This is a genomic window from Leptolyngbya sp. FACHB-541 (assembly GCF_014695875.1).
Classification (GTDB): domain Bacteria; phylum Cyanobacteriota; class Cyanobacteriia; order Elainellales; family Elainellaceae; genus JAAUTN01.
In genome coordinates, this window is record NZ_JACJPC010000048.1 from 57,672 (window position 1) to 170,306 (window position 112,635).

119 protein-coding genes, 1 tRNA gene, 1 riboswitch and 1 other annotated feature (2 of these 122 running past the window's edge) are annotated in these 112,635 nt (G+C 48.4%); of the genes, 70 read left to right on the forward strand and 50 right to left on the reverse strand.

Features of this window, described 5'->3' with window-relative positions:
• Positions 1-2,214 carry the 3' portion of a putative PEP-binding protein gene (locus H6G00_RS08910; RefSeq protein ID WP_190796484.1) on the forward strand. Its footprint begins 288 nt before the window's first position, so the window shows 2,214 of its 2,502 coding nt (coding positions 289-2,502); the start codon falls outside the window, past its left edge; the stop codon is at positions 2,212-2,214.
• Here H6G00_RS08910 and H6G00_RS08915 read toward each other — a convergent pair.
• From H6G00_RS08915 to H6G00_RS08945, 7 genes are all read right to left on the reverse strand, one after another.
• A complete protein-coding gene (locus tag H6G00_RS08915; protein ID WP_190641798.1) occupies positions 2,211-4,133 on the reverse strand; it encodes a serine/threonine-protein kinase in 1,923 nt (640 codons plus the stop codon). The two genes, H6G00_RS08910 and H6G00_RS08915, sit on opposite strands and share 4 nt — an antisense overlap.
• Positions 4,134-4,625: 492 nt before the next feature.
• The gene (locus tag H6G00_RS08920) at positions 4,626-5,771 is read right to left on the reverse strand and encodes a glycosyltransferase family 4 protein (protein WP_190641797.1); all 1,146 of its coding nucleotides are present in this window, start codon (positions 5,769-5,771) and stop codon (positions 4,626-4,628) included.
• Between the two features lie 61 nt (positions 5,772-5,832).
• Entirely contained in the window at positions 5,833-7,467 is a 1,635-nt protein-coding gene (locus H6G00_RS08925) for an MFS transporter (protein WP_190796485.1), read from the reverse strand.
• A 3-nt stretch (positions 7,468-7,470) separates the two neighbouring features.
• Positions 7,471-8,475, reverse strand: a complete 1,005-nt coding sequence (recO, locus tag H6G00_RS08930) for a DNA repair protein RecO (RefSeq protein ID WP_190796486.1) — start codon at positions 8,473-8,475, stop codon at positions 7,471-7,473.
• Positions 8,476-8,548: 73 nt separating this feature from the next.
• The gene (gene deoC / locus H6G00_RS08935) at positions 8,549-9,247 is read right to left on the reverse strand and encodes a deoxyribose-phosphate aldolase (protein ID WP_190796487.1); all 699 of its coding nucleotides are present in this window, start codon (positions 9,245-9,247) and stop codon (positions 8,549-8,551) included.
• A gap of 41 nt (positions 9,248-9,288) precedes the next feature.
• The gene (locus tag H6G00_RS08940; protein ID WP_190796488.1) at positions 9,289-9,672 is read right to left on the reverse strand and encodes a hypothetical protein; all 384 of its coding nucleotides are present in this window, start codon (positions 9,670-9,672) and stop codon (positions 9,289-9,291) included.
• Positions 9,673-9,740: 68 nt separating this feature from the next.
• Entirely contained in the window at positions 9,741-10,730 is a 990-nt protein-coding gene (locus tag H6G00_RS08945) for a zinc ABC transporter substrate-binding protein (RefSeq protein WP_190796489.1), read from the reverse strand.
• A 314-nt stretch (positions 10,731-11,044) separates the two neighbouring features.
• On the opposite strand from H6G00_RS08945, the gene H6G00_RS08950 reads away from it, so the two are divergent.
• The 3 genes from H6G00_RS08950 to H6G00_RS08960 all read left to right on the forward strand — a co-directional run bounded on the left by H6G00_RS08950 (position 11,045) and on the right by H6G00_RS08960 (position 13,271).
• Complete coding sequence (locus H6G00_RS08950; RefSeq protein WP_190796651.1) at positions 11,045-11,788, forward strand: metal ABC transporter ATP-binding protein; 744 nt, start codon at positions 11,045-11,047, stop codon at positions 11,786-11,788.
• Complete coding sequence (locus tag H6G00_RS08955) at positions 11,788-12,681, forward strand: metal ABC transporter permease (RefSeq protein WP_190796490.1); 894 nt, start codon at positions 11,788-11,790, stop codon at positions 12,679-12,681. The genes H6G00_RS08950 and H6G00_RS08955 overlap by 1 nt, the downstream gene beginning before the upstream one ends.
• A gap of 113 nt (positions 12,682-12,794) precedes the next feature.
• The gene (locus tag H6G00_RS08960) at positions 12,795-13,271 is read left to right on the forward strand and encodes a TerB family tellurite resistance protein (protein ID WP_190641790.1); all 477 of its coding nucleotides are present in this window, start codon (positions 12,795-12,797) and stop codon (positions 13,269-13,271) included.
• 221 nt (positions 13,272-13,492) lie between these two features.
• On the opposite strand, the gene crtB is transcribed toward H6G00_RS08960, so the two are convergent.
• From crtB to H6G00_RS08975, 3 genes are all read right to left on the reverse strand, one after another.
• Complete coding sequence (crtB, locus tag H6G00_RS08965) at positions 13,493-14,422, reverse strand: 15-cis-phytoene synthase CrtB (RefSeq protein WP_190641870.1); 930 nt, start codon at positions 14,420-14,422, stop codon at positions 13,493-13,495.
• Positions 14,423-14,534: 112 nt separating this feature from the next.
• Entirely contained in the window at positions 14,535-15,965 is a 1,431-nt protein-coding gene (gene pds / locus H6G00_RS08970; RefSeq protein ID WP_190641789.1) for a 15-cis-phytoene desaturase, read from the reverse strand.
• A gap of 146 nt (positions 15,966-16,111) precedes the next feature.
• A complete protein-coding gene (locus H6G00_RS08975) occupies positions 16,112-16,348 on the reverse strand; it encodes a hypothetical protein (protein ID WP_190641788.1) in 237 nt (78 codons plus the stop codon).
• A gap of 358 nt (positions 16,349-16,706) precedes the next feature.
• Here H6G00_RS08975 and H6G00_RS08980 point away from each other — a divergent pair, with 358 nt between their 5' ends.
• Positions 16,707-17,018: a hypothetical protein gene (locus H6G00_RS08980; RefSeq protein ID WP_190796491.1), complete on the forward strand. Its 312-nt coding sequence runs from the start codon at positions 16,707-16,709 to the stop codon at positions 17,016-17,018.
• On the opposite strand, the gene H6G00_RS08985 is transcribed toward H6G00_RS08980, so the two are convergent.
• Positions 16,999-17,202 carry an RNA-binding S4 domain-containing protein gene (locus tag H6G00_RS08985; protein WP_190641786.1) on the reverse strand — a complete coding sequence of 68 codons (204 nt, stop codon included), beginning with the start codon at positions 17,200-17,202 and terminating at the stop codon, positions 16,999-17,001. The two genes, H6G00_RS08980 and H6G00_RS08985, sit on opposite strands and share 20 nt — an antisense overlap.
• A 73-nt stretch (positions 17,203-17,275) precedes the next feature.
• Here H6G00_RS08985 and H6G00_RS08990 point away from each other — a divergent pair, with 73 nt between their 5' ends.
• Positions 17,276-18,172 (forward strand): alpha/beta hydrolase, encoded by an 897-nt coding sequence (locus H6G00_RS08990; protein ID WP_190796492.1) that lies wholly within the window; start codon positions 17,276-17,278, stop codon positions 18,170-18,172.
• 87 nt (positions 18,173-18,259) lie between these two features.
• On the opposite strand, the gene H6G00_RS34645 is transcribed toward H6G00_RS08990, so the two are convergent.
• Positions 18,260-18,919, reverse strand: a complete 660-nt coding sequence (locus H6G00_RS34645; protein ID WP_199318395.1) for a DVUA0089 family protein — start codon at positions 18,917-18,919, stop codon at positions 18,260-18,262.
• Between the two features lie 459 nt (positions 18,920-19,378).
• On the opposite strand from H6G00_RS34645, the gene H6G00_RS09000 reads away from it, so the two are divergent.
• The 3 genes from H6G00_RS09000 (at position 19,379) to groL (ending at position 21,626) form a co-directional block, all read left to right on the forward strand.
• Positions 19,379-19,567, forward strand: a complete 189-nt coding sequence (locus H6G00_RS09000; protein ID WP_190641784.1) for a hypothetical protein — start codon at positions 19,379-19,381, stop codon at positions 19,565-19,567.
• Positions 19,549-19,860: a co-chaperone GroES gene (groES, locus tag H6G00_RS09005; RefSeq protein ID WP_190641783.1), complete on the forward strand. Its 312-nt coding sequence runs from the start codon at positions 19,549-19,551 to the stop codon at positions 19,858-19,860. The genes H6G00_RS09000 and groES overlap by 19 nt, the downstream gene beginning before the upstream one ends.
• Before the next feature lie 131 nt (positions 19,861-19,991).
• Positions 19,992-21,626, forward strand: coding sequence for a chaperonin GroEL (groL, locus tag H6G00_RS09010; protein WP_190641782.1), 1,635 nt, complete (start codon positions 19,992-19,994; stop codon positions 21,624-21,626).
• Positions 21,627-21,688: 62 nt separating this feature from the next.
• Here the strand turns inward: groL and H6G00_RS09015 are convergent, their stop codons facing one another.
• From H6G00_RS09015 to carA, 6 genes are all read right to left on the reverse strand, one after another.
• Complete coding sequence (locus H6G00_RS09015) at positions 21,689-23,131, reverse strand: FAD-binding domain-containing protein (RefSeq protein ID WP_190796493.1); 1,443 nt, start codon at positions 23,129-23,131, stop codon at positions 21,689-21,691.
• Positions 23,132-23,311: 180 nt separating this feature from the next.
• A complete protein-coding gene (locus H6G00_RS09020; protein WP_190796494.1) occupies positions 23,312-23,536 on the reverse strand; it encodes a hypothetical protein in 225 nt (74 codons plus the stop codon).
• Positions 23,537-24,035: 499 nt separating this feature from the next.
• Positions 24,036-24,215 carry a hypothetical protein gene (locus tag H6G00_RS09025; protein ID WP_190641779.1) on the reverse strand — a complete coding sequence of 60 codons (180 nt, stop codon included), beginning with the start codon at positions 24,213-24,215 and terminating at the stop codon, positions 24,036-24,038.
• Positions 24,216-24,241: 26 nt separating this feature from the next.
• A complete protein-coding gene (locus H6G00_RS09030; protein WP_190796495.1) occupies positions 24,242-24,379 on the reverse strand; it encodes a hypothetical protein in 138 nt (45 codons plus the stop codon).
• A 10-nt stretch (positions 24,380-24,389) separates the two neighbouring features.
• Complete coding sequence (locus H6G00_RS09035; protein ID WP_190796496.1) at positions 24,390-25,199, reverse strand: inositol monophosphatase family protein; 810 nt, start codon at positions 25,197-25,199, stop codon at positions 24,390-24,392.
• 17 nt (positions 25,200-25,216) lie between these two features.
• Positions 25,217-26,377 carry a glutamine-hydrolyzing carbamoyl-phosphate synthase small subunit gene (gene carA, locus H6G00_RS09040; RefSeq protein WP_190796497.1) on the reverse strand — a complete coding sequence of 387 codons (1,161 nt, stop codon included), beginning with the start codon at positions 26,375-26,377 and terminating at the stop codon, positions 25,217-25,219.
• Between the two features lie 246 nt (positions 26,378-26,623).
• Here carA and H6G00_RS09045 point away from each other — a divergent pair, with 246 nt between their 5' ends.
• Positions 26,624-27,541, forward strand: a complete 918-nt coding sequence (locus H6G00_RS09045; RefSeq protein ID WP_190796498.1) for a retropepsin-like aspartic protease — start codon at positions 26,624-26,626, stop codon at positions 27,539-27,541.
• Here H6G00_RS09045 and trpD read toward each other — a convergent pair.
• The 3 genes from trpD to acsF form a co-directional block, all read right to left on the reverse strand.
• Positions 27,538-28,647, reverse strand: coding sequence for an anthranilate phosphoribosyltransferase (trpD, locus tag H6G00_RS09050; RefSeq protein WP_190796499.1), 1,110 nt, complete (start codon positions 28,645-28,647; stop codon positions 27,538-27,540). The genes H6G00_RS09045 and trpD overlap by 4 nt on opposite strands.
• Before the next feature lie 148 nt (positions 28,648-28,795).
• A complete protein-coding gene (locus tag H6G00_RS09055; protein ID WP_190796500.1) occupies positions 28,796-30,430 on the reverse strand; it encodes an alpha-amylase family protein in 1,635 nt (544 codons plus the stop codon).
• A 398-nt stretch (positions 30,431-30,828) separates the two neighbouring features.
• Positions 30,829-31,905 (reverse strand): magnesium-protoporphyrin IX monomethyl ester (oxidative) cyclase, encoded by a 1,077-nt coding sequence (acsF, locus tag H6G00_RS09060; RefSeq protein ID WP_190684681.1) that lies wholly within the window; start codon positions 31,903-31,905, stop codon positions 30,829-30,831.
• 336 nt (positions 31,906-32,241) lie between these two features.
• Between acsF and H6G00_RS09065 the strand changes: the two genes are divergently transcribed.
• Together H6G00_RS09065 and H6G00_RS09070 are read left to right on the forward strand one after the other, a co-directional pair.
• The gene (locus tag H6G00_RS09065; RefSeq protein ID WP_190796501.1) at positions 32,242-32,637 is read left to right on the forward strand and encodes a CsbD family protein; all 396 of its coding nucleotides are present in this window, start codon (positions 32,242-32,244) and stop codon (positions 32,635-32,637) included.
• A gap of 311 nt (positions 32,638-32,948) precedes the next feature.
• Positions 32,949-33,707: a hypothetical protein gene (locus H6G00_RS09070; protein ID WP_190684675.1), complete on the forward strand. Its 759-nt coding sequence runs from the start codon at positions 32,949-32,951 to the stop codon at positions 33,705-33,707.
• A gap of 13 nt (positions 33,708-33,720) precedes the next feature.
• Here the strand turns inward: H6G00_RS09070 and H6G00_RS09075 are convergent, their stop codons facing one another.
• From H6G00_RS09075 to H6G00_RS09085, 3 genes are all read right to left on the reverse strand, one after another.
• Positions 33,721-34,509 (reverse strand): SDR family oxidoreductase, encoded by a 789-nt coding sequence (locus H6G00_RS09075; protein ID WP_190796502.1) that lies wholly within the window; start codon positions 34,507-34,509, stop codon positions 33,721-33,723.
• A 73-nt stretch (positions 34,510-34,582) separates the two neighbouring features.
• Positions 34,583-36,742, reverse strand: coding sequence for a magnesium chelatase ATPase subunit D (bchD, locus tag H6G00_RS09080; protein WP_190796503.1), 2,160 nt, complete (start codon positions 36,740-36,742; stop codon positions 34,583-34,585).
• A gap of 58 nt (positions 36,743-36,800) precedes the next feature.
• Entirely contained in the window at positions 36,801-37,397 is a 597-nt protein-coding gene (locus tag H6G00_RS09085) for a hypothetical protein (protein ID WP_190796504.1), read from the reverse strand.
• Positions 37,398-37,875: 478 nt separating this feature from the next.
• Here H6G00_RS09085 and H6G00_RS09090 point away from each other — a divergent pair, with 478 nt between their 5' ends.
• The 3 genes from H6G00_RS09090 to H6G00_RS09100 all read left to right on the forward strand — a co-directional run bounded on the left by H6G00_RS09090 (position 37,876) and on the right by H6G00_RS09100 (position 39,721).
• Positions 37,876-38,139 carry a sulfiredoxin gene (locus H6G00_RS09090; RefSeq protein ID WP_190684663.1) on the forward strand — a complete coding sequence of 88 codons (264 nt, stop codon included), beginning with the start codon at positions 37,876-37,878 and terminating at the stop codon, positions 38,137-38,139.
• A 110-nt stretch (positions 38,140-38,249) separates the two neighbouring features.
• Positions 38,250-38,738 carry a Dps family protein gene (locus tag H6G00_RS09095; protein WP_190641766.1) on the forward strand — a complete coding sequence of 163 codons (489 nt, stop codon included), beginning with the start codon at positions 38,250-38,252 and terminating at the stop codon, positions 38,736-38,738.
• 326 nt (positions 38,739-39,064) lie between these two features.
• A complete protein-coding gene (locus H6G00_RS09100; RefSeq protein ID WP_190796505.1) occupies positions 39,065-39,721 on the forward strand; it encodes a helix-turn-helix domain-containing protein in 657 nt (218 codons plus the stop codon).
• Here the strand turns inward: H6G00_RS09100 and H6G00_RS09105 are convergent.
• Entirely contained in the window at positions 39,718-40,518 is an 801-nt protein-coding gene (locus H6G00_RS09105; RefSeq protein ID WP_190796506.1) for a hypothetical protein, read from the reverse strand. The two genes, H6G00_RS09100 and H6G00_RS09105, sit on opposite strands and share 4 nt — an antisense overlap.
• A gap of 82 nt (positions 40,519-40,600) precedes the next feature.
• On the opposite strand from H6G00_RS09105, the gene H6G00_RS09110 reads away from it, so the two are divergent.
• Positions 40,601-42,190 (forward strand): FkbM family methyltransferase, encoded by a 1,590-nt coding sequence (locus tag H6G00_RS09110; protein WP_190796507.1) that lies wholly within the window; start codon positions 40,601-40,603, stop codon positions 42,188-42,190.
• A 56-nt stretch (positions 42,191-42,246) separates the two neighbouring features.
• A complete protein-coding gene (locus H6G00_RS09115; protein ID WP_190796508.1) occupies positions 42,247-43,230 on the forward strand; it encodes an FkbM family methyltransferase in 984 nt (327 codons plus the stop codon).
• 15 nt (positions 43,231-43,245) lie between these two features.
• Here the strand turns inward: H6G00_RS09115 and H6G00_RS09120 are convergent, their stop codons facing one another.
• The 3 genes from H6G00_RS09120 to H6G00_RS09130 form a co-directional block, all read right to left on the reverse strand.
• Entirely contained in the window at positions 43,246-45,486 is a 2,241-nt protein-coding gene (locus H6G00_RS09120) for a tetratricopeptide repeat protein (protein WP_190796509.1), read from the reverse strand.
• A 137-nt stretch (positions 45,487-45,623) separates the two neighbouring features.
• Positions 45,624-46,178 carry a type IV pilin-like G/H family protein gene (locus H6G00_RS09125; protein WP_190796510.1) on the reverse strand — a complete coding sequence of 185 codons (555 nt, stop codon included), beginning with the start codon at positions 46,176-46,178 and terminating at the stop codon, positions 45,624-45,626.
• Between the two features lie 186 nt (positions 46,179-46,364).
• Positions 46,365-47,708 carry a class I SAM-dependent methyltransferase gene (locus tag H6G00_RS09130; RefSeq protein ID WP_190796511.1) on the reverse strand — a complete coding sequence of 448 codons (1,344 nt, stop codon included), beginning with the start codon at positions 47,706-47,708 and terminating at the stop codon, positions 46,365-46,367.
• Between the two features lie 184 nt (positions 47,709-47,892).
• Between H6G00_RS09130 and H6G00_RS09135 the strand changes: the two genes are divergently transcribed.
• The 4 genes from H6G00_RS09135 to H6G00_RS34655 all read left to right on the forward strand — a co-directional run bounded on the left by H6G00_RS09135 (position 47,893) and on the right by H6G00_RS34655 (position 51,935).
• Entirely contained in the window at positions 47,893-49,158 is a 1,266-nt protein-coding gene (locus H6G00_RS09135) for a pitrilysin family protein (protein ID WP_190796512.1), read from the forward strand.
• A 121-nt stretch (positions 49,159-49,279) separates the two neighbouring features.
• Positions 49,280-50,596: a pitrilysin family protein gene (locus H6G00_RS09140; RefSeq protein ID WP_190796513.1), complete on the forward strand. Its 1,317-nt coding sequence runs from the start codon at positions 49,280-49,282 to the stop codon at positions 50,594-50,596.
• 488 nt (positions 50,597-51,084) lie between these two features.
• Positions 51,085-51,420: a hypothetical protein gene (locus H6G00_RS34650; RefSeq protein WP_199318396.1), complete on the forward strand. Its 336-nt coding sequence runs from the start codon at positions 51,085-51,087 to the stop codon at positions 51,418-51,420.
• Between the two features lie 320 nt (positions 51,421-51,740).
• Complete coding sequence (locus tag H6G00_RS34655) at positions 51,741-51,935, forward strand: hypothetical protein (RefSeq protein ID WP_199318397.1); 195 nt, start codon at positions 51,741-51,743, stop codon at positions 51,933-51,935.
• Here the strand turns inward: H6G00_RS34655 and sipA are convergent.
• The 5 genes from sipA to H6G00_RS09170 form a co-directional block, all read right to left on the reverse strand.
• A complete protein-coding gene (sipA, locus tag H6G00_RS09150; protein WP_190796514.1) occupies positions 51,932-52,210 on the reverse strand; it encodes a regulatory protein SipA in 279 nt (92 codons plus the stop codon). The two genes, H6G00_RS34655 and sipA, sit on opposite strands and share 4 nt — an antisense overlap.
• A 17-nt stretch (positions 52,211-52,227) precedes the next feature.
• Complete coding sequence (locus tag H6G00_RS09155) at positions 52,228-53,301, reverse strand: sirohydrochlorin chelatase (RefSeq protein WP_190796515.1); 1,074 nt, start codon at positions 53,299-53,301, stop codon at positions 52,228-52,230.
• Positions 53,302-53,304: 3 nt separating this feature from the next.
• Positions 53,305-53,467: riboswitch (adenosylcobalamin (AdoCbl) riboswitch) on the reverse strand.
• Between the two features lie 39 nt (positions 53,468-53,506).
• The gene (locus tag H6G00_RS09160; protein WP_190796516.1) at positions 53,507-55,552 is read right to left on the reverse strand and encodes an ABC transporter ATP-binding protein; all 2,046 of its coding nucleotides are present in this window, start codon (positions 55,550-55,552) and stop codon (positions 53,507-53,509) included.
• A 143-nt stretch (positions 55,553-55,695) separates the two neighbouring features.
• Entirely contained in the window at positions 55,696-56,877 is a 1,182-nt protein-coding gene (locus H6G00_RS09165) for a glycosyltransferase (protein WP_190796517.1), read from the reverse strand.
• Between the two features lie 438 nt (positions 56,878-57,315).
• A complete protein-coding gene (locus tag H6G00_RS09170; protein ID WP_190796518.1) occupies positions 57,316-57,522 on the reverse strand; it encodes a hypothetical protein in 207 nt (68 codons plus the stop codon).
• 303 nt (positions 57,523-57,825) lie between these two features.
• Here H6G00_RS09170 and gloB point away from each other — a divergent pair, with 303 nt between their 5' ends.
• The 9 genes from gloB to rplL all read left to right on the forward strand — a co-directional run bounded on the left by gloB (position 57,826) and on the right by rplL (position 64,395).
• Complete coding sequence (gene gloB, locus H6G00_RS09175; RefSeq protein ID WP_190796519.1) at positions 57,826-58,599, forward strand: hydroxyacylglutathione hydrolase; 774 nt, start codon at positions 57,826-57,828, stop codon at positions 58,597-58,599.
• A 369-nt stretch (positions 58,600-58,968) separates the two neighbouring features.
• Positions 58,969-59,427 (forward strand): 50S ribosomal protein L9, encoded by a 459-nt coding sequence (rplI, locus tag H6G00_RS09180; RefSeq protein ID WP_190684623.1) that lies wholly within the window; start codon positions 58,969-58,971, stop codon positions 59,425-59,427.
• A gap of 37 nt (positions 59,428-59,464) precedes the next feature.
• Positions 59,465-60,820 (forward strand): replicative DNA helicase, encoded by a 1,356-nt coding sequence (gene dnaB, locus H6G00_RS09185; RefSeq protein WP_190796520.1) that lies wholly within the window; start codon positions 59,465-59,467, stop codon positions 60,818-60,820.
• A gap of 136 nt (positions 60,821-60,956) precedes the next feature.
• Positions 60,957-61,178, forward strand: coding sequence for a preprotein translocase subunit SecE (gene secE, locus H6G00_RS09190; protein WP_190641748.1), 222 nt, complete (start codon positions 60,957-60,959; stop codon positions 61,176-61,178).
• Positions 61,178-61,813, forward strand: coding sequence for a transcription termination/antitermination protein NusG (gene nusG / locus H6G00_RS09195; RefSeq protein ID WP_190641747.1), 636 nt, complete (start codon positions 61,178-61,180; stop codon positions 61,811-61,813). The genes secE and nusG overlap by 1 nt, the downstream gene beginning before the upstream one ends.
• 7 nt (positions 61,814-61,820) lie before the next feature.
• Positions 61,821-62,246: a 50S ribosomal protein L11 gene (rplK, locus tag H6G00_RS09200; RefSeq protein WP_190641746.1), complete on the forward strand. Its 426-nt coding sequence runs from the start codon at positions 61,821-61,823 to the stop codon at positions 62,244-62,246.
• A gap of 80 nt (positions 62,247-62,326) precedes the next feature.
• On the forward strand, positions 62,327-63,043 hold the full coding sequence (gene rplA, locus H6G00_RS09205) for a 50S ribosomal protein L1 (protein WP_190796521.1): 717 nt from the start codon (positions 62,327-62,329) through the stop codon (positions 63,041-63,043).
• An 82-nt stretch (positions 63,044-63,125) separates the two neighbouring features.
• Positions 63,126-63,292: a sequence feature (ribosomal protein L10 leader region), on the forward strand.
• Between the two features lie 70 nt (positions 63,293-63,362).
• Positions 63,363-63,908 carry a 50S ribosomal protein L10 gene (rplJ, locus tag H6G00_RS09210; protein WP_190641744.1) on the forward strand — a complete coding sequence of 182 codons (546 nt, stop codon included), beginning with the start codon at positions 63,363-63,365 and terminating at the stop codon, positions 63,906-63,908.
• Positions 63,909-64,005: 97 nt separating this feature from the next.
• On the forward strand, positions 64,006-64,395 hold the full coding sequence (gene rplL / locus H6G00_RS09215) for a 50S ribosomal protein L7/L12 (RefSeq protein ID WP_190641743.1): 390 nt from the start codon (positions 64,006-64,008) through the stop codon (positions 64,393-64,395).
• Positions 64,396-64,587: 192 nt separating this feature from the next.
• Here rplL and H6G00_RS09220 read toward each other — a convergent pair whose 3' ends face one another.
• From H6G00_RS09220 to H6G00_RS09230, 3 genes are read right to left on the reverse strand one after another with little or no spacing between them, the layout of a single operon-like run.
• Entirely contained in the window at positions 64,588-66,078 is a 1,491-nt protein-coding gene (locus tag H6G00_RS09220; RefSeq protein ID WP_190796522.1) for a serine/threonine-protein kinase, read from the reverse strand.
• A gap of 28 nt (positions 66,079-66,106) precedes the next feature.
• Complete coding sequence (locus H6G00_RS09225; RefSeq protein WP_190796523.1) at positions 66,107-66,646, reverse strand: GIY-YIG nuclease family protein; 540 nt, start codon at positions 66,644-66,646, stop codon at positions 66,107-66,109.
• Entirely contained in the window at positions 66,643-66,966 is a 324-nt protein-coding gene (locus tag H6G00_RS09230; protein WP_190796524.1) for a hypothetical protein, read from the reverse strand. The genes H6G00_RS09225 and H6G00_RS09230 overlap by 4 nt, the downstream gene beginning before the upstream one ends.
• A 110-nt stretch (positions 66,967-67,076) precedes the next feature.
• Here H6G00_RS09230 and H6G00_RS09235 point away from each other — a divergent pair, with 110 nt between their 5' ends.
• From H6G00_RS09235 to H6G00_RS09250, 4 genes are all read left to right on the forward strand, one after another.
• Positions 67,077-67,499 carry a GNAT family N-acetyltransferase gene (locus tag H6G00_RS09235; RefSeq protein WP_190796525.1) on the forward strand — a complete coding sequence of 141 codons (423 nt, stop codon included), beginning with the start codon at positions 67,077-67,079 and terminating at the stop codon, positions 67,497-67,499.
• A 102-nt stretch (positions 67,500-67,601) separates the two neighbouring features.
• The gene (locus tag H6G00_RS09240) at positions 67,602-68,084 is read left to right on the forward strand and encodes a flavin reductase family protein (RefSeq protein WP_190682589.1); all 483 of its coding nucleotides are present in this window, start codon (positions 67,602-67,604) and stop codon (positions 68,082-68,084) included.
• A gap of 9 nt (positions 68,085-68,093) precedes the next feature.
• Positions 68,094-68,447 carry a phenylpyruvate tautomerase MIF-related protein gene (locus H6G00_RS09245; RefSeq protein ID WP_190682593.1) on the forward strand — a complete coding sequence of 118 codons (354 nt, stop codon included), beginning with the start codon at positions 68,094-68,096 and terminating at the stop codon, positions 68,445-68,447.
• A gap of 33 nt (positions 68,448-68,480) precedes the next feature.
• On the forward strand, positions 68,481-69,176 hold the full coding sequence (locus H6G00_RS09250; protein ID WP_190796526.1) for an HAD family phosphatase: 696 nt from the start codon (positions 68,481-68,483) through the stop codon (positions 69,174-69,176).
• Between the two features lie 18 nt (positions 69,177-69,194).
• Here the strand turns inward: H6G00_RS09250 and H6G00_RS09255 are convergent, their stop codons facing one another.
• A complete protein-coding gene (locus H6G00_RS09255; RefSeq protein WP_190682598.1) occupies positions 69,195-69,536 on the reverse strand; it encodes a hypothetical protein in 342 nt (113 codons plus the stop codon).
• Positions 69,537-69,629: 93 nt separating this feature from the next.
• Between H6G00_RS09255 and H6G00_RS09260 the strand changes: the two genes are divergently transcribed.
• Complete coding sequence (locus tag H6G00_RS09260; protein WP_190796527.1) at positions 69,630-70,196, forward strand: GNAT family protein; 567 nt, start codon at positions 69,630-69,632, stop codon at positions 70,194-70,196.
• 155 nt (positions 70,197-70,351) lie between these two features.
• On the opposite strand, the gene H6G00_RS09265 is transcribed toward H6G00_RS09260, so the two are convergent.
• The 4 genes from H6G00_RS09265 to H6G00_RS09280 form a co-directional block, all read right to left on the reverse strand.
• Positions 70,352-72,202 (reverse strand): R3H domain-containing nucleic acid-binding protein, encoded by a 1,851-nt coding sequence (locus H6G00_RS09265; RefSeq protein WP_190641869.1) that lies wholly within the window; start codon positions 72,200-72,202, stop codon positions 70,352-70,354.
• Positions 72,203-72,379: 177 nt separating this feature from the next.
• Positions 72,380-73,693, reverse strand: coding sequence for an LdpA C-terminal domain-containing domain (locus H6G00_RS09270; protein ID WP_190796528.1), 1,314 nt, complete (start codon positions 73,691-73,693; stop codon positions 72,380-72,382).
• 277 nt (positions 73,694-73,970) lie between these two features.
• Positions 73,971-74,114 (reverse strand): hypothetical protein, encoded by a 144-nt coding sequence (locus H6G00_RS09275; RefSeq protein ID WP_190796529.1) that lies wholly within the window; start codon positions 74,112-74,114, stop codon positions 73,971-73,973.
• An 86-nt stretch (positions 74,115-74,200) separates the two neighbouring features.
• Positions 74,201-74,677, reverse strand: a complete 477-nt coding sequence (locus tag H6G00_RS09280; protein ID WP_190641731.1) for an NAD(P)H-quinone oxidoreductase subunit N — start codon at positions 74,675-74,677, stop codon at positions 74,201-74,203.
• 720 nt (positions 74,678-75,397) lie between these two features.
• Between H6G00_RS09280 and rplC the strand changes: the two genes are divergently transcribed.
• The 32 genes from rplC (at position 75,398) to H6G00_RS09440 (ending at position 94,505) form a co-directional block, all read left to right on the forward strand.
• The gene (gene rplC, locus H6G00_RS09285) at positions 75,398-76,036 is read left to right on the forward strand and encodes a 50S ribosomal protein L3 (RefSeq protein ID WP_190796530.1); all 639 of its coding nucleotides are present in this window, start codon (positions 75,398-75,400) and stop codon (positions 76,034-76,036) included.
• A 97-nt stretch (positions 76,037-76,133) separates the two neighbouring features.
• Entirely contained in the window at positions 76,134-76,766 is a 633-nt protein-coding gene (gene rplD, locus H6G00_RS09290) for a 50S ribosomal protein L4 (RefSeq protein WP_190641729.1), read from the forward strand.
• Positions 76,759-77,061: a 50S ribosomal protein L23 gene (locus H6G00_RS09295; protein ID WP_190641728.1), complete on the forward strand. Its 303-nt coding sequence runs from the start codon at positions 76,759-76,761 to the stop codon at positions 77,059-77,061. The genes rplD and H6G00_RS09295 overlap by 8 nt, the downstream gene beginning before the upstream one ends.
• Before the next feature lie 58 nt (positions 77,062-77,119).
• Positions 77,120-77,983 (forward strand): 50S ribosomal protein L2, encoded by an 864-nt coding sequence (gene rplB, locus H6G00_RS09300; protein WP_190680096.1) that lies wholly within the window; start codon positions 77,120-77,122, stop codon positions 77,981-77,983.
• A gap of 81 nt (positions 77,984-78,064) precedes the next feature.
• Complete coding sequence (gene rpsS, locus H6G00_RS09305) at positions 78,065-78,343, forward strand: 30S ribosomal protein S19 (protein ID WP_190641726.1); 279 nt, start codon at positions 78,065-78,067, stop codon at positions 78,341-78,343.
• 65 nt (positions 78,344-78,408) lie between these two features.
• Positions 78,409-78,771: a 50S ribosomal protein L22 gene (gene rplV, locus H6G00_RS09310; RefSeq protein ID WP_190641725.1), complete on the forward strand. Its 363-nt coding sequence runs from the start codon at positions 78,409-78,411 to the stop codon at positions 78,769-78,771.
• Positions 78,772-78,850: 79 nt separating this feature from the next.
• Entirely contained in the window at positions 78,851-79,597 is a 747-nt protein-coding gene (rpsC, locus tag H6G00_RS09315; protein WP_190641724.1) for a 30S ribosomal protein S3, read from the forward strand.
• 8 nt (positions 79,598-79,605) lie between these two features.
• Positions 79,606-80,025, forward strand: coding sequence for a 50S ribosomal protein L16 (rplP, locus tag H6G00_RS09320; RefSeq protein ID WP_190680094.1), 420 nt, complete (start codon positions 79,606-79,608; stop codon positions 80,023-80,025).
• Between the two features lie 3 nt (positions 80,026-80,028).
• Positions 80,029-80,298, forward strand: coding sequence for a 50S ribosomal protein L29 (gene rpmC / locus H6G00_RS09325; protein ID WP_190680093.1), 270 nt, complete (start codon positions 80,029-80,031; stop codon positions 80,296-80,298).
• A 6-nt stretch (positions 80,299-80,304) separates the two neighbouring features.
• Positions 80,305-80,556: a 30S ribosomal protein S17 gene (rpsQ, locus tag H6G00_RS09330; RefSeq protein WP_190641721.1), complete on the forward strand. Its 252-nt coding sequence runs from the start codon at positions 80,305-80,307 to the stop codon at positions 80,554-80,556.
• A gap of 15 nt (positions 80,557-80,571) precedes the next feature.
• Positions 80,572-80,937 (forward strand): 50S ribosomal protein L14, encoded by a 366-nt coding sequence (gene rplN, locus H6G00_RS09335; RefSeq protein ID WP_190641720.1) that lies wholly within the window; start codon positions 80,572-80,574, stop codon positions 80,935-80,937.
• Entirely contained in the window at positions 80,937-81,284 is a 348-nt protein-coding gene (rplX, locus tag H6G00_RS09340) for a 50S ribosomal protein L24 (RefSeq protein WP_242042198.1), read from the forward strand. Before rplN ends, rplX begins: the two co-directional genes overlap by 1 nt.
• A gap of 56 nt (positions 81,285-81,340) precedes the next feature.
• The gene (gene rplE, locus H6G00_RS09345) at positions 81,341-81,886 is read left to right on the forward strand and encodes a 50S ribosomal protein L5 (protein WP_190641719.1); all 546 of its coding nucleotides are present in this window, start codon (positions 81,341-81,343) and stop codon (positions 81,884-81,886) included.
• 23 nt (positions 81,887-81,909) lie between these two features.
• Positions 81,910-82,311, forward strand: coding sequence for a 30S ribosomal protein S8 (gene rpsH / locus H6G00_RS09350; protein ID WP_190641718.1), 402 nt, complete (start codon positions 81,910-81,912; stop codon positions 82,309-82,311).
• 114 nt (positions 82,312-82,425) lie between these two features.
• The gene (gene rplF, locus H6G00_RS09355; protein WP_190641717.1) at positions 82,426-82,965 is read left to right on the forward strand and encodes a 50S ribosomal protein L6; all 540 of its coding nucleotides are present in this window, start codon (positions 82,426-82,428) and stop codon (positions 82,963-82,965) included.
• Between the two features lie 2 nt (positions 82,966-82,967).
• Complete coding sequence (rplR, locus tag H6G00_RS09360; RefSeq protein WP_190796531.1) at positions 82,968-83,330, forward strand: 50S ribosomal protein L18; 363 nt, start codon at positions 82,968-82,970, stop codon at positions 83,328-83,330.
• Between the two features lie 87 nt (positions 83,331-83,417).
• Positions 83,418-83,939, forward strand: a complete 522-nt coding sequence (gene rpsE, locus H6G00_RS09365) for a 30S ribosomal protein S5 (RefSeq protein ID WP_190641715.1) — start codon at positions 83,418-83,420, stop codon at positions 83,937-83,939.
• Between the two features lie 87 nt (positions 83,940-84,026).
• Positions 84,027-84,473 (forward strand): 50S ribosomal protein L15, encoded by a 447-nt coding sequence (gene rplO / locus H6G00_RS09370; RefSeq protein WP_190641714.1) that lies wholly within the window; start codon positions 84,027-84,029, stop codon positions 84,471-84,473.
• Positions 84,474-84,622: 149 nt separating this feature from the next.
• Positions 84,623-85,930 (forward strand): preprotein translocase subunit SecY, encoded by a 1,308-nt coding sequence (secY, locus tag H6G00_RS09375; RefSeq protein WP_190641713.1) that lies wholly within the window; start codon positions 84,623-84,625, stop codon positions 85,928-85,930.
• Positions 85,930-86,484, forward strand: a complete 555-nt coding sequence (locus H6G00_RS09380; RefSeq protein ID WP_190680092.1) for an adenylate kinase — start codon at positions 85,930-85,932, stop codon at positions 86,482-86,484. Before secY ends, H6G00_RS09380 begins: the two co-directional genes overlap by 1 nt.
• 224 nt (positions 86,485-86,708) lie before the next feature.
• Complete coding sequence (gene infA / locus H6G00_RS09385) at positions 86,709-86,933, forward strand: translation initiation factor IF-1 (protein ID WP_036002386.1); 225 nt, start codon at positions 86,709-86,711, stop codon at positions 86,931-86,933.
• Between the two features lie 124 nt (positions 86,934-87,057).
• Positions 87,058-87,171, forward strand: coding sequence for a 50S ribosomal protein L36 (rpmJ, locus tag H6G00_RS09390; protein WP_071782548.1), 114 nt, complete (start codon positions 87,058-87,060; stop codon positions 87,169-87,171).
• Between the two features lie 99 nt (positions 87,172-87,270).
• On the forward strand, positions 87,271-87,654 hold the full coding sequence (gene rpsM / locus H6G00_RS09395) for a 30S ribosomal protein S13 (RefSeq protein ID WP_190680108.1): 384 nt from the start codon (positions 87,271-87,273) through the stop codon (positions 87,652-87,654).
• Positions 87,655-87,908: 254 nt separating this feature from the next.
• Positions 87,909-88,304 (forward strand): 30S ribosomal protein S11, encoded by a 396-nt coding sequence (gene rpsK / locus H6G00_RS09400; protein ID WP_190641711.1) that lies wholly within the window; start codon positions 87,909-87,911, stop codon positions 88,302-88,304.
• A gap of 126 nt (positions 88,305-88,430) precedes the next feature.
• Entirely contained in the window at positions 88,431-89,378 is a 948-nt protein-coding gene (locus tag H6G00_RS09405; protein ID WP_190641710.1) for a DNA-directed RNA polymerase subunit alpha, read from the forward strand.
• A gap of 72 nt (positions 89,379-89,450) precedes the next feature.
• Positions 89,451-89,801, forward strand: a complete 351-nt coding sequence (gene rplQ / locus H6G00_RS09410; RefSeq protein ID WP_190641709.1) for a 50S ribosomal protein L17 — start codon at positions 89,451-89,453, stop codon at positions 89,799-89,801.
• 9 nt (positions 89,802-89,810) lie between these two features.
• Positions 89,811-90,719: a tRNA pseudouridine(38-40) synthase TruA gene (truA, locus tag H6G00_RS09415; RefSeq protein WP_242042199.1), complete on the forward strand. Its 909-nt coding sequence runs from the start codon at positions 89,811-89,813 to the stop codon at positions 90,717-90,719.
• Positions 90,720-90,775: 56 nt separating this feature from the next.
• Positions 90,776-91,228 (forward strand): 50S ribosomal protein L13, encoded by a 453-nt coding sequence (gene rplM, locus H6G00_RS09420; RefSeq protein ID WP_190641708.1) that lies wholly within the window; start codon positions 90,776-90,778, stop codon positions 91,226-91,228.
• The gene (gene rpsI / locus H6G00_RS09425; protein WP_190641707.1) at positions 91,228-91,641 is read left to right on the forward strand and encodes a 30S ribosomal protein S9; all 414 of its coding nucleotides are present in this window, start codon (positions 91,228-91,230) and stop codon (positions 91,639-91,641) included. Before rplM ends, rpsI begins: the two co-directional genes overlap by 1 nt.
• Before the next feature lie 93 nt (positions 91,642-91,734).
• Positions 91,735-91,986, forward strand: a complete 252-nt coding sequence (rpmE, locus tag H6G00_RS09430) for a 50S ribosomal protein L31 (RefSeq protein ID WP_190641706.1) — start codon at positions 91,735-91,737, stop codon at positions 91,984-91,986.
• 104 nt (positions 91,987-92,090) lie between these two features.
• Positions 92,091-93,200, forward strand: a complete 1,110-nt coding sequence (gene prfA / locus H6G00_RS09435; RefSeq protein ID WP_190796532.1) for a peptide chain release factor 1 — start codon at positions 92,091-92,093, stop codon at positions 93,198-93,200.
• 33 nt (positions 93,201-93,233) lie between these two features.
• On the forward strand, positions 93,234-94,505 hold the full coding sequence (locus H6G00_RS09440) for a metallophosphoesterase (RefSeq protein WP_190796533.1): 1,272 nt from the start codon (positions 93,234-93,236) through the stop codon (positions 94,503-94,505).
• Between the two features lie 109 nt (positions 94,506-94,614).
• Here the strand turns inward: H6G00_RS09440 and H6G00_RS09445 are convergent, their stop codons facing one another.
• Positions 94,615-96,075 (reverse strand): phosphoglucomutase/phosphomannomutase family protein, encoded by a 1,461-nt coding sequence (locus H6G00_RS09445; protein ID WP_190796534.1) that lies wholly within the window; start codon positions 96,073-96,075, stop codon positions 94,615-94,617.
• 129 nt (positions 96,076-96,204) lie between these two features.
• Positions 96,205-97,923 carry a sensor domain-containing diguanylate cyclase gene (locus H6G00_RS09450; protein WP_190796535.1) on the reverse strand — a complete coding sequence of 573 codons (1,719 nt, stop codon included), beginning with the start codon at positions 97,921-97,923 and terminating at the stop codon, positions 96,205-96,207.
• A 680-nt stretch (positions 97,924-98,603) separates the two neighbouring features.
• Between H6G00_RS09450 and H6G00_RS09455 the strand changes: the two genes are divergently transcribed.
• A complete protein-coding gene (locus H6G00_RS09455) occupies positions 98,604-100,634 on the forward strand; it encodes a GAF domain-containing protein (protein ID WP_190796536.1) in 2,031 nt (676 codons plus the stop codon).
• Positions 100,635-100,810: 176 nt separating this feature from the next.
• Here the strand turns inward: H6G00_RS09455 and H6G00_RS09460 are convergent, their stop codons facing one another.
• Positions 100,811-101,191: a hypothetical protein gene (locus H6G00_RS09460; RefSeq protein ID WP_190796537.1), complete on the reverse strand. Its 381-nt coding sequence runs from the start codon at positions 101,189-101,191 to the stop codon at positions 100,811-100,813.
• A gap of 125 nt (positions 101,192-101,316) precedes the next feature.
• Between H6G00_RS09460 and H6G00_RS09465 the strand changes: the two genes are divergently transcribed.
• Positions 101,317-101,520 carry a hypothetical protein gene (locus H6G00_RS09465; protein ID WP_190796538.1) on the forward strand — a complete coding sequence of 68 codons (204 nt, stop codon included), beginning with the start codon at positions 101,317-101,319 and terminating at the stop codon, positions 101,518-101,520.
• Positions 101,521-101,525: 5 nt separating this feature from the next.
• On the opposite strand, the gene H6G00_RS09470 is transcribed toward H6G00_RS09465, so the two are convergent.
• From H6G00_RS09470 to H6G00_RS09485, 4 genes are all read right to left on the reverse strand, one after another.
• Positions 101,526-103,442, reverse strand: coding sequence for an iron uptake porin (locus tag H6G00_RS09470; protein ID WP_190796539.1), 1,917 nt, complete (start codon positions 103,440-103,442; stop codon positions 101,526-101,528).
• Positions 103,443-103,640: 198 nt separating this feature from the next.
• On the reverse strand, positions 103,641-106,181 hold the full coding sequence (locus tag H6G00_RS09475) for a fibro-slime domain-containing protein (protein ID WP_190796540.1): 2,541 nt from the start codon (positions 106,179-106,181) through the stop codon (positions 103,641-103,643).
• A 652-nt stretch (positions 106,182-106,833) separates the two neighbouring features.
• Positions 106,834-107,193 (reverse strand): PadR family transcriptional regulator, encoded by a 360-nt coding sequence (locus H6G00_RS09480; protein ID WP_190641697.1) that lies wholly within the window; start codon positions 107,191-107,193, stop codon positions 106,834-106,836.
• A gap of 482 nt (positions 107,194-107,675) precedes the next feature.
• Positions 107,676-108,143 carry a nuclear transport factor 2 family protein gene (locus H6G00_RS09485; RefSeq protein ID WP_190641696.1) on the reverse strand — a complete coding sequence of 156 codons (468 nt, stop codon included), beginning with the start codon at positions 108,141-108,143 and terminating at the stop codon, positions 107,676-107,678.
• 443 nt (positions 108,144-108,586) lie between these two features.
• On the opposite strand from H6G00_RS09485, the gene H6G00_RS09490 reads away from it, so the two are divergent.
• Positions 108,587-109,855 carry a glycosyltransferase gene (locus H6G00_RS09490; RefSeq protein ID WP_190796541.1) on the forward strand — a complete coding sequence of 423 codons (1,269 nt, stop codon included), beginning with the start codon at positions 108,587-108,589 and terminating at the stop codon, positions 109,853-109,855.
• A 60-nt stretch (positions 109,856-109,915) separates the two neighbouring features.
• Here H6G00_RS09490 and H6G00_RS09495 read toward each other — a convergent pair.
• A tRNA-Ser gene (locus tag H6G00_RS09495) sits at positions 109,916-110,002 on the reverse strand.
• A gap of 168 nt (positions 110,003-110,170) precedes the next feature.
• A protein-coding gene (gene secA, locus H6G00_RS09500) for a preprotein translocase subunit SecA (RefSeq protein WP_190796542.1) crosses the window boundary here: on the reverse strand, positions 110,171-112,635 show its 3' portion. It continues 349 nt past the right edge of the window; only the last 2,465 of its 2,814 coding nucleotides appear in the window; its start codon lies beyond the right edge, outside the window; it ends in the stop codon at positions 110,171-110,173.

Consider the following 112,635-nt stretch of genomic DNA (forward strand, 5'->3'; position numbering starts at 1 on the left):
GATTGGTTAGCGCAGTTGTTTGTAGCCACGAGCAGTTGGCAGTCTTCAGCAGTAATTCTGCGTCCGTCCTTTGCCCTGGAGTCGAGATTAGACTCCAGCATTACCTATCGCACCACTGGGCTCTTTGCCAGTCACGTTTGCTGGAATCAACCGGAGGCGATCGCCCAAAACCTCAAGCGCGTTTGGGCAGAGCTATTTCGGGCAAAAAGCTTACTGTACTGGCAGCGTTTAGGAATTCAGCTTCAGCAAATCAACCTGGCTGTTTTGGTGCAGCCAATGGAGTCAGCGATCGCTGCCGGAGATTTGCACACTCACGATGGTCATCTTGAAATTCGGGCAACCTGGGGCTTAGGCGCTGCCTTAACTCGTGGGGAAGTCACTCCAGACCGTTACCAGATCCATCGGCAAACGGGCGCAATCCAGACACAGCAAACGGGGAGTAGAACCTTTGCCTATCACATTGCAGTGCCCTTCGCCTCATCACAAGCAGAACTACCACCTTCTCAGGACTGCCTTCGAGCGGATTCAGTCGAGCCATCGCGGGCTATCCTGACCGAATTAGAGCTTGAACAACTGGCCCATTTAACCCGAAGGCTCTCTGCTGATCTGGGTCCATCGCTGCGGCTAGAATGGGCAATCTCGAAGAGATACCCGCAAGGGGTCGCCCCGCAACCTGACACATCGCCGACCCTTTACCTGACTCAAGCCAGCCCGCAACCCTTACCCATCCCAGGTATTCGTTTTCGACCGTCTACAGCTTCTTCACCCCTTGTGCTATCGCCATCTGTCCCTACGACCTGGCAAATTTCAGGTTTATCTCCTTTAGTTGTGAGGGGAGTAGGTGCCGCCTCAGGGCAAATTTTTGGCGAAGCTTGGATTGTGCCTGACTCAATTCAGGCTGCTGTTAGAGCGCCTACTGGCGCGGTCTGGATTGCGTCTCAAATTACCCCAGACTGGATCTTTGAGCTACAGCAAGCAGCCGGAATCGTGACTGAACAGGGCGGCATGACCAGTCATGGCGCAATCGTGGCACGTGAATTAGGCATTCCTGCGGTGGTTGGTGCAGCGGATGTGACAAAGCTGATTCAAACCGGGGAGATGGTCTTTTTGGATGGCGATCGCGGTGAAATTTACCGAGTCGAAAAGGAAGCCATTCCACCCCATGCAGCCCCGCTTCCCCCGTCTCACCTGCTGGCTCAAACCATCCTTCAACCTTCCCCTCAACCGCCAGCTAGCCCCCAACCCTTAGCCCATACTTCCTCTACTTCCTCAAAACCTGATTTTTACACTGCCTCAAAATCGTCCGACCCGCCCAATGGCACGCAACTCATGGTCAATCTCAGCCGTGTGGCGCTGCTGTCGCAGACTCACGATTTGCCGGTGGATGGGGTTGGGCTATTGCGGTCAGAGCAGTTGATTTTAGATGTGTTAGATCAGCAACACCCAATTATGTGGGCGCAAGAACGGCCACGAGAATTGGTGAATCGTCTGGCAGAGCAAATCCTCCAATTTGCCCAAGCATTTTTGCCGCGACCCGTGTTTTACCGTTCCCTGGATTTGCGATCGCACGAATTTCAGTCATTAATGGGTCATCCAACCACCCCCGAGCCAAACCCTACCTTGGGGCTACATGGCACTTTCAGTTATGAAGTCGATCCGACGCTATTCGACTTAGAGTTGGCCGCATTAAGACAGGTGCAGCAATCTCGATTTGCTAATGTGCATTTAATTTTGCCCTTTGTCCGCACAGTAGAAGAATTTCGCTTTTGCTATAAGCGCATCCTCGACGCGGAGTTAAAACAAAATCCAAACTTTCAGGTGTGGATTATGGCTGAAGTGCCCTCGGTTTTATTCCTGCTGCCAGATTATGTGCAGGCTGGTGTACAGGGCATTTCCATAGGCAGCAATGATTTGACTCAACTGCTACTAGGAGTAGACCGAGACCACCCTCAGATGTCCCCAGCTTTTGACCAGCGCCATCCAGCGGTGATGCGGGCTATGCAACAACTCATTCAGACGGCGCGACAGGTGGGCATCCCTTGCTCAATTTGCGGTCAGGCTCCGTCTCAATATCCAGAATTGGTTGAGGCGCTGGTGCGCTGGGGCATTAGCTCAATTTCTGTTAGCCCCGATGCAGTAGAGAAGACCCATGAGGCGATCGCCCGTGCCGAAAGAAGCTTGTTACTAGAAGCGGCGCGTCATCGCCTTGCCTAAACCGGCAGTTTCCAAATTCTAACCGTATTGTCAGAACCACCGCTGACCAGGGTTTTGCCATCCTTACTGATGGCGATCGCATTCACGGTATCAGAATGGTCAGTCCAGGTCTCGATCACCTTACCCTTGTCCAGATCCCAGAGCTTAATCGTGGTGTCGCTGCTGCCGCTGACCATCAGCTTTCCGTTAGGACTGAAGGCAACAGCATTCACATCTCTCGAATGGTCAGCAAACGTGCGAATCAGTTCCCCGCTGGGCAGATTCCAGAGTTTGATCAGCTTATCTTTGCCGCCGCTGGCCAGGAGATGCCCATCCTTGCTGATGGCGATCGCACTAATTGAGTTGACGTGCCCCGTCCACGCGGCCATTTGCTCGCCCGTGTGCAGACTCCAGAGTTTGATTTTGTGGTCAAGTCCACCACTTACCAGCAAATGACCATCTGAGCTAACGGCGATCGCCTTGATCATTCCCGCCACCCCAAACAGCGTTCGCAGCAGTGTCCCGGTGCCCATTTGCCAGAGCTTAATCGTCCGATCTTCGCCCCCACTAACTAAAAGCTGACCATCAGGTGTGACCGCCACCGCGTTTACATCCCTAGAATGCCCCGTCAGCGTCCGCATCAAGGCCCCGGTTTGCAAATTCCACATCTTGATGCTGTAGTCATCACTGCCGCTGACTAGCGTTTTGCCATGCGGACTAATGGCGATCGCATTCACTTCCTTGGTATGTCCTGTCAGGGTAAACAGCAATTCGCCGGTGTGCAGATTCCACACCTTCACCGTATCGTCCAAACTGCCGCTTGCCACTGTTTGAGCCATTGGGCCTAACGCCACACTCGTTACCCACGAGGAATGCCCCGTCAACACTCGCAAACAGCTTCCTCCCGGTTGTCCCCCTGAGCGGGGTCTTGAAGGCAAAGGACTAGAGGTCAACGGCGAACTAGAAGGAGGGTGTGAAACTGGGTTAATGCTTGCCTCATTTGTAAGCAATGCTGCAGGGTTACTGAGAGGTGGAATGGAGGTGAACGGGACACTATTCAGGTCTCTCAGTATCTCTTCAGCAGATTGGTAGCGCTCGTTCACCAGATCTTTCAGCATCTTGTCCAAAATTCGCGACAGATTATTGCTGACGGTCACTCCCTTCTTCAGCAAGTAGTCCCGCCAAATCCAGCGTCCATTCAGCGGATCATACAAACTGTCGGGCTTGGTTTGAGTCAGCAAATTAACGCACGTCGCCCCCAAACTGTAGAGATCGCTTGCAGGATAAGCTCGACCCCCTCGAAATTGCTCCAGCGGAGAATAGCCTTCTGTACCAATCCGAGTTCCTGGCTCCACCGCTACCGCTGCGGTCAATTGTTTGGCAACGCCAAAATCAATCAGTACCAGGCGACTATCCACCTGACGACGCAAAATATTAACTGGCGTGATGTCGCGATGAATTACCTGATGCTCATGCACAAACTTCAGTACGGGCAGCAAATCATTTAATACATCTCGAATCTGTGCTTCTGTAAAAGCCCCTTGCCTACGAAGCTGCTGCGATAAATTTTGCCCCTCAATAAACTGCTGCACCAGATAAAGATATTTGTTCTGCTCAAAATAAGCCAGCAACGTAGGGATTTGAGGATGCTCTCCCAGTTCGTGTAGCCGCACCGCTTCCTGGTTAAATAGCCGAATTGCTTTATCTAGAGATTTGGTTCCCTGCACCTGAGGTGAAAACTGTTTAATCACACAGCGGGTGTTCAACCTGTCTTCATCTACAGCTAGATAAGTTCTGCCAAATCCACCCTGGCCAATGAGCTGCACTGCCCGATAACGACCTCTCAGCAGGGCTTGTAGGGGTGTGCCACAGTTCTGGCATACCTCTGCCTCATCAGAATTCTGGGGCTTTCGACAACGGGGATTGAGACAACAAATCATGGTAGATGGGGCACTTGGGCAGTTGACGAATGACTTTGACTTTTCCCAAGAAGCAAGTTTTGCTTCCTGGAACGAACTGAGCAATTCAGAGGAAATTGAAGCGAAAAAACGTTCCTCTCTTCATGAGAGGTATGTTTTCCCTAAATTGCTTTACAGATCTCTGGACGATGCACCCTATTTAGATCAAAAGGAATGATCTAATTGTGAAACCTCTAAGCCTAAAAGATGTTTGAAAAGTAGTAAATGCCCTATAAGGGCGTAGCATTTAGCAAAAAAACTCGAAATAGCACAAGAGTTCTTGCCCGAATCCTATGCTCCTATCTCTGATGGACGACAAACTGTACTTTTCAAACCCCTTTGGCAGCCTGTAGAACTCCCGGAACCTTTCTTAACCAAAACAAGAGATCAAAAAGCAAGGGATATTCTCCAAGATAGATCTCCGCGAGAGAATTACCGTTGCTCAAGACGTGTAAATTTTTATGGTTTGATAACTTAAACTGAGCGATTCATATAAATTCGCTGTTGCTGGAAGACCTGGCTGTAGAGTTCTTCGAGCAAAGTAATGTTTTGGCTAAGTGTATAACGGTCTAACACCCGCTGACGAGCTTTACGTCCCAATAGTGTCGTTAGCTCAACGTGGTCACGAAAAATGGGAAACAGAGTTTGCAGTTGTGCCGAGACGCGATGCGTATTGAGGATGATGCCTGCACCGTCTTCTAGCACTTCTCCATCAGCCCCAGCATCGGTTGCCATGCAGGCTACCCCACAAGCCATTGCTTCTAGTAACGACAGGGAAAGTCCCTCCACCAATGAGGGCAGGATAAACATATCTGACCCACGTAAGATTTCGATCCGCCGCTGTTCGTCGGCGACAAAACCTAGCCAGATCACTCCATGCTCCTGTCCATAAAAGGCTTGCAGTGAGGGAGCAAGCGGACCGTTGCCGACGATCGCCAGTTTGCTGTTCGCTCCCATCTCAGAATGTTTCCAGGCACGGAGCAGAGATTCAACGTTTTTCTCAGCGGCAATTCTGCCCTGATAGACAAATAGCCGTTGAGCGTCCAGTTCTGTTTTGATGCGAGACAAGCCAGGAGAATATTTTCCGGCATCGACTCCGTTAGGAATGACAGCAACTTGAGCTTCTGGTACGCCTAGTCTCACCAACAGATCACGCTGGATATGAGAAAAGACAATGACGCGATGATAGTTTGCCAGGAAGGGGGCATAAAGCTGATACATCAAGTGCTGAGTGCCTGATGTCAGATTGCGTCGCTTGCGGTCAAAGGGTGGGTGAAAGGTCGCGACCAGCGGCAGGTTCAACTCTTCACAGATTTCGGGTAAGACAAAATCTAGCGGCGACAGGGTCAGCGAGGCATGAACCAGATCGGGCTTGAGCCGACGCAGTGACTGGATCAGCACCTTGCTCGATTTGAAGGATGGAATGGTATAAATCTGCGACTTGTAAAGAAATGGGATAGAAACTTCCTGCCGTTCAGACTGACTATCGTTAATTTCTTCTTGGGCAAAGTGCAAGAAACTAACCTGATGTCCTCGATCTAGCAGCGCGTTTGTGACTTCTCGACCGTAGGTGACGTTGCCACAGAACGGTGATTTTTTCCCAAGCCATGCAATATGCATTCAAGTGAATCGCTTTAATTTTTAATCAAGAAAATTTTCTCTAATATCAGGATTTAATCACTTATTGGGGTGCTTTGGGTGATCCTTCACGGGAAATGTACCAGGTCAGACTGCCACCGGCGATCGCCACTACTGCCAGCCCAATAAACACAACTTGAAGCCCAAACAGCGTTTCAGCGACTCCAGCCAGGGCCAGCGGCAGACTGAGAGCAATATTCACGGCGTTATTTTGTAAGCCAAACACCTTGCCTCGCATCTCTTCGGGGGTTTCTTCCTGAATTGCGGTTTGCATCGGAATGCCCACGATTGCTGCAAAGCCTCCCAGCGACACCAGCATCAGCAAGGTCGGTACGAGTTCCCAGGAAAATAGCGGAATAGCTGCGAGTGATGCACTCATGCCGATTGAGCCATACAGCGCAAGCTGAGCACGAGAAAACCGCTGCCCAAAATAGCCCAGCACCGTTGCCCCGATGCCCATGCCGATGCCGCCTGCCGCCAGCAAAAAGCCAAACTGAGAAGACTTGATTGCAGGCATGATCTCTGCCAGTCGCACTGCCAGGACTGCTAATGCTGCAAAAATTGAGAATAAAACCACCAGTTGAATGAGTGCTGCCCGTACCCGTTTCTGCTGCTTTAAGTAGCACAATCCGTCTTTGATATCTTGCCAAACGTGGGGCGGCTCTTGTTGCTCAAGGTGGTCGCCTTTCTCGCCTGTTTTCAGCAATAGGAGGAGGAGTCCGGCGATCGCATAACTGACTCCAACCACAACCGACTTGCCCACGTCCAGGTTGCCGCTGATCCATACGACCAGGCGATCGGCAAAGTGTAACAGCGGCTCTCCCACTGCAAAGCCAACAATTACCGAAGCCATCATCGTCGTTGTGTAGAGCGAGTTAGCCGATAGCAAATGCTTACGCTCTACAACCAGCGGGATAACAGCTTGCTCTGCGGGAGCAAAAAACTGGGTCAGAGTAGACACCAAAAACGTGATTCCCAGCAGCATGTAAAATCCGATTGGCAGCCCAGCAAACGGCGACCAACCCTGCGAAATCCATAGCAGCGGCGGCAAAACTAAAACGAGGCCCCCTCGAAGCAGGTTGGTTGAGACGAGGACGGTCTTTTTTGACCAGCGATCGACATACACACCCGCCACTGACCCAAACAGCACGGCTGGAATGGTAAACGCAATCATGATCGAGGACACCCAACCGCTAATGGTTTGCCCCTCCGACTGAAACCGACTCTCAATCAGCGCAATCATCAGCACTAGATAAACTTTGTCTGCCAGTTGCGAGAAAACCTGACCGCTCCAGAGCGCTAAGAAGTTACGGTTCTTGAGAACTGGCCAAAACCCATGAACTGGCTCCTCTGTCTCACGCTCAAAGTGCTCTCTAGAGTTTGGAGAGTCCGGATCATTTGGCTTCTCCGGGCCTAGAACAACGGGACTACCGTTGCTGCTGCCGTTGTCACCGTCATTGTGACCATTGCTATTACTCTTGCCGTTGCCGTTGCTGTTGGGGCGGTTGCTGCCATTTCCGTTTTTATGACCGTTACTGGTGCTGTCGTCCAGTTTCCAATCAGTCGGCTTTTTATCGACCTGCATATCAGTGCCATACCGACCTCCCTCAAGGTTGGGGTCAAGCTGGCTGAGCATGGGCATCTGCACGTCCAGGTCTGAGTCAAACAATCGCATCATGATTTAAGGAGATGGAATGGGCTGCGGCAGGGGGTAGAAGCAAGTATCAATCAAAGTGGCAGAGCGGATCGGCTGATCCAGGTGATATTGAGCATAATGCCTTAAGATCCGCTCGATCGAAAGCCAGATTTGTTCAGGTAAGGGTTGCTCAATTGGGTGTTCTTGGGACTGGGTAAGAGTCCCATCGGGTTGGATGAAATCGGGCTGAGATAGCTGCTGGAGCAAGGCAAGCTCCGTCGCATTAATTTGAAGGTGGAGTTCAGCACTCTTCTTATTCTTAGAAGGGCGAGCAGGCGGGTAACTGGGTGCGGATTCACGGACAGATTGCGGGCGGCCAACTGCCTGTCCCATCCCAGGCTGAGCTCGATCAGCCTGACTAGGGCGAATGGTTGAGCCACCTGTCCTGAATTTTGCGGTAGACAGCCTAGGAGCTAACTGCTCTAGCTCTGCTAGGCTCACAATTCCGCCTGCTACAGCGCTAAAGCCAACGCGCCAGTCAGGGTCAGCAAAATCAGGCGCTAAAAGCTGCTGAGTTACGCAACAAAGCTGCACCTGGGGTGCAACTCCCGCTAGAGCCAGCAGATGAAAGGTGGCATGAGCCAGACTAGCTAGCGTCACCGCACCCGGTAGCTTTTCTAGACGGTTTAGATGCTCAACCAACAAACAAAACAGTTCTTCTTGTGGCTGGTCACTCAACGCTTGAAAAAGTGCCAGTTCTGCCAAGTATTGGCTCGCTGTTAACTTCTTCAAGTCTTGACTCAAACCAGCATAAGACTGTATGCTTTCCGCTTGAATAATCTTATCGAGGCTCCGCCCCTTTGCAATCAGTAATTGGTTGACTACGAATAGTCCACTACGTCCCCCCAAAGAGGACTTGTGCTTCCGCGCGCTGGGTGCTACCACTCGGATTAAGCCAAACTCTTGCGTCAAGACTGTCAGCAGGCGATCGCTCTCGCCTAGCGGCATACTTTTAAGGTTGATACCAGTGGCTTTGTAGGTTCCACCCATGTTGAGGATTGTGGGCTAAGGGTTTGGGGTTGGTAGGGATGCAGTGCATCGCATCTCCACCGAATCTACGTACTTAAAGTTTTGCTTCTTCTTCCAGGGTATCGTGTTGGCGGAGTAGATCCGGACCACGGGAAGTTCCTATACGGGTTGCACCTGCCAGGATGAGGGCGATCGCTTGCTCAAGGGTGCGAATGCCGCCTGATGCTTTAATGCCAACACGATCGTTAGAGACAGCTTTGAGTAATCTGACATCTTCAACCGTAGCTCCACCGTACCAGCCCGTACTGGTCTTTAGGAACTGCACGCCTGCATCTAGACAGATTTCTGCTGCTAGTTTCTTTTCGCTTTCGGTCAGCAATGCCATTTCTAGAATTGCTTTGACTGTTTGACCTGTTGCCTCGCAAATTTCAGCTAGTTCTTGATGAACTTCGTTAGTCCTGCCTAATTTCAACCAGCCCAGATTGATTACAACATCTAGCTCAGTTGCTCCATTCTCAACCGCTTCTTGAGCCTCAAAGAACTTCACAGCCGAGGTCGTCGCCCCAGAGGGAAAACCGATCACCGTACAGACTTGAGTACGCTTGTTATGCAGCAATTCGACTGCTTGACGCACATGTACCGGATAGACACAAACCGTTGCAAATCCAAACAAATCTGCCTCTTCGCAACACTGAATGACCTGCGTTGGGGTAGCTGCCGGGTTGAGCAGCGCATGATCAATAAATTCGGCTAGGTTAATCCGTTTGGCATAGTCAGCATAGTTTTCTGCCATAAATTTCTCTGAGTGTTTCTCCTTTATAATTGCTGGGCGAATTAGTTCTGGGCTTCTAAAGCCGCTACTCGTTCTTCTAAAGCAAGGACTTGCTGTTTGGTTTCAATCGCCAGCGTCGCCAGGCGATCGAACATCGGGTCGCCAGATTGCAAGGTGGAAGGAGTGACCTCAGGAGCCGGATCAAGCTGAATCTGACTACCACCTCCACTTTGACTCAATCTGGAGATGGTATTCTCAAGCCGACTCACCCTGGACCGCAAGGTTGTATTTTCTGACTCTAATCTAGAGACGCGAGAGCCAAGCTGAGAAGAGGTTTGAGCGAAGAGGGGGGCGCTAAGGAAGGTCAGCAGTAGGGTAAGGGCGATCGCTACCATCCCTGCTGGTTTTAGCAGACTCTTCAGCGACCTTGAAAACAATTTCAACATCGACAACGTACAAACTCGGCAACATACTTACCATCCCCATTCTGGCGCAAACATCCTCAAACAATGTATTACTCAAATGGAGTGTACGTTCCACCTAACGCCTCAACGATCGCCCTTGTATTCGACACCATCATCTTGACGTAAGAGTCCCCGTCTCCACCCGGTGCGCCGATCGAGTCAGAATAAAGCTGCTGTGGGGACAGGTCTACTTCCGCTTCTTCTGCAACGGTTTGAATCAGGGCTGGGTTGATGGTTGTTTCAGCAAAAATGGTTGGCACTCCAGTCGCTCTCACTGATTCCACTAAGCGCTGTACGGTCTGGGCGCTAGGCTGCTCTTCAGTGCTGATGCCAATTAGTGTCCCAATCACATTTAGAGAATAGGCACGAGCGTAATACTGAAAGGCATCGTGGGTCGTAACGAGCCTGCGATTATCAGGAGGAATGGTAGCAATCTGCTGAGCAATCCAGGCGTCTAGACGCTCTAGCTCGGCAACCAATTCAGCGGCATTATGCTCAAAGGTGGGGCGATCGCTTTCTGACACCTCAATCAGCGCATCCCGAATCGCATTCACCATCAAGATTACGTTCTGCACATCTCCCCAAACGTGAGGGTCAGGGGTAGATTGACCTTCGACCTCAAGAGATGGTGCTACTTCACCCACGGCAACTTTTTTAGCTTCTACCCCAGCCGAATTCGTCAGCCGAATTAGCCCTGGCTCCAGGTTGTAGCCGTTATAGAGAATTAAGTCTGCCCGTTCCAGCGCTACTGTGTCTGCCGGAACGGGTTCATAAACGTGAGGATCGGCTCCTGGTTCCAAAATGCTCGTGAGTTGAATTTCTGATTCGCCAATTTGCTCAGTCAGGTCAGCCAAAATGGTGCTGGTCGCCACGACTTCAGGTGCATCAGCCGCACTAGAACTGTCTGAATTTGAATTGGTCAGATTACAGCCGCTTGTCGTTAGCCCCAGGAAGAGAGCTGCGATCGCCCACACCCGTAGTGAAGATGGTCGAAGTAGAGGGTGAGCGAGCGCTCTCGTGCGGGCTTTACGCATTTTCATAATCCTTTCATTTTTCTTGCACTATACTAATTTCATAATCCTTTCATTTTTACAAAAAATTGTGGAATCTGGCTTAGCCGTCTTCACAAAGACTCACTTCTATTGATTAAATCTCTGCCTTTGCGTCAACCTCTAGCAACATCGCTTAAGCCTTGTGACAGGGGGCGCACAGGCAACAGGAATTTTACCTTAGAAGCGTTGACAGCAAACCCAAGCACGTTGATAGGAAAGAGACCGTGAACCCAATTGCCCTACCCTTCCAAAATCACTTGGTGCAGCAGCCAAACTCGTCAGGTCAAGTTGAGCAAACCTGTATGTCTTCCAATGCGCCTATCGCGGTTAACCGTTTGAGTGTCAGTTATCGAGCGGTTGAGGCTTTGCGTGATATTAGTTTGGTGATCCGTCCGGGGCGGCTAGTTGGAATTTTCGGACCAAACGGTGCGGGTAAGAGTACGCTGCTTAAAGCAATGCTGGGACTGATTCCTAATACCAGTGGCTCGGTGCTGTACCACAGTAAGCCACTGATGCAGCATCTTGATAAGGTTGCCTATGTGCCCCAGCGATCGCAAATTGACTGGAGCTACCCGGCAACGGTGTGGGATGTAGTGATGATGGGCCGGGTTCAAAAAACAGAGTGGTTTCGCCGCTTTTCTGCCACCAGTCGGCAGGTTGCTGCTGCTGCCCTAGAGCGAGTCGGCATGGAAAAATATCGCGATCGCCCTATCGGTCAACTCTCTGGCGGACAGCAACAGCGAGTGTTTTTAGCACGGGCACTGGCGCAGGAACCGGAAATTTTCTGCTTTGATGAACCGCTGGCTGGCATTGACCAAAAAACTCAGGAAATCATTTTCGAGATTTTTCATGAACTGGCTGCCGCTGGCAAACTTGTCCTCGTGGTCAACCACGACTTGGGTGAAACGATCGCTCACTTTGACGACTTGATTCTGCTTAACAAATCCCTTGTCGCTTATGGACCTCGTAGGCAGGTGTTAACCCAAGAAAATCTCTATCGCGCTTATGGCGGCAGAGTTATGTTTGCAGCAGGTGAAGCGGCGTAATGTGGGAAGCATTTCTAGAGCCACTGAGTTATGAATTTATGCAGCGATCGCTAATCGTTGCTGTTCTGGTCGGGTTAATCTGCGCGGTAGTAGGCAGTTATCTGATGGTGCAGCGGTTGGCGCTGTTGGGCGATGCAATTAGCCATTCGGTATTACCCGGACTGGCAGTCGCCTATATGATTGGTGCAAATATCTTTATCGGGGCATTTATAGCTGGGGTGCTAAGTACGATGGCAATCGCCTGGATTCGATCGCGATCGCCCATCAAAGAAGACGCCGCAATGGGAATTGTCTTCTCTGCCTGCTTCGCCCTGGGAATTACTCTGATTACCCTAATTCAACGCGACAACAAAATCGACCTTAACCACTTCCTGTTTGGCAACATTCTCGCAGTTAGCCGTCCCGAAGTTTGGCAGACCGCATTGATTTCTGCCCTGGTGCTAGTTGTTGTCGTCTTGCTTTATAAAGAACTGCTGTTTTACACCTTTGACCCACTGGGCGCACAGGCAGCAGGCTTACCTACCAATTTGCTCAATTTTGGGTTGATGCTGCTGATCGCCCTGACCATTGTTGCCAGCATGAAATCGGTTGGGGTCATCCTGGTGCTATCGCTGCTGATTACTCCTGGCGCAACGGCCTATCTGCTGGTCAACCGTCTGCATCAGGTGATGATTCTCGGTGCAGGCATAGGTATTGTTTCCAGCATCAGCGGCATGTACCTCAGCTATTTCTTTAACCTGCCCTCTGGACCGGCGATCGTTCTGGTTGTCTCTGGAATATTTGTCCTGGCGCTGCTGTTTAGCCCCACTCACGGTGTTTTTACTCAGCCTCAAACAAAATCGAACGAATCGATGGTTTGGCGGGAGCTAAAAGGGCTAATTCGACGGCATTGATCTGAATTAATCTAACGACATTTAAGTAATTCCAACATTCCAGGAGAGTCGGGTAGGAGAGGCGTATTATCTAAGTACCTTTACTTCAAATTGTTTTAGGAGGCAATGATAGTATGCAAGCACCCCCACCTCCCTCCATCACCCCCCGCCAAATGAATTTGTTGCGGGTTGTCACTTCAATGGCCTGGTCAGATGGGCACCTGGCTTCTGAAGAAATTGACTTGATGCTCGATCGCTTTAGCGGCATGTTTGCTGCCGATGCACCTCAACAGCAGCACCTCCGCCAAGAACTTCAGGAATACATGATCCAAAATATTCCCTTAGAGGAACTGACTCCGAAGCTGCAAAGCGTGGAAGAACGGGAGCTTGTGCTGCGGCTGGGCTATGAAGTGATTCGCTCTAGCGCTCGCACACCAAACGAAGAAAAGATTAATGAAGAGGAAGCCGCTGCTTACAACAAACTAGTTCAACTGCTAGGCTTGCCTGCTGAAGCCGTTCAGCAGATTGAGGCGGAAGCTTCAACTCAAACTAGCAACGAGGGCGTTGTGGATTCTTTAACTCGCAAGCTAGAAGAATTTATGCAGGGATAAAACACCTCTATTGGAGGGTTTGAGGGGAAGGAGTGGGGCTTTAGAGTGAAGACTTGCATCGATCTCGACTCTCATTGCCCGAATCCTTCATCCCCGAATTTGGGTATTCCTGTTCCATGCTTTGAGCTACGTCTTCTCGACCAGGTCGCGGCGGTAAGTACCTCTATTGGAGCAGGAATACCTTAGCTTTCCCACATTTATGGGACGATCGCCACCGTAACCTAGAGCACTTCTGCTCTCAAGCGGGCGATCGGCAAACACAGGAACTTTCGCAAACCTGGCACATAGGCTCGCTTGCGAAACACGTCATATTGATTTTGCTCGATCACATCTAAAATCTGGCGGTACAGCATCAAGGCTGCCCAGACTGGGAAACGAGCATCAGGGCTAAGCAGGCTAATTCCCTGTTCGGCTTGAGCGTAGACTTTGCGGGCCCGCTGAATTTGAAAGCGCATCAATTCCCGCCAGCGATCGTCTACTACGCCATCGAACAAATCTTGCTCAGTGTAGTTAAACAGCGCCAAATCTTCTAGAGGAATATAGATGCGTCCACGCCTAGCATCTTCACCGACATCGCGCAGAATGTTTGTCAACTGGTTGGCAATGCCGAGGGCGATCGCCTCCTCCGTTGGGCTATCTCCCGTTAGGGGGCGATACCAGGGGGCACTAGCTTGTGACTCATCAATTCCCATGACCGCGGTAGACATCAAGCCTACGGTGCCTGCCACACGGTAGCAGTAGAGGTTTAACTCCTCAAACGTCTCATAGCGGCTGCGATACAAATCCATCCGCTGACCGGCGATCATATCCCGAAATGGCTGAATGCCAATAGGGAAGCGAGACAGCGTATCCACCAGCGCCACGTCAGCATCTTCCAGTGGATTCCCAGCAAAAATTGACTCCAGGTTCTGCTCCCAGCCATCCAGCGTTGCATCTGTGGTCAGGGCTGAGTTTGGCCCATCCACTAGCTCATCAGTGCGGCGACACCAGACATAAATTGCCCAGATTGCTCGACGCTTTGCCTCTGGCATCAGCAGCGTACCCAAATAGAAAGTTTTGGAATACTGGGCTGTAATTTGACGGCAGAGCTCGTATGCGTCCTCCAAAGGTGCCAGTTTGGTCATGCGTGGGGTTTCAGGCAATTGCAGCATTACATCGCAAGCTGGGAGATTGATTTCGAGGCTTTCAGTCATCAGAAATTATCCTACGGAAGCTTTACACGAGCTAATACTCGCTATCCGGGGAACTGCCAAAACTGGCAATTTAGGAGGCTGACACCTGCAAATCTTCAGCCTTGGGAACAGGCTGACTGCTGACCGCGGTTCGCTGACTGCTAATTGCCTGCGCTGTAAGCTTACCAGAAAGTACAGCCCCTTCCATGCTTGCCAGGTAACGTTGCATCGTATAATCGCCCGTCAGATAAAAATTGGCAATCGGGGTGGTCTGGCTAGGACGATGCTGTTGCCGTCCTGGAGTCGCCTTGTAGACCGAGCGGGGAGTCTTAACAACCTTGTATTTCAGCAGCTGAGCGGGGCTATCACTACCAAAGTGATGGGGAAATAGCTTTTCTAGCTCTACCATCGTGGCGGCGATAATGTCTTCGTCTGAGCGAGTAATCCAATCTTTGGCAGGAGCCAGGACGAGCTCGAGCATTGAGCGCTCAGGGTTGGCGTATTCGCGGCAAGTGTTACTCATATCGGCATAGACGCTCAGGAGGGGCGATCGCGAAAACAACAAATGATCTACATCTGTCAGCTTCCGGTCAAACCATAGGTGCAGATTAATTACCGGTACCCCTTCCAACCCGTCTAGCTGCTTGAAATAGTCCATCTGCTTCCAGGCAGCAGGCAACATCACCTTCAATGGATCGACAGGCATTGCAGACACGTATAGGTCAGCCGTGAGAATCTCATCGGCGGCACCATTCAACCCGCGAATCACAAAGCCGCGCACGGTGCTGTCGTCATTCAGCAAAATTTCTTTGAGAGGCGCGTTTAGCCGCACTTCGCCGCCTCGCTCAGTGACGTGGTCAACCATTGGCTGACAGAGCCGCTCTGGAGGTGCGCCATCGAGAAACGCCATCTTTGAGCCATGCGTTTCCTGCAAAAATCGGTTGAGGGCAGTTAAAACTACCGTCGCAGAAATTTCATCAGGGTCGATAAAATTCAGCGCCTTCGACATGGCAATGAAGACTTCTTTCTCAACCCGAGGTGGCACATTCTGCTTCTTCAGCCACTCAGAGAAGGAATACTGATCCATCTCCTCAACATATTTCTGCCCGTTGAGGATGGCAGGAATTAGTCCCAACCCAAAGCGAATTTTTTCCCCCCAGGTCAGCATGTCATTGTTTCGCAAAATCGCGATGATGCCGTTTGCTGGAGCGGGAATGCTGGGAAAGTCAAAGCGGGAGTAGGTACCCGGAACTTCAGGTTGGTTGAAGATCATGGTGTGCTCTTTCCACTGCAACCGATCTTCAATGTTCAGTTCCTTGAACAACTGAAGCATGTTAGGGTACGCCCCAAAGAAGATGTGCAGCCCGGTTTCATACCAGTCACCATCTTCATCTTTCCAGGCAGCGACTTTACCGCCTAATACGTCCCGGCTCTCCAGCACGATAGGCGTGTGTCCGGCATCGGTGAGATATTTTGCACAAGAAAGTCCTGCTAAGCCTGCTCCGGCGATCGCAACTCGCATGTAATGCTCTTACCCTTGGGTGTGCTTATGTACAATAGCTCTCATTATATGTTGCAAACCGTTACATTTTCGATCTTTAGAGCAATTCAACTCCCTCAGATCGCGTAAATTTGTACGGTTAGCACCTAGCCTCCGGCAGATTATCTCTAATTGCCTTCTAATTTTTCCTTGGAATCAGCCCAGTAGGCGCTATAAGTGATGACTTCTCGGCTGCCCTTCGTCTCTGTTGACCAGCGGTAGACGGCTGATTTGGGATCTACGCCAATTTCAATCAGCTTTGCGCCCATGTAATATTCCATCTGCTTTCGGGTCATCTCTTTGCTACCCTCAGACTGATTCTTTTCTACGGTGCGAGACAGGTGCGCCTGAGTGTGCTTTGCCATAACTTTGTAATTTCACTGCAATACCATTTTTAAGAATAATGGAGTTGTTGTCTGCTGTAATTTTTTGTCTGCTCCTGAGGTAATCAAGCGCTGGAGCATTCCAGGCTGTAGTTTTGGGAGATTACACGCCTCAAAAGATTAAGGTAGCTCGAAGCACAGAGCAAAACCCAACTCAACCTAAAGAAACTGTGAACAATAGAGCCAGGTCTATAGCAACGTTGGTTATTTTGTTAAGTTTTGGGGAATGTTCGGGTATTACTTAAACCAGAGGTGTATTTAGGTCAAGCTCAACCGTCCAAGAAGCGTTGGAATGGAGATATTCCACTAAAACTTCTTTTGAACTTAGGATTCAACTGCTGTGAAACTTGTTTTAGTTGCCCTATTTACAGCTTTCTATTTGTTAATGGCAATCCGTTTCTTTAAGGTCTGGTGGGTTTTCTTTAAGCGAGACACGGACTTGTCTTTAAACTGGACGTACATTTCCATCGCGGTATTGACTTTAGCAAGTGCATCTTGGCCAGTCGTCGTCCCTTTTGCGTACCTGGAGCTTTTGGCAAAAGTACAGCGGAATGCAGCAGAATTTGAGGCAGAAGCTTCCGAAACAGAAACTTCTGAACTAGAAGAAGAGAAGGCAGAACCTAAAAATTTTGTTAGTCCAGTTGAACTGTAAAGGTTTCCCCCAAGGTGGAGATGCGATCGCCTTCTACCAATTTGCGTCCTCGCCGCGTTTCAACCGCTCCATTAACGCGCACTTCACCGCCTTGAATCAACAGCTTTGCTTCGCCTCCTGTTTGTGCAACACCAACGAGTTTCAAAAATTGATCCAGTTTGATTACAGTTGATTCTGTCGTCATATCGCTACTAAGAATTTCATCAAATTACACTTACAGAAGCCTCGCAACCCAAAATTCAAAACAGTAAAACTTCATGGTTGCCAATTTTTTACCGACTGAAGTTGGTTTGCTGACTGATCCTGCATCTGTTGCTCTAGCGCAGCAAATTGAACGTCGGACCATTGGTGTGATCCAACATCCGCCAAAAACAACACCGTCTTGGCAGATTGCAACGGCTTGTGTTTGTCGAGGAACCGGAACGCCAATCGTTTTGCTGCATGGATTTGACAGTTCTCTGCTGGAATTTCGCCGAATTTTGCCCCTTTTAGCCGAACACCATCAAGTTTGGGCGATCGACTTACTAGGATTTGGCTTCACCGAACGCGTCAAAGGTGTGCCAATCAATCCGTCTTCAATCAAACGTCACTTGTACAGCTTTTGGCAAACTGCGATCGCCCAGCCCATTATTCTAATCGGTGCATCAATGGGAGGTGCAGTGGCAATTGATTTTACGCTCACCCATCCCCAATGTGTTAGCAAACTCATGCTAATCGACAGCATTGGATTTTCGGGCAGTTTCCCGCTAGGTCGGTTGCTGGTTGCGCCGTTAGATTGGTTCGCTGTGGAATGGCTACGCTATCGCAAGCTTGCTGCTCTAAATGCAGTTTCAGCCTTGCCTAATGCAGATCCAGTGCTGATCGACGCGATTCGCTGTTCGCTGCTACATCAGCAAATGCCAGGTTGGAATGAGGCGATTGCTAGTTTCACTCAAAGCGGCGGCTATAGCGATCTCACACCTAAAATTGCTCAAATTCATCACCCGACGCTAATTCTTTGGGGAGAGTCAGATGATGTGCTGGGTACGGGGGATGGGGAGAGGTTTAGAAGGGCGATCGCCCACAGCAATCTAGTTTGGATTCAAAACAGCGGTCACGTTCCCCACCTGGAGCAGCCAAAGGCTACAGTCAGGGAAATCTTAGCTTTTTTGTAGAGTTTAGAGGCGCAACATTCAGTCATGACTCTGGGTCGTTTCGGGGACATCTGCTGAATGCTACGCCCTTAAAGGAGCAGTAGCTCTCTACACTTCCTCCTTGCGTCTTAACGTAGAGCTTCCACCCAAAACACTTATTGCCAGCAAACCTAGCAGCGAAGCGGGCTCCGGTACGGAAGCGGCTGGTTCAACCTCGTTAGCTTGAGCAACGTTGAGAAAGTGTAACTCCCAAGCATTTGTTCTAGAGTCGTCTGTACTGTCAATCCCACAAAAAGAACCTTGGCTGCAACCAAATGCTGCAGTGAAATTTTCATTGCTAGCACCGTCGTAAAGGAAACCGTCGGGCAAGGAAGGTCCAGAGGGTCGGTTGGCAAACTGGGTAAGGCTAGCTTGATAACTGCCTGCTGGCAAGAATGAGGTGAAGTAGACATCCCAAACCCCATAGTCGTAATCCACGCCGTTTGAAGGGGTTGAGCCAGTAAAAAACCCGTCATCCTGGTAATTAACTAGATTTCCGGTGCCGTCAAATAGCGACAGAATAGGGTCAAAGCCACCATTTACCCAAGAAGAGGAAAAGACAGTGACGGTTGAATCTACGTCTACCTCAAAGTCGAACAGCAGCACGTCATTGTCATTTTCAAAGGTGCCGTTAAAGTCAAAGTCAGCAGCTTGAGCTGGAACAGAAACTGCAACAGAAGCGACTAGAGTGAGTGCGGCTGCTACAGATGAATGAATGAATTTGTTCATGAAAGTGACTTTCATAGATTGAAGGATAAGAAGTGAATATTTTCAGTAGAAATACTGGCTACGCGATCGCCTACGTAGATTTTGATATAAAGGTATTTACTGAGAGATGATTGTGTGTTTGCAATCGCTGTTCCGTTTTTCCACACTTAGGGTGTCAAAGGCAGCTTGAGTAAGTCCAGTAAATTTGTTGATGTTGATTGAAAAAACATATTTGTCTGGGTAGAAAATTTAGCTTTCAATGTTTACAAGTAACTCAAGATGAGCTACCGAAGGGTTTCCAGCAGAAGTAGCGAAAATTATGAAGTTAAAGATGTCTTTAAAGCTACGTAGGCAAATCTTTACTTCGCCCCTTCTAAAACACTCGCTCTATGCTCAGTTCGGGAACCCGTACCGAAGAAATCGTTAAATTGAGTTGCGATCGCCTCTGTCGTTCGGTACATTAGCACTCAGGAGTTGAGAGTGCTAACTCTGGTTGCAGTTGGCTGTCAGCCATCACTCAGTCTTCAGGCAAAATCTGTTCAAAGCCTTGTTTATAGGGCTGTTGAGCTGTCCTGGACAGTTGAGTCGGAGCGCTGGCCGCTGAACCTTAATCCCCTTCATGAAGTTATTTATTGTCTGGAGAGCTTTGTATGGCAGCAGTATCCCTGAGCGTTTCTACCGTTAAACCACTAGGTGAGCGCGTTTTCGTCAAAGTAAGTGCGTCTGAGGAGAAAACCGCTGGCGGTATCCTTCTGCCTGATACCGCGAAGGAAAAGCCCCAGGTTGGAGAAATCGTTGCAGTTGGCCCCGGTAAGCGGAACGACGATGGTTCTCGTCAGGAACTAGAAGTCAAAGTTGGAGACAAAGTTCTCTATTCCAAGTATGCCGGAACTGACATCAAGCTAGGCACCGAAGAATTCGTACTGCTAGCTGAGAAAGACATCTTGGCGATCGTTGATTAATGAGTTCTTGAATGATGAGCTATGAGTTTTGCACCATTTCAGATTTATTTCGACTGAGAGCAGCTCAAAACTCAAAACTCAAAACTTTCCAAATCCACCTCCACAACTAAGAGTTCAAAGCTGAAGAAACTATGGCTAAGCGCATCATTTATAACGAAAACGCTCGTCGTGCCCTGGAAAAAGGAATCGATATTCTGGCTGAAGCAGTTGCCGTTACCCTCGGTCCAAAGGGACGCAACGTTGTCCTAGAGAAGAAGTTTGGCGCTCCTCAAATCGTCAATGATGGTGTCACCATTGCCAAGGAAATCGAGCTAGAAGACCACGTTGAGAACACGGGCGTTTCCCTGATCCGTCAGGCAGCCTCCAAGACCAATGACGCAGCTGGAGACGGTACCACTACTGCAACCGTGTTGGCTCATGCAATCGTTAAAGAAGGTCTGCGGAACGTGGCGGCTGGCGCTAACGCAATTTCTTTGAAGCGCGGTATCGATAAAGCGACTGCTTTCTTGGTTGAGAAGATTGCAGAACATGCTCGTCCGGTTGAAGATTCCAAGGCGATCGCTCAAGTTGGTTCTATCTCTGCTGGTAACGACGATGAAGTGGGTCAGATGATCGCTGACGCAATGGACAAAGTCGGAAAAGAGGGCGTAATTTCCCTGGAAGAAGGCAAGTCCATGACCACCGAACTGGAGGTCACAGAAGGGATGCGCTTCGATAAGGGCTACATCTCTCCCTACTTCGCAACCGACACCGAGCGGATGGAAGCAGTTCTGGATGAGCCTTTCATCCTGATCACTGACAAGAAAATTACCCTGGTACAAGACTTGGTGCCTGTGCTAGAGCAGGTTGCTCGTTCGGGTCGTCCTCTGCTGATTCTGGCTGAGGACATTGAAAAGGAAGCGCTGGCTACCCTGGTTGTAAACCGTCTGCGCGGTGTGCTGAATGTGGCTGCGGTGAAAGCTCCTGGATTTGGCGATCGCCGTAAAGCGATGCTGGAAGACATCGCCGTTCTCACCGGCGGTCAACTGATCACCGAAGATGCGGGTCTGAAGCTCGACAACACCAAGCTAGAGATGCTGGGTAAAGCCCGTCGCATCACCATCACCAAAGACACCACCACCATCGTGGCGGAAGGCAACGAAGCACCAGTCAAAGCTCGCGTTGAGCAAATCCGTCGTCAAATGGAAGAAACCGAGTCTTCCTATGACAAAGAAAAGCTGCAAGAGCGTTTGGCTAAGCTGTCTGGTGGTGTAGCAGTCGTCAAAGTCGGTGCTGCAACCGAAACCGAAATGAAGGATCGCAAGCTGCGCCTGGAAGACGCAATCAACGCGACCAAAGCTGCGGTTGAGGAAGGCATCGTTCCTGGCGGTGGCACCACGCTGGCTCACCTCTCTCCTGAACTCGAAACCTGGGCCAACAGCAGCCTCAAAGATGAAGAGCTAATCGGCGCAAATATTGTGGCGCGTGCGCTGGCTGCTCCGCTGAAGCGGATTGCTGAAAACGCAGGTCAGAACGGTGCGGTGATTGCTGAGCGGGTTAAAGAGAAAGACTTCAACGTTGGCTACAACGCTGCTACCAATGAGTTCGTTGACCTGTTTGAAGCTGGCATCGTTGACCCCGCGAAAGTGACCCGTTCTGCGCTGCAAAACGCGGCTTCGATCGCAGGCATGGTTCTAACCACCGAGTGCATTGTGGTTGACAAGCCCGAGCCCAAGGATGCTGCTCCCGCAGGTGGCGGCGGCATGGGTGGAGACTTCGACTACTAAGTTTCACTAAGTTAGCTAAAAAAGGAGGAAGGGCTAAGCCCTTCCTCCTTTTTTTGGATCTTTTAGGATGATTGCTGCTTTTGCTGTTGATAGATTTGCTTAAACAGGCTCTGCTGTTTCTTGTGATCCACAATTGGGTGCGGGTAGTTGCAGCGATCGCGCTCCTCGGCTGGAATTTCACCCGTCACCAAAAACTCAGTGTCAACGCTTCTTAATTCCGGTAGCCATTCGCGAATGTACTCGGCTTCCGGGTCAAACTTCTTAGCTTGACTGGCGGGGTTAAAAATTCGCAGTGGTTTGGGGTCCATGCCGCTGGAGGCACTCCACTGCCAGCCGCCGTTGTTAGCAGACAGGTCGGCATCGTAGAGCCTTTGCATGAAGTATTTCTCGCCACGACGCAAATCAACCAGCAAATCTTTGGTCAGAAAACTGGCGACAATCATGCGGCAACGATTATGCATCCAGCCCAACTGATTCATCTGGCGCATCGCTGCATCGACAATCGGATAGCCTGTCATGCCTTCACACCAAGCTTGAAAGTGTGCCTCGTTATCACCCCAAGGAAAGGTTTTGAATGGTTCCCGAAAGGCTCCTTCTGCCAACGACGGAAAGGCATACATAGCGTGCTGATAAAATTCTCGCCACGCCAATTCTTGCTGCCAGGTTTGAATGTTACTGGCGGTTTCGTCACTGCGACTGCGCTTTAAGGCGGTATCGGCTGCAGCCCAAACGGTACGCACACCAATCGTGCCAAATTTCAATGCAGCACTGAGGTGAGATGTACCGGAGACAGCAGGAAAGTTTCGCTGTTCTTTGTAGTCATCGATCGCCTGTTCTCGTTCGCAAAAGTCTTCTAGCCGCTCTTGGGCTGCCTGCTCTCCAGGGGCGAGCAAAAGCTCATTCTCCCACTCAAATCCCAGATCTTTAGCAGTAGGTAAGTCAATGCTGCCAGCCTGCTGGGCAGCTTTTTGTTCGTTGGGTGAAAGTCCTTCGGCTGCTTGCAGCGTTTCCACAGGGTCCATTTTTGCTTTGGCTCTCCAGTTGCGCCAAAAGGGAGTGTAGACCGTGTAAGGTTGCCCCGCGCCCGTGACAATCTCCTTGGGAGAATGCAAAAGCTGATCCCAAAAGGTTTGGAGCGGAATACCGACTTGCTTGAGTGCCTCACTAACGGTGCGATCGCGTTCTCGTCCATAGGGCTCCACGCCCCGATTGCAAAAAACTGCTTTGGCACTCAGCGCTTTCGCTAAGGCAGGAATTGCCCGCACAGGCTGATCGCGCAAAACAATCAGTTGGCTGCCTGCTTGGGTGTAGCGATCGCCCAGCTCCCGTAGGCTACCCATCATGTAAGTTACTCTGGCTGGGGCAACATCGTCTCGCTCCAAAATCAGTGGATCTAGGCAAAACACACCTACCACTTTTTGACTTTGCTGACGCGCCGCAGCTAAACCGACATTGTCAGAAATCCGCAGATCTCGACGGTGCCAGAACAAAATTAGGTCAGACATTAAGCACGCAAATAATTAACTCTCTTTGCCAGAATATAGCAATTGAAAACACGGATCTTGTTGCCACCTTATTGGCGCAGCACCTCAGCGCTAGTTGCTTCAATTAAACAGAAGGGAGGGCTAAACCCTCCCTTCTTCTGTCCTAATGCTTCTGTCCTAATGAACTCACACCTATGCTTTTTACCGAGTACCAGAACCCTGGCTAGTGGTTGGACCACCATTGTCGGGTGGCTGGTAAGTTTCTGAGCTGAAAACTGGTTTGGGTAGAAGGTCTGTTGCAAAAGTTTGACTAGCCAACACGGTGGTAGCCCGAAGAGAGGTGTCTGCTACAGCGTTTGGCAGAATTACAGCCTGCGCTCCAGCGACTAAAGCGATCGCCCCTACTAATTTGAGCAAAGTTTTCATACACCCCATAACAGAACAGCCTATTGCACTGTAAGTTTAACCGGCTACAAGAAAACAAAAATCAACAGCAGATCCACTGAATCACATCAACTAAAAGGAATCCGTGGAACTACACTGTTTCTAAAATTTTCCTTAAGCCTTTATTTCTCGTGAAACTACCGCGTACTAAAGTTTATAGGTCTAGAAGTGAAGGGGAAGAGCAATCTCTTCAAAGTACGTATTCAACTGCAAATCTACCTAAACCTAGCGTCGAGTCTAGCCGCTCAGCTTCTTGTTTCCTGAGTAATATCTTTTTTCAACAGTGATCTCAATGAGAGAGATCACAATTCCAGAAAATCCTTAAAGATCTAGAGAACTTTGACCAAAATTATTAAGCTTGAGTCAAGCGGTCTGGTGTCAACGCTACCGTAGCCCAGTCAAAAACTTATTCAGTCAACCTAAAGGATGATTTTAGAGGACGCCTCCCTCAATCAGGTGAGGAATGCGTTTTGAGGTAGAACTAGTAAACGTCCAAATATTCCTGCTTTTCCCACTCCGTAATGGGATCATGGAACCGCGCTAATTCAAATTGCTTTGTTGTGAAAAGGTAACAAAACTTTTCACCCAGCAGCGATCGCATTTCTGCCTCGTTTCCTAAGCTGTCTAGCGCTGCTTCCAAGGCTTGAAGAAATTTGGGCAAATTGGAATTATCTTCGCTGGGTTCATCTACGGAAGACTGTAGTTCTCCTGCTGCTTGATTCCCAGTACACTAGCAGCCAGAGTAGCGACGGCAGTCAAATAAGTCCTAATAAATTTTGCGCCTGGAAACGGAATTTCCAGGCGCAAAATTTGTTTGGGGTTCAAGGTTGGAGGGTTATGGATGCCCTAAAAACTGCACGAGGGGTTTGAAGATGGGAACCAGGTCGGCGCGACTGACGACCAGAGTGGGGTAGGAGCGATCGCTATAGTCTTCGCCTGGTTTGAGCGGAAAGATTTGTTGGTCGTCCAAGGCTACCCAGGTTGCCCCTGCAGCTTGGGCGATCGCCCAAACTGCGGAAATGTCCCAAATCTTTGGGGTGGCTTCGACTCCGCCTAGTGCGGCTCCGGCTGAGATGGTGAGCAGGTTGTAGGTGGCAACTCCTAACATCCGGGCTTTGCAGGGCAGAGGTTGTTTGAATACGTCGGTGCTGCGGGCACAAAGGTTAAACAGATGGGTGGGAGAAGGATCTTCAGAACTCGCCTGAATTGGTTTGTGGTTTAGGAATGCGCCGGTTGGACCGGTTAATCCAGAGGAGCCGTACCAGAAGCCGTGGAAAGAGGATGCAAGCGGGGGCAGATGGACATAGCCAAATACGGGTGTCCCTTGGTAAAGCAGTCCTAGAGAAATGCCCCAAAGTGGAATGCCGCGCGCATAGTTGGTGGTGCCGTCAATGGGGTCGATGATCCAACACCAGTCGTTATTCGGGAAGATGTGTTCGACTTCTTCACTGAGAACGCCGTGGTTGGGAAAGCGGGTGGCGATCGCTTCCCTCAGTTCGGCATCTGCCCACTGGTCAGCCCGAGTCACCAAGCTGCCATCTGCTTTTTCTGTCGCCTGAGACTGCCCAAAGCTGCTCAGAAGCTGTTGACCCACTCTGTCCGTCAGGTTTTCTGCAAAACCAAGAACGTCGGCCCAAAAATCCATCCTTCATCCCTCATTTTTCACCCTTTCCCTGCCTCTGCTTTTTGCCCTCGCATTGACTGAACAAACTGCTCAAACAGATAATCTGCGTCATGCGGACCAGGGCTGGCTTCTGGGTGATACTGTACCGAGAATAGCGGCAGGGTTTTGTGACGCAATCCAGCAACGGTACGATCATTCAAATTTAGATGGGTGATTTCAATATCTGCCTCAGGAATGGAATCGGGGTCGATCGCAAAGCCATGATTTTGGCTAGTGATTTCAATGCGCTGGCGCAAACCTGCGGGTTGGTTTAAGCCACGATGTCCAAACTTCAGCTTGAAGGTTTCTGCACCCAAAGATAAACCTAAAATCTGGTGTCCCATGCAGATGCCGAAGACGGGCTTTTGACTGGCTAACAGAGCCTTCGTTGTTGCAATGCCTTCAGCAACAGCCGCTGGGTCGCCAGGGCCGTTAGAGAGGAAGATGCCGTCTGGGTTGTATTTGAGAATGTCTTCGGGTGGTGTGTCGGCAGGAACAATGACAACACGACAACCGTAGCTGGCTAGACGACGTAAGATGTTGCGTTTGATACCAAAGTCGATCGCCACAACCGTAAGCTGTGGGGACGTCTCAGTCTCTTGGGTGGGTCGAAATTCCCAAATGGGGCTGGTGGGGTCAGACCATTCATAAACGGTCTGGGTGGTGACTTGGCTCACCAAGTTTAATCCCGCCATGCTGGGAGCTTCTTGAACGCGCAATAGCAGTTCAGTCGGTTCCAAAATTTCGGTAGAAATGGCTCCGTTCATTGCCCCAGAGGAGCGAATTTTGCGGGTTAGGGCGCGGGTGTCGATGCCGTAAATGCCAGGAATCTTATACTGGTTCAGGTAGTCGCTGAGCGATTGGGTAGAGCGCCAGTTGCTAGGCTGATGACAAATATTGCGAGCGATCGCCCCTTTGACCTGAGGACCCTGAGATTCATCGTCTTCAGGATTGACTCCGGTATTTCCCAATTCTGGATAGGTAAATGTTACGATTTGACCACAGTAGCTAGGGTCGGTGAGGACTTCCTGGTAGCCCGTCATCCCCGTGTTAAATACAACTTCACCGATTGTCGTGCCCGCAGCCCCAAATGAATATCCCCGGTAAACTGTTCCATCAGCCAAAACTAGCAGGGCTGGTTGATTGGCAGAAAGTGACATAGACCCTCTCAATAATCTTGATACATCGACCAAATAAACCAAATAACCGAATGTCCAAGTTGCCGCGTATGGAGCAACGAGACCTCATCTAGACTATACGTTAGTGGCAGAAGTTGCTTAGTCAATTAAGAATGCAAAATCAGAAATGCAAACTTAAGCAGGTGAAATTAGAAATAAGGCTCTTCTGTTGGGGCATTTTTAGCTTTATTGTGACTGCCTTCGTGCCAAATCTTACTCCAAACCGATATGCGTCAGTTTCTTCGACCCACTGCAACTCTGCTTTTGCTATCAGGTTGTGGCATTGTCAGCGTGGCGTGTAGCTCTATCTCTGGCGATCGCTCTAGCTCCATATCAGTGCAACCTGCAACCAGTCCTATTGCGTCACCTGCTCCAGTCGCTCCAATCGCTAGCCCTGCCGTATCCACTCCGCAGCCGCCTGACCCTTACCAACAGGCGATTAGTCGGGCTTCTAGTGCATTCACCATCAGCCAATCGGCGCGATCGCAAGATGATTGGCGACTGGTCGCAAGTCGTTGGCAGCAAGCAATTGACCTATTAGCATCGGTACCTGCTGCCAGCCCCAACCGTTCGCTGGCGCAGACTAAACTGTCCGAATATCGCCGCAATTTGGACTACGCTCAACAGCAAGCCAGTCGTTCTACTGCCCTTGCGAATCCTGATGGCGTAGTGGTGCTTGCCCCTCGCAACCAGCCTGTCAGTCAACAGCCTGCCAGTCAACCTGTTGCTCCCCGTCCTTTCGCAGCGGCACCAGCGCCAGCTTCTTCAGGCGGTGCTGGCGTTTATCAAGTGCCAATTGTGCGACGAGCGGGGGGTACGCCTGTCATCAATGTGACGTTTAACGGCAGTCGGCAGTTTGAAATGATTTTAGACACCGGAGCTAGTGGCACGGTGATTACATCTCAGATGGCGACAGCGCTGAATGTAGTCCCGGTGGGAGAAGCGAGTGTTGATACGGCCAGCGACAGAAATGTGACGTTTCCCCTAGGCTACGTTAACTCTATTGAAGTGGGTGGGGCGATCGCCCAGGACGTGCTGGTTGCAGTCGCAGGACCCAACTTGGGGGTAGGGCTGCTTGGACAGGACTTTTTTAGCCACTACGATGTCGTAGTCCGCCAAGATGTGGTGGAGTTTCGAGAGCGCTAACGCAAAAATTCAACAAGCTGCTCTAATTTTGCCCAGGCGGCACCGCTTTGCAGAATTTCTCTAGCCTGCACAACTCCTTGTGCATAAATCTCGGCAGGTGCGGAAGAAATTCCGGAGTCACCTGGAATTGCCCCTCCAACTTTTAGCGCTAGAGCTGCATTCAGCGCTACTACGTCTTGCTGGGCTGGAGTTCCTTTGCCCTGAAGTACAGAGCGCAGAATTTCAGCATTTTCTTCAACTTCTCCTCCTCTAAGGGCGCTAGTCGGCGCGGGGATCAGTCCTAACTGCTGTGGATCAAGTGTGATAGAGCGAATTTTGCCATCTTCTAGAACCGCTAAATGACTCACATCTGCTAATCCTGCTTCATCTAGTTTTTCTCGTCCATGCAGCACGATCGCCTGTTCCTTGCCAAGCTGCTGTAATGCTTCCGCCATTACCTCGACCAAAGCCGGACTAAACACGCCAATGACCTGTCTGCTAGGCCCCAGTGGATTGACTAATGGACCCAACAGATTAAAGATTGTTCGCACCTTCAAAGTTTTTCGCAGGGGTGCGACATATTTCATGGCTGGATGCCAACCTGGGGCAAACAAAAACGTGATCCCCACCTCTTGCAAAGCCGCTCGCGCTGTCTCAGGATCAATATTCAAGTTGATCCCCAGTGCTTCCAGTACATCGGCTGACCCAACTTTGCTAGAGGCAGACCGATTGCCGTGCTTGGCAACAGGAATACCGGCAGCTGCAGCAACAAAGGCAACCGCTGTGGAAATGTTAAAGGTAGAAGCCCCATCGCCTCCGGTGCCGCAAGTATCAATCAAGGGTGCAGAGAGGGAGGGAGCCGTGCCACCGCCTAGGGACTGCGCCTGCAACACCTGCGCCATGCCGCTCAACTCTGATGCAGAAACGCCCTTTGCCTGAATTGCCGCTAGAATTGCTCCCGATAAGACTGGGGCGATCGCCTCCGTCAGCCAACCCTGCATCAATGCTGCTGCCTGAACCGTAGAAAGCGACTGACCATCCAAAATTTGTTGCAGCAAAGCAGACCAATCTTGAGCAATATCTGCTGTAGCAACATTTGATGCCGAGGACTGAAGGGGGGTACTCATAAGCAGCCTAAAGTAAGTCGTACTGGCTAAAGATGGGAATTTACTCCATCAGACAGAAGCGTTATCTATAGTACCGCCTCCTGTTGCTAATTGGCTGTCCTTCCTTTATTCCTCATCCTTCATCTTTTAGCTCTGTCAAATAGCCCTTTCAAAGGTGATATCTTCCAACTCGAAACCAGCGATAGCCATAGCCATCTAGCTCGACTTCATGGGAATTGCCCTCAGATTGTTGGTAAGGCCGATCGCCTAGCAAATCAATCAGCCGATCTTCGTTCTCCTTTAGATTCAGCGTCACGCTGCAGGCTTCTCCAGCTAGATTGTGAACTGCCATCACCGCTCCATCTTGCCAATCACAGCGATGGGCAAAAACAGAAGGATGATCCGTTCCAATAATTTGCCAGTCGCCCCAGCCAAATTCTGGGCATTCCTTCCGCATTCGAATCGCCCGCTCCATCCAGTTGAGGAGTGAATCCGCATCCCGCCGCTGAGCAATCACGTTCAAATGCTGGTAACCAAACTGATCGTCCGAAATCACAGGACGAAACAGTTGTTCTGGTGGTGCTGTTGAGAAACCCGCATTGGCTTCACCTGACCACTGCATCGGAGGGCGAATCGAATTTCGCTCCTGTTGTGACAGGTCATCACCCAAGCCGATTTCTTCTCCATAAAACAGCACAGGCGTTCCTGGCATCGTAAAGATCAAGCTGTAAGCCAGTCGCAACCGGCGTGGATCGCCCTCTACCATCGGCGGAAAGCGGCGACGAACTCCCCGGTCGTAAATCCAAACTTCCTCCTTATCAAGCTTGAACTTAGTCAAAATCTCCTCTTGCTGCTCGTCCGAAAGTTTGTCTAGCGACAGTTCATCGTGGTTGCGGACGAAGTATGCCCACTGACCTACTTGAGGAATTTCAGGCGGCGCTTTCAAACCCTCAATCAGTGGTGCAGCTTCTTCTCGAGCAAGCGCCAAAATCAAATACTGATTTGCCATGAAGTGAAACAGCATTTGCATCTTGTCGCCGTCGCCAAAGTAGTGCGGCACATCCTCCATCGGTACGTTTGCCTCTGCCAGGATAATCGCATCACCTCGCCGCCAGGAGAGGAATTGCCGCATCTCTTCTAGATAGGCGTATTCGTCTTTAGAACTACCGTGAACACGCTTCAACTCAACCAGGAAAGGGGCTGCATCTAGGCGAAAGCCGGATACCCCTAATTGCAGCCAGAACCCCATAATCTTCTGAATTTCCTGCCATACTTTGGGGTTTTCGACATTTAAGTCTGCTTGATGCTCATAAAACTGGTGAAAGTAATAAGCTCCGGCTTCTTCACTGTAAGTCCAGGTGCTGTCTTGCACGCCTGGGAAAATTACGCCCTTGTCAGCATCTTCAGGTTTTTCGTCCGCCCAGATATAGAAGTCACGATATTTTGAATTCTTGTTTTTGCAGGCTTCCTGAAACCAGGGATGCTCAATTGAGGTGTGATTGACTACTAGATCAATGATTACCCGCATTCCGCGTTCGTTTGCTTGGCGGGCAAATTCAACAAAATCACCCAAAGTTCCTAATCGCGGATCGACATTATAAAAGTCTTTTATGTCATACCCGTTATCGCGATTTGGGGTTGGATAGAACGGCATCAGCCAGATACAGGTAATTCCTAAGCCTGCAAGGTAATTTAGTCGCTCAGTTAGCCCTTCAAAGTCACCAATGCCATCGCCATTTCCGTCCATATAAGTTTCGACATCAAGGCAGTAAATAATAGCGCTCTTGTACCAGAGGTCTAACATAAGGACACCTATGACTCGGCAATGTTTAGCTCAGCGATATTTGCTGTTATGCAAAGCTTTAAGCGATCGCAAAACTGGCGATCGCTCACCCTAAAGCGCAACTATTTACAATTGATTTCACGCTTAATCTAGACGCGAAGCGAGGGCATCAATAATCACCCTGACCAACCCTGGCAGTCTTACAAACCCAGCTTATACTCTCGTCTTTAAAGCCTTATTTCTTCCCACTTCCGACAGAAAAGATTGAATCTTGATAGATCTTTATCCCGCTTGAGGAAGATAAATTTCTGTTGATGGTTCCCTGTTTGTTGTTGTCGAAGGGCATTGATGAGTCAAAAAGACTACAAAAAAGCGGCTCTGATTTTGACAGAGCCGCCTTGTGTGAGGGGTAAAAGCTATTAGCGGACAGAGCCTTCTAGCTTGGCTGCGTTGATGGGCTTCATGAAGTAAAGCCGAACCAACTGCACCGCAGTTGAGGCGTAGAGAGGCAGTTTTTGGAAAAACTGGAGGAATTTGGGAGTGTTGGAAGTGGCGATCGCGCTCAACTTCACATTATTCTCCGCACAAATGTCCAGTAGCCCAAAGAAATCTGGATGATCAACATTCAGAACCACTGGAAAAACTCGCGCTGAGGTTTCGTTGGTCTTCTGAATTACATGAATGTCATACTCCCGAGCGTCTAAACCGAGTGACCGATAGAAGCCAGAGCGCTGAATGTCATTCAGGTACATGGTCGCAAATACCGACAGCAAGAAGAAGCGACACCACAGTCTTGCTCTCCAATCGTTGAGAAACTGAGGCTGAGACTTCATCAACGCGTCAAAGAAGTCGCCGTGACGGTTTTCGTCCTGGCACCAGTTTTCAAAGAATCGGAAGATCGGATAGATCCGATCTTCGGGGTGAGCTTCCAAATGGCGATAAATCGTGATGTAGCGCCAGTAGCCAATCTTCTCAGACAGGTAGGTGGCGTAGAAGATAAATTTTGGCTTGAAGAAGGTGTAGCTACGGCTCTTAGTCAGGAAGCCTAAATCGAGCGACAGGTTAAAGTCTGACAGCGCCTTGTTGAGGAAACCAGCGTGACGGGCCTCATCGCGCGACATTAGCAGGAAGCCTTCTGCCAATACCGGATTTTTGTCTTTGAGCTTGCGAGCCAGTTCTTTATAAAGCAAGAAGCCAGAAAATTCGGCAGTGCAGGAGCGCTCTAAAAACTCGATGAATAGCTGTCGAGTTTCGCCATCTAAGTGCTCCCAAGATTGCTCGAATTCGGCATCTCGCACAAAATGGTGACGATTGTAGTCAACGCGAAACTCTTCTAAAATCGCCTGAAGTTCCGCTTCATTGACGGAGATGTCCATTTTTGCCATCTCGTCAAAGTCTGTCGTATAGAAGCGAGGAGTCAGGATGGTTTCTTTTGCTGGAGCTTTCACTCCAGGTCGGATTTCTTCAACACTAGGTTTTTTTAGAGAATCAACCATTGGTATTTCTATTCACCTATGATTCTGCACGAGTTAACGCACGGTTTTAGTACAGCCGCAAAGCCAGGTGCAGCAATTTTCTTGTGTCCTTAGTCTACCAAGCTCTTTGAGAGCAACAAGGCTGTCGATGTTAAGAGTTGCTACGCCAGGTAAAGACATACTGAGTTGCGCCTCAAGCTGGCGATCGCCCTCAAGGTATAGAATCCATGAGCCTTTCAGCAGATGTCCATAGCTGCGAAGGAGCAGTAAAATTGCAAATTAGGGATGCCTCTACAATTTCAGCTTGCTGTTCGCTCTCACTATCGACTTTCATCGTTAACTTAAGTTGAGGCAACTATGAATTTACTCCAGCGCAGCCGTAAAGTTTTTGCCAGTCTTATGCTGGCCTTAGTCTTAGCGCTCGCCACTGTTTGGGTGATTCCTCAAACGATCGCATCTCCTTTGATGGCAGCTACCCCCAGCCAGATCGCGGCTAGAGATGACGCTGCTACTAGCACTGGCATTGAGCGGCGAGTCAAAGCAACGGGAAGGGAGCTTGAGGGCCGAGTCCAGCGCGGCATTGGAGACGTCACTGATAGTCCTGCTAATCAGATTGAGGGTCGCACCAAGCAGTTTTCGGGTGGAGCCCAGAATCGGGCAGAAGACTTGGGTGATCGAGTCAAAGACGCAGGTCGTGGTGCGCGAAATGAAACTGGAAACTTGGTGGATCGAGTCAAGGACTTCTTTGATTAAATTTTTCCTTCTTTGACCAAAATTTTCTCCTTTAGATTTCTCCATCTAATCAAGATTGAAGATCAATCTGAACCCCTTTGAGGAAGCGGAAGCAGTGGAAAAGCCACGCTTTCGCTTCCTTTGTCTTTGAGAATAGATCTTCTGCCTGAATTGCTGGTTGAGACGTAGATGACAGTTCGGCTCACTGCGCTACCATTCATGCAAAAGGTCTAACCTAGTTGGGTATGGACTAGTGGAGAATATAAACTGAAGCACAGTAGGCTCCCTGTGTCATATTTCAGATATTCGTTTCCAAGTTCAAGGCTGCGCTCATGTCTTTACAAGAGTCTTCGCAAGTGTCGCCTCAAGACATCTTGGCACTAGCTAAACAGGGTCATCCCAAAGTGATTGCTGCAATCATGAATCATTCTACTAAGCAGCGCAATATCAAGACACAGGTGGCAAGAAAAGAGGACTGTCTGTATGTGTTGCTAGAGGCAGACTGGGTGCCCGATCAGCAAGCAATGGTGGATTTTGTCCGGGATGGCATTGAAAAACTAAAGGTTGAACCTATCAAGACAATTAAGGTTTTTGGCCGCCAGATGGGCGATAACTCTGTAGCATGGAATCAAGAAATCCAGTTAGAGAAAAATTCCAGTTCCACCTACTCAGAAGCCAGCACGGTGACTCAATCGACTCAGCCTTTTTCAACTTCTCCCTCCCCAGATACGGTAGAGGCGATCGCCCCCGCTCCTCCTGTCATTCAGGAACCTACTAGCGGTGAAATTGCCCCCGTATCTACAGACACCGCGATTCAGGAAACTCAAAATCTGCTTAGACGACCTGAAGCAGTCGTTCTGGTCATTTTTGTCGGCGTTGTCTTGCTTTGGCAGCTCTATTTGGCACTGATCGAAGAGGTTGCTCCAGAGGGCTATCTCTCCAGCTATCAGCTAGCTCAGCGCTTGGGAGTGAGTGCTAGCACAGTGCGCCGTCGTAAAACTCGGGACGACTTTAGCGCCTGGACTCAGAGCCTTGATCCAGAAGGAATCGCTTGGGCTTATTCTGGCGGGGCTTATGTACCGATGATGTGAAGTCAACTTCTAGTTAAAACCCAAAGGCTAAAAAGCCTCCATCTACAGCAATGCACTGTCCCGTAATGAACGAGGCAGGCGACATACATAGAAAGGCGACCAGCCCAGCAACCTCGGCAGGTTCTCCAACTCGCCCCATAGGGGTACGAGAGAGAACAGAGGCGAAAAATTCCTCATTGTTCAGAACAGGTTCCGTGAGCGGGGTGCGAATAAACCAGGGGGCGACGGTGTTGACTCGAATGCGATCGCTTGCCCACTCCACCGCTAGATTACGCGTCAACTGCACCAAAGCCGCTTTCGACATCCCATAGGGGGCACCAGTTCTGACGGCGGTTAGCCCTGCTACCGAGCTAATGTTAACGATGCTGCTGTTTTCTCCCACTTTGAGCAGCGGGTGAGCTAGACGGCAGACTTCAAAAGTTGAAGTTAGGTTTGTTTCGAGAATTCGTTCATATTCCTCGGAACTGTATTCCAGGGCTTTCTTGCGAATGTTGGTGCCCACATTATTGATCAAGATGTCGAGTCCGCCCATTGACTCTGCAATCTGAGCAAAAATAGTTTGCCGATGGTCTGCGATCGCCACATCTGCCGCCAGTCCATAGGCGAGCCAACCGCGCTGCTGCCAGCTCGTCAACTGTTGCTCGATCTCCTTAGCGCTACGGGCAACAATCGTCACCTTTGCTCCAAGCGATAAAAATTCTTCAGCAACGGCTAACCCAATTCCTTTTGTGCCACCCGTAATCAGAGCTTTCTTGCCGCTGAGTAACCAGCGATCGCTTAGCGGTTTCTGCAACTCGTCCACGCTTGCGCCTCAAATTCTTATCTTTAACCTTACTCTGTCTGCTAGTTTTGTCCGGCCGTGTGATTCCTGTCCTTCATCCCTTCATATCTGCGATCGCTCCCCTCGTCATCGCGGCGATCGCCTGATCGGTTGCTTTGGGCAAGTGATAATACTTTCCGCCTGCCTGTTTCGCCAATTCCTTGGCAAATCCAGTTGAGACAAACTTGTTTTCTGTGTCGATCACTAGAAGCTGAATTCCGGTGGCACGAACTTTAGCGGCGATTTCCAGCAATTCAGCTTTGATGTCGGGCTTTTCACCTTCAGGAATGGTGTCCCCTAGCGATCGCGCCAGCGGTACGTTCCCCCGTCCGTCTGTGATCGCTACGACGACCACTTGACCGATATCGCCCGACTGCTGGGCATTTAGCCCCACCCGAACTGCCTGGGTTAACCCATGCGCCAAGGGCGAACCACCACCACAGGGCATTCGCTCTAGTCGCCTGCGCGCCGCTGCAATGGAGCGAGTTGGCGGTAGCAGCACTTCTGCCTGCTCGCCTCGAAACGGAATCAGCGCCACCTGATCTCGATTTTGATAAGCCTCAGTGAGCAGCCGTAAAACGGCTCCCTTGGCAGACTGCATCCGATTTAGCGCCATTGAGCCAGAGGCATCCACCACAAAAATAACTAGCGCGCCAGCTTTGCGGGCTAGACGTTTAGCGCGAATGTCAGATTGTTCGACAAAGACTCGTTTGGTAGGGGCTGGGGGTTGGGGATCAGAGTTTAGGGGTTGACGAGTGAGGGATGCGCGTTGGCTGGATGCCTGTTCGCTGCGCTGGCGGCGGGCTTTTTGGTAAGGGGCCGCGGCTCTGAGGGTGGCATCGACGGCAATGCGGCGGGCTTGTCCTCTGGGCAGGATTGGCTTAACGTAGCGTCCTCGGTCTTCTGAGAAAACAATGCTGCGGGAGCCTGATTTGCCCTGGCGGTTTGCCATTTGAGCAAAGTAGAGGACGGATGGGTCGAGAATTACGCCTTCCGGGTCAAAGACAAATTCTTCTGGGACACTGGGTGGTTCCTGTTCTTGTTCGGGTTCATCCCGCTCATCTTGTTCGTCTTGCTCCTGTTCAGATTCGTCTTGGGGGTCGTCCTGGTTCTGAGGCGGTGGCGGTGGTGGCGGTGACGGTGGTTCTTCAGGGGGTGTTTGCACGACGGTGGAGCGAGGCACAATCACCAGCTCAACTGCCTTTCGCAAATCTTCAGCGTTGACCTCGGTGCGTCCGTCGAGGGCAGCGTGGGCTTTAGCGACTCGCAGGGCAAACAGTTCTGCCCGATGTCCCTGAACACCACCACGCAGGGCTTCATTCACTAAGTAAGCAATTTGTTCAGGCTGAATTTGTACATCTTTGAGCCATTCTCGCGCCAAAATAATCTGGGTTTTCAGCCCGTCAATGTCTTCGGCGTACTGACGCAAAAATTCCTGGGGTGACTCTGAATAGCGGGTGGCTTGCTCAACTGCTGCGACGCGATCGTCTAGACCCAGAACGGCATCGGCAGAGAGGGCGATCGCAATTCGGTCAAGCAAATGCTCTCGCAGTTCCCCTTCTTCTGGGTTGTAGGTCGCTATCAGTAGCGGCTTACAGGGATGCTGGAAGCTAATTCCTTCTCGCTCAATCTGGTTGCGCCCTTCTGTCAGCGCCGACAAGAGCAGATTGGCAATTTGATCATCCAGCAGGTTGATCTCGTCTATGTATAGAATGCCCCGGTGCGATTCTGCTAGCAGTCCAGGCTGAAACACCGTTTCCCCTTGCTTAATCGACTGCGCTACATCCACTGAACCTAGCAGCCGATCTTCCGTCACACCTAGCGGAATCTGCACGAACGGAGCTGGAACTACCTCAGTCGGAGGCAACTCCTGCATTTCCGATTGCTGATTGTCACTTTCCGATTCTCCAGCCCCCAATCCCCAATCGCCGATCTCTAGCTCCCGCTTCACCGTCTCGTCGTCCCATTCATCAGGACGGGTAGGATCGCAGTTGCAGCAGGAACCTTTGACGACCTCAATTGGCGGCAGCAGGGCATGGAGTGCCCGTGCCATTACCGATTTAGCAGTGCCTCGGCGACCTGCAATCACGACTCCACCTAAACCTGGGTCGATGGCAGAAAGCAACAGTGCCAGTTTGATTGCTTCTTGACCCACAACGGCAGTCAGTGGAAAGGCAGTCAGGCTAGGTGAGGCAGAAGTACTAAGCGCAGGCATGATGCGAAATTAGAGAGGGTCCAGCTTTTCAGCTTACCAAGAAAGCTTGTGCCTTAGTTCAAGCGGCAAGATAAGCCAGCATATAGCCAAACGTATTCATCACGGCAACGACTGAATCTGGCAACAGCGCTTCTGAGAGGGAAAACTGCCCTTTAAGCTCAATGGTGACTGACGCACTGCTAAGCATAACCGTGTAGCCCGTTTCCTCCTGGTTTGGGTTAGACCAGCTTGTGGCGTTGTAGTTGAGAAATTCTGGATTTCTCAGTAGTCGTTTGAACTGCTCAAGCACGGCAGGTTCAACCTGTCCCATCGGTTGCCTGCCGCGATTGGGTTGAAACACAAACATACGTCCGTCTTCCATCAGATGCACTTCTACTTGCTGTTCTGGAAGATGCCGTTGTAGGGGAGGACGACGCTCAATCATGCGAAACAGTACTCCGTCGTCTAATGGCGGCGGTAATTCTTCGTCTGGAATAACTTCAGTGACAATGTCAGGCTGAAGATGGCGATCGAGTTCGGGCAGTGGGATTGTTTGGGAAATTCGATCGCCCCTTCCCCTCTCTGCCTGAACTGCCGGAACAATTGCCGCAAAGGTTAACAGAGTGGCGATCACCATTCCACTAGCAGTTACCGCAAGTTGCCTCAAATGCTTCATAAAGCCTCTTCTGATCAAAGGCGTACCGATTGACACAAAGCTGACTAGCGTATGCGCCAAAATGGGCAGCCCTAACCAGACTAACCCACCTCAATGAAACACATTCAGGACCAATACCGAGAACGCAACATGAAGCGGAACCGTCCACAGTTCCAAGCTCCTGATAGCAGTGACCAGTCAGGTAGGGCACTGATTGTCTGAAGTTGCTGAGGATTTTTAGAATGTGCGAGGAAGAGAGCCGCAGGGCGTGATCTCCCGGAAGACTTTGAGCAAGGAGCGATCGCTCCTTGCTCAAAACCTAGAATCACTACCGGATCAAACGGTAACCCTTTGGGTAACAAGGACTTCAAACCGCTTTCATCTGCTGAGGGGCCGGGAGCTAGGGCAAGAAGGTTTCCCCTTGCCTTTCATCTTTAACTTGCAACTCGTACTCATAATGAGTATGATTTAGAAAGAAGAGAGCAAAAGTTAAAGCAAGATGGCAAAAGTTCAAGAAATTCCCATCAACCAAATCCGCCGACCTCTATTTCGGCAAAACGACCAGGCTAAAGTTGCCGCTCTGATGGAGTCCATTCAAGCAATTGGTCTGCAAGAGCCGATTGATGTGTTGGAGGTCGAAGGTCAATACTACGGCTTCTCTGGTTGCCATCGCTATGAGGCTTGCAGCCGTTTAGGGCACGAAACGATTTTGTGTAATGTCCGCCGTGCTCCTAAATCTGTTTTGCGGATGCATCTGGCTTAAGTCAGTTTGAATTATCTAATCCCAGAATCACTCTTCTAGAGGCTGTGCGAATTGCATTTTGCAGGTAAAACAGTCATTAACCCCATTTTTTGCTGAATCAGGAGAAACCTATGCAAGCTCAAGAACGTACCGTTCCCGTTGATATCGGCATTAACGAAACAGACAGACATGCGATCGCCGACGGGCTGTCTCGCCTGCTAGCAGACACCTATACGCTGTACCTGAAAACTCACAACTTCCACTGGAACGTCACAGGTCCTATGTTTCAGACCTTGCACATCATGTTTGAGACACAGTACACCGAGCTAGCAGTCGCCGTAGATGACATTGCTGAGCGCATCCGTTCCCTCGGATTTCCTGCTCCTGCGACCTACAGCGAATTTGCTCAACTCACCTCCATTCCTGAAACCACTGGTGTTCCTCAGGCAACCGACATGATTGCTCTGTTGGTAGAAGGCAATGAAGCTGTCGTCAAAACTGCTCGTAGCACCTTTCCCGCAGCAGAACGGGCTGGCGACGAATCCACTGCTGACTTGCTAACGGAGCGGATGCGTCTGCACGAGAAAACCGCCTGGATGCTCAGAAGCTTGTTGCAGTAAGAATCGTTGGACAGCTTATTGGCTTGTTTGACTCGTTACCAGGCTCTAGCTTGGTAGCACCAAATTAGAAGTTCCAGCTTCTCGTGAGATTGAAGAAAGCTAGTCCTCTTGGGGAAAAGTTCACAACTGTAGCTTGAGAACTAGAAAGAGATAGAGCGGGGATCGTAATGATGGTTATGATCCCCGCTCTTCTGTTTGAGTTTTAATAATCATGTTCCTGAAAACAATTTGAGCAGGACGATTCTCTCTCTTTTTACGAGGCTTCGCTTTGTAATGCCATGTAGAGGCTCTACCTCTTGCACCTCTGTTTGAAGAACCATCAGGCTATGAATCAAACTTCTAATTCAAATCACAGTGATTTGCTGCGATCGCTCATGCAACCGCTCAACATTCCTAGCTTCAAAGCCCTTAGCCGCACTGCTGACGTTTCTGAATGGCAGGTCAAACAACTACGCCAGGGTCGCGCCGCTCAAATGCAGGCAGAGCCACTCTTCAAACTGAGTCAAACTCTTCAAATTTCGCTTAATGAATTGCTGGCAAAATTTTCTAACTTGCCGCTTCCGTCGTCCGAACCTAACTCAACTCAGAACTTAGGTCATCTCCAACAGGAATATCGCCGCCTGGAGGCACAGCTTGCCGAACAGCAGCGAACCCTCCAGCAAGAATTTCAGCGCTCCAGCCTACAAACGCTAGAATCCCTCTTGCTGCAACTACCCACAGCCACCTACGCTGCCGAAAATAATCCTCAAATTCCAGCCGCTCGTCTCTTGCCTTTGCTGCGTCCGATCGAACAGCTACTCAAAAGCTGGGGAGTGGAAGCGATCGCCCCTGTTGGAAGCGAAGTTGCCTATGATCCTCAGTTGCATCAGTTAATGGAAGGTTGGGCGGAGAGTGGCGATCGCGTCAAAATCCGCTACACAGGCTATATCCAAGGCAAAAAGCTCCTCTACCGCGCCAAAGTCAGCCCCGTCTCCAACCCCTAATCCCCTTCTGGCTGCTGAATCTGTAGCCTTCCCTGCTCATCCACAGAAACATTGCCACCTAAAGCTTCAATCTGGCTAATCGCATAACGTTGAGTATTCTCATCAAACGCATTGCCTAAAACCGTGACCCAAGCTGAAATTCGGGCTGATTTACTTTCAGGATTGTTAGCTAAATATTCAGCCGTTTGCTGCGAGATCTGCGCTATGGCTTGACTCTCAGGGTCAGAGTAGATACTCGCCCACTCGGCTGCTTTCTCAAAAGAACGTTGAGCAGCCTGACTGTCCCCTAAAAACAGCAGTTCATCTGTGCCCTTATACCGCCAAACAAAATATGCCTCGTCCGGCACTCTAGGTGACAGTTGCGATAAGTGTTCGTTCATGATGTCTATTGTGCGATCGGGTCTGCCTGCGTAAAGGGTAGTGCTTCCTGACAGGAAGAAGTAAGCATCTTTGAAGTACGGATCGTGATTCAGAATTGCTTCAAAGTATTCAGAGCTGAGGTCATACCCAATTTGGTTGCGGACAGGAGTCTCGCCAAAATATTGTAAGAAATCTAAAAAAATCCAGTCGGCAACCAAATTGTCGAACCCAAACGCGGGAGATCGCTGTACTAGATTGAGATATACGATTTGTGCTGCATCTTGCTGTTTCAATTCTTCTGGTGAAGCATCGGTTACTGCGCTTTTTAGGCGAGCGAGTTGCGGTTGTTGCAGCAAACTGATGCCTAAGACGCAACCCAAACCAACAGCAATCGTGGTAAGTCCATAGAGCCAATTTTGGCGAGCGCCACCACCCATAAATTCAATCTTCCTTACAAGCTGCTTCAATATTTTGAGATAATGTAACGAGGTTCAGCTATGCCATTCATAGGGGCAGTTTATGACAGATTCTTCCTACATTGATGGTTATCTTTACTATGTTCAGGAAGTTTACCCCCTTGCGGCAGAAACTCTGGCACAGGTAGAGCAAATCTTGGCAAACACAAGTTGGGATGAACCTCAGTCTGCCTTAGACTTAAATAATCTTGCAGTAGCAGCGTTAGTAGAGGCAGAAACAGCAGATGATCTGACGCTGCGTGGAGTCTACCTAGATATGGCGTTAGAAGCACTGGGTGACAGTTCTCAAGAACACCCTCTTTGTGCCGCACATCTGGCGCTGCTCCAAGTCATGATTGGAGAGACAGGTAAAGCTCTACAATCCACTTTTTCGACATTTATTAATACACTTCAATTTGCTTACAGTGCTGAGGAGCAGGAGAACTTGGGTTTAGTCTACCTGCCACCTGTCCTGAAGGAGTCAATTAACGACCGTTCCCATTTACTTACTCACCTCTTTCAATCTAAGAATAGCTCCGCTCAGGCATTGGTGCTATTAGTTGAAGTGATGTGGCGATCGCAACTCGCTTTCTACAGCCCCGTTGGACTACGATTTTTGCAGCTTGCGGCTCAGCTTCAGCCTAATTCTGCTTCGATTAACCTCAAGTTAGGAATTTCTAGCTGGCTCAATCAGCAGTGTGAGGGCTTGCTATATCTGCAACGCGCCGGAAAATTAGCACCTGACAATGCTACTGTGCTTCATGCCTTAGTCTTAGCTTATAAGGAATTGAATCAGCCCGAAACGGCTAATCTTTGGTTAAAACATGCTGCTAGTTATGGCTCAGAAAATTTGCGATCGCCCGAATGGAGTTGGGTAGAGCTAGAGAGCCGCACCCCCTTTACCTACGTCCCCTTTGAAAACAACTTAAAACTAGCCGTAGAGCCAAGCTTTCGTAGCATTGTCACAAGTGTTTTACTAGCGGAAGGCGATTGGTTTGAGGCAGAAATGGAATTTTGGCGCAGCCAGCTTCAGCTTGGAATGACGGTGATTGACGTTGGTGCAAATGTCGGCGTTTACACCTTCAGCGCGGCTCAAAAAGTTGGCGCAACCGGACGAGTCCTTGCCGTAGAACCCTTTTCAGGCTGCGTACGCTGCATGGAGGAAACCTGCCGAGTTAATCAACTCGACTGGGTTAAAGTTTGCACGGGGGCAGCAAGCGATCGCAACGGCACCATTCGCCTCGTCTTGCATTCCGCCAGCGAATTCAACGAAGTGATTACAGATGAATCACGACCCTTGCAACCAGGAATGTTTGAAGAAGTGCCTTGCTTTATGCTAGATAGCCTGATTGAGCAAGAGAAAATCACTAAAGTAGATTGGCTCAAAATCGACGCAGAAGGGCACGAGATGCAGGTTTTAAAGGGGTGCGATCGCCTCCTCCGCAACTTCAAACCTAGTATTCTTTACGAGAATGTAGCAGGCGCTAAAGCTAACAATCGACCTGTTGCTGAATTTCTGATAGCCCAAGGATATAATCTCTTCTACTATCGTCCCTATGTGCAAGAGTTAATTCCAGTTAGCCTCAATCAGACTTTTACTAATAAACTCAACATTATTGCCATTCCTCAAATTTCAAATCTTACTTCGAGTTAATCATTAACTGATTTGATCACTACTTAGAAGAAAATTGTTGATTTCAAAGTATTGATATGTCTTTTTTCCTAAGAAGCCTGAAGGAAAGCGGTCACCTAGATCACCTCCATTTTACCATTTGCAGTGTTGGCTCTCGAAAGCTAGAAGAGCGAGATGATTACGGCAGTCAACATTGGAATTTATTAGCACCTAATCTAACGATCTACGGCTTTGATGCAGATGCAGACGCTTGTGATGCTGCCAATGCTGAACTGGAGGAGAGAGCCATTTGCTGGACAGAACAGCATATTCCGCTTGTTATCACTAAGCAAGTTGGAGAATTGACACTGTATGTCACTCAAAATCCTGCCTGTAGTTCTCTATATTCTCCTAATGAAGCTTTTTTAGCTCGATTTGTCGGTCTGCCAGAAATGGTTAATCTAGACTTTACAACAGAGCTAGAAGCAACAACTCTAGACACTTTCTGTCAACAGGAAGGAATTGAGGAAATTGATTTTTTGCAGCTAGACGTTCAGGGTGCAGAACTTCAAGTTTTAGAAGGAGCTTCTCAAATTGTAAAAAATAGTGTCCTAGCTATTCAAACAGAGGTCAGTTTTTCTGAGCTTTACATCAATCAACCTTTATTTTCTGAGGTCGATACATATCTTCGCTCATTTGGATTCGCGTTGTTTGACTTTGATTTAGATGCTGCTAGACGAGTTCGGAGAATTTCACCGATTCAAGCTAAGAGGCGTCCTGGACAGTTACTTTGGGCAGATGCCTTTTATCTGTGTGATCCTATCAAGGATATCGAAAATGTTCGGCTTCAATCCCCTGAAAATCTTCTAAAACTAGCATGTATTGCTGACATCTTGGGTTTCGCAGACTATGCTTTAGAACTACTAGAACATCTCACTTTGAAGTATGGCGATAATCCGCGTTATAACGTTGCAAACTGTATTATGAGCTGTCTGACTCAAGTTCCAGAGGTTGTACAACAAGGATTGGATAGCTTACCAATATTTGCTAACCTTAAGGACTTTATTACCTGGAATGATTGAATAGAAATTTGCATCTTATGAACTAGAACGAACAAAATTACTCCACATTTGTTGATAAGCGTTTTCCATCTCACGGGTAAATTGCTTTGCATTCCATAATGGGGCAGTTTGACGCGATTGCCACAGTTTCCAAGACACCTGTTGTCGCAGAGCTTCATCTCGCCCTAGACGAATTCCCCAGCCTACGTACTCTTCATCTGTCCAGGCAATTCCTTCTGTCACCCCTACATTCATCAGCATGGTATAGCTGTTTCGAGCAGAAAACTGCTCCCCTACACGAGTAACTAATGGGATACCCATCCATAATGTTTCTAATGTTGTCGTAGCTCCGTTATAGGGGTAAGTGTCTAACACAACATCAGCGATCGTTAAGTTAGCTCTGTGAATCTCCTCCGAATCATCATCTAGGATAAATCGAAGGCGATCGTTCTCAACTCCTTCTTCTACAGCAATTTTTTGGAAGAAACTTTTGATAGAGTCTTGATTAGCAGAGCCTTTAATTAAGAAGTAGCTGTTTTCAACTTCTTTTATCACCTTCATTTGCAACCTAACCGCTTCTGGATGGCGCTTATATCCCTTCTGAGAGCTAAGAAATATAACTGCATCATCAGGAATATTTAATTGCTCTCGACGTAACGATGGAATACCTATTTCAAATCCATCCACTGCCACATAGGTTTGAGGTAATCGCCAAATCTTCTCATGATAGTACTCTTGAGCAGAATTAGGTAAAACATAAGGATCTGCAATAAAGTAATCGACAGCAGGTAAACCTGATGCGTCCCAACCGAGCCAAGTTACTTGAATAGGAGCAGGTTTAAGCGCCATTACTTCACAAGTTGTATCTAGAGTAACGCTATCCAAGTCAACCAAGATGTCAATTTCATCCTGGTAAATTTGCTCTGCAATATCGGCAGCGTTATGAACATCTAGCTTATGTGCGTAATCTACGTTCTCAACGAACCAATCTCGAAGTGGATCGAAAGTGTTCTCAGAATAACTGATAAAATACCCGTGAATTTCAAACTGCTCGTGGTTATGGTGTTTGAGCAACCAGCGAGATAACCAACCTACAGAATGTCTTCTAAAACAGTGAGATAAATAGCCAATCTTGAGAATCTTTGAAGGGGGTTTATCTTTTGCTTGAAAAATTAGCCTCTGCTTATATTTCTGAACAAGCTGAGCATTTTGGATTTGAAGATTATTCTGACAAATTCGAACAATCTCATTCTGAATTAAGCGGTTATTCTTTGAATCATCTCTGAAGTAGGGTTGAAAGAAAACTGGTGTAAACAATCGCAGTACAGCAACATGACCGAGAGAAGTAGGATTTTCCTGAATGAGTGATTTATGCAAGTGCTCTTGCCGTTTGAATGCTTCTACTGCCTCGTCCCAGTAACCACCAGCACTCATAAGTCCCCGTAGTAGGAGAAAATTACAATATATTTGGTCTGGTAAATCAACTGCCAAAGAGTAGGCTAATTTTGCTACTTCTATCCCCTTCTCATACTGTCTAGCGTTTTGATAGAACGGTGCTAGCCCTTTTAGAACTTCTGAATTTTTATCATCCAAGCGTAGACAAATTTCTGCCAAGCGAGACGCTAACGTGGGCTGTCTGTCAGTGTAGGCAATTCTTAGCGATGCCAACATAACTATATCAAGGAAGTCTTTTGGCTGACAGGTATGAAAAGAACAAACTTCTACAAACTCAACTAGTAGTGGCGCAAAAGTTGCATGTCTTAAAACTAGTTCGACGGTACTCAGCAGCAAGTTTGAATCAACCTCGATATCAGAACCAACTTGAAGCACCTGAATCACTTCCAAGTCTTGTAGCTCTTCGCCCGTAAACATTTTGAGCTTAATTGCAAGTTGAATAATTTCAAGCAAGTTATTGGGGTCGTGAGGAGCAATCTCACGGATGTGTTGACGGATCGCCCAAGCCATCGGGTTGGCTTCTAAACGTTCTTGCCGCTTTGCCTCAGCTTGTAAAACCTCTAATAATTCTGCTGTCCATTGGTCAGTTTGTTTTTGATTACCCTCCGCTACACCTAAAAGCCAAGTCATTTGTGCCTCAGCCTCTTGCCCGGTAAGCAATAACAGTAGACCCAAGTTCCAGTAGTAAGATTTAGTTTCAGGAGCAATTTGGATTGCGCGCTCGTATAGTTCTGCGGCTCGACTGTAGTCCCCCTGTATCCAGTACTGTTTAGCCTGCTGTTGCCAATCAGGTTTATTCGTAGATAAGCTTTGCTCTGACATAGCAGATTATTCTGAACTCCCTGAATTTATAGAACAACATAGGAACATTAAACAAAATAAGGTGGCGTAGTTTGGCTACACCACCTCGCTATAGTCCTCAATTAGCTTGGACTATATAAAATGTAAGAGTTTCTACTCTAGTCGATAGGCGTGTACTTAGCGGGACATGCCGTCTTCGCGTCCACGGGTTGTGTACCATCTGGACCACCTACCCCAACTGCTAATTCACCCTGGCAAAGCAAAGCGACAGTGGTTGCTTCGCTGGTTGCTTGAACAGTGTCAAGAGCTACTCCACCTACAAAAGCCTTGATAGGAGCAGTCTTTACCTTCGGTTGTGCTTGATTGGTTACTGTTGTGCTGGGCTCTCCACCACCTGCAATCTGATAGTTATAGTTTTCAGTTTGAGTTTTAATGCCTAGACCCAATTCGCCAATTTTCACTGCACCTGGTCCTGCAAAATAACCTTTCTCTAGAAAGTAAGCTTGCTGTCCCCGGTTCATTGAACCTACGTAAGTCTTAGCTTCAGACTCACGAGCCTTGTTTGCCTGGTTAAGAAAAGAGGGGAGGGCAATAGCAGCAAGAATACCGATAATGATGATTACAACGAGCAGTTCAATCAGGGTAAAGCCTTTGTCGTCGTTCTTCTTTTGAAGCAGGTATTGCAAAAATTTAGCCTTGAATTCAGTTTTCATGAAATGCTTCTCCTTGAGTTGCGGAATGATGGATGTCTAACTCCTGCTCATAACTTGCCCAGGTTGCGTCAGTTTCATATCACCCCTGACAATAAATTTTTCTCATAACCTAATTGTTGTTTTGCTCTTCTTCCCCAGATATCTGACGAATATCTCCATGCCGTATCACGGATGAACAACTCTCAATTAGGAAATTTGCTCAATCAGCACGTAGAGAAAAACTTCCAACTTACTCAATAGCTTCTGGACTTGACTGAAAGCATCTGACTCGCTTTTGGCTTCCATCGTTACAGGGTCGTAAGGCTGCACTTTGAGCCAGCGATCAACCATAGCTGTTGCAGGTTGTGGATTATCCCAAAGCGGTAGCAGACAGCAGGCAGCAATATTACTTTCTAGCACCACGGGGTTTAGTGCTGCGATCGGAATGTACTGGCTGATTTCAAACGGTTCTTGCTTCTCGAGGCATTCAAACAATTTTTCTTTGACTTGAGGATGTCTCAAGTTGGGATGCAAATGCACTTGGGCATTCTGCCAATTGCTCTGCTCCCAATCGTCAATTGGTTTGGAGACAGCTTCTCGATTAGGATGCCCACACCAAAAGTCGATTAAGCGGTGGACTGGATGCAAGAGGTTAAATAGATGTAACCGTTCTTCGACGGATGCTCCTGGCAGACTGAGCGCTAAAAACATGGGCAGATTATCGGGTTCTTTAAACAAGTCGGTTAACTCCCAATGTCGCCAGTTCACCATGTCAATGAACTCCAGTTCAGATGCCCGCAACGCACTAAACATGTCAGGAATGCTGTAGCCTTTGTCGCCTTGAAGCAGATGATTCATCAAGACTGTCTCTTCATTTTCCTTGCTCTCGTAAGCAGGTCTCCATCCTTTAGCTTTAAGTTCGGTGCCATCCCTTAGCGCCTTCATTGTTTCCACGACCAAGCCAACTTCTAGATCGCCAGGATTATCTTCTGTAAGCCCCATAACCTTGAAGGCCTCTTGCGCTTGGAAATAGGTTTGCCGCTGGAGAGAGTTGTGTAGATTAGCTCGAATAATTCCTTCCGGTTTAAGTACAGACTTAAAGCTCTTCAAACCTGCTATAGGATCAGGTAAAAGATAGAGAACTTCGTCACAGTTAATGTAGTCAAACTCTAGCCCAAGTTGGGGTAGGTCTTCGATTAAAAGCGTGTGAAATTCAGCCCTTTCCTCAAATCCATGATGCTTCAAGCGTTCGTGGGAGAGCTTGACCGACTGTTCAGATAGATCAATTCCCACAATCCGCGCACCTGGATTTGCGACTGCTAGGATCAGGCTTTTATAACCACTGCCGCAACCTGCGTCCAAGATGACCTTATCTTCAGTACCTATAAGCTGACGATTACGCAGATAGTAGGGTGTCGTCAAATTATGAAAGTAGAGCTGGCTGAAGTCTTTGGTGTCCTTTGGAGATTTATCGAGCGGAACTCTAGGATAAGGGCTGCTTTCAAACTGCTGGCGAATTTTTTCGAGTGATTCTGTGCTTTGGGTATTCATAACAGCTATCTCTGAGCTTTGGGTGAAAAGAAGCGGTCAGACCAAAAAGTCTGTGTCTAACGTGCCCATGTCTAAGAGCAATCATTAACACCTTTTACTCTAAAAGAGTCGAGAGAAAACGCTAGGATAGGTCAAATACTACACTTTTAGTCAGGATTTGAGTTGAGAGGACTGGTCTGCACTATTGACAACTAACAGCGTTCCGCCGCATTTTCCAGCGCATCTCTCCAGGTTGGACAATGGCTTGACGGTGATTTATCAAAATATTCCCACGACATCGGTGGTTGCGGTTGATGTGTGGGTGAGGGCGGGGGCGATCGCTGAGCCAGAACCCTGGACTGGGATGGCGCATTTCCTCGAACACATGGTGTTTAAGGGCACCGATCGCCTGCTGCCAGGACAGTTTGATCAAGTGATTGAAGATCGTGGCGGGATGACAAATGCAGCTACCAGTCACGATTACGCTCATTATTTCATTAACACAACCGCGCCTCACTTGGAGGAAACGCTACCCTGCTTGGCAGACCTGTTGCTAAATGCGGCGATTCCTGAAGATGAGTTTGTGCGGGAGCGAGACGTTGTTTTAGAGGAAATCCGTCAGGCGAATGATGATCCTGACTGGTTAGCATTCCAATCCTTGATTGAGAGTGTCTATCAGTCGCATCCTTACGGTCGTCCAGTGCTAGGAGATGAGGCGGGATTGATGCAGCGATCGCCCCAGGAGATGCGCTGTTTTCATCGTGCTCACTATCAGCCTGAAAATATGACGGTAGTGGTAGTGGGTAATGTCACTCAGTCGCAAACCTTAGATTTGGTGCATCAGGCATTTAGTCAGTTTCCAGCACGACCAGAGTGTCCCGTCGCGATCGCTGACGCAGAGCCGCCGATTACTGAAATTCGCCGACAAGAGCTGTATCTGCCCCGGCTAGAGCAAGCGAGGCTGATGATGGCATGGATTGGTCCCGGCGTGGATCAGTTGCGAGATGCATATGGGCTAGATTTGCTCTCAGTTTTGCTGGCTGGCAGCAGGTCTTCTCGGTTAGTTAGAGAATTGCGTGAAGAGCGGCAGTTGGTGCAAGCGATCGGTAGTGAATTTTCGCTCCAGCGGGATTCCAGCTTATTTACGATTAGCGCCTGGTTAGCGCCGGAAGATGTCGATCGAGTAGAAGCGCTGATTGGCGATCGCCTCTCTGAGCTAACCACCACTCCCATTTCTGAGGCTGAATTGATTCGGTACAAACGGCTGCTGTGTAACGATTATGCCTTCTCGACTGAGACAGCAATTCAGTTAGCAGGGCTGTATGGGTACTACAACACCATTGCCCAAGCGGAAATTGCAGTGAATTACCCCAATCAGATTCAAACCCTTCAGGTTGAAGAGTTGCAGCAGCTTGCTAATCAATACCTTTCGCCTTATCACTACGCCGCAACGATACTCAAGCCGCTGTAGCCATCTCTAGTAAATCCCGACGTAGAGTAAGCTGTTGCTCGTACGTCAGTCGGGTTTATTGTCCCATTTCTCTGTCACTTGCACCACCGTTAGATTTATTTAACCCTGTTTGAGGATATTCATGTCTGTAAATTTGAGTGCTGCCCAACTGCTAGAAAATCGCCAGGTTCACCGTGCTGTCCTGGACAATGGGCTGGTTGTGCTAGCAGTAGGAAACTCGGCTGCCGATATTGTCTCTGCCCGCATTTTTGTCCGGGCTGGCGGTCGCTATGAACCACTGGAGCAAGCAGGACTATCCCATCTGCTAACATCAGTTTTAACGAAAGGGACAGGCAATCTTTCCTCACTGGAAATCGCTGAACGGGTTGAGTCAGTTGGTGCAGGGTTGGGGGCAGATGCTACTGCAGATTATTGCCTGCTTAGCCTCAAAACCGTCTCAGCTGACTTTGCTGAAATGCTAGAACTGGCGGCTCAACTGCTGCGATCGCCCAGCCTGCCTGAAGCTGAAGTCGAACTTGAGCGCCGTCTCACCCTACAGGGCATCCGTTCGATGCAAGAGCAGCCTTTCTCAATCGCCCAAAAGCAACTGCGGCAGGCGATGTATCAGCAGCATCCTTATGCGCTGCCTAGCCTGGGAACTGAAGAAACTGTTGCCCAGCTCAGCCGAGAAGATTTGCAGCGGTATCACCAAACCTATTTCCGTCCTGATAATTTTGTAGTCAGCATTGCTGGGCGAATTGCACCCGAAGATGCGATCGCTCTAGTAGATCAAATATTTGGCGATTGGCAGGTACCTACAACGCCCGAAGGAAAAATTCTGCTTCCGGCTCTAATGTTACCTGCCATTACTTCCCATCCTAAACAAGTTATCTCTACTCAAGATACGCAGCAAGCGATTGTCATGCTGGGCTATCTTGCTGCTGCCGTGCATAGTCCTGAGTATGTCGCTTTAAAGTTGCTGAACACTTACTTAGGTAATGGGTTGTCCAGCCGACTATTTGTGGAATTGCGTGAAAAGCGAGGTCTAGCCTACGAGGTATCTGCCTTCTACCCTACTCGACTGGATGCATCTCAGTTTGTTGTGTATATGGGTACAGCTCCTGACAATGCGGCGATCGCCTTAGATGGTTTGCGCCAGGAAGTTGAGCGACTTTGCACTACCCAGCTGACTCCAGAAGAGTTGCAGTCAGCTAAGAACAAACTGCTCGGTCAATATGCCTTAGGTAAACAGACCAATGCCCAAATTGCTCAAATATTTGGCTGGTACGAGATCCTGGGCTTGGGCATTGAGTTTGATCAGCAGTTTCAGATTGAAGCAGCTAACGTTGCGGCTGAAACGTTGCAAGCGGTAGCCCGTCAACATTTTGCTGAACCTTATGTCTCGCTGGTGGGTCCGGCGATCGCCATTGATCAAGTTGCAACTCCCGCTGCTTCCTGAGCATAGATTCGACATCGCGCTTAATAGCCAGGTCTGCCTAATGAACTCTGCAATTTATCAAGGTTTAGAAACCCGCGAAAGCGGGTTTTATACTTGTAGGCGTGTTTTTTAACAACCCAAACATGGGGATAAGTTGGATATCCAGGCTTTTTCGGGTATCTGATGCAAAATACCAAACAGCTAACTTTAAGGGATTCCTTTAAATTCGCAACTTAGTTTGAATCTCCCTTTACAACTCACATTCTGAACTGGTGTGAGTGCTAACTAAAGCCATCCGTATGACAGTCAAAAGCTACAGCAATTGAAAAACCTAAAGTTCGGAACATTACCTTAGGGACTTCTACAGCTTATTGGTTTGCAAAATCTAAACCTAATACTTTGAAAGTTGAGAAAAGTGTAATGACATCTTCCAACTGTTCACTATCAATCATGGTCGCTCGGACTGATGTTCCGTTTATGATGCATACTATTCCACATCAATTAAGAGTATGCAATTTCCCGTTTACCAACGGTTGCTAGCGGTTGATACTGCGCCCTTATCGGGTGACAAAGTAAATCGTTCAGAACTTGGCACAATGGAGCAATTATGCAACTATTGTAATCAACTGTTAGATTCAGATGTTGTTGATAAAGTTGTTGACATTGATTATTCAGAAAACCTTCATAGAAAAGTTTATCAAAAGCATTTTGGTCGGCAAATTAGGCAGACTCATAACTACAAAGGCTATCCAATCTTAGGTTCTCTTTTTGCTATTGAAGTAGTTGAAAGTGATTATTTGCTTCGTATAGACAATGATATGCTGTTTCATCAAGAACCTTATTAAAACTGGATTGAAGAAGGTATTAAACTGCTGCAAAAAATCCGCAAGTTGTAGAGTTAGACCTTTGACTGGTCCGCCTGCAAAAGATGGCTCCCTTTACTAAAGAGTGCCCTTCAGCTCAGATCCTAATGACTTTTATCAAGTCAAATTCTTTAGTAGTCGAGCCTACTTAATTAGTCGCAATCGCTTTGACCAGCTTCTTCCGCTAAAAGTTCTATGGAAGACTTACAAGTGCAAATTTATGAATAGCTTGCCAACAGATATTCAAACGTTTGTAAATTATATCTTTAACAAAGGGAGCACTAGGTTCTTGGGAGGTCATGGTGTCACGCCGTTTAGAAGAGACAGAATACGTTCGTGCTGTACTCGGCTCTCCTAAAGCGTGGACACTTCATCCTATCGACCGTAAGCCCAAATTTATCAAAGCCCTACCTGATATCATCCAGAAAATTGAGTCAGGTTGGTATCCACCGGAGCAGGGTGGACATTATGACCTGATTCTTAAATCCTGGCTTTAATCTGAAGGACGCTCAAGAATGTGTTCGTCTGGAGTGGAGGAATTAGACGAAGCAGACGCTAATTCAAGATACTGGGTATCCATTAAAAACATTCCTTGGGAAAAGCGAACGCTCCAAAACCCTCCAGGACGCCGATTAATAACAATTCCTTCTTCACCTAGGCTAATGACGTTGGGAGGACGCAGCATCGGCATGGGTTCAGCAGTTTTAACGTAAGGCGGAAGGGCAACCACTCGAACGCGATCGCCCACTGTAAATTCTTGGGATTCAGACATAATATTCAGACGCAATTCTAAGGGGCTTGCCAAATCCTTTGATGATACTGCTCTGGGTTGGCGTAAGGATCTACATCTGGGTGACTATGTCCATGCTCATGACCGTGATGGTGATGGTGATCATGCCCATGCTGATGAGGTAGCTCATGTTCTCCCATTTGGGCGGTCGCAGCTAGCCGAAACTTGCACATTTCGCAGTTCATCTGTACTTGCCCTAACTGAGTTTCGATTTCTCGTTCTCTCAATACCGAAAATAACTGAGGATGCAACCCCATTTCTGGTAGACAAACCATCGAAACTTCAGGATGCTGCTCTTGCTGCTGTATGGTGGTGTCAAAGATCTTTTTGACTAATAAACCAGTAAACAGAAAATAAGGCAGCACAATAATTCGCTTAGGTTGATACAGCAGCGCACGGCGAAAACCTTCTTCTAAGCGGGGGTGAGTAATTCCAATAAAACAGGTCTCAACCGTTTGGTATCCGCTCCCCTCCCACACTATTCGCGCTAGTTTCGCAACATCGCCATTTGCATCAGGATCGCTGGAGCCACGTCCTACAAACAGCAACACTGTATCAGCGCGAGAGATTTCTTGGGGGTTTTGGTCGGGTTGATCAAGCTGCTCTAGACGCGATCGCCATAGCTCTAAAATTCCAGGGGTAATCCCAAAATGGCGACCGTAATGAAAGTTGAGTTGAGGATGCCGCTGTCGAGCGCGATCCAGTTCGTTGGTAACGTCAAATTTGTTGTGTCGAGCTGCAAACAGCAGCACAGGCAGCACCGAAAGATCGGTATAGCCCTGCTCCACGCATTGGTCTAAGCTTTGTTGAATCGAGGGTTCAGTGAGTTCCAGGAAACAAGGAAAGACTGGTCGAGAAACATCAAGCGCTTGATAAGCAGTGGCAAAATCCAATAGGCTTTTCCTTCCATCTGCATCGCGACTGCCATGTCCAACTAGTAATAGTGGGCGGTTGAGGGGTAACGGAGGCAGCACGATTGACTGATCAAGGTTCACATCGGCATCGAAGGGTGTGCCTATTTTAGAATTTGCAGCGCTTGTTGGAGACAGAGTGTTGTCTGTCGAAATAGTCATCGTTAAACTCCCTTTCCTGTGCAGCGCAGGAAATAGAGTGAATAAGCAGCGGATTGGCGTTCTGGCTTCTAAAGAATAAAAGTGCTTTTCATCCTTTAGTTTACAGTTGCGGCACAGCGCCGGACTCGCACCGGACTTTCCCAATCAGGTTGCTGTTTCACGTGTGCCTCGTCATCTTATCCCAAGTGCCGACATTTGTTTATATTTATCGGGCGACTTCAAGCTCTTCTGGGCTTTGAATCCCTGTCTCGAAGGATTCTAAGCTCTTCAGAAGGTTGAGAGCTGAGTAATACGCTTCTTCGGTCAATTCGGTTTCTTCTTCCGGAGTATCTAACATGCCGTCAACCAGTAGCCTTAGAGAACCGATCATCGTGTTTAAGCGGGTCCGAATTTCGTAGGATGTTTTGGCGATCGCTTTTCGATCAGAGAGCCCTGACATTTGAGATTTCTCGGCAAACTGCATGGCACAGAGCCTCGCGTAATAACCGCTTGTCTGCATCAATTCTTCGTGATTGCCCAATTCCACAACTTGCCCCTTCTCCATCACCGCAATTTGATCTGCCTTACGAACTGTAGAGAGGCGGTGAGCGATGACTAGGGTTGTGCGATCGCGACTTAAATCATCGATTGCTTCTTGAACTAAACGCTCTGAAACTGAATCCAACGCGCTTGTTGCTTCATCTAAAATCAAGATCTCTGGGTTTTGAAGTAGAGCTCTAGCGATCGCAAGTCGCTGGCGTTGCCCACCTGAGAGTAGTACGCCACGATCGCCAAGCTGAGTATCTAAGCCTTGAGGTAGGCGCAAAATAAATTCATAAGCATTTGCCCGCTTGGCAGCCTCAATAATTTCATCTTCTGTCACGTTTGATCGCGCGTAAGCAATATTGTTACGAACAGAATCATTAAAGAGAAAAGTATCTTGGCTGACAATGCCCATCGCCCTTCTTAGTGTGCGGACATCATAATCTCTTATGTCTGTACCATCTATTTTAATAGAGCCTTCAACTGTATCGTAAAACCTCGGCAGTAGATCTGCGACAGTTGATTTACCAGCACCTGACGCACCAACTAAGGCGAGAGTTGTTCCCTTAGGAATCCAAAGGTTAATACCATTAAGAACTAAATTTTCATGTTCAGGATATTTGAACGAAACATTCTCAAAACTTATTCCCTTCATTAAATGTGAATAAGGGATGACTCCATTAATAATAAAGTTTTTATTGTCACGCCTTAAAAAATCATCAACTAGATCGACACTAGCAATTGCGTTTGCATAAGAATTACGAGCACCATTTAATTGTCCAATAATCGGCATTAACCGAAATAAAACAAAAAGATAAGTTGACATCGTGTAAACCGAGAAAGAGCCAACTTGCTCTGCAAAAAAAACACGACTTAATAAGACAATGGAGAGTACAGCTACAATTCCACTCATTTCATTGATGGGTGGAACAGCAGCATTGTTTGCTTGAGATTTAAACTCAGCTCTCTCTCTTTCAAGAATTAGATGCTCTACTCTTTGATATTCTTGCTCTTCATTGGAAGTGGCTTTAATTAACCTGATGCCAGTTAAGACATCTAGCAGTGCGTTGGAGTAATCTCTTGAATTCTGTGCCAGTGCTTTTCCAAAAAACTTGGCACGAACAATAGAAAATTGATTTGCCAGACCGACTAGAAGCAACAAACCAGTTGAGGCTAAAGTAAGTTGCCAGGATATCCGTATTAGCAATCCGATGAAAACTAGAATTGTTAATACGATTGTTAAAATATTAATTGAAATCTTAATAGATTGAGCCGTTCGATTAATCTCTTGTCCTATACGATTAATCAAATCCCCAATTCTCATTTGAGCATAAAAATCTAAGTTGACCTCTAAAAGTATTCGTAATCCTTCTCTTCTTAAGCTATTGGTTAATAGTCTTGATAGGTGACCGTTTGATAACGTACTCAAATAGCTTGCTAAGTTCTTTAAGAGAAGAGTTAGCAGAATAGCCCCGGTCATAGCGTATATACGAGATTCTTCTGGAAGGTTATTAAATGGCGCTAGAAGCCCCTCAACAAGCCCAGGAGAGCCTCCTCCAGTTAATTCCTCTTCAGGGAGGTTTAAGCCCAAGAAATTCAGCAGAATCGGCACGATTAAAATGGTACTAATTCCATTAAAAAGCGCGCCGGAGAAACCTAACGCTATACTTATGATGATCCAGCCAGGGTGCCGCTTTGCAAATTTCAGGAGCAATTTATGGGAGGACATTTACACACTTCCTGTCGAACAAACACTTCGTAACCTGATTACTACAATTCCTAAAATTAACACTTTCTAATTCATCAGCTTCTAAACTTTTCATGCTAACTAAGTATTAATTTGCCAGAGTAAAATATGGGCCGATACCTTTATTAACCTATAGATTTAATGACATCTGAGAGTATGGTGGACATTGAATCAATACTGTAATGTTCTACGCATCTTGCTCTTGCTTGGTGTCCTCGATTGTTTGCCTCCTCCATATTTTGGAAAATGTACTGAATCTGCTCAGCAATCTGCTTGGGAGAGTCAGGTTCAACTAGATAGCCCGTGCCTCCTAGAATTTCAGCAATGTCCCCAACTCGAGTAGCTAGTACGGGTTTTGCCATTGCCATTCCATCCGTTAACTTCAGTGGAAATTGAGCCTGAGCCGCAGGTGTGTCACGTTGTGGAACAACCACAACATGAGCTGCAGCAATTACTTCAGGCATTGCTTGGTGAGGAATCTTAGGTAATTTAATAATCCAACGTCCCCATTTTTGGATCAGCTTATCATCGTAGTCATCATAGGGACTACCGCCTACAATAACTAGCCTTAAGTCTGGCTCATTCAAGTAATCAAGTGCCATCAAGACATCTTCAAGTCCTTTGTATGGACGAGGTGCCCCAGGAAACATCAAGACACGATAGTCTGCAAGATTTAAGCGAATTCGGCTGTTTTCGGGGTTGTGCTGTTGAGGGTCAAATAGTGAAGTATCTTTCCCGTTAGGAACGTATGTACCGCCAAAGCGCTTTTGAAGGAACTGAGTGTGGATGGTCACAGCATCTGCATAGTTGACAAAGTTTTCTATCCACTTCAAGTAGAGGGGATGATCGGGTTGTCTGAGTGCCCCATCAGATTTGAGGATGTCCCTAAAAAATTGTTTTGGTTGTGGTCGATATCTCCACTGTTCACCCCCGTACCAGCTCAACTCCCAGTCATCGATATCAAGAATAACTGGGCAGCGAGAGCGTAACTTTTTTAGCAAGGCTGTACCAAAACTAGTTGGCTTTGGTTTGATAGCGTAAACGATATCTCCACTGATTTTTGATAAAACTTGTTCCATTGAAGTGACAAATCCAGGATAGTTTTTGCCACAGACCGTAGTAATTGAAAACTCAGTGGAAACAACAGTGTCGGAGACATCTCCAAAAACGAAGCCTACAATCTCGACCTCATATCCAAGTTTTTGGAGGGCTTGAGCCAGTAGAAAAGTGCGAACAGCTCCACCCCATCTACCGGCTCCACTTTGAGATAAGTCACTAACAACCAGTGAAACTTTCGACTGCTTCATTACGTTGAGAATTCACTACTCTTAGATTCGGATTGAATGAGATAGCTATTTAAGTAAAGAACAGCCTGTATGAATTCCTTGAAGCTGAAGAATGGGTCGTAAAATAGCTAGTTTCTCCAAGTCCAAGTTCAATACGTAAAGCTGATGCTTACGTGAGTCTATTGTCGCTAGCGCAAGGACTCTTCCTCTCTTAGAACTGTTGACTACTAGCAGATTGCAAGTAAGGTAAAATTCAAGCTTGCTTCTGATATCCGACCATTCACTTGCCGTTTTTAGAGGGCTAATCTTGGACTCTAAAAAAAACTGATCTTATAGAAGTGATGGACTGTAGATTGAGTGGCGACAAACTCGATTGGAGCTATCACACTCTTTCTCAGAATTTATTCAACTCAGAAGCCTATTTTAGGCACCCACCGGATCATAATCCTGTAAGTATTGTTAGTCAACCAATTTCAGACGCCCCGTCTGAATGTAATCAAACGCCCGGTTAATCTGACGGCGTTCCTCTTCTGTGATTTCATTGTCTGACAAGATGGCGGAGGTAAGACGAAGATGATCTTGCCGGCTCATCTTGCCTGATGTAGTAATGCTGTTAACAAGTTGCCTAATGGTTAAGTTTGATCTAATCTGAACGGTCCACATCATGGAGTTTGTGCCCTAATTTAGTAGATGAGTCAGTTTTTCCCTGACTAGACTTTTAAGTGAGTCTAGAATCATTCTCTTTTCAAACAGTTAGCAGTTGGGCAAAGCTCCGATGAGAAATTAATGAAGAGTTGATGAAAGCCAAGCCAGCTTCGCAGCCACTTTTTCAATCAACTAGTAAAAGTAGTAGTTACTAGAAGCGTTCAGTTGAGTTTTGCGTTTTCTGCCGTTCAGAGTCTTGATTTTGCACAAAATCTCTAAGCTCAGAGGTAGGGCTTAAAAGCTTTTGATTCTAGGAGAGTAGATATGCACATTCATCAACTGGCTATGTTGCAGGACAACTACACGTTTTTGCTACATGACCCTAATAGTCGGATAGCTGCTGTGGTAGATCCAGCAGAAGCTAAGCCAGTACTGGATTGTTTAAACAATTTGAAGTCAGAGTTGGTGGCTATTCTAAACACCCACCATCACGAGGATCACGTTGGTGGAAATGTGCAGCTTCTCAACCAATTCCCTGATGCTGTCGTTTATGGAGGAGCGCATGATCGAGGCAGAATTCCTGGGCAGCAGGTGTTTTTGCAGGAGGGCGATCGCATTTCCTTCGCAGGGCAACAGGCTGAGATTTTCTTCGTTCCTGGACACACGAGAGCGCATATCGCCTACTATTTCCCACCCGAGACACCAGAAGCCCCTGGGGAGCTATTTTGTGGAGATACGCTGTTTTCTGGAGGCTGTGGCAGGCTATTTGAGGGAACACCGAGTCAAATGCTGAATTCCCTTGAGAAGTTGCGATCGCTCCCTGACAACACTCGTGTTTGGTGTGCTCACGAGTACACTCTGAAGAATCTACAGTTTGCTTTGATTGTAGATGGACAAAATCTAGATCTGCGACAGCGAATTGAGCAGGTTGAAAAGATGCGTAGTCGTTCAGAGGCAACAGTTCCCTCTACGTTAGGGGTAGAAAAGCTAACCAATCCCTTCCTGCGCTGGGATCAACCTGCTTTACAGTCCGCCGTGAAGAGTCAAGATGCTGTAAAAACCTTTGCTCGATTGAGAGGCATGAAAGATCAGTTCTAAAGACTCAACCTTGAGGGCTAATTATCCTTGCTGAAGCGTGGCTTGAGGGATTTATAGCAAATTTTTGCGGAATTTTAGTGGAGCTAGTAGCTTGCGATCGCTCCACTCGTTTCGTTAGGATAATGTGTCTGGCTAGAATCGATATAATTCGCAAGGCTGCTTCCTTTCAGGATGTACTTCTTCAGGAATGAGCTTGAAGGAAATTCTGGGCGATAGGTGATGGGCTGCTGTCGAATGCATCTAAGTGATTTGCACAGAGCAATTTCTTAGACAGTCTGTAATAGTGGCATTCTGGCTTTTGGTCGCTAATCAACTGAATTTCTCAGCCTGGTACGCACTGGCACGCACAAGTTAAAAATAAAAAAGATCATGGCGAAACGCATTCAACTAGTCCTAAATCAGGATGTCAGTAAACTCGGTAGGGCTGGCGACCTCGTGGAGGTGGCACCTGGATATGCTCGGAATTACTTGATCCCCACTGGAGCTGCAGTTCGCACAACTCCGGGCATCCTTAAGCAGGTAGAGCGGCGACGCGAGGCAGAGCGGCAAAGGCTTTTAGAATTGAAGAGTGAAGCCGAAACTCAAAAGACAGCGTTGGAAAAGGTCGGGCGCTTCACGATTCTCAAGCAGGTCGGTGAAAAGGATGCTATTTTTGGCACCGTGACTGATCGGGAATTAGCGGAAGTCATCCAGGAAACGACGGGTCAAGAGATCGATCGGCGTGGAATTACTGTTCCAGACATTCACAAAACTGGTTCTTATAAAGTAGATATCAAGCTGCATCCTGAAGTTACAGCAGTCGTTGAAATTCAGGTTTCGCCTCAGTAACTTGTAACTTGCTCTCCTTCCCAGGTTCGTTATCGTTATGGTTCAAGAGCTTAATTTTCAGGCTTATAGCGATCGCCTACCGCCTCAAAATATTGATGCAGAGGAGGCAATCCTGGGAGGGGTGCTGCTAGATCCAGAGGCGATCGGCCGAGTCGCAGAGCTTCTCCGCCCCGAAGCCTTCTACATCAGCGCCCATCAAGAAATTTATCGGTCTGCTCTAGCTCTTCATGGGCAGGGCAGACCTACTGATCTGATGAGTGTTACGAGTTGGCTGTACGATCACGGCGTACTAGATAAAATTGGTGGACAAAGCAGGCTGGCACAGCTCGTAGACCGGACGATTAGTGCAGTTAATATCGACCAATATGCTCAACTGGTTACTGATAAGTACCTGAGACGCAAATTGATTCAGGTCGGTGGCGAAGTTGCTCAATTAGGCTACGAAACTGGTACGCCACTAGAGAAAGTTCTAGACCAGTCAGAGCAAAAGATCTTTGGTATTACCCAGTCGCGTCCGCAACAAAGCCTCGTTGCAACTGCCGACATCCTGACCTCGACCTTCTCAGATATTGAAAGCCGCTCCCTTGGCATGGTGCTGCCAGGAATTCCATGTGGTTTTTACGATCTAGATGCTATGACTCAGGGGTTCCAGCGTTCTGATTTAATCATTGCGGCTGGTCGTCCCTCAATGGGAAAAACCTCTTTTGTTCTCAATATTGCGCGGAATATTGCTGCTTTTCACAAAATGCCTGTAGCCGTCTTCAGTTTGGAGATGTCAAAAGAGCAGCTAGTCTATCGTCTGCTTTCGAGTGAGGTAGAAATCGAAAGCGGCAGACTGCGGGCAGGTCGAATTAGTCAAAACGAATGGGAACCTTTGGGACACGCCATCAGTGCCTTGTCCCAGCTTCCTGTGTTCATTGACGATACGCCTAACATTTCGGTCACGGAAATGCGCTCAAAAGCTCGACGGCTTCAGGCGGAGCAAGGTGGAGCATTGGGCTTGATTCTGATTGACTACTTGCAGCTTATGGAAGGCAGCGGCAGCGAGAACCGGGTGCAGGAGTTGTCTAGGGTCACACGCGCGTTAAAAGGGTTGGCCCGTGAGCTAAGTGTTCCGGTCATCGCGCTGTCTCAGCTTAGTCGTGGGGTTGAATCCCGTACCAATAAGCGCCCAATGATGTCGGACCTGCGGGAAAGTGGCTCGATCGAGCAGGATGCTGACCTGATCATCATGCTTTACCGCGACGAGTACTACAATCCTGATACGCCTGATCGGGGAGTTGCTGAAATTATTATTACCAAACATCGAAATGGGCCGGTTGGCACTGTCAAACTGTTATTTGAACCTCAATTCACGCGATTTCGGAATTTGGCAGCGCCGAACCGTTCTTAGACAAAGCCTGCAAAAGTTGTAGTTTTCGAGTAGACTAATTGTTTGGGTGGTTTGTAGCGAACTGCGGCATCCAGTTTGGGTTGCTTCGCAGTTTTGACTTAGCTATTCCGACTCGCACCAAGAGGGAATCAGGACTGTGGCAAAGAAAGACGAGACAGAAGCGCAGGAGACATCTGCTGGCTTTAGTGTCAATAGTTTTTTACAAGGGACTAAGGAGGAGTTGGATAAAGTTGTTTGGCCTAGCCGCCAGCAGCTAATCAGCGAATCTTTGGCAGTCATCCTTATGGTGACGCTCTCTGCCAGCCTCATTTACTTTGTTGACAATTTCTTCAGTTGGGCTGCTGGAAAGGTATTTTAATGACTTTTGCATCAGACGAATCAGACAACGTGTTTTCACCCGAAGAAGAGGAAGGTGCCATTGAGCTTGAGCGATCGGCTCGTTGGTATGCCGTTCAGGTTGCTTCTGGCTGTGAAAAGCGAGTAAAGATGAACCTGGAACAACGGATCGAAACCCTGGATGTGGCAAACCGCATCGTCCAGATCGAAATTCCTCAAACGCCAATTCTGAAACCGCAGAAAGGCGGCAAGCCAAAGGAAACGGCGGAAAAAGTGTTTCCAGGCTATGTCTTGATCCGTATGGTGATGGATGATGATACCTGGCAGGTCGTTAAGAACACACCCAATGTGATTAACTTTGTTGGGGCTGAACAGAAGCGCCGCTATGGAAGAGGAAGAGGGCACGTCAAACCGATGCCTTTAGGTGCTTCAGAAGTAGAGCGAATCTTTAAGCAGGCTCAAGAGCAAAAACCAATTGTCAAAATTGACATGGCAGCGGGAGACAAAATCTTGGTGCTGTCTGGCCCTTTCAAAGATTTTGAAGGGGAAGTGATTGAAGTTAGCCCAGAGCGTAGTAAGCTCAAAGCCTTGCTCTCAATCTTTGGTCGAGATACACCCGTAGAGTTGGAATTCAATCAGGTTCAAAAACAGAGTTAGCAGGTCAATGGCAAAAAAGGTTGTTGCGGTCATTAAGTTAGCGATTACGGCAGGGAAGGCAAACCCTGCTCCTCCGATTGGTCCTGCGCTGGGTCAGCACGGGGTCAATATCATGATGTTTTGTAAGGAATACAACGCCCGAACTGCTGATCAGGTGGGTTTGGTTGTTCCCGTAGAGATCTCTGTCTTCGAAGATCGCAGTTTTACGTTCATTCTGAAGACTCCTCCTGCGTCTGTGTTAATTCGTAAGGCAGCGGGAATTGAGCGAGGTTCAGGTGAGCCCAATAAGAAGAAAGTAGGTTCTCTAACCCGAGCACAATTGCAAGAAATTGCTCAAGCCAAGATGCCTGACCTGAATGCAAATGACATTGAGGCGGCAATGAAGATTGTCGAAGGCACTGCTCGGAACATGGGCGTGACGATTAAGGAATAAAAGTTCACTGAGGTGAACTTGTTGAATGTAAACCTTAGTGGGGGAGAGTTAAGCTCGTTAGCACCCCAGGGATGGAAAGAATGACGAAGAAGTTATCGCGTCGATTACAGGAACTGCAGAAGAAGGTTGAGGATCGTCCTTATGAGCCTCTAGAAGCTTTGACATTGCTCAAGGAGACGGCGACTGCTAAGTTTCATGAGTCGGCTGAGGCCCACATTCGCTTGGGGATTGACCCAAAGTACACCGACCAGCAATTGCGGACTACTGTAGCGCTGCCTAAAGGAACCGGACAAACGATTCGGGTGGCGGTGATTGCTAGAGGTGAAAAGGTAACAGAGGCGACAAATTCTGGTGCTGATTTGTCTGGCTCTGAGGAACTGATTGATGAGATCCAGAAGGGCATGATGGATTTTGACGTACTGGTGGCAACGCCAGACATGATGCCTCAAGTCGCCAAGTTGGGTAGATTGTTAGGTCCTCGCGGTTTAATGCCTTCTCCAAAGGGTGGTACGGTAACGTTTGATGTGACGCAAGCGATCGCCGAATTCAAAGCCGGAAAACTAGAGTTCCGCGCCGACCGCACTGGAATTGTCCATGTCATGTTTGGCAAAGCCACCTTTACACCAGAAGACCTGCTAACCAACCTAAAAGCGCTGCAAGAGACGATCGACCGCAACCGTCCATCTGGTGCTAAAGGTCGCTACTGGAGATCTGTGTATGTGTCTGCCACAATGGGACCATCCATTCAGATTGATGTGAACGCTTTGCGCGATCTAAAATTAGGGGATGTGGCTTAGGCAATTCACGCTATTCTGGAAGCTAGGCCGTATCTTCTAGAATTGATTATTTTAGAAAAGCAAAGGTTTATTGCCCAATTCTTCAATTGAATAGTTAAAGCCAGAGACAGCAGGTGCTAGAAGCTTAATTGTCCTGCCGAGGTTTTTCCCAGTTTTTCGGTTTCTGAAACCTTTTTGTAGAGAGAGGGTTGCAGAAATCGAAAAGCTGCGAGAGCCCCGGTCAAATGTCCGGGGTTTTTGGTTTGTAAGGCTTTATCTAGGAAATTGGAAAGGGCAGCAAATTTGGTCGTTTGTACCCGATTCAGGAGGTGAGAGATGTATGGGTAGAACACTGGAGAATAAGCAGGCAATTGTAGCCGAACTCAAAGATGAGTTGAGCCAGTCTCAACTGGCGCTCGTCATTGACTACAAAGGGTTGTCTGTTGCTGAAATCACGGATTTGCGGAACCGACTGCGTCCTACAGGGACATCCTGTACGGTCACCAAAAATACGTTGATGCGATTCGCTGTAGATGGTGATGCGAGCTGGGAGCCGATTACGGAGTTCTGTAAAGAATCCTCTGCGTTCCTGCTGGTTAAGGATGATATTGGTGGAGCGATTAAAGCTTACCAGGATTTCCAAAAAGCCTCTAAGAAGACCACCATCCGTGGTGGAGTGATGGAGGGACGCGCCCTCAGCGAAGCCGATGTGAAGGCGATCGGAGATCTGCCATCGAAGGAACAACTGATGGGTCAAGTGGCTGGTGCGATCAACGCGGTTGCAACCAAGCTTGCTACAGGTATCAACGAAGTTCCTGCGTCTTTGGCTCGCGTTTTGCAAGCGGTTGCAGACAAGGACAAAGACCAAGACCAAGAAGCGGCTTAGTCATCCTTTAGGTTCTGAATATTCTTCAAAATTCAGGCTGTAAGAGCTCAAGCTAAACCTTTAGACCAAGATAGAAACTAAACATTGGAGTAATTCTATGTCTGCTACGACTGATGAGATTCTTGAGAAGCTTAAGTCGCTAACCTTACTAGAAGCGGCTGATCTAGTGAAGCAAATTGAAGAAGCCTTTGGTGTCACGGCTGCTGCCCCTATGGGTGGTTTTGCAATGGCAGCTCCGGCTGCTGCAGCTCCGGCTGAAGAGGTCGAAGAAAAGACCGAATTCGATGTAATTTTGGAAGAAGTCCCTGCGGATAAGAAGATTGCAATTCTTAAGGTGGTACGGACTTTGACAGGTCTAGGCTTGAAAGAAGCCAAGGATTTAGTCGAGGCTGCACCCAAGCCTGTGAAGGAAGCGATCGCTAAAGAAGCAGCGGAAGACGCTAAGAAGCAGATCGAAGAAGCAGGCGGCAAAGTTTCTATCAAGTAAGCTTGTTAGGACAATCTCCTGACCATTAATTAAGGGCGTTGTTCTCATTGAGAATGACGCCCTTAACTTTGTATTCAGCGAATATCTGTAAGGGCGTAGCATTCGGCAGGTAGACCTTGGAATAGATCTAAAGATTTTTGCCTGAATGCTACGCCCCTATTGCTGTGAGCGCTGAATTAGACTGTTGATCTCTTAATTGGATTGGCGATCGCTCCCACCAAAAATCTCGATAAGATTTCCGTCAGTAGGTCGACTGGTATCAAGTTCAGCACTCACAGGTGAGAAAAGTTGTCCTGAACCAAGCGGTCTGGGAACGTTTTGCTCTTCTGGTGTTTCAAATGCTTCGGGATTGATGATTGCAGCGACGACCAGCACTCCCAGTAAAGAAAAAATGCTGCCCCAGACTACGGAGCCTGCGATCGCCCAGGTTTTTTGGTGCGCCTTGAATGCTTCTACACTGGTCCATCTGCGACTTTTCCAAGCCCACTCATTGCCTTTTGTGCCCAACAAGCCTGCTGCTACCAGCCAACCGATGCCACCAGTAAAAGTGCCTGTCCAGGCTATCAACCCGATCCAAACCTGATTACTAAGGCACCAAAGTCCAGGCATCATAAACGCACCCCAGTTCCAACCCAGAATTTCATGGGGAACTTCTTTTGCAGACCAATCAGTTAGCCGAGCAGCAAGGGGGTTCCCGTTTGACTGCTCAGGCTGATGGATGGTTTGAGGCGTTTGAGCACTAATTATGGTAGCCGGAACAGGGCTGGGGGAATCAATAGACAAAGGTAAATCTTGATGGTTCTGATGGAAAGTTTGGGGCGGTAGGGTTGGTGGCACAGGTGAGCCTGAGTGAGTACTCACACTGCTCTTCAACGCAGTTAGCATTTCATCAGCCATCGCAAAGCGATCGCGTGGGTGATACTGAATTGCCTTGTCCAGCAGGTCAGCAAACGGAGAACTCACCTGAGCCGCATATTTCCGCCAGGTAATGTCTCCTGTGCGAGGGTCGAGATCTAGCTCCTGCGGAAACCGTGCAGTCAGCATGTAGATCATCGTTAACCCTAGACTGTACAGGTCGCTAGAATACATCGGTCGCCCTGCTGCCTGCTCAGAAGGCATAAAACCCGGTGTGCCAATCACGATCGAGCTAGCCGAGTTGCCCTGAGAATTGACAACGGTTCCCATGGTTTCTCGAACTGCTCCAAAGTCAATCAGAACGGGCTTTCCGTCTCGTTTGCGAAGAATAATGTTGTCGGGTTTGATGTCTCGGTGGACAATGCGCTGATCGTGAACATAAGTTAGGACAGGCAGAATATCGCGCAGAATTTGTTGGGCGATCGCCTCCGTCACGACACCCTCTGCCTGAACTTTGTCTCTCAGAGTTACGCCTTCAACCCATTCTTGAATCAGATAGAAAAGACCTTCTTCTGAAAAATAGGCATAGAGGCGAGGAATTTGGCTATTTCCATCACCCAACTCCTCCAAAATTGCTGCTTCTCGCTGAAACCGCTCCTGCACAAGCTGGTAAATTTCTGGATTATTGGCGATCGGCTTGAGCTGTTTGATCACACACTTTCGCCGAGAGGGCATCTGAATGTCTTCAGCCAGAAAAGTTGTGCCAAAGCCACCAGCCCCTAGTGTCTGGATGACTTGATAGCGGTTATTCAGGAGCGCTGGTGTCATGGATCTAGAAGTATAAATTACCCAACGATCACTTCAAATCGAGTAATCCACTTTCCTTAAGTTTGGGATTAAACCGGATTTGCATTTGCACCCCACGAGCTTCAAGCGCAGCTAAAAGTTGCTCTTCTACCCGTCGTGCTGCTTGCTTGAGCAGCTTGATTTGAGTTAATCCATCACCTGCCGCATAGCTTGCTTGTTCAGCGGCTGTCATTGTGGGCTTGGCATCAATCGGCTGATTCCATAAAGCCTCATCTGCACTGTTTCCTGAAGGCAACGTACCGTTTTCAGCAATCCAGGCGTCTCGGATTTCTTCCAAGACAGTACGGCTAGGACGCTCTATCGTCTGGACTTTTAGCCAATAGCAATGTTGCGGTTGCCGGACTAAATGCTGTTTAAGGCTGAGGTAGACATCACGGGAATAGCCGATAAATTGCAGAGTTTTCTCTTGGTCAAAGATGGCATATACGCCGACCTTGCCTTCAAACTGGTCGGTCAGTTGCCCGTTCTGGTCGATATAAGGAATGTAATCCAGGCTGTCCAGTGATGGAATGTTGGGAGTGGAAGTCATCTTTTTCGATAAATTGCACAGAGGCGACTGGGCTGAAAAATTTTTGCCTTAAACATGAAGTTGGGCGGCACGTTGATAATGGCGTAGTCTGGAGACTCGTGATATTTTTCGTATTCAACGGGCATCCCTTTGGGCGCAGCTTCGGTGTAAGGGATAGGTTGAAATAGCAGTTGGGTAAATTCGGGGCGATCGCACTTCACAGCCTGACCCACCTGTGCCAAAAAATTCTCCTGAGTCAACAGTTCAAACAAAGCTGCCTTCGCCTCTGGATCAAGCGTAAAGCTGCTGTCAAACTGATTCACAATTTTGAGTCGAGCCATAATCTAGCCAGCGTCATTGATATGAATTCAGCCTATGAGATTCTGAAGCGTCTGTCATTATGCAAAGATGACTCTGCGAGTTAAGAATTGTACGTGGGGAGATTGCTGTTGTGTCGATTGAGTTCGCTACCGCTGACGCTGATATTGCAAAGTGTTTTCCAGTTGTTGTTCAGCTTCGACCCCATCTGACCGAAACTGCCTTTGTGGAGCAAGTCAAGCGTCAGCAGGAGAATGGCTATCATCTGGTGTACTTGGAAGAAAATGGGGTGAAGGCGATCGCTGGATTCAGAATCCTAGAAATGTTAGCTAATGGGCGGTTTTTGTATGTCGATGATTTAGTCTCAGATGATTCAGAACGCTCTAAAGGGCACGGCAAGTCCTTGATGAATTGGCTGACTGACCATGCTAGATCTCAAAACTGCATCTCCCTCCAGCTTGACAGCGGCACACACCGCGTCAGAGCACATCGCTTTTACTTTCGCCAGGGAATGGCGATCACCTCTTTCCATTTCAGCCTCAAGTTAAACGACTAGCGATCGAGCTACCACTAGGTTTGAGCTTTGAAGAGAAAGAAGATACTACGCCGGGGTTTGATATTAAACTGAATGGCGTAGCGCGTATGAGACGTAGAACCCTTGTTAGACGAACAGGCTAAAAAAACAATATTGCGTAAGATTCCTCATGGACTTTATGTGTGCGGCGTGAAAGAGGGCGAAGAGGTAAACGGCTACACGGCTAGCTGGGTGATGCAGGCTTCTTTTCAGCCGCCGTTGGTCGTGAACTGCGTGAAGCAAGATTCTAAATCTCACGCCATGATCAAATCCAGCCAGGTTTTTGCACTGAGCGTCTTGGACGCGGGGCAAAAAGAGGTTGCTCAGAAATTCTTTAAACCTCAGCGTCGGGTTGGCAATAAGTTTGAAGACATTGAGTTTTACCTTGGTGAAGCAACAGGCTGTCCAATTATTTCTGACTCGCTCGGCTATGTAGAGTGTCGGGTGATTAGCGCAGTTGAGCATGGCGACCACACCGTTTTTGTGGGTGAAGTCATAGCTGCTGGCGTTCATCGCGAAGGTGATCCGCTGCTTTTAGAAAGCACAGGTTGGAATTACGGTGGGTGATCAAGTTTTATGCCATTGATTAAAGTTCAAACCTCTATTTCGGCTCCAGAGAAGTCTGAAGTTGAGACGTTGCTGAAAAGCCTCTCTAAGAGCCTGTCAAAACATTTGGGTAAACCAGAATCTTATGTGATGACCGCATTTGAACCCAATGTGTCGATGACTTTTGCAGGCACGACCGATCCCGTCTGCTACATCGAAGTGAAAAGTGTTGGGTCGATGAGTCCAACGCTAACTCAAGCGATGAGCCGAGATTTTTGCCAGCAGATTAATCAGGCGTTGGGAATTGCAAGCGATCGCACCTACATCGAATTCGCAGATGCCAAAGGCTACATGTGGGGCTGGAACGAGTCCACATTTGGCTAACCGAATCCTTCTACAACTACTGCAGGGGAAACCATGCTCAAGGCACTTTTGTTTGACCTGGATGGGACCATGGTTGACTCCGACCCCATCCACTTTCAGACTTGGCAGGAAGTTCTAAGGGAGTATGGGATCGAAATCGATAGTGAGTTCTACAGAGCCCGCTTCAGCGGCAAGCTCAATGTTCAAATCATCCAGGATTTGCTCCCTCAGCTTTCCCCTGAGGAGGGGCAAGAATTGGGCGATCGCAAGGAAGCCGAATTTCGCAAACGTGCTGAAACCTTACTGACTCCTTTGCCTGGGTTATTTGAACTGGTCGCTTGGGCAAAGGCTCAAGGGCTTAAACAAGGAGTGGTGACGAACGCTCCTAAAGAAAACGCTGAGTTCATGTTGCAAGTTTTGGGAATCAGAGATTCCTTTGCGGTAGTTGTGCTGGGGGACGACTTGCCCAAAGGGAAACCTGACCCCATGCCTTACCAGGTAGCAATGAATTTTCTGGAAACGTCGCCAGAAACTACGCTGGCATTTGAGGATTCTCCTTCAGGGATGTGTTCTGCTGTCAGCGCCGGAATTCCAACTATTGGGCTTGCCTCAACTCAATCTCCCCAGAAGCTTTATGAGTTGGGCGCAATGCTCGTAATTCCAGATTTTGTAGATTCACGGTTGCAAGATTTGCTGCGATCAGGGCAAAGCGCAATTCCGAAGGAACCGCCCCTCCCCTCCTCCAACTAATCTCTACACCCTACGCTTCTAAGCCTCATCCTTCGCCTTTTTTGAATGCCACCACTCCTTCACGGGCTGTGGTAACTTCACTGCGTATAGAGTTAGCACAATCGGCTCTCCAAAATATTCCTGCCCTAAAATCTCGACCGAGTAGGACGGCGAATTTTGGGTTGCAAGGTCAACTACAAAGCGTTTACCGATGCGTCGCCAACTAGGTTCCTTCCCCTGCCACTGGAGGCGACAGCAGGGCCACGGAAGTTCCTCCCGATCAAACAAACGACAGCAGGGACCGACGACCCGATAAGTAAAATGGGAGCCAAAACTTTGAAAAGTTTGTCCCGGTTGGAGAGGATGCTGGGTAGCGTGCAACGGAACTCAACCTCCCACGTCACAGTAAAGCAGTTTTCTAAGCCTATTATGTGACTTGTCCTGAAAACTTGCGAAGAGTTGAGGGGAAAGGCAATGGAACTGTTTGACAAATTCCCGCAGTTAGAAACCGAAAACCTGATTTTGCGGCAAATTCAACTGTCCGACGCAGAAGCCGTTTTTCAGATCTTTTCAGATGCCAGCGTGACAAAGTATCACGATCTAGATACTGCGACGAGGCTTGATCAGGCACAGTTTTTGATTAATTGTCGAGCAGAGCTCTTTAAGAGCGGACAGAGAATTCGTTGGGGCATCGCCTGTAAGACAAATGACGTGATTATCGGGTCATGTGGCTACAGTTCTTGGGTCAAAAACTCCTTTCGTGCAGAGATTGGCTACGAACTTGCCAAAATCCACTGGCAAAAAGGCATTATGACAGAAGCTTTGAGAGCCATGATCAATTTTGGCTTTCAAGAGATGGGGCTTAACCGCATTGAAGCAAGGGTAATGCTAGAAAACATAGCCTCAATCAGGCTATTGGAGAAGCTAGGTTTTGAGGAAGAAGGAATACTGCGAGAACATGGTTACTGGAAAGGAAGCTTCCATGACCTGAAGCTATTTTCAATCTTGAAGAAGAGTTGGTCGTCGAGACAGCAAGAATAGACTTCCTACGTGAATGGTAGCGCGGCTTCGCCGCGCTACCATTCACGCTTCAAAAAGTGATTCATGCAGAAGGTCTAATGAAAGTAGATAAAAACTTGGGGTGAGACAAACTTAGCCTGCCTCACCCCAAGTTTTACCTGACCAGTCAACTGAACCTATGCCGGATAAATCCGCAGACGACGGTTTGGCTCTTCACCGAAGCTGGAAGATTTGAGACGATAGTGTTCGACTAGCTCATGCTGCATCTTGCGGACTTTGGCAGAACGAGGCAACAGTTCTACGGGTTGCCCTCTGGGAATGACAATCTGCTCCACAGCAAGCCGAGCTTCTTCCAGCGCCTCAATTTCATCTTCATCACCACTGCGATAAAACAGATTGAGGTTCACCGGTTCGTTACTACCCGGATCATCCAGATTTAGCATTCGCTGGAGTGCCCGAACAATCTGCGGCATACTATTGGACTTGACTGTATGAACCGCTATCTGGTGAGCTTTTGCCGCATGACGCAGCTTGGAGTGATTTTTGACGTGCGATCGCATTGCCAATACTGCATCTGCACTATCTAAATCCTTCGTCAACACAACCGGCAAGTTTAGCGTTTGAATCGCCTGATCAAGGAGTTGACGGCTCACTGCATAGGGGTAGATGTGCAAGGGCAAATCTTCGCCGTTTGGACCTGCAGGAGGCAAATCTTCAAAGGCGTTAGCATCTCTTGGGTCTCTAAATGAGCGATCCAGAGATTCATTCAGCAGTTGGTCAAAGTCCTGCTGCTCCAGGTATGCCTGCTGCAAAGGCTCCGCTGATGAACGACTCTTTAATTCATTGCGACTATAGGATGGCAAAGGTGTCATTTGCCCAGAGCTTCGCCATCCCGTTCGCTGAGAAGATTCTCTGCTACCGCCGCGTGACTCAGTTAGAGAAAGCCCACGCGCCTGACCAAAGCTACCGCTGCGGGGTTCGCCCATGGCGCTGCGTGATCGCCTCGACATTGAGCCTACCGAATCACTAGATAGTTCGTGCGTAATCACGACTTTGCCCGTTTCGCTCACCGTCCTGACTTGCGGATTGGGTTGCCGTCCTCGCAGCAGACTGTCTACCGTCTCAGAAACTTCTTCATGAACAACCCACTTTTGCCGCTCCAGCATCTCAACAGCAATATCGAAAGTCGGAGGAGCTTTACGTTCCAAAACGCTCTTCTGGCTGCCTCTACGCCTTGCCTCATCATCACCCAGCGTTACCGACTGAATTCCTCCTACTAAGTCGGACAGGGTTGGGTTCTTGATCAGGTTCTCAATCTGATTACCGTGAGCCGTGCCAACTAACTGAACGCCTCGCTCAGCAATAGTACGAGCTGCCAAAGCTTCTAATTCAGTGCCAATCTCGTCAATTACAATGACTTCTGGCATGTGGTTTTCGACTGCCTCAATCATCACCTGATGCTGAAGCTCCGGTCGAGCTACCTGCATTCGTCTCGCTCGACCAATTGCTGGGTGGGGAATATCACCGTCTCCAGCAATTTCGTTTGAGGTGTCGATGATTACGACTCGCTTGTTCAGTTCATCAGCCAGAACTCGCGCAATTTCGCGCAGAGCCGTCGTTTTTCCAACGCCAGGACGACCCAACATGAGAATCGATCGCCCCGTTTCTACCAGGTCACGAATCATCCCGATTGTGCCATAGACCGCTCGTCCCACCCGGCAGGTTAGTCCAATGACTTCACCTGCCCGATTTCGCATCGCACTGATCCGGTGAAGCGTCCGTTCAATTCCGGCTCGGTTGTCGCCGCTAAACATCCCGACACGGTCCACACAATAGCTTAGGTCTACAGCTGAGACTGGAACATCAGAAAGATATTCTGCCTGACCCAAAAATCGAGCTTCTGGACGGCGACCTAAATCTAAGACAACTTCGATCAGCTTTTCTCGCTGGGGATGCTGCTCTAAATGCAGGCGAATCTCGCCAGGTAAAATTTCTAGCAGTCGGTCAAGGTCGTCTGTAATCTGCATCGCTGTAGGAACACTCTGATCTGCGGCAATCTCAGAATCAATCGGCTGTTCAGAGGAGTTGTTACCGTTGAGCGTCATGAGTAAATGGCTTTAAAGGTGTTAAATGACCAGCAGGAAGTTCAAGGAAAGAAATTTGACGAAATGCCGAGCCGTAATAGGGCACTGCATCAGGTCAGCTTATCCGGTTTGCTTAGGAATGGTTTGCTTTAGCCTCATAGGTGATTTGATTTGAGAAACAAGAGAATCAGCAAGTCCAACGGCTTTGTGTAGCAAATCCGGATGAACCTCTAGACGAGTGGAATTTGATCTAGGAATCCATGAAGTCATAGTGTCAGCTCTATGAAATCCATTGGGAAAATTCCTAGAAAAATTTATAGTAACTGATGAATCTTCCGTGCTGTGTTGCGCTAGCTGATCCAAAACAGGAGCTAAAAGGGTGCGGGCATAGCTACCATAGGCAATTCCAGCAACCCTGTAGGGCGGTTGCGCTGTAGTATCAACGGGCTGTGAGACACCTGCTGTCAAGACGGAAGCGTTCTCTACACAGGTGTCTGAGTAATTAATGTCCTGATTGATCACTACATTGCGCTGGTTTGCCAACGCTGTACGTTCCCCTAATAAGCCTTGTTTTACTAGCTTAGAAACCGTATAACTATTTGTTCCTCCCGCTAATTGCACATATCCCGGTAACTTGGCTGCTAGAACCTTTTGTCCTAGCCTGATGGTGGCACGAGTGGCACCATCACCAATATCACCGCTCATCGGTCTACCGTCTGTTTGCCAAACCAGTGGGCAGGGCAAGGGTGAGATCAGCTCATACAGTGCCCAGAGGTAGTCAATCAGCCCCTCTCCGTCGGGACAGCTAATTGCAATTAGTTTGAGCTGGTCAAGCGAAGGAGCGATCGCCTGCCAAAGCCGCTTAAAGTCTGCCAAACGCCCTACCTGCGTATGAATTTCAACTGCATCCACTCCGGTTAGCACTAGAGGCGCGATCGCTGCTGGTGTGAACACATAGGAGCGAGTCGAAATCTGCTGAATCGGACACACCGTTAAGCAGCGACCGCAGCCGTAGCAAAGATCGTCAATTACGCCTGAAAAATTATTGTGGCTATGGTTGAAGGCGATCGCCTCAGCAGGGCAGATCGATTCACAGGGTCGAGTGCAGTCCGCTGGACATTTCGCAGCATCAAACTCAGCCTTGCGAAAATGCGGATCTTCGCCATCATTCAAACTCACCATCAGCCAGGGCAAGCTGTTAAACTTAAACGCCTCAGAACCAGCGGCGGCTAAACGACTCGCTGCCCACATTGCCTCTCGCGCAGCAGTGATGACAGCCGGATCTGCGGCAACATCAACACAATCAGCACCAGCAAGCGTATAGGCCAGGGTGAGATTGCGTACAGCAGGGAGGTGTTGAAAGCTGGCTCCACAAATGAGTTTGAACCAGTTGCCCTCCCTTAAAGATCGTAAGGGACGGTACAAATCAGTCACCCTTACATGCTAATGGGTTACTCGAAAAATGACGAGGGATCAATCTGCGGTCAGTCTACTACAAAGATTGAATACTGAGACGTATTACAAGCTGCACGTATTACAAATTGCTGAAATACTTTTCCATAAAGGGCGATCTGCTCGGTTTAAACCAAGTGCGGAGACGCAGCAGTGCTGCATCTCCGCAGAGTTGAATATGTTTCCTGACTATTTCTCACCCTTCTCCTGAACCTATAATCTCGAACCGTAAGGTATGAGCCCTCTCAATAAAAAGCCTTTAGCCTACTGTAGGTGGATTGGGATTATCAGGATTGGTTGGATCAGGGAGATTTTGAGCGCCTTCTGCCTTTTGCCTAGTGCCACCAGCATCAAGACGATTGGGAAAGCTCGGACGAGGAGGAACGTATTTTTTGTTACTCATGAGTAGATGCCTGAATTGAGATATCTCAATCCTAGTTGGCATTCTGAGATTTTCTGGAGTCAGCTTAATACAACGTCCTATTTACCCTAAGCTGCAACCAGAGTTTCCTTTAATGGCTTCCAGGTAAAGCTGCGATCGCCTCCCAATTCAATCGCTACCTTGATCCGGGGCTCATAGCTGGGCAGCGCAGCCAAAAATTCCAACTCTTGCTGCGAAAGAATCCCTCCGTCCAAAAACCACAATGCCAAACCTTTAGAACCTGGTGGTAGCTGTTCCAACTGATACCCTGCAACAGGAGGAACATAGTATCTCGCACCAACCGCTGCTCCGCGTCCTGTATCTTTCTTGCCTAAATGGGGTGGACGAACTCCATGAACATCTAACAAATATGCAGAGAGATCGCCTAGCCCACGCGCATTGATGGTTAGCAATCCATATCCTGCTGCTCTGAGACGACGCTGATATCGCCCTTCATACCCTCCCTCCAGTGGAATGTACAGCCCCAAAGCGCCCGCTTTTTCTAAATCACGGATAAACTGCTTGCCTGTTGTAATCAACGCCATAAGCTTTGCGTCCTCACTGCCCAGAAGTTTCAAGAGGGTCTAAGTATCTCCGTTAGCGATCTCATTATAAATGTGGATATGTAAGCAGCGATCGCCCCCTTGGCGCAGGATTGATTCAATTCACCTTATCCACCGATAGCAATTCCTAATTCCTAGTGGCATCACAGCCATAAATTACGCCACAATAGGGTCATTCAGGAATTCACAGGCAATTAAAAACTAGAGTAAGAATTTGCTAGACAAGTTCGTTTTAATTGTCTATGATATTTAATTGTCGCCGAAATTAGGGTTTATGGATTTCACGGGACAAAGGTAATGAACTAGAGTTCACTGCTAATCGTCCCTTGGCTGCTAAGCCTCTTGATTGGGAGAAACTTTTCAGATTCTCCTGCTTCCGAAAAGCCTGCTCGTAATAGTAGAGACAGCGCGGTTCAGATCAAGAGTTGCAGGCGAAACCCGTAGGATACTGAACGGATGTCTGTTTAAGTCCTGGCGAAGTGAGAAAGTGCAGCGTTGAGCAGTTCGCTGAAAGCGAGTGTTCCCTGCGATCTCTAGACTGCCTAAGCCGCTACTTTCGTAGAGCCTGAAGTGACTGCTGTAATCACAACAGCAAAGCTTTGGGGTGGTTTTTGCGAAAAATCTGTTGAAGTTTGATGGGCTAGCGAGGCGATCGCAGTTCCAAGATTTTTGCAGTGTTCAAAACAAGGGAGACTCGTTACTGTGTCTGTTGGTATCCTCGGCACTAAGCTTGGCATGACCCAAGTATTTGATGAAGTAGGGAAAGCGATCCCTGTGACTGTTGTGCAGGCTGGCCCATGCACCATCACCCAGATTAAAACTGCTCAGACAGATGGCTATGCAGCCATTCAGGTTGGTTATGGAGAAGTAGCAGCTAAAGCGCTTAACAGACCAGAATTGGGTCATTTAACCAAGTCTGAAGCCCCTCCTCTGCGTCACCTCCATGAGTATCGGTTGGACAACGTCGCCGAGTTCCAACTGGGACAGCAAATTACTGCTGATACATTCGTGTCAGGGCAAATCGTGGACGTGATTGGCACTAGCATCGGTCGTGGTTTCGCTGGTTATCAGAAGCGGCACAACTTCAAACGTGGACCCATGGCGCACGGTTCTAAGAACCATCGCCTACCAGGTTCAACCGGCGCAGGTACTACACCTGGGCGCGTCTATCCGGGTAAGAGGATGGCGGGTCGTTTAGGCGGTAGCCGAGTCACAGTTCGTAAGCTTACTGTGGTGCGTGTCGATGCCGAGCGCAATCTATTGCTCATCAAAGGCGCTGTTCCAGGCAAGCCCGGAGCCTTGTTAAATATTGTTCCTGCCAAGCAAGTAGGAAATTCATAAATCCGAGTTTTTAGCTGTGAGTTCTGGCGTTTCTCAATTTGAAAACCTGTCGCTCAAAGCTGATTAATTCCAAGGCTCATCAGTCGGAGGGAAAAATATGGTTGATTGTATAGTTCGAGATTGGCAAGGCGAAGAGGTTGGACAAGCCTCCTTAGAGTTGAAAGTTGCGAGTGAAGCGAGTGCTTCTCACATTGTGCATCGAGCTGTTGTACGGCAATTGGCCAATGCTCGGCAAGGCACTGCCTCAACAAAGACTCGCGCAGAAGTGAGCGGTGGAGGTCGCAAGCCTTGGCGACAAAAAGGTACAGGACGTGCTCGTGCAGGTTCTAACCGCTCTCCGCTATGGCGGGGGGGTGGCGTAATCTTTGGACCCAAGCCCAGAGACTACAGCACCAAAATGAACCGCAAAGAGCGCAGACTAGCTTTGCGGACAGCTTTCCAGAGCCGTGTTGGAGACCTGGTTATCGTTCAAGACTTTGCTGATCAGTTGCCTCGCCCTAAGACGAAAGAGTTGACGCAGGCGATCGCCCGTTGGGGAATTGATCCTACCGCTAAAATTCTGCTGATTCTTTCAGAGAGAGATGAGACGGTTTACCTTTCAGCTCGAAATATTGTCAACCTTAAGCTGATTTCTGCTAGCAGTCTTAATGTCTATGACCTGCTAGACGCAGACAAAATTTTGGCAACTGCGTCTGCTCTTGCAAAAATTCAGGAGGTTTACGGTGACTAAGTTTGACTCCCGTGCGCTAGCAGACCTGGTGCGTCGCCCGATTGTGACTGAGAAAGCAACCTTGCTATTGGAGAACAACCAGTACACATTCGAGGTTGATCCCCGCGCAACTAAGACAGAAATCAAGTCTGCGATCGAACAACTTTTCGAGGTCGAAGTCGTACAAATCAATACTCAAAATCCGCCTCGCAAGAAGCGGCGCATGGGTCGATTTGTAGGATTCCGTTCCAGCTACAAGCGGGCAGTCGTGACCCTCGCCCCCGGAGATTCGATCACGTTGTTCCCCGAAGTTTAGTGCCTATACTAATCTCCGCCAACTGAATGCCGTCTAGCAGTGCAACCAAATTTGAGTTATGGGTATTCGTTACTATCGACCATATACACCTGGCACCCGCGAACGCACAGTTTCGGAATTTTCCGAAATTACCAAAACTGAGCCAGAAAAATCTCTAACCCGTTCGGTACATCGTCCTAAAGGCCGGAACAATCGTGGTGTAATCACGACTCGTCATCGAGGCGGTGGGCACAAGCGCCTTTACCGAATCATTGATTTTTACCGCAACAAGCACAACATCCCAGCGAAAGTAGCAGCGATTGAATACGATCCCAATCGCAACGCTCGAATTGCTTTGGTCTATTACCAGGATGGTGAGAAGCGATATATTATCCATCCCCTTGGATTGGCTGTTGGCGCCACTATCATTTCTGGACCAGATGCCCCTTTTGAAGTGGGTAATGCGCTTCCCCTGGGCAACATTCCTCTAGGAACTGCTGTTCATAATGTGGAGTTAGTTCCTGGTAAAGGTGGGCAGATTGTCCGAGCAGCGGGTGCTTCAGCTCAAGTTGTCGCTAAAGAAGGTAATTTTGTAACCCTCAGACTGCCTTCTACTGAAGTTCGCCTGGTTCGACGCGAATGTTACGCAACCATTGGACAGGTGGGTAATACTGATTCTCGCAACGTCAGCCTTGGTAAGGCGGGTCGTAAGCGCTGGAAAGGTCGCCGTCCAGAGGTTCGCGGTAGTGTAATGAACCCTGTGGATCACCCTCATGGTGGTGGTGAAGGTCGTGCTCCGATTGGTCGTAGTGGACCGGTTACTCCTTGGGGTAAGCCAGCTTTGGGTTATAAGACTCGCAAGAAGAAGAAAATTAGTGATGCTTTGATTGTGCGTCGTCGCCGTCGTTCCTCTAAGAGAGGTCGTGGCGGTCGGGATGCATAAGCTGGCTGGCAATCTGCCAACCCTAAACCTGAGCGCTCAAATTCTGTTAAGCGATAGTTACTTCATTAGGTTGACCCAGCTATGTCTCGCTCTCTGAAAAAAGGCCCGTTCGTAGCAGATCATCTGCTCTCAAAAATTGAAGCCCTCAATGCAAAGGGCGACAAGCAAGTGATCAAAACCTGGTCACGCGCATCAACCGTTTTGCCCCAGATGATTGGGCACACGATCGCCGTTCACAATGGGCGTCAACATGTTCCGGTCTACGTAACGGAGCAAATGGTAGGACACAAATTGGGAGAATTTGCCCCAACTCGCACCTTCCGAGGTCACGCCAAAAGTGACAAGAAGGCCCGTCGCTAAAAGTCGTTAGCTGCCAGCAAATGGCAGTCAGCCACCGCTGGAGTTAAGGACTGTAGGAGAAAATCATGGCTATCACCGCTGCTGAAGAAGTTAAAGCTGTTGCTCGATATATTCGGATGTCACCTCACAAGGTGCGTCGGGTCTTAGACCAAATTCGTGGACGTTCCTACCGGGAAGCTCTGATTATCCTGGAGTTTATGCCCTATAGAGCCTGTGAGCCTGTTCTCAAGGTTCTTCGCTCGGCTGTGGCGAACGCAGAACATAATGTGGGACACACCCCTGCTGACCTGATTGTTAGCCAAGCCTACGCAGATCAAGGCCCTGTGCTCAAGCGCTTTCGCCCTCGGGCACAAGGGCGGGCCTATCAGATTCGGAAGCCGACTTGCCATATCACTATTGCGGTTGCTCCCGGAGCAGAAGAGGAATAGCCAGGTATTTATATCTGTTCTGTAAATATTGCTCTTATCTAACTAACCCTTTTACTGCTTACATTTCAGAGGACGAGTCGTGGGACAAAAGATACATCCAGTTGGCTTCCGCCTCGGCATCACTCAAGAACATCGTTCTCGATGGTTTGCCGACTCTGGGCGATATCCAGACCTGTTACAGGAAGACTACAAAATCCGTAACTACATCGCTACAGATAAAAATCTCAGCAACGCTGGGATTTCCGAAGTACGTGTTGAGCGGAAAGCTGACCAAATCGATTTAGAGGTTAGAACAGCTAGACCAGGCGTTGTAGTGGGTCGAGGTGGTGCAGGCATTGAAAACTTGCGTGCCGGACTTCAGAAAGAATTGGGAAGTAGCGATCGCCAAATTCGCATCAATGTTGTAGAAGTAGCCCGTGTCGACGCAGACGCAGGACTTATTGCTGAATATATTGCTCAGCAGCTAGAGCGCCGAGTCTCTTTCCGCCGAGTGGTTAGACAAGCCATTCAACGGGCACAGCGGGCCGGAGTTCAAGGGATAAAAGTTCAGGTCAGTGGTCGCTTGAACGGCGCAGAAATTGCGCGGACAGAATACACCCGCGAGGGTAAGGTGCCGCTACATACACTCCGGGCAGACATTGACTACTCCTACCGAACAGCTCAAACCATTTATGGTGTATTGGGCATCAAGGTTTGGGTATTCAAAGGAGAAATTATTCCAGGAGAAGAAGAACCTGCTACTCCCGGAAATGTTCAGCCCCGTCGCCGCCAGCAGCAGCAGCAGCGTCGCCGTCAACAGTTTGAAGATCGTTCAAATGAGGGGTAAGGCGAGTCATGTTAAGTCCTAGAAGAACTAAATTTCGGAAGCAGCATCGGGGCCGGATGCGAGGGTTGGCCAACCGGGGCAATGACTTGAACTTTGGTGATTTTGCCCTTCAAGCACTCGAACCCTCCTGGATCACTGCCCGTCAGATCGAAGCTAGCCGACGAGCAATGACGCGATATATTCGCCGGGGTGGAAAAATTTGGATTCGTGTCTTTCCAGACAAGCCGGTAACCATGCGCCCAGCTGAAACCCGAATGGGATCAGGTAAGGGAAACCCAGAGTTTTGGGTTGCAGTGGTTAAGCCAGGTCGGATTCTGTTTGAAATCGCTGGCGTTCCGGAGGCGACTGCGCGTGAGGCGATGCGCCTTGCTGCCTTTAAACTGCCTATCAAAACGAAGTTCATTACGCGCGAAGCGGAGGAAGTATAAGCCATGCCTCTGCCCAAGATTGAGGAAATTAGGGATCTGAGTGATCAAGAACTCAGCGATCAAATCGTAGAAACCAAAAAGCAGCTGTTTGAGTTGCGGTTTCAAAAAGCTACTCGACAGTTAGAGAAGCCTCATCAGTTTAAGCATATGCGCCATCGTCTCGCTCAACTGATGACGTTGGAGAGAGAGCGTCAGTTAGCAGCTTCTATTAAACAGACATCCGGTTCTGGGGCTGCATCTTCAGATTCAAAATCGGATGCAGAAGAGGAGTAGGTTTCAATGGCAGTCAAAGAGAGAGTTGGCTTAGTTGTCAGCAACAAAATGGACAAAACGGTGGTGGTGGCTGTGGAAAACCGCGCCCCTCATCCCAAGTACCGCAAAATTATGGTTCGCACCAAGCGGTACAAAGCGCATGACGAAGAAAATAAATGTCAAGAGGGCGATCGCGTTCGTATTCAGGAAACCCGCCCCCTTAGTCGGACTAAGCGCTGGGTTGTAACTGACATCATTAGCACCGCCCCCAAAGTTTAACCGCGGAGATTCACCATGATTCAACAAGAGTCTTACCTTAACGTGGCAGATAACAGCGGTGCTCGCAAGCTGATGTGCATTCGAGTTCTAGGTGGCAACCGTCGCTATGCTGGCGTAGGCGATGTCATCATCGCTGTTGTCAAAGATGCGATCCCAAACATGGCGATCAAAAAGTCGGACGTAGTGCGAGCCGTTGTGGTTCGTACTCGCAAAGGGCTACGTCGCGACAGCGGCATGAGCATTCGCTTTGACGATAATGCAGCTGTCATCATTAATGCCGAGGGCAACCCTAGAGGAACTCGTGTATTTGGGCCTGTAGCCCGCGAGCTGCGCGACAAAAACTTCACCAAGATTGTTTCTCTAGCTCCGGAGGTGCTGTGATGCCAAAAGCTAAGCAACCCAAAGTTGGATACAAAATGCACGTCAAGAAGGGAGACACCGTTCAGGTAATCTCCGGAAAGGAGAAGGGCACAGTTGGTGAAGTCTTGCAGACTTTTCCAAAACTGAGCAAGGTCATCGTCAAAGGGGTCAACATCAAGACCAAGCACGTTAAGCCTCAGCAAGAGGGAGAGTCAGGTCAGATTACGACGACTGAGGGTCCGATTCACAGCTCAAACGTGATGCTTTATTCGACCAAACAGAAAGTAGCGAGTCGTATCTGTTACACCTACAACTCTGATGGACGCAAGGTTCGGATGTTAAAGAAGACCGGCGAAATTCTTGACTAAGTAGTTCATCAAGCAGCAATCCTGACAAAGCCCAGGAAGCATCAAGGATAAAAAATATGGCAGAAAAGCTCAAAGTTACTTATCGAGAAAAAATTGTTCCAAAGCTGATGGAACAGTTTCAGTACGAAAACGTTCATCAAGTTCCTAAGCTTGTTAAGGTCACTGTTAACCGAGGGTTAGGGGAAGCTGCTCAAAATGCGAAAGCATTAGAAGCATCCTTGAATGAGATTGCGATGATCACAGGGCAAAAGCCTGTTGTTACTCGTGCGAAAAAGGCGATCGCAGGCTTCAAAATCCGTAAGGGAATGCCCGTAGGTATTATGGTTACCTTGCGTTCAGACCGAATGTACGCATTTCTGGAACGGTTGATCAATTTGTCCCTACCCCGAATCCGGGACTTTCGTGGAATTAGCCCTAAGAGCTTCGATGGTCGTGGTAACTACACTTTGGGTCTGCGAGAACAGCTCATTTTTCCTGAAGTGGAGTACGACAGAATTGACCAGATTCGCGGGATGGATATTTCAATCATCACCACTGCAAACACCGACGAAGAGGGCCGCGCTTTGCTGAAAGAAATCGGTATGCCCTTTCGAGACAATTGAGGCAGTTTCATAAAGAGGAAACTATGGCGGTTAACGATACGATTGCAGACATGCTGACGCGCATCCGAAATGCTACTTTGGCACGGCACCAGACAACAGAGGTTCCGTCAACTCGGATGACTCGCGATATTGCTAGGGTTCTACGAGAAGAAGGTTTTATTGCTGATTTCTCAGAATCTGGGGAGGGAGTTAAGCGCAACTTAGTACTCTCCCTTAAGTACAGAGGCAAAAATCGTCGGCCTATCATCAATACTTTAAAGCGCGTCAGCAAGCCAGGTTTACGAGTTTACTCCAATCGCAAAGAGCTGCCCAGAGTCTTGGGTGGGATCGGCATTGCAATTATTTCTACATCCAGCGGAATCATGACTGATCGAGATGCACGCCGCCAGGGTTTAGGAGGAGAAGTGCTCTGCTACATCTGGTAGGCATTACTCAGAGCAGTTGTTAGCTGTTAGTTCTTTGCGGTCAGATAGGCGGTGAGAGCTGACGACCATCAACTACTAGCAATTAATCACTGTTGTTCAGGAGCAATTTTCAGTATGTCTCGTATCGGAAAACGTCCCATCCCTCTCCCTGCCAAGGTGACTGTCACCATTGCAGGTCAACAGGTGGCAGTAAAAGGTCCAAAAGGTGAATTGTCTCGTATCCTTCCCGCCGAAGTAGAGGTGAGCCAGGAAGGGGAAACTCTGCTAGTTAAGCGCCGCAACGATTCCCGTGTGGCTCGGCAACGTCACGGACTTAGCCGAACTCTGGTTGCCAATATGGTTGAAGGAGTCTCTCAAGGGTTTCAGCGTCGTCTAGAAATTCAGGGGGTTGGTTATCGTGCTCAAGTTCAGGGCCGTAACTTGACGCTAAACGTCGGTTATAGCAATCCTGTGCAGATCGCTCCTCCGGAAGGCATTCAACTAGCAGTAGAAAACAATACCAACGTTTTGATCAGCGGCATCGATAAAGAGATTGTTGGTAACATCGCAGCTCAAATCAGAGCGGTTCGTCCGCCCGAACCTTATAAGGGTAAGGGAATTCGCTATGCAGGCGAGATGGTCAGACGCAAAGCTGGAAAGGCAGGGAAGAAGTAAAAATGAAACTTACTCGAAGAGAATCAACACAGCGTCGTCATGGTCGTATCCGGCGCAAAGTCATTGGAACCGCAGAGCGTCCTCGTTTGGCTGTTTTCCGTTCAAACCAGCATATTTACGCTCAGATCATAGACGATACTCGCCATCACACTCTAGTTTCTGCCTCTACTTTGGAGCCATCGTTGAAGTCAGAATTGAATTCTAGCGGCAACTGTGCTGCATCCGTGCAAGTAGGCAAGCTAATTGCACAGCGATCGCTTGAGCAAGGTATCCGCCAGGTTGTCTTCGACCGTGGTGGCAAACTCTATCACGGACGAGTCAAAGCTCTTGCAGATGCTGCTCGAGAGGGTGGTTTGGACTTCTAAGTAGATTTTTATTGAACTGTTGTCCTCTAAAAATGTGTCAAAGGCAAGCCCTCTAAGCAGACCAAGCTAAGTTTAAGGATTAAAGACATGGCAAATCGTCGCAAAAACAATAAAGCGAAAGAGAAAGAAACAGATTGGCAAGAGCGGGTTGTTCAGATTCGCCGGGTCACTAAAGTTGTTAAAGGTGGTAAAAAGCTGAGCTTTCGAGCCATTGTTGTAGTTGGCAATGAACGAGGGCAAGTCGGTGTTGGTGTTGGTAAAGCTAGTGACGTAATTGGTGCAGTTCGCAAAGGCGTAGCAGATGGAAAAAAGCATTTAGTTGATGTGCCCCTAACCAAAGCTAACTCCATTCCCCATCCCGTTAATGGAGTGGGTGGCGGTGCCAAAGTGATGATGCGTCCTGCAGCACCGGGAACTGGGGTAATTGCTGGTGGAGCGGTGCGAACTGTACTGGAGCTAGCTGGAGTGCGTAATATCTTGGCAAAGCAGCTAGGGTCAGACAACCCTTTAAACAATGCCAGAGCTGCTGCCAATGCGCTGGCATCTTTAAGAACTTTTTCTGAAGTTGCAGAAGAGCGAGGGGTTCCTATCGAATCTCTCTATGCCTGAATTAATGGTTAGTGCACACCTATTGCTATTCACGACAAAGCATAAGCAAACGACTAACTAAATTCTTTTTTGGAGAAGAACAAGCTTATGAGATTAGAAGACGCTTCACCTCAAAAAGGTTCTCGAAGACGGCGGCGACGCATCGGTAGAGGCATCTCTGCTGGTCAGGGTGCTAGCGGTGGGTTTGGAATGCGGGGTCAAAAATCGCGCTCTGGTCGCAGTACTCGTCCTGGCTTCGAGGGGGGACAAATGCCTTTGTATCGGCGTATTCCCAAACTCAAGCACTTTACAGTAATCAATCGTCTGCATTACACCGTCATCAATGTTGGCGACCTAGAGTCACTGCCTGCTAAATCTGAAGTGACGCTTGAGTCTTTGATGGAAGCAGGAATTGTTACCTCAGATGATGGACCTTTGAAAGTTTTGGGAAATGGTGACCTAACTACTCAGCTTGAAGTGACGGCTGCTGCTTTTACGGCATCGGCTCGCACCAAGGTTGAGGCGGCAGGCGGTACCTGCAAGCTGCTAGATTAATAAATAGCTTGTACCTTACGCTTGAGAGTTCTACTTTGATCAAAGGGCAGAGTATTTCAGCGATGCTGTCATGCTTGGATTAGGCACAACTCAAAGAAGCTGTTCTGAGGAAAGCTGCGATCGCATATATCGGTAGAGGAACTCCTTAAATGGTCGTTAGTAAAGATAAAGCCCCAACGGCTCAAGAAACGTTCATGCAAATGGCGCAAGCAGCAGGACTGAGAGGTCGGCTGCTTGTTACCGTTGGGATGTTACTTCTGGTTCGTCTAGGTATTGTAATTCCCGTACCTGGAATTAACCGCGATGCCTTGCAAGCAGCACTCAGTGACAGTGGCTTGGGAGGTCTACTTAGCTTTTTAGACATCCTGGCAGGCGGCGGAATTTCTGCGGTAGGGATATTTGCTTTAGGAATTTTGCCCTACATCAACGCATCCATTATTTTACAGCTTCTAACGGCAGCGATTCCAGCTCTAGAAGACTTGCAGAAGAACGAAGGCGAAGCAGGAAGGCGCAAAATTTCCCAGATTACTCGTTATGTTGCCTTGGGCTGGGGATTAATTCAAAGTGTTGGCATCGCTTTGTTCGTTCGTCAATTTGCCGAAAACCCAAGCATCCTTTTTGTTGTAGAAACTGCTTTGGCGCTCACAGCAGGTTCCATGTTTGTGATGTGGGTTGGTGAGCTAATTACAGAGCGAGGAATTGGCAATGGAGCTTCTCTACTGATTTTTGTAAGTATTGTCTCAACCCTGCCTCGTTCATTAGGTAATACTGTTGAACTTGCTCAGGGTGGCGATCGCAGCCTTGTTGGCGGCATCATCATTCTGATGTTGGTCTTCCTGGTTATGATTGTTGGCATCGTTTTTGTCCAAGAGGGAACTCGTCGAATTCCTATCATTTCTGCTCGACGGCAGGTGGGGCGCAGACTCTACTTAGAAAGAAGCAGTTATTTGCCACTTCGCCTGAACCAAGGTGGGGTGATGCCAATCATTTTTGCTTCTGCAGTCATGGTTGTGCCAGCATCCTTGTCGCAGTTCATTCCCAACCAGTTTCTAGGACAGGTTGTCAGCTACCTGAGCCCTGGTACTTGGGTTTATATAGTGGTTTACTTGGTGCTCATTCTGTTCTTCAGTTATTTCTACGCTTCCTTGATTGTTAATCCTGTGGACATGTCCCAGAACCTCAAGAAGATGGGAGCTAGTATTCCAGGAATTCGCCCCGGTAAAGCAACGAGTGAATACATTGAACGCGTTTTGAATCGTTTAACTTTTTTAGGCGCTGTATTCTTGGGGCTAGTTGCAATCATTCCAACTGCGGTCGAAGGTGCAACCCAAATCAGGACTTTTCAAGGATTAGGAGCGACTTCACTGTTAATCCTAGTCGGTGTAGCAATCGATACAGCGAAGCAAATTCAGACTTATGTGATTTCTCAGCGCTATGAAGGGATGGTGAAGCAGTAGTGGCAAGATTGATCTTTCTGGGGCCTCCAGGTGCAGGAAAAGGGACTCAGGCAGATACCCTTGCCCATCTGTGTAATATTCCTCACATTTCTACTGGGGACATCTTACGTGGTGCAGTTTCCCAACAAACTGATCTTGGCATAAAGGCTCAGTCTTATATGGACCAAGGTGAGCTAGTGCCAGATCAGCTGATTTTGGATCTGGTGCGCGACCGCCTTGGTCAACCTGATATAGAAAAAGGTTGGATTCTTGACGGCTTTCCTAGAAATGTGAATCAGGCTGTGTTTCTAGATGAGCTTCTGCAAGAGATTGAGCAAACGTGCGACTGTGTTGTCAATTTGGAAGTCCCCGATGATGTTCTAGTAGCTCGTCTTTTAAGTCGAGGGCGCAAAGATGATAGCGAAGAGGTAATCCGCAACCGACTTCAGGTTTATCGAGAGCAAACCGCTCCTCTGATTGATTTTTACAGCGATCGCCAGCAGCTAATTTCTGTAGATGGAAATCGCTCCGTTGAGCACGTTAATGTAGATCTTCAGCAGATTATTCAAGACTGAGATATTAAATTCTCTAAGTCTTGAGTGTGTCAACCGTCGAAAAGCAATTGGGTCAAGTGAAGCTGTTTTCGCTAATTCTCCTTAAAGCTGTTTAGTATAGAGATTTGTTAATCTTGAAATAAGCGTTAATGAGCAGAAACCATAGAAAATTCGTAGACTCAGGTCAAATTGTGAATTTCTAAGTTTCCGAGATCGTTTTGTACTTTAGTTTGAGGAAAAGCGCATTGTCTAAACAAGATCTAATTGAAATGGAAGGTACGGTAACAGACTCGTTACCTAACGCAATGTTTCGGGTTGACCTAGATAACGGCTTTAATGTTTTGGCTCATATCTCGGGCAAAATTAGGCGAAACTACATCAAGATTCTTCCGGGCGACCGAGTGAAGGTTGAATTAACTCCTTACGATTTGACAAAAGGTCGAATCACTTATCGGCTTCGTAAAAAGTAGAGGTAGCTATCTTCTGAGTGGAAAAAATAACAAACAGCCTCCTCAGAAGTCGGTTCGCAGTTTGACCAGAGCAAGAATAATTGCTATAATGACAACTTTGTACAAGATTGGAATAGCCTAAGAGATGAAGGTTCGAGCATCCGTTCGTAAGATTTGTGAAAAATGCCGCGTCATTCGTCGACGTGGCAGGGTTATGGTAATTTGCTCCAACCCAAAACATAAACAGCGTCAAGGTTAGCTGTGTTACTAGTAGACGGTTTGGGTTTAAGCGAGAAATTCGCTTTTATTGATAGATAGAACAGCATTCCAGAATTTAACGTTAGGGGGAGATGGCAGAGTGGCACGTATTGCCGGAGTAGACCTTCCACGTGACAAGCGTGTCGAAATTGGTCTGACTTATATATTTGGAATTGGGTTGTCGAGTTCTAAAGCAATCCTAGTTAAAACAGGTGTAAACCCAGATACGCGGGTTAAGGACCTTAGTGATGCGGACGTTGGTGCGCTTCGGGAGGTCGTTGAAGCCGATTACCAGGTAGAAGGTGATCTTAGGCGCTGGAACCAGATGAACATTAAGCGTCTAATGGACATCGGAACCTATCGAGGACGTCGTCACCGTATGGGATTACCCGTTCGTGGTCAGCGAACTCGAACTAATGCCCGCACAAACCGGGGTGGTCGTCGAACAGTTGCTGGTAAGAAGAAGGCTCCAAGCAAGAAATAGTTTTAGGGCTCCAGACACGCGCCACAATATCCCTAGGTTCTTGCATAGGAGCAAATTGCGAACATTGGCTCTTGCATGATCAAAAATTTGCTGGATTGCCTCAATCTATTTTTGGTCTAAGTGCATGTTCGAGTATGGAGTTAAGTATAGGTTTGAGCTTCTTCTGTCTTACCTGATCGGCTCCATAAGGCTAGGAAAATGAGATTTTGGCTTCCCTAGATACAAAGTTTAAGTTTTTATCCAGAGAGTAAAGTATGGCGAGACAACCAACTCGTAAGTCCGGGGCAAAGAAGCAGAAAAAGAATGTGCCGAGTGGTGTTGCACATATTCAGTCAACTTTCAACAACACCATCATTACGATTACAGATATTAATGGGGAAGCTATTTCGTGGGCTTCGTCTGGTTCTAGTGGCTTTAAAGGTGCCAAGAAGGGTACACCGTTTGCTGCTCAGACAGCCGCTGAGGGTGCAGCTCGGCGGGCTGTTGATCAAGGTATGCGTCAGATTGAGGTTATGGTAAGTGGTCCAGGATCTGGCAGGGAAACCGCAATTAGAGCCCTACAGGGCGCTGGACTAGAGATTACGCTTATCCGTGACGTTACTCCCATTCCTCACAATGGTTGTCGTCCTCCTAAGCGACGGCGGGTTTGAGGCGAACTGGAAGTAAACAGTTCGAGAGATATTGAGAGCGGTGCATCCGGTAACCTACCGGGAGATGAATTGAGTCAGGAAAGTGTTGTTTGCCTTTCCAATGCTAGGGAAGAGGGAGGTTGGTCTATGGCACAGTTTCAGGTCGAGTGCGTAGAAACAGATAATGTTGATGATCGAAATCTTTATGGGCGATTCATTCTAGAACCGTTGGAAAGAGGTCAAGGCATTACAGTCGGAAATGCTTTGCGTCGAGTGCTTCTCTCGAATTTAGAAGGAGCGGCAGTAACGGCTGTGCGTGTTGCTGGGGTAACGCACGAATTCATGACCATTCCTGGTGTCCGTGAAGATGTCTTAGACATTATCTTGAACATGAAAGAGATTGTGCTGAAGAGTTACTCCTCTCAGCCTCAAATTGGACGCTTGCTCGTCCAAGGTCCTGCGACTGTCACAACGGAACATTTCGAGCTTCCTTCTGAAGTTGAGATTATTGATCCGACTCAGTATATCGCCACAGTTGGAACTAACTCGACTCTAGAAATGGAATTTAGGATTGAGAAGGGCATTGGCTACCGGGCTGTTGAAAAGGGACGCGATGAAACGGCAGCTTTGGACTTTCTTCAAATCGATTCAGTTTTTATGCCTGTCCGTAGGGTCAATTACACGATTGAAGATGCTCGAGTCGGCGGTTCCCTTGAAAAAGACCGTCTGATTATGGAGGTTTGGACGAACGGAAGCTTAACTCCTCAGGAAGCATTGAGTCAAGCCGCAAGTATTCTAGTTGATCTATTCAATCCTCTCAAGGATGTCACTTTTGAGCCGTTGAGGGATGACTTCCCAGAGGATGAAGATCCAACCAATCAAATTCCTATTGAAGAGCTTCAGCTGTCGGTTCGAGCGTACAACTGTTTGAAACGGGCACAGATTAATTCAGTGGCGGATCTTCTGGATTACAGCCAAGAGGATCTTTTGGAAATCAAGAATTTCGGTGCTAAGTCGGCTGAAGAAGTAATTGAAGCACTGCAAGTTCGGCTTGGCATTACTCTGCCTCATGAGAAACCAGCTAAGACTAGCTAATCTCTTGCAGTTCTAAGTTTCTGTAGCAGTCAAATCGATTTCAAATTCATCTTCTATTTCTACATTGGTATCATGCGTCATCGTCGTCGTGTTCATCAGCTTGGAAAACCCGCTGACCAGCGTAAAGCTCTCTTAAGAGCTTTAACTACTGAGTTGATTCGTCACGGTCGTATTACTACGACCAAGATACGGGCTAAAGCAGTTCGTTCTGAAGCAGACAAAATGATTTCTCTGGCTAAGGACGGCTCTCTGTCTGCTCGCCGTCAAGCGTTGGGTTATCTTTACGATAAGCAACTCGTTCATGCGTTATTTGAGCAAGCCAAAGAGCGCTACAGAGATCGCCAAGGAGGTTACACTCGCGTTCTTCGCACCGTTAACCGTCGAGGTGATAATGCTGAAATGGCAATTATTGAACTGACTTAAGCTGTTGTCATGTCTACACCTGCTATGCAGTCTTCATGGGTAACAGCTGCTCCTAATTCTGATGTTGAACCAACACCGGAAAAGTTACAGAGAGTTGCCTTGGTGATTCAATACTTAGGCACTCACTTTCATGGTTGGCAACGTCAACCTCAGCAGCGGACCGTACAAGAAGAAATCGAAAATGCATTGCAGTCTGTATTAGGATACTCAGTCACGTTGCATGGGGCTGGTAGAACTGATGCTGGAGTACATGCAGCGGCACAGGTTGCTCACTTTGATGCGCCTGCAATTGTTCCAACCCATCGATGGGCAGATATCCTCAATCATCGGCTTTCGTCAGATATTGTGGTCCGAGCTTCGGCCGCGGTTGATTCCAATTGGCACGCTCGATTTTCAGCTTTGTGGCGACGCTACCGTTACTCGCTCTATACTGGCAAACGTCCCAACTTGTTTGTGCGCCCCTTTTCCTGGCATTATTATCAAGCTCCTTTGAATGAGGGTTTGATGCAAGAGGCGCTAACGCCGATGATCGGACGCCATCATCTGGCGGCTTTCCATCGAGCAGGATCAAGTCGTCCTCATTCTTGGGTGGAGGTTCAAACAGCGAAATGTAGTCGCGATGGAGCGTTTATTCACATTGAGCTGCAAGCAAGCGGGTTTTTATATGGGATGATGCGGTTGCTCGTGGGTCTGCTGGTGCAGGTTGGGCGAGGGTTGCGATCGCCTGCTGAATTTACCGAGCTTTGGATTTCCGAAAGGCGAGACCAAGTTAGATATGCCGCTCCCCCGCATGGTCTTTGTTTGTTACGGGTTGGCTACCCCGACTTCCCTTTTCCTACTGAGCTTTGGTTTGATACGCAGCCCAAGTTTGTCTTGCCTACTGTGGATGAGTTGAGATTCGAACATTTGCTCGGTTAGATCATAAGTTCTCAATTTGATTTTCTATACTGAATGATTGAAGGATATTTAGAGCTGTGAACAAAACATACGTCCCCGAAAAAGCTTCTCTAGAACGAAACTGGTACGTCGTAGACGCTGCTGAGCAGCGTCTAGGGCGATTAGCCAGCGAGATTGCTATGGTTCTGCGAGGTAAGAATAAGCCAACTTATACGCCTCATTTGGATACAGGTGATTTTGTGATTGTGGTCAACGCTGAAAAAGTCAGCGTTACTGGCAAGAAGTATTCACAAAAGCTTTATCGTCGCCATTCGGGTCGTCCTGGTGGAATGAAAACTGAGACATTTGCAAAGCTGCAAGCCCGTGTGCCGGAGCGAATCATTGAGCAAGCCGTTAAAGGGATGCTACCTAAGAACACATTGGGCCGGCAACTATTTACGAAGCTCAAAGTTTACGTAGGCCCTGACCATCCTCACCAAGCTCAAAAGCCCGAAGTATTGCAAATTAAGACCATTCCAGGAGAAGAGTAATGCAAGCCACCGAAAAGTCAAATCAAGTTGTGTATTGGGGAACGGGGCGACGCAAGTCATCTGTAGCGCGAGTTCGTTTGGTTCCAGGAAGTGGTCAAATTACAGTCAATGGTAAGCCTGGCGACCTGTATCTTCAGTTCAATCCTGCGTATCTTTCAGCAGCTAAAGCTCCGCTTGAAACGTTGGGCTTAGAGAACGAGTACGACATCCTAGTGAACGCGAGAGGCGGTGGCTTGACTGGACAGGCAGATTCTATTCGCCTCGGAGTTGCGCGTGCGTTGTGTGAGCTAGACCCAGAGAACCGTAAGCCGCTTAAGGTTGAAGGATATCTAACCCGTGATCCTCGTGCTAAAGAGCGGAAAAAATATGGCTTGCACAAGGCTCGTAAGGCTCCTCAATACTCTAAGCGCTAAAGTTTGGCTAGATGTCTGTAGTGTCATAGCGCTTAAGGCTAATGCAAAAAAGTTAGAATTGTACAAAGTAATCAATTAGGACAGAGAAAAGCTGTGGCTAAGGCTGATATTCATCCCCAGTGGTATCCAGAGGCAAAGGTTTATTGCAACGGTGAATTCGTGATGACCGTTGGTTCTACTAAGCCAGAACTTCATGTAGATGTTTGGTCGGGCAATCATCCCTTCTACACCGGGACTCAGAAAATCATTGACACTGAGGGTCGAGTGGAGCGGTTCTTGCGGAAATACGGCATGATGGATACTCAACAATCTACTTCTGAGACACCCCAGGAAAAGGAAAAGTAGAGATGCTGGCTGTCATATTTAGCCTGGTTGTACTGTGTGCAACTGAGGTTGAATATGGAGAACTGTTCAGATCCCTATTACCTGGATAATGCGAAGGTTTTCCGATGGCTGAGTCCTATCTGCTAGAAAAGTTAAAGTCTGTTGAACAGACTTTCCATGAGTTGACTCGTCGATTAGCTGATCCTGATGTGGCAACCGATCCTAACGAGTTTCAGCGCGTGGCAAGGGCTCGTTCGTCCTTAGAAGAGACAGTAACGGCTTTTGAGGATTGGAAGACCACTCAAGAGGAATTACTTGGAACCAAGCAGATCCTTAAGGAGGCAGGTAGTGATCCAGAGATGCGGGAAATGGCTGCTCTAGAGTTGGAAGAGTTGGAAGAGAAGACCGCCCAACTGGAGACTCGCTTAAAGATTCTGTTGCTGCCCCGCGATCCGAATGATGACAAGAACATCATGCTGGAGATCCGGGCAGGTACCGGAGGGGACGAGGCTAGTATCTGGGCTGGAGATCTAGTGCGGATGTATTCGCGCTATGCGGAGACTCAAAGCTGGCGAGTCAAGCTGGTGAGTGAATCTTTGGCCGACATGGGCGGCTTTAAAGAAGCGATTCTGGAGATTCAGGGCGATCGCGTTTACAGCAAGCTTAAGTTTGAGGCTGGGGTTCACCGGGTACAGCGAGTTCCGGTAACCGAGGCGGGGGGGCGCATTCACACGTCTACGGCGACAGTGGCGATTATGCCAGAGGTAGACGATGTGGAAGTTGAGATCGACCCCAAAGACATCGAATTGACTACGGCACGATCAGGCGGTGCCGGTGGGCAAAACGTTAACAAGGTAGAAACAGCGGTTGACCTGTTCCACAAGCCAACTGGAATTAGGATTTTTTGTACTGAGGAGCGATCGCAGCTGCAAAACCGAGAGCGGGCGATGCAGATCTTGCGGGCAAAGCTTTACGAGATGAAGTTGCGAGAACAGCAGGAGGCAGTGACCTCTATGCGGCGATCGCAGGTCGGTACGGGCGCTCGTTCTGAAAAAATTCGTACCTATAACTACAAAGACAATCGCGTTACCGACCATCGCCTGGGGCAGAATTTCACTCTAGTTCCGGTATTGGAGGGTGATTTAGAGACGATGATTCAGTCTTGTATTTCCCAAGATCAACAGGAAAGACTTGAAGAATTGGCAGCTTCAACTTCTTCTCCTGTCTCGATCTAAACTACTTGATCTTCGCTGTGTAGGAATTAAGCTGTGCCTCGTTTTTTGCACCTAGCTGACGTTCACTTGGGTTTTGATCGCTACGACAGCAAGGAACGAACACGAGATTTTTTCTACGCCTTTAACGATGCATTAGAGAAGTATGCAGTTGACGCAGATGTTGATTTTGTTGTCATCGCGGGGGATCTGTTCGAACACCGCAACATTCAACCTGCAACTTTAAACCAGGCTCAGACGTGCTTGCAAATGCTGAAGCAAGCTGGAATTCCGGTACTGGCAATCGAGGGTAATCACGATAATCGTCCCTACGGCACTAAAACAAGCTGGCTGCGCTATTTAGCAGATTGGGAATTGTTGTTATTGCTAGAACCAGGCGATATTTCGGCGGGAGAACCGTTTTATCAGCCTTGGGATTTGGAGAGTCGGCGGGGCGGCTATATTGACCTAGATTGCGGTGTGCGGGTGCTGGGATCTAACTGGTATGGTGCGGCTGCGCCTAAGTCGATTGAGCAAATTGCGGTTGCAATTGAGGCATTACCGTCTGGGGCGATGCATACGCTGATGCTGTTTCATCATGGTTTGGAGGGGCAGATCGCTCGTTATGCGGGAGCCTTGCGCTATGCAGATTTGTTGCCTTTGAAGCAGGCTGGTGTTGACTACTTGGCATTGGGGCATATTCACAAGAACTATGAAGTAGAAGGGTGGATTTTTAACCCCGGTTCGGTGGAGGCAAACAGCGTTGAGGAGTCTCGTTATGAGCGGGGTGTTTACCTGGTCGAGATGAATGGTTCTGGCGTTCAAGCCGAGCTAAAGCAGGATTATTATCAGCGTCCGATTGTGCGCTTGAGGTTTATGACCCGGGGTCAGGAAAGCCAGGAAGAGGTGGAGCAGGAAGCGATCGCCAAAGTTACAGAGGCTATCCAATCCAAACAGCTTGATCCGTCTCAGAAGCCGATTGTGGAACTGCGGATTGAAGGGCAGGTTGGGTTTGACCGATTAGACCTGGATGTGCGAAAGCTCCAGCAACAGCTTCAACGGCTCAGCGGTGCGATTATTTTTCTGCTCAAGTATGAAGTGGAGGCTGTGGCTTACGCTTCCCCGCTTTCTGAAGAGGCTAGCCGGACGCAGATTGAGCAGGAAGTCTTTATGGATTTGCTAGCGGCGAATAATCTTTATAAGAAGCGATCGCCAGAACTCGCTCAGGGATTGATTAACCTGAAGGATCTACAGCTAGAAGGGCGATCGGAAGCAGAGTTATATGAATTTGTGCAGTCCTTACTGATACCTGAAGAGGAACAAGCCTGACTTTGAACAAGCAAAGGGCTTGAGCTATGGCAATTCTCAGTGGTACGACATACAGCAGTGGCATGGTACACCACTACTGTATGTCGTGCCCCCTTAAGCGTGCATTTTCCTAGACTGCCCAGTCTTTTGCCCAACCAAGAATCTGGTGGACTCGCTCCAAGGTGGCGGCTTCAGAGTAGAGACGCAGGACAGGCTCCGTACCGCTGAATCGAATCAATAGCCAGCTTTGGTCAGCAAGCTGGAATTTGTAACCATCAATTGCAAGACAGTCAGTTACCTCAGCACCCGCAATTTCCTTAGGGGTTTGGGTTTTGAGTTGCTCTAGTAGGCGCGATCGCACCTCCATGCTGGCAAGAGGTAGGTCAATTCTGTCATAGGCAGCAGTGAAGCCTGTCTTTTCCTGAAGCTTTTGGTAGAGGTCGCTTAAATCCATTCCCGATTGGACAATTGCTTCTAGCACATACAGTGCAGAAAGCAGCGCATCTCGTTCGGGAATGTGATTGCCGTAGCCGATGCCACCGGACTCTTCACCGCCCAGCAATACAGGAGTTTCGAGCATTCGGTCAGCGATGTACTTGTAGCCAATGGGAGTTTCATGAACGGATAGGTTGTGCATCTTGGCAACCAGCGGAATCAGGTTGGAGCCGCTGATTGTTTTGACAATTTCTCCGGTGAAACCGCGTTGGGTCGCCAGGTGATCCATCAAAATTGGAATCAGAATTTGAGAACTGAGGAAATTTCCCTGTCCGTCTACAGCGGCGATGCGATCGCTGTCTCCGTCAAACACCAATCCTACGATTAGACCACCCGGTATGTTTCGCTGATAGGAGCGAATCTGCTGAAATAGGTCAGACAAGTAACGCGGTAGAGGTTCTGGAGCGCCGCCCCCAAACAAAGGATCGCGGTTACTGTTGAGTTCTTGAATGGGAACTCCTAGCAGTTGCCCCAACCCTCCTGCTGCTGCTCCATGCATGACATCGGCAAAGACAGTTAATTTGCCCCCAGCGATCGCCGCTTGCAGGGCTGGAATATCAACCTTGCTGCGAAGGACTTCACAGTAGCTCTGCCATGGGTTGAACGTTTGTAAGGTTCCGGCGGCGGTACTTGTAACCGTTTCACCTGCTTGCAACATTGCTTCGATCTGCTTAGTGACTTCAGGTGGAACGGAGCCGCCAAAGCACCCTTTAACTTTTAACCCAGAGTAGCCACCTGGATTATGGCTTGCGGTAATGACGAGCGCACCCAATGCATCATGCTGCTTTGCTGCCCAACTGAAAGCCGGAGTTGGGGCGTAGCTTTCTGACAGCAGCACATCAAACCCTGCGGATTGAACTGCCTCAGCGGTTGCCTGAGCAAACTCTTCTGAGAGAAATCGGCGGTCGTACCCGACCACAATGGTACGGGTGCCCACCTTGCTGCCGTATTCTTTTTCCAACGCTTTTGCGGCCAAAGGCGCAACGTGAACTAAGCGTTCAAAAGTAAAATCGGCTGCAATCAAGCCTCGCCAGCCATCTGTCCCAAATGCAATGGGTTTAGTGGTCAGAGAAGCGGGGGAAGGGTGAACTGCCATACACGTTCTGCCTCAAATGAAAACTTTAACGCCGCTTCGAGTCTATCCGGGGAGTCACTGGCTCCGCCAGTTTAAAGGTGACTGAACTTTCTCAAATTGAGCAATGCTGGTTTAGTAATGTTGGCTCTTTTAGAGGGTTTTGACGCGATCGCGCCCCTGGCGTTTGGCATGATCAAGTGCCCGATTAGCCCGCTGCAAAACATCCCAAGCGTTGCGATCGTGGGCTGAATTTTGCTGAGCGATGCCAAAGCTAGCCGTGATGCTGATTTCACCTGCGCTTGTTTTCATCGGAGCCGCCCGAATTGCCTGCCGTAATCGTTCTGCAACATCGACTGCTTCTGTTAACGTCGTTTCGGCTAATAGCACCACAAATTCTTCGCCGTCATAGCGATAGATAGCTGTTTCTTTCCGCAACTGGCGCTGGAGCCGTTGAGCTAGATGTTGCAGCACTTCATCCCCAACTGAGTGCCCGTAGGTGTCATTGACCAATTTGAAGTAGTCGATGTCGAGGATGATGACACAGAAATCTTCTTGTACAGCCCAAACTGCTTTGGTACTAAACTGCTCTAGCTCTCGTTCTAGAGAACGGCGATTCATCAACTGGGTGAGATCATCGCGAACGATTTCTAGCTGAACTGAATTGTTTTGCATTCGCAGCGCTTCTTGTTTATGCCAGAGGCTCTGGTAGTGCTGGGCATTGGTGAGAGCGATCGCCGCCTGATCGGCTACCTGGCGAATCGTTTGCAATTCATCTAGCTGATAAACCTTGTCAGATTGATAAGACAATAGCGAAACTGCCCCAAAAAATTCTGCTTGAATAAACAGCGGTACAATCAGCGCTGAAACTGCCCCAATTGTGTGCAGCCAATCCTGCAAGGGGTCAGGATTAACTCCGTCTTGCTCTACTTCCAGATAAGAAACCCCATCTTGAATAAATACGTCAACGACGCTTTGCCAGCGAGTGGGATCTACCTTTCGCTCCAGTGGCGGCAACTGTTGGTCTGGGTGTTCCCAGGCTGCCAAAATGCTCGGCGGGGTGCTGCGTAAATCGATCAGGATACAGCGATCGCAGTTTAACCCTTGCCCTAACTCTGCAACAATTCGCCCAACGATTTCATCAGGATTAAGATTGGAGTTCAGCAACCGGACGATGCGTCCTACTAAAGATGCCTGCTGTCGGGCTTGTTCTAAGCGTTGTTGCCAATATAGAGCGCTGTAAGCTAATCCCAACTGGCTACAGACAACTTCTAAGGACTCAACTTCTGCTAAAGACCAACCTTGAGGGGGTACAGGAGCAGCAGGGTCAGTCTTGCTTATTGCTTCAGTCGCTTGGGAAGGCAACGGTCGATTGAGCAAGAGTACAAGCTGGAGTGAACGAACCGAGTCTGCACTGGTGGCGATCGCCCCAACGCTAAAACTGCCGGTAAAGTCAGCACTTAAACGTCCGTTGTGTGTGGCAGGTACAATCAGTTCGCCTGTTTCTAGTTGGGTTACTTGAGGAAGTCGCTGTTGTGTGACCAGCCACTCCGGTAGAGTCTCTGGATAAATTTGCCAAACCGCCGGAAATGAATCGTTTGAGGATAAATCGTCTTTAAGAACTAGCTCTGTTGGAGACAAAGACTGTTGAACGGCACGTCCTGTGACAAAGTGTCGTGCTCCCGAGGTTGCATAAATTTGAAATGAATCTGGATTTCCTGTCTCTAACCCTGCCCACAGCAAACAATCTGTCTGGTAGAACGCAGCAAGAGTTCTGACAGCTTGTGTTAACAGCAGATCGATTGACTCTAGATAAGCGACTGCTGTTTTAATTGAGGGGTAAATTTGCTTCCAGGTTGATTGAGTGGACATATTCTGAAGTACTTTGAATTCATTTTGACACTGGTAGCACCCCCTTGCATTTGATGCGACAGCAACCTGCTAAATGGAGCCAATGAGATTGCAGGCTCAAGCAAAGAATTGGAGAAAGTTAGCTCCGACAGCGATCGCTCAGAATCGTCCGCTGAGAGTTTCTGGTGAGTCACCTTGTTGGAACACAAATATTCACGTTTCTGTCTAATGGTGGATTCCTAATCGTGTTTGCAGTAGCTACGCTATGCATCAATCCATAATTGGGATAGACAAAAGTTGAAATAGAAGCAACCAGTCTAACTCAAACAGGGTTTTCTATTCTGAGCGGTGGCTTTTTTTAATTATCGGAGTGTGGCGAGTGGATCAAAAGTCGCAAAAAGTACACTTAGCAATGCTGAAAACCGGAAAGTTGTTGGGTTAGTCAAGAGGTCTTAAGCTTAACCTTTCGATTAGACTTAAGACGGTTGAGTTCCCTGCTGGTGTTGCCTGACATTTAAGGCTAGCGGTGACAGAGAGTTTAAGCCAAAATGCTGACGAGTGTTCGCTGTGCTTATGCTCTAATCAGAGTTTACTCGTAGATTTACTTCAAGATGCGATTGCTTAGCTGGGGTGCGTTGGCTGAGATTTACACTGATACTGCAATGGATTGATCCCAATGCAGGGTACCTATCATCAATTTTATGTCTCCTGAAACACCCTGGTTTTTGAGTCAGCTATCCGTGACTGAGCCCATTCAACCCTTTGACCTGAGCACAGAAAGTCAAAGCTTACGTCTACAACAAATAGTCGATGGTGAACAGGTTGTTGCACTGCAGTTGCAACGGCAGGTTCAACTGTCTAATCTGGTGAGCCAGATTAACAACGAAATTCGCAGCACTTTGGATCTGAACGAGGTGCTCAACTCGGCTTGTCGAATCTTGTGTCAAGTGCTTGACTGTAGCCGAGCTGACATTCTAATTACAGAACCGGGTGAACAAAAAACGCTGATCTGTCAGGGTGAGTATTGTCGAAGAGACTATCCTACTCAAATTGGTAACCGCATTTCGATTGAGGGAAATGCTTACCTACGGATGTTGATGCAGCAGCCAAGAGCTCTGGGGTTGAAGCGTTTTTCAGAATTTCCTGGTTTAAGCAAGCAAACGCACCAGATTGCAGAATCGCTAGAAATTCGCTCAACGCTCGCTACAGCAATGTGGTATAGAGGGCAAGTCAACGGCATTATTGGGCTGCACCAGTGCGATCGCGAGCGAGAATGGCTGGACTGGGAGCAACAGCTTTTAGAAGAAGTCGGCAACCAGGTGGCGATCGCCATCAACCAGGCCAAGATCTACAGTGAGACTCGCCGACAGGTAGAGCGAGAAGCCTTGCTGCGCCTGGTGACAAACCAAATTCGTAGCACTCTTGATCTAGATACAATTTTGCACACGGTGGTTCGAGAAGTGCGGCACTTGCTCGACACTGATCGGGTTGTAATCTATCAGTTTTTTCAAGATTGGCAAGGCTCTGTTGTGGTGGAAGACGTTGCTGAGCCTTGGGTCTCGGTGCTGGGGGAAATGGGGCAGGACAATTGCTTTTCTGGCGAATATGCCAATCTGTACCAGGGAGGACGGATTCGAGCAATTAACAACATTCTGCAAGCAGGGTTGGATGACTGCCACATCAACTTTTTGAGACGTTTACAGGTTCAGGCTAATTTAATTGTGCCGATCCTGATTGGGACGAAGCTTTGGGGCTTGTTGATTGCCCACGAGTGTTCCGGACCAAGGGTTTGGCAAAACTGGGAAATGGATCTGCTACAGCAGCTTGGAAACCAGGTAGCGATCGCTATTCACCAAGCAGAATTGCATGCTCAGGTCCAGGAATCAGCCGTTCAGGCTCAAGCACAGGCGCATCAGTTAGAGCAAGTGCTACACGACCTACGGGCAACACAGGCGCAGTTAATTCAGACAGAGAAATTGTCTAGTCTGGGGCAGATGGTTGCTGGTATTGCTCATGAATTGAACAATGCCACTACTTTTATTTATGCCAATCTGCCTTACGCTCAAACTTATGCAGACTCAATGATAGAGGCACTTTCTCTGTATAAAACGGCGTTCCCAGACCCACCGGATGCGATCGCCCAGTTCAACTCTCAATCTGAGCTAGAGTTTGTTCGAGAAGATTTTCCGAATTTGCTTCAGTCTATGAAGATAGGAGCTGATCGGCTCAAAGAATTAGTGCTAACCCTACGAAACTTTGCTCGACTGGACGAAGCAGACCGAAAGCCCGTCGACCTACACGAGGGGATTGAAAGTAGTCTTGTCATTCTGCAACATCGTCTCCGAACAGGAGTCAGGATAAACAAACACTATGGTGCGTTGCCAAAAGTAGAATGTCGTGCTGGACAAATCAATCAGGTATTTCTAAATTTGTTGAATAATGCTCTGGATGCAGCAGGCAGTAGGGGCGAAATCACAATCCATACTTGGCACGATTCCAATTCTGTGACGGTCTCGATTCGGGACAATGGAGCGGGAGTTCCTATGGATATTCAAGCTAGAATCTTTGATCCTTTCTTTACAACCAAAGCAGTAGGACAAGGTACAGGTCTGGGATTGTCGATCGCTCACCGCATTGTAGTTGAAGGGCATGGCGGTCAGCTTCGCTGTATCAGTCAGCCTGGACAAGGTGCAGAGTTTCAGGTTGAATTGCCGTTGACAGGCCAGTCATGATTTCGTGGCAACATCCTAACAACGAACTGGTACTCTCTTAGGACATCTGTTTTTCGGGTATCTGTTCAGTATTTGTTTGGATATTAAAATTGTTTCGGTATCTATCTAAGATTCAACGATTGAGTTAACTACTCAAAGACTAATGCACCCTGAATTTGAAACTGAACTTAGAAAAGTTACGCCAGGAGTAGTTTGGAGCGCCAAAGTTCAGCCCGGCAGATGGTTGGGCAGTAGCGCTTGATCAACTCCTTCTGCTCATGGTTAGGGCGTTTTTTGGCAGCGTCATAGCGGGCGATCGCCTCAGCAATATCGTGAGCTTCATTAATGGGTACGCCCAACTCGATCAGCTTGCGCCAGTAGACCGGCACAATTTCTCGCACAATCAGATTGATTGCGATTCTTTTGGCATCATCAAGCGATACACCCAATATCATCAGCTTGCGCCAATCAAAGGGCAGTAGCTTTTTAACGTCAATTGACTCAATACCCTCATCAATGGGTTCAACAGTCTCGACGAGTTCTTCTTCTACGTAGGGTCGATCCAGCACGTTTATCATGGGGGCATCCTCTGGTAAGTGGTAAAGCACTCCGTTGTTATTTCTCTCATACAGATAAGAATCGCAACTTTCCGTGGTGAGCCTGGTGATTCTCAACTCACAAAAATGTGAGAATTGTGAGCTAAATGAGTGATCTTTATCACGTCTCAGTCAATTTGCTCAACGCTGGTGGGCAACCGCAGTGCGCCCTTACAGAAATTGATGTGTCACGAAACTCGTTTAAATCGGTATCAGGAAGGAGCGATCGCACTTTTGAACGAGCCAAACAAAGCGCCATTTCAGCCGTAAAAAGTGTGGCTAAAATGGCGCTATCAAACTCACGTTATTAGCGTGATTAGAAAGTGAAGGTAGTTCTGATAGTGCCGATGACGTAGTCGTCCAAACCGCTATTTTGGTCCGGAGCCGTAATCCAAACCAAACCAGGAGTAACGGAAATATTGTCACTGAGCTGTAGCTTGTAGAAGGCTTCAACGTGCAGTGAAGTATCGTTTTGCAAGGTCGTGTCTGTTTCAAAGCCAGCGCTGCGATAGGTGAGTCCACCATCCAGCCCACCCAGATATGGCTCTACGCCGACAAAGATGCCGCCCAGATTGCCTGGTTGAAATAGGTCAGGGAGGGCTATACCTAAGCCGTAGTACCAAATTTCACCCCCTTCAGTGCCAATCAAGGTCAAATCTGTGTAGCCCCCAAAAGCGTTAATTACTAATCGAGGACTAAGCTGAAGAGATGCTTCGATGCCGTAGGAATTGGTGATAGCAGGCACGTTGCGGTCGATGTGCACCAAGTTGGCGGGAGAGGTGCCGACAAAAATTTCATCTCCAACGCCTAAATCAAAAATCGGATTGTCGGAGGAATGATAGCCGTGAACGTAGGTTAGACCCAACTGAAAGCGATCGCTTGGGGTAAACGTAAGCTGCCCCAATGCGGCATAGTCACCATTAAACAAGCCGCTACCGGGGCTGGGGTCATTAGCTGTCTCAGCCAGGTAACCTAGACTTAAGACAAAAGTGTCATCCTCATCAAAGGCAAAGTTTAAGGCTGCGCCTGCACCGCCCCCGATTCGATAGATGGGGCTTTCCTGACTGAAGGTGCTGATTGAGCCACTGCCCCCATCAAAGTCTTCAAAGAAAGGATTGACGGTGCTAAATACATAATCGCTATGGATTCCACCGGTCGCAGAAACGTAGGCGTTCACATTTGCACTGATCGGAAAATAGTAGGCAAGCCAATCTAAAACAAAGTCATTGTCAGTTGCTCCGCCTATTCTGGGCGTAAGGGAACCTTCTGCAGTGGCCGTCAAATCAGGCGTGCCCGGTGAAAGATCAACGGGAAGCGTTGGCTGCTGTGAGAATTGCCGCGCATTACCTGTGGCAATTCGAGTATATAGGGCATCTTCGCCCGTGAAACTGGTTACTAAATCAAGCCGAACTCGATGCTGAAAAACAGCTTGATTATTGTCACTGTCGCCAAAGTAATCAGAGACTGAAAAAATTGCTTCCCCGACCAACTTTGTAGTGGTTGAAAACTGGTTCGCTTCTAGCTCAGCGCTTCGAGCTTCCAGGTTGTCAACGCGACCACGTAGGGTGGCTAATTCAGCGGCAAATTCGTCCTGCAATCGTATCAAGACATCCAGGTCTGCTTGAGTAGGAAGGTCTTCAACACCTGCTTGCACTAATTCGTTGATCCGATCGAGGGCGGCGTTTAGACCTGCGGCAAATTCGTAGCGGGTCAATGCCCGATTGCCCCGAAAGGTGCCGTCAGGATATCCAGCGATGACCCCGTACCTTTCTACCAAAGATTGCAAGGCTTGAAACGCCCAATCGGTCGGCTGCACGTCCGAAAGCTGAGAGACGGAGGTAATCTGAGCCATTGAGTCGTTGCCGAAGCGATCGCCCACTGGCTCCAAATTCTGCTCAACTAGATTCTGCTCAACCGGCTCTTGCTCGGCAAAATCTGGCTCAAATTCATTAACTTCAGTAGAAATTTCATCTTCGGTAGAAATTTCATCTGCGATCGCAGTTTCTGACGGCACGGGCGAAAGAATCTGCGCGATCGGAGTTACAGCAGGGATGGCAGCGGGTGTTGTGGACTGCTCAGACTCAGAAGAGCCATTGGAGGTCAAGAGTTCAGCATCGGTGGCGGGTTCAGCAGGGACGGGCATATCAGCGGCGATCGCCCCTGTCGCAGCTAACAAAATTGCTCCAACAACGCTCGACCGAATCAGCAAAGACCACAGTAATTTGAATGCCATTTGTTCAGCACCTCACAGGTAAAGGGGGTGTGGAATGGGAAGTGGGACGTAGAATAAGCCTTGCCCAAATCCCAAAATCCTCAATTTTTCCTCTCCCAAAGAGTCTACGGTGTATACGCTGTGTATACTCCGCAACTCAAAGGGTAATAATCGTTTGAAACGCAGTTCAGCTTTGCGTTCAGCTTCAATGACTCAGTGCTAGCTGCCTATTCTGCCTTCACGGTTCCTGTTGGAAATGGACACCTCATCCCATCTCTTCTTCTTCTTGTTTTCAGGTAAGAAGTATTTGGAACCTGGTTGGAGCGTTAGCCTGACTGTCTCAGTAGCTTCTTGAAACTGCGTATCTGCTATGGGTCTGACGACGATGTTGTCGTGCCGTTTGCCTTCAGGAATGTGTACCCAGGTGCGATTGGGGTCTAAAACGAAATCTCGTGTGCCGTCACTGCGCTCCGTCGTTCCACTAATGGCATAGTGGACTGTTACCCCTCCTGAAGGGGCCTTCTGACTCAGTCGAATCTGAAATGTGCCGTTGTCTCCAGGTTCTACAACTTGACCATTGACGATGAAGGGTTCTTCTGCGCTGTCGTCGATCGCTTCGATCTCCGCCAACATCCGAGATGAAATGGTTCGATCTTTGATTCGCACAGTATCGGCATATTCCCTACCGAGGTCATAACCTGTGCTGCGCAACAGGGTCATGATCACATACTCGTATCCCTCGCTACCGAGGCGATCGGCAAGGGGTACGACTGTAATTCTGACTCTGTCTTTGCCAGGAGCGATCGCCAAGGTATTCTCCGCAATCAGGTTGCCCGATTCATCCTTCAGCACATAGTCGCTGCCCCGACGAGCATCACCCGATAACCTGAATCTTACTGTCAGTCCTGGATGTGCAACTGCCGACCGAACGCTAATTAGGAATGCGCCTACCTGTTGCGGAGTAGCAGCCTGACCTGGAGCAGGTTCTTCCGCTTCATCATCAATCGCCCGCAGCGTGACGATGGGTTTTGAAGGGGCAACATAATCTTTGATCACGACCTCATCCCTCAAAGGTCTGCCGCGCTGGTAAGCAGGGTCATTATTGAGTGTGAGAATGACCGTTTCGTCAGGCTCTCGAACGGGTCGGTTGCGTTGATTGCGATCGCCAACTGGCACTACCGCAATTCTGACTTCGCTTTGCCCTGCTGGGATAATGACGCTATTGGCTGCCAGCCATTCCTGAAGTGCCCCATTAGCAGCCTTAAGCCTTAAACGATAATCTGTATTCAGAGTTGCTGTCCCTTCGGGTGGGCGAAACTTGACCGTCAGAGGTCTTCGCAAATTTTGTCCGACTCGCCTGATGGTAAATTCGCCCATGTCTTCAGGTAGGGCGGCTTGTCCGGGGGCTGGCTCTTTTGCTTCAGGAATTGTCGCCCGGATCGTCACCACAGGCAGCGGTGGCACAAAATCAATGATCTTGATCTCAGCTTCTGTTTTGTCAGCCAAATCATAATCTAGCCCATCGATCAGCGTCAGAATTACGCTTTCTTGTTCTTCGGTAAATTCATCGCTGAAGGGTACGACTGCAATCTTGACCTCTTTTTGCCCCGATGGAATTGTGACACTGTTCGTTAACCAATCGCCTTGGGGATTGCCGTTTGCGTCTTTCAGCTTCAAGCGATAGTCATTGTTTTGAGCACCCGTGCCGATGGTGGCTTGTCCGCTAGTTTGAAAACTGACAACGAGGGGTTTGTTAGAAGTTTTGTCTCCGGTCAGCCTGACGGTAAATTCGCCCATTTGAGCAGGAACCGCAACCTGTCCTGGTGCAGGCTCCTGAGCATCTTTGCCCGCCTCGATCTCAACCTTGGGATCAAATGGAATCGAGGTCGTAATTCTAAATCTAGCTCCGGACGTGTGACGCTCTGCGTAAAACAGGTCAAAAGAATATTCCTTGCCAAACTCCAGGAGAGGCTTAGTGCCATTGGGATCAATTTCATCCTGATCGTTCAGCTTTAAATCGCCCAGACGCACTCGTCCATCTAGCGAGCTATGAACGCCGCCCAGATCAATCACCAGTTTGCCTGCAATAAATACCCACAGGTCATCGTCGCCTCGGAACTCAAAAGTCCAGTTTTCGGCTCCTGGTTTGTAGGCAAAGGTGTGGTGTAGCTCAAGCGTAAAGTGATAGGTATGGGGCAACAGTTTGTTTTGGCGATCGCGCCACTCAATCTGTCCACCCCGGGCATCCGCAAATATTGTTCTTAGAGACGTGCTACCTGAGGCGGTGGGAATGCGTCGCCACTCAAAGCCCTCTGTGTTCAGCCACGTAACCTGAGGTTGTCCCTGATCCGTTCTAACAAAAAGGTTTTCCTCATCCAGCGGGAAAAAAGCTTCAGAACTGTATTCAAACACACCAGGTTGCCCAGCCTTCTCCGCTAGAGGCAAGATAATTTTTTGTTCACTGTTGCCATAGCTGGTGTCAGTGACTCCATAAGTAGTAAACCACTGATTGAAGCTTGCTTCGCTGCTGACTGTACCTTGAGACTGCCCAGAATATTGAGGCTTAAACAAGCCATCCTCTTCGTTTTTGCGTAACGTTGATTTGACAATGCCTTTAACTGCACCAGTCGTACGCGCATTCTCAAACTCAAAATCTGGGTGTCCGCCTGGAATGTTGACATAATCAGCCGTACCTCCAGGAGTCATTCCACGTCGGGGCACGAACTTACGGACAATTGCTTCTAACTTTTGTTCTGTCATTAGGGGGGCACCTCTGCTAAGAACATTTGCTTAGACTTACACCACAACTCGCACTCGTAGAATTGCGGAAAAGGACGGATGTAATCTTTGCAATAGGACAGCTAATGTATTCCTAAGGAGATGAGGAATATCAGTAAAATTCCTGGAATTTGAAGAATTTTAGACTTTCTACAGAATGCATTCCAGAACAACATTCTCCAGATAAAAGGGGTTGTTGTCTGTAGCAATTGCTGAAGGGCTCAGCAGAGATACTGAACCAAAGGCGATCTTTAGAACTGTCGCCCAGTTGGAAGTGCTTGGGACTGGGCAAGCGTTGATCTGTCCCTACAGGAATAAAACCTGATAGAAAATCTCCTGATGTTAGAGGGACTAAGACGAATACCTAGACAAGCAGGATAAGCTGCTGAAATCAGAACTTTTTGTTGAAGAAGCTCTAAATTTGCAGATCGATAAAAGTAGTAGTGACTATAGGGAAATTTTCCCTAACAATCAAGTTTTTGTATACAAAGCTTTCTAATGAAAAAGTCGCTTGTAAGGGCTTCGAACGGCAAAGCCCTCACAAAAGCGAACGGGTAGCTCTTAGGTATAAGGGGCGATCGCACCATACGTTTCGTCCGTTGTGGTAGAAGTTTGCCTCAATCCAGTGGTTTTGCTACCGCTGAAGGCTTGGCGTTTTCCCCAGAGCATAGTCGCGCCAGAGACGAGCCAACTCTTGAGCTTGGTGCGTCCAATCGGGATGAACCTGATACATGCGGCGGGGTCGTCCCCGTCCTTCAACTTTTTTCCAATAGCCTGTAATTGCAGCCTTGTCTTCCAAAAACTTCAAAGCGCTATACAAGACGGTATCAGAAAGGCGATAGACAGGATATTCAGTTTCTAGCAGTTGAATCAGTTCAGTGCCGTAAGAATCCTGTCGCAGTAAAACGGCCAATACATAGCAAACCGCCAGTTCTTTATTGAGATAAAACGGAGGTGGATTGCGGAAAAACTGATAGATATCTTCAAACGTCATATGGCTCATCCAGACCCATGATCAATCAATCAGGAACAAGCAATTACTTCACGCACAGTAAGAGACGAGTGGGGGCCATTCATTACCGCGTTCCACAGCATAAAATCTGGGAAACAATGAAGTTTTTAGAAGGTAAAACTAACTGCCTGCGAGTTAACCTCGTCGTGTAAAACCCTCCTAAATGGTTTAGGAAACAGACCTTAGCTTTCTAACATGAAATAGATGCACAGCTTACTTACAAACAATTCAGTACTCATCCAACGACTCAAATAGAGCAACCTAAACAGAACTTTGAAAAAATCTTCAGAGGTTTTTTCCAAGTCAGTTTCAAGTGCTGAGTGGGCATGATAGTACAGGTTGATTCGTGGCAGAGTTAGCGTGTTTTGAAATGGAGCTTAAGTGAGATTAACTTCTGCTCAAGGTAGATGAGTTTGCTGAACGCTACAGACAATTCTAGTCACATGATCAGGCGTTCGTCTGCCCTATTGAGCCTTCGTTTGCCAGACTTCATAAAGAATTTTTCCTTGCTCATCAATTCGAACTTCGTAGAAAAGATGAAGTTGTTGATTAGAGCTTGCATTTGACTTGGAAATAACCACAATTTCTGCTTTAACGGTGCGATCGCTACTGTTCTGTTCAACAATACGACTGCTTTCAATTTGATATTTCTTAAAAAAGGTCTGCCAGTTCTGATAAATTTGGCTCCCCTGATACCTTCCTCTTAGTGAACCGTGAGTCCATAACAGGACAGCATCCTGGCTATATTGCTGGACAGTTCTATCAGCATTTCGAGAGGCGATCGCATCCCAGTGATTTTGAACAATGGTGAGTGGATCTGCCAGGACTGACCGTTGGTAAACAGTTAAACTGCCAACCAAGGCGATCGCACAGGTTCCGCAGGTCAGATGCCAGATGAGGACAGAGTTTCGAAGTAATTTGAGTAGCTTCATAGGTCCGCCTTCAACTTTTTCCCCTAAGCATAAACACTCATGACGATTAATTTCATCAAAAGTTCTCAATCACGATTAGCAGGTCAGTATTATCAAGTAAATGTGAAGTAAGGTCGCTGGTTCAAGTATGAAGCTTCAGTAAAGAAAAACTGACAATCCATACGACATAGCGATGCTTAGACAGCCCTTCAGTTCATCAGTCGCAACTCTGGACTAATCAGTCGCCTACAGTACCTCGATACTCTCTAATGCTTAGTTCTCAATTAAGAAGAGGTTTTTACCTTAGCAGTTCAAGTGATTAGAGTGGCTCGCCTTGCAAGGCAATTCTCAGCTTTCCTAAATCAGGCCGGAGTGAAAAGCTTACTGAGGCAGCATTCTATCTATCTGAATATTAGTGAAACCTGCTATAAAACTTTCACAAAGAAAAATTAAGAGATACAAGCATGACTCATTTCGGCATTCTTTGCCTGGGTGGAACGGGACACTTGAATACCCTATTGCCATTAGGGTATGAGCTTCAGCGGCGGGGGCACCAAGTTACTGTTCTGAGTGATGCTCGTGCAGAAGCAAAAGCAAGAGAGGCAGGTCTTGGCTTTGAGGCGATCGCTTACACAGGAGTCGATCCAAAACGGGCAGAGTTGACAGGACTGCAGGCACTCTGGCGCGGCATCAGTTTTTTCAAAATAAGAGTAGCTACCAGTCTGCGAGAAGCTCCCAGGGCAATCCGCAAAGCAGGGATTGAGGCTTTACTTATAGACATGTCTGCCTTTGAAGGAGGAACCATCGCTGAGCATTTGAATTTGCCTTTCATCACCATCTGTAGCGCTTTGGTACTCTACCAAGATAGCTACGTTCCACCTGCCTTAACAGACTGGACTTTTAACCCTCGCTGGTGGGCGCGGCTTCGCAATCAGATTACTTACGGGTTGCTTCTGCTAATCAGCCGTCCTGTCATATCAGTCATAGCGCGCTATCGGAAATTGTGGAACTTGCCCGCCTACTCAAGCTACAACGACTGCTTTTCCAAACTGGCAATCATCAGCCAGCATGTCCCTGAGTTGGAATATCCTTACCGCAAATTACCTTCCTATTTCTATTTCACGGGTCCGTTCCATAACTCTACAGGTCGTCCTAGAACGGACTTTCCCTTTGAGAAGTTAAGCAATCTGCGTCTCATCTACATCTCACTAGGCACTTCACGCAACCAAATTAAACACTTGTTTCAAGCCATTGCAGAAGCCTGTGTCGATTTAGAAGCTCAGGTTGTCATTTCTTTGGGAGGAGGGCTTGAGCCAGAAGCATTACCGAAACTACCAGGCAATCCAATCGTGGTTAAATACGCCCCACAGTTGAAATTGCTAGAGCGGGCTTCCCTCTGTGTCACTCATGCTGGACTAAACACAACGCTAGAAGCGTTGAGCAATGCAGTGCCTCTGGTTGCCATTCCATTAGCCGACGATCAGCTAGGTGTTGCGGCACGGCTTGCCTGGGTCGGAGTGGGGGAATTTTTGCCCTTATCTAGTGCCAACGTCGTCAGGTTGCGACAGGTCATTCGACGGGTGCTGATGAACGAGTCTTACAGACAAAATGCGGTCCGCTTACAGAGAGCCATTCGCCATGCGGGTGGGGTTCAATATGCAGCAGATGTAATTGAGAATAAGGTCGAAAGCTGTCGCACCGAGCAGCAGGTTCAATCTATTACATCATTGTGAGGAAACGATTCAACGGTCAGCTAGAAACAAGCTAGCTGGAAAGTGAATATCGCTATGAAACGGAGAGAGAGGGATTCGAACCCTCGTTGAACTTTCGCCCAAACAGCATTTCCAGTGCTGCGCCTTCAACCGCTCGGCCATCTCTCCTGGAGATCGACTGCAACTCAATTAGAGCCACAGAATCGCTATATTAGCAGAATTTCGTTCACTCTGGGAGGGGTAAATTTTAATTCTGCAGTGTTTTTTGCCGTCTCGATTGAAATCTTGCTGGGACCCTGAGGATTGGAACCAGGGTTTCCCAGCAAAATCAATCGCTTAGACTACCTCAGAGGGCTTCTGAGGAGCTGCTGGAACTTGTGGCTGGAACTGGAAGAGCGAGTAGACGACGTTTCGCCGAATGTCGGTCATCATGTCCAGGAACAGTTCGTAGCCTTCACTCTTGTACTCGATCAGCGGGTCTTGCTGACCGTAGCCACGCAAACCTACCGACTCTCTCAGTCCATCCATGCGCTGCAGGTGCTCACGCCAAAGGGTGTCGATTTGTTGCAGGATGAAGAATCGTTCTGCCTGACGCATTAGCCCTGGCTGAATTTGATCGACCTGTGCCTCTTTGAGGTCATAGGCGATACGTACTTGCTCATGCAGGAAGGTTTTGACTTCACCAACGGTCAAGTCTTCTAGCTGGTCAGGCTCCATATCTGAGAGCAAATGCACAAACTCTTTGACTTTGCTGACGAGCTTGTCGAGTTCCCATTCCTCGGGTGGCAGGTCGGGGTTGATGTACGCTTCGACGATGTCGTCCATTGTCTTCTCAGCGTATTTAATCACCTGCTCTTTCAGGTCTTGCCCCTCTAGGACACGGCGACGCTCGGCGTAGATGGCGCGGCGCTGATTGTTCATCACCTCGTCATACTCAAACACCTGCTTGCGGATGTCGTAGTAGTAGGTCTCAACCTTTTTCTGTGCGCCTTCTAGGGCACGGGTGAGCATTCCTGACTCGATGGGCATGTCTTCTTCAACTCGGAAGGCTTGCATGAAGCCTGCGACGCGATCGCCCCCAAAAATCCTCAGCAAATTGTCCTGCAGGCTCAAGAAGAATTTAGTAGAACCGGGGTCACCCTGCCGTCCTGCCCGACCGCGCAACTGGTTGTCAATCCGGCGCGATTCGTGACGCTCAGTGCCGATGACGTGCAGTCCGTCCAGTTGCACCACTTCTTCGTGTTCTGCTTCGGTGAATTGTTCGTATTCGTTCAAAATCAGGTTGTAGACCTGACGCAGGCGCATGATGACCGGGTCGTTTACCGGTGCTTTTTCGGCAGCGGTGGCGACTTTGTCTTCGGCTTCGAGTTCAGGGAGCGATCGCTCTCCATACTGCTGCACGGCAAAGTCAACTGCTTCTCGCAGTAAGCGCTCGGTGTCTGGAGACAGCTCCGTTGGAAAAATTTGAGGGGAGGCTTTCCAGGTTTTAACTTTACCCTCACCAGGCGTAAAGCCTTTGCCACCACCACGATTGCCTTTACCCATAGGACCACGGGCAACCGCAAAGCTGTTTTCATCCTCCGGCTGAACGACGCGAGGCATGAAGTATTCCCGCACCTTGAGTCGCGCCATGTAGTCGGCGTTGCCACCCAGAATAATGTCGGTTCCCCGTCCTGCCATGTTAGTGGCGATCGTGACGGCTCCTTTGCGCCCTGCCTGAGCGATGATTTCAGATTCTCGCTCGACGTTTTCTGGCTTAGCGTTGAGTAGATTGTGGGGAATTTCCCGCTCACTCAGCAGACGAGACAGCACTTCTGATTTCTCTACGCTGGTTGTGCCAACCAGGACAGGACGACCGACTTTGTGCATATCGGCACACTCTTCGGCGATCGCCTTCCACTTAGCGTCTTCGGTCTTGTAGACCACATCCGACACATCCCGCCGTTTGGTCGTGCGGTTAGTTGGAACAATGGTTACTTCTAAATTGTAGATTTTCTCAAATTCTGCCTCTTCAGTCTTGGCAGTACCCGTCATTCCAGCCAACTTGGGATAAAGCAAGAAGAAGTTTTGGTAGGTAATTGTTGCCAGAGTTTGAGTTTCCGGCTGAATCTCCACTCTTTCCTTAGCTTCGATCGCCTGGTGCAGTCCATCACTCCAGCGACGACCGGGCATTACCCGTCCAGTAAACTCGTCTACAATCACAATTTCATCATTGCGGACGATGTAGTTTACGTCTTTAATGAACAGTTCCTTTGCTTTAATAGCGTTGAAGATATAGTGCGCCCAGGGGTCTTGCGGGTCGAACAAATCCTTTACGCCCAAAAGCTGCTCTGCCTCAATGTAGCCCTCGTCCGACAACAGAACGTTGCGCGCTTTTTCGTCTACCTCATAATGCTCTTCAGCACCATCTTTTTCGCCTCGGCGCAACGCATTCGCAACTTGGGCTGCCTTTACATACTTCTCGCTGGGCCGCTCTACCTGTCCTGAGATGATCAGCGGTGTTCGGGCTTCGTCGATCAGTACGGAGTCAACTTCGTCAATGACGCAGTAGTTGAAGGGTCGCTGCACTACGTCCTGCATGGAGGAGGCCATGTTGTCGCGCAGGTAGTCAAAGCCTAGCTCGCTGTTGGTGCCGTAGGTAATATCGCAGTCGTAATTCTTTTTGCGCTCAGCCGGATTCATCCCCTGCTGAATCAGCCCCACGCTTAGTCCCAAAAAGCGGTGGACTTGACCCATCCATTCTGCGTCTCGTCTTGCCAAGTAGTCGTTTACCGTGACGACGTGAACGCCTTTGCCTTCAA

What these genes read in the sequence shown, in the direction of transcription:
- H6G00_RS08915 (WP_190641798.1), bottom strand. Translation starts at nt 4,133, where the DNA reads ATGATTTGTTGTCTCAATCCCCGTTGTCGAAAGCCCCAGAATTCTGAT.
- H6G00_RS08920 (WP_190641797.1), bottom strand. Translation starts at nt 5,771, where the DNA reads ATGCATATTGCATGGCTTGGGAAAAAATCACCGTTCTGTGGCAACGTC.
- H6G00_RS08925 (WP_190796485.1), bottom strand. Translation starts at nt 7,467, where the DNA reads ATGATGCGATTGTTTGACTCAGACCTGGACGTGCAGATGCCCATGCTC.
- recO (WP_190796486.1), bottom strand. Translation starts at nt 8,475, where the DNA reads ATGGGTGGAACCTACAAAGCCACTGGTATCAACCTTAAAAGTATGCCG.
- deoC (WP_190796487.1), bottom strand. Translation starts at nt 9,247, where the DNA reads ATGGCAGAAAACTATGCTGACTATGCCAAACGGATTAACCTAGCCGAA.
- H6G00_RS08940 (WP_190796488.1), bottom strand. Translation starts at nt 9,672, where the DNA reads ATGTTGAAATTGTTTTCAAGGTCGCTGAAGAGTCTGCTAAAACCAGCA.
- H6G00_RS08945 (WP_190796489.1), bottom strand. Translation starts at nt 10,730, where the DNA reads ATGAAAATGCGTAAAGCCCGCACGAGAGCGCTCGCTCACCCTCTACTT.
- H6G00_RS08950 (WP_190796651.1), top strand. Translation starts at nt 11,045, where the DNA reads ATGTCTTCCAATGCGCCTATCGCGGTTAACCGTTTGAGTGTCAGTTAT.
- H6G00_RS08955 (WP_190796490.1), top strand. Translation starts at nt 11,788, where the DNA reads ATGTGGGAAGCATTTCTAGAGCCACTGAGTTATGAATTTATGCAGCGA.
- H6G00_RS08960 (WP_190641790.1), top strand. Translation starts at nt 12,795, where the DNA reads ATGCAAGCACCCCCACCTCCCTCCATCACCCCCCGCCAAATGAATTTG.
- crtB (WP_190641870.1), bottom strand. Translation starts at nt 14,422, where the DNA reads ATGCTGCAATTGCCTGAAACCCCACGCATGACCAAACTGGCACCTTTG.
- pds (WP_190641789.1), bottom strand. Translation starts at nt 15,965, where the DNA reads ATGCGAGTTGCGATCGCCGGAGCAGGCTTAGCAGGACTTTCTTGTGCA.
- H6G00_RS08975 (WP_190641788.1), bottom strand. Translation starts at nt 16,348, where the DNA reads ATGGCAAAGCACACTCAGGCGCACCTGTCTCGCACCGTAGAAAAGAAT.
- H6G00_RS08985 (WP_190641786.1), bottom strand. Translation starts at nt 17,202, where the DNA reads ATGACGACAGAATCAACTGTAATCAAACTGGATCAATTTTTGAAACTC.
- H6G00_RS08990 (WP_190796492.1), top strand. Translation starts at nt 17,276, where the DNA reads ATGGTTGCCAATTTTTTACCGACTGAAGTTGGTTTGCTGACTGATCCT.
- H6G00_RS34645 (WP_199318395.1), bottom strand. Translation starts at nt 18,919, where the DNA reads ATGAACAAATTCATTCATTCATCTGTAGCAGCCGCACTCACTCTAGTC.
- groES (WP_190641783.1), top strand. Translation starts at nt 19,549, where the DNA reads ATGGCAGCAGTATCCCTGAGCGTTTCTACCGTTAAACCACTAGGTGAG.
- groL (WP_190641782.1), top strand. Translation starts at nt 19,992, where the DNA reads ATGGCTAAGCGCATCATTTATAACGAAAACGCTCGTCGTGCCCTGGAA.
- H6G00_RS09015 (WP_190796493.1), bottom strand. Translation starts at nt 23,131, where the DNA reads ATGTCTGACCTAATTTTGTTCTGGCACCGTCGAGATCTGCGGATTTCT.
- H6G00_RS09020 (WP_190796494.1), bottom strand. Translation starts at nt 23,536, where the DNA reads ATGAAAACTTTGCTCAAATTAGTAGGGGCGATCGCTTTAGTCGCTGGA.
- H6G00_RS09035 (WP_190796496.1), bottom strand. Translation starts at nt 25,199, where the DNA reads ATGGATTTTTGGGCCGACGTTCTTGGTTTTGCAGAAAACCTGACGGAC.
- carA (WP_190796497.1), bottom strand. Translation starts at nt 26,377, where the DNA reads ATGTCACTTTCTGCCAATCAACCAGCCCTGCTAGTTTTGGCTGATGGA.
- H6G00_RS09045 (WP_190796498.1), top strand. Translation starts at nt 26,624, where the DNA reads ATGCGTCAGTTTCTTCGACCCACTGCAACTCTGCTTTTGCTATCAGGT.
- trpD (WP_190796499.1), bottom strand. Translation starts at nt 28,647, where the DNA reads ATGAGTACCCCCCTTCAGTCCTCGGCATCAAATGTTGCTACAGCAGAT.
- H6G00_RS09055 (WP_190796500.1), bottom strand. Translation starts at nt 30,430, where the DNA reads ATGTTAGACCTCTGGTACAAGAGCGCTATTATTTACTGCCTTGATGTC.
- acsF (WP_190684681.1), bottom strand. Translation starts at nt 31,905, where the DNA reads ATGGTTGATTCTCTAAAAAAACCTAGTGTTGAAGAAATCCGACCTGGA.
- H6G00_RS09065 (WP_190796501.1), top strand. Translation starts at nt 32,242, where the DNA reads ATGAATTTACTCCAGCGCAGCCGTAAAGTTTTTGCCAGTCTTATGCTG.
- H6G00_RS09070 (WP_190684675.1), top strand. Translation starts at nt 32,949, where the DNA reads ATGTCTTTACAAGAGTCTTCGCAAGTGTCGCCTCAAGACATCTTGGCA.
- bchD (WP_190796503.1), bottom strand. Translation starts at nt 36,742, where the DNA reads ATGCCTGCGCTTAGTACTTCTGCCTCACCTAGCCTGACTGCCTTTCCA.
- H6G00_RS09085 (WP_190796504.1), bottom strand. Translation starts at nt 37,397, where the DNA reads ATGAAGCATTTGAGGCAACTTGCGGTAACTGCTAGTGGAATGGTGATC.
- H6G00_RS09090 (WP_190684663.1), top strand. Translation starts at nt 37,876, where the DNA reads ATGGCAAAAGTTCAAGAAATTCCCATCAACCAAATCCGCCGACCTCTA.
- H6G00_RS09095 (WP_190641766.1), top strand. Translation starts at nt 38,250, where the DNA reads ATGCAAGCTCAAGAACGTACCGTTCCCGTTGATATCGGCATTAACGAA.
- H6G00_RS09100 (WP_190796505.1), top strand. Translation starts at nt 39,065, where the DNA reads ATGAATCAAACTTCTAATTCAAATCACAGTGATTTGCTGCGATCGCTC.
- H6G00_RS09105 (WP_190796506.1), bottom strand. Translation starts at nt 40,518, where the DNA reads ATGGGTGGTGGCGCTCGCCAAAATTGGCTCTATGGACTTACCACGATT.
- H6G00_RS09110 (WP_190796507.1), top strand. Translation starts at nt 40,601, where the DNA reads ATGACAGATTCTTCCTACATTGATGGTTATCTTTACTATGTTCAGGAA.
- H6G00_RS09115 (WP_190796508.1), top strand. Translation starts at nt 42,247, where the DNA reads ATGTCTTTTTTCCTAAGAAGCCTGAAGGAAAGCGGTCACCTAGATCAC.
- H6G00_RS09120 (WP_190796509.1), bottom strand. Translation starts at nt 45,486, where the DNA reads ATGTCAGAGCAAAGCTTATCTACGAATAAACCTGATTGGCAACAGCAG.
- H6G00_RS09125 (WP_190796510.1), bottom strand. Translation starts at nt 46,178, where the DNA reads ATGAAAACTGAATTCAAGGCTAAATTTTTGCAATACCTGCTTCAAAAG.
- H6G00_RS09130 (WP_190796511.1), bottom strand. Translation starts at nt 47,708, where the DNA reads ATGAATACCCAAAGCACAGAATCACTCGAAAAAATTCGCCAGCAGTTT.
- H6G00_RS09140 (WP_190796513.1), top strand. Translation starts at nt 49,280, where the DNA reads ATGTCTGTAAATTTGAGTGCTGCCCAACTGCTAGAAAATCGCCAGGTT.
- H6G00_RS34650 (WP_199318396.1), top strand. Translation starts at nt 51,085, where the DNA reads ATGCAATTTCCCGTTTACCAACGGTTGCTAGCGGTTGATACTGCGCCC.
- sipA (WP_190796514.1), bottom strand. Translation starts at nt 52,210, where the DNA reads ATGTCTGAATCCCAAGAATTTACAGTGGGCGATCGCGTTCGAGTGGTT.
- H6G00_RS09155 (WP_190796515.1), bottom strand. Translation starts at nt 53,301, where the DNA reads ATGACTATTTCGACAGACAACACTCTGTCTCCAACAAGCGCTGCAAAT.
- H6G00_RS09160 (WP_190796516.1), bottom strand. Translation starts at nt 55,552, where the DNA reads ATGTCCTCCCATAAATTGCTCCTGAAATTTGCAAAGCGGCACCCTGGC.
- H6G00_RS09165 (WP_190796517.1), bottom strand. Translation starts at nt 56,877, where the DNA reads ATGAAGCAGTCGAAAGTTTCACTGGTTGTTAGTGACTTATCTCAAAGT.
- H6G00_RS09170 (WP_190796518.1), bottom strand. Translation starts at nt 57,522, where the DNA reads ATGATGTGGACCGTTCAGATTAGATCAAACTTAACCATTAGGCAACTT.
- gloB (WP_190796519.1), top strand. Translation starts at nt 57,826, where the DNA reads ATGCACATTCATCAACTGGCTATGTTGCAGGACAACTACACGTTTTTG.
- rplI (WP_190684623.1), top strand. Translation starts at nt 58,969, where the DNA reads ATGGCGAAACGCATTCAACTAGTCCTAAATCAGGATGTCAGTAAACTC.
- dnaB (WP_190796520.1), top strand. Translation starts at nt 59,465, where the DNA reads ATGGTTCAAGAGCTTAATTTTCAGGCTTATAGCGATCGCCTACCGCCT.
- nusG (WP_190641747.1), top strand. Translation starts at nt 61,178, where the DNA reads ATGACTTTTGCATCAGACGAATCAGACAACGTGTTTTCACCCGAAGAA.
- rplK (WP_190641746.1), top strand. Translation starts at nt 61,821, where the DNA reads ATGGCAAAAAAGGTTGTTGCGGTCATTAAGTTAGCGATTACGGCAGGG.
- rplA (WP_190796521.1), top strand. Translation starts at nt 62,327, where the DNA reads ATGACGAAGAAGTTATCGCGTCGATTACAGGAACTGCAGAAGAAGGTT.
- rplJ (WP_190641744.1), top strand. Translation starts at nt 63,363, where the DNA reads ATGGGTAGAACACTGGAGAATAAGCAGGCAATTGTAGCCGAACTCAAA.
- rplL (WP_190641743.1), top strand. Translation starts at nt 64,006, where the DNA reads ATGTCTGCTACGACTGATGAGATTCTTGAGAAGCTTAAGTCGCTAACC.
- H6G00_RS09220 (WP_190796522.1), bottom strand. Translation starts at nt 66,078, where the DNA reads ATGACACCAGCGCTCCTGAATAACCGCTATCAAGTCATCCAGACACTA.
- H6G00_RS09225 (WP_190796523.1), bottom strand. Translation starts at nt 66,646, where the DNA reads ATGACTTCCACTCCCAACATTCCATCACTGGACAGCCTGGATTACATT.
- H6G00_RS09230 (WP_190796524.1), bottom strand. Translation starts at nt 66,966, where the DNA reads ATGGCTCGACTCAAAATTGTGAATCAGTTTGACAGCAGCTTTACGCTT.
- H6G00_RS09245 (WP_190682593.1), top strand. Translation starts at nt 68,094, where the DNA reads ATGCCATTGATTAAAGTTCAAACCTCTATTTCGGCTCCAGAGAAGTCT.
- H6G00_RS09250 (WP_190796526.1), top strand. Translation starts at nt 68,481, where the DNA reads ATGCTCAAGGCACTTTTGTTTGACCTGGATGGGACCATGGTTGACTCC.
- H6G00_RS09260 (WP_190796527.1), top strand. Translation starts at nt 69,630, where the DNA reads ATGGAACTGTTTGACAAATTCCCGCAGTTAGAAACCGAAAACCTGATT.
- H6G00_RS09265 (WP_190641869.1), bottom strand. Translation starts at nt 72,202, where the DNA reads ATGCAGATTACAGACGACCTTGACCGACTGCTAGAAATTTTACCTGGC.
- H6G00_RS09275 (WP_190796529.1), bottom strand. Translation starts at nt 74,114, where the DNA reads ATGAGTAACAAAAAATACGTTCCTCCTCGTCCGAGCTTTCCCAATCGT.
- H6G00_RS09280 (WP_190641731.1), bottom strand. Translation starts at nt 74,677, where the DNA reads ATGGCGTTGATTACAACAGGCAAGCAGTTTATCCGTGATTTAGAAAAA.
- rplD (WP_190641729.1), top strand. Translation starts at nt 76,134, where the DNA reads ATGGTTGATTGTATAGTTCGAGATTGGCAAGGCGAAGAGGTTGGACAA.
- rplB (WP_190680096.1), top strand. Translation starts at nt 77,120, where the DNA reads ATGGGTATTCGTTACTATCGACCATATACACCTGGCACCCGCGAACGC.
- rpsS (WP_190641726.1), top strand. Translation starts at nt 78,065, where the DNA reads ATGTCTCGCTCTCTGAAAAAAGGCCCGTTCGTAGCAGATCATCTGCTC.
- rplV (WP_190641725.1), top strand. Translation starts at nt 78,409, where the DNA reads ATGGCTATCACCGCTGCTGAAGAAGTTAAAGCTGTTGCTCGATATATT.
- rplP (WP_190680094.1), top strand. Translation starts at nt 79,606, where the DNA reads ATGTTAAGTCCTAGAAGAACTAAATTTCGGAAGCAGCATCGGGGCCGG.
- rpmC (WP_190680093.1), top strand. Translation starts at nt 80,029, where the DNA reads ATGCCTCTGCCCAAGATTGAGGAAATTAGGGATCTGAGTGATCAAGAA.
- rpsQ (WP_190641721.1), top strand. Translation starts at nt 80,305, where the DNA reads ATGGCAGTCAAAGAGAGAGTTGGCTTAGTTGTCAGCAACAAAATGGAC.
- rplN (WP_190641720.1), top strand. Translation starts at nt 80,572, where the DNA reads ATGATTCAACAAGAGTCTTACCTTAACGTGGCAGATAACAGCGGTGCT.
- rplX (WP_242042198.1), top strand. Translation starts at nt 80,937, where the DNA reads ATGCCAAAAGCTAAGCAACCCAAAGTTGGATACAAAATGCACGTCAAG.
- rplE (WP_190641719.1), top strand. Translation starts at nt 81,341, where the DNA reads ATGGCAGAAAAGCTCAAAGTTACTTATCGAGAAAAAATTGTTCCAAAG.
- rpsH (WP_190641718.1), top strand. Translation starts at nt 81,910, where the DNA reads ATGGCGGTTAACGATACGATTGCAGACATGCTGACGCGCATCCGAAAT.
- rplF (WP_190641717.1), top strand. Translation starts at nt 82,426, where the DNA reads ATGTCTCGTATCGGAAAACGTCCCATCCCTCTCCCTGCCAAGGTGACT.
- rplR (WP_190796531.1), top strand. Translation starts at nt 82,968, where the DNA reads ATGAAACTTACTCGAAGAGAATCAACACAGCGTCGTCATGGTCGTATC.
- rpsE (WP_190641715.1), top strand. Translation starts at nt 83,418, where the DNA reads ATGGCAAATCGTCGCAAAAACAATAAAGCGAAAGAGAAAGAAACAGAT.
- rplO (WP_190641714.1), top strand. Translation starts at nt 84,027, where the DNA reads ATGAGATTAGAAGACGCTTCACCTCAAAAAGGTTCTCGAAGACGGCGG.
- secY (WP_190641713.1), top strand. Translation starts at nt 84,623, where the DNA reads ATGGTCGTTAGTAAAGATAAAGCCCCAACGGCTCAAGAAACGTTCATG.
- rpmJ (WP_071782548.1), top strand. Translation starts at nt 87,058, where the DNA reads ATGAAGGTTCGAGCATCCGTTCGTAAGATTTGTGAAAAATGCCGCGTC.
- rpsK (WP_190641711.1), top strand. Translation starts at nt 87,909, where the DNA reads ATGGCGAGACAACCAACTCGTAAGTCCGGGGCAAAGAAGCAGAAAAAG.
- H6G00_RS09405 (WP_190641710.1), top strand. Translation starts at nt 88,431, where the DNA reads ATGGCACAGTTTCAGGTCGAGTGCGTAGAAACAGATAATGTTGATGAT.
- rplQ (WP_190641709.1), top strand. Translation starts at nt 89,451, where the DNA reads ATGCGTCATCGTCGTCGTGTTCATCAGCTTGGAAAACCCGCTGACCAG.
- truA (WP_242042199.1), top strand. Translation starts at nt 89,811, where the DNA reads ATGTCTACACCTGCTATGCAGTCTTCATGGGTAACAGCTGCTCCTAAT.
- rpsI (WP_190641707.1), top strand. Translation starts at nt 91,228, where the DNA reads ATGCAAGCCACCGAAAAGTCAAATCAAGTTGTGTATTGGGGAACGGGG.
- prfA (WP_190796532.1), top strand. Translation starts at nt 92,091, where the DNA reads ATGGCTGAGTCCTATCTGCTAGAAAAGTTAAAGTCTGTTGAACAGACT.
- H6G00_RS09445 (WP_190796534.1), bottom strand. Translation starts at nt 96,075, where the DNA reads ATGGCAGTTCACCCTTCCCCCGCTTCTCTGACCACTAAACCCATTGCA.
- H6G00_RS09450 (WP_190796535.1), bottom strand. Translation starts at nt 97,923, where the DNA reads ATGTCCACTCAATCAACCTGGAAGCAAATTTACCCCTCAATTAAAACA.
- H6G00_RS09455 (WP_190796536.1), top strand. Translation starts at nt 98,604, where the DNA reads ATGTCTCCTGAAACACCCTGGTTTTTGAGTCAGCTATCCGTGACTGAG.
- H6G00_RS09460 (WP_190796537.1), bottom strand. Translation starts at nt 101,191, where the DNA reads ATGATAAACGTGCTGGATCGACCCTACGTAGAAGAAGAACTCGTCGAG.
- H6G00_RS09465 (WP_190796538.1), top strand. Translation starts at nt 101,317, where the DNA reads ATGAGTGATCTTTATCACGTCTCAGTCAATTTGCTCAACGCTGGTGGG.
- H6G00_RS09470 (WP_190796539.1), bottom strand. Translation starts at nt 103,442, where the DNA reads ATGGCATTCAAATTACTGTGGTCTTTGCTGATTCGGTCGAGCGTTGTT.
- H6G00_RS09475 (WP_190796540.1), bottom strand. Translation starts at nt 106,181, where the DNA reads ATGACAGAACAAAAGTTAGAAGCAATTGTCCGTAAGTTCGTGCCCCGA.
- H6G00_RS09480 (WP_190641697.1), bottom strand. Translation starts at nt 107,193, where the DNA reads ATGACGTTTGAAGATATCTATCAGTTTTTCCGCAATCCACCTCCGTTT.
- H6G00_RS09485 (WP_190641696.1), bottom strand. Translation starts at nt 108,143, where the DNA reads ATGAAGCTACTCAAATTACTTCGAAACTCTGTCCTCATCTGGCATCTG.
- H6G00_RS09490 (WP_190796541.1), top strand. Translation starts at nt 108,587, where the DNA reads ATGACTCATTTCGGCATTCTTTGCCTGGGTGGAACGGGACACTTGAAT.